The organism is bacterium (assembly GCA_035308905.1).
In the GTDB taxonomy this organism is placed as follows: domain Bacteria; phylum Sysuimicrobiota; class Sysuimicrobiia; order Sysuimicrobiales; family Segetimicrobiaceae; genus DASSJF01.
This window is the reverse complement of record DATGFS010000009.1, coordinates 1-115,343: the sequence shown is the minus strand read 5'-3', so window position 1 is coordinate 115,343 and position 115,343 is coordinate 1. Positions and strand designations below refer to the sequence as shown.

At 69.9% G+C, this 115,343-nt stretch carries 110 protein-coding genes (1 of these 110 running past the window's edge); 37 read left to right on the top strand and 73 right to left on the bottom strand.

Annotated elements, in window-relative coordinates:
- The 7 genes in view from VKT83_03135 to VKT83_03105 are tightly spaced (at most 42 nt apart) and all read left to right on the top strand, a layout consistent with a single transcriptional unit that may run on beyond the window.
- Positions 1 to 975: the 3' portion of a kinase gene (locus VKT83_03135; GenBank protein HLY21442.1), read on the top strand. Its footprint begins 102 nt before the window's first position; 975 of the gene's 1,077 nt are visible here — the last part of the coding sequence; its start codon lies beyond the left edge, outside the window; its stop codon occupies positions 973 to 975.
- A gap of 16 nt (positions 976 to 991) precedes the next feature.
- A complete protein-coding gene (locus tag VKT83_03130) occupies positions 992 to 2,155 on the top strand; it encodes a DegT/DnrJ/EryC1/StrS family aminotransferase (GenBank protein HLY21441.1) in 1,164 nt (387 codons plus the stop codon).
- Positions 2,152 to 3,171, top strand: coding sequence for a GDP-mannose 4,6-dehydratase (locus VKT83_03125; GenBank protein HLY21440.1), 1,020 nt, complete (start codon positions 2,152 to 2,154; stop codon positions 3,169 to 3,171). Before VKT83_03130 ends, VKT83_03125 begins: the two co-directional genes overlap by 4 nt.
- On the top strand, positions 3,168 to 3,752 hold the full coding sequence (locus VKT83_03120) for an NUDIX hydrolase (protein ID HLY21439.1): 585 nt from the start codon (positions 3,168 to 3,170) through the stop codon (positions 3,750 to 3,752). Before VKT83_03125 ends, VKT83_03120 begins: the two co-directional genes overlap by 4 nt.
- Positions 3,753 to 3,794: 42 nt before the next feature.
- Positions 3,795 to 5,591, top strand: coding sequence for an ABC transporter ATP-binding protein (locus tag VKT83_03115; GenBank protein HLY21438.1), 1,797 nt, complete (start codon positions 3,795 to 3,797; stop codon positions 5,589 to 5,591).
- Positions 5,588 to 6,523 (top strand): glycosyltransferase family A protein, encoded by a 936-nt coding sequence (locus VKT83_03110; GenBank protein HLY21437.1) that lies wholly within the window; start codon positions 5,588 to 5,590, stop codon positions 6,521 to 6,523. Before VKT83_03115 ends, VKT83_03110 begins: the two co-directional genes overlap by 4 nt.
- Positions 6,513 to 7,541, top strand: a complete 1,029-nt coding sequence (locus tag VKT83_03105; GenBank protein HLY21436.1) for a glycosyltransferase — start codon at positions 6,513 to 6,515, stop codon at positions 7,539 to 7,541. Before VKT83_03110 ends, VKT83_03105 begins: the two co-directional genes overlap by 11 nt.
- Before the next feature lie 19 nt (positions 7,542 to 7,560).
- Here the strand turns inward: VKT83_03105 and VKT83_03100 are convergent, their stop codons facing one another.
- The 3 genes from VKT83_03100 to VKT83_03090 are packed head-to-tail and all read right to left on the bottom strand — an operon-like array spanning position 7,561 to position 11,515.
- Entirely contained in the window at positions 7,561 to 9,156 is a 1,596-nt protein-coding gene (locus tag VKT83_03100) for a glycosyltransferase family 39 protein (protein HLY21435.1), read from the bottom strand.
- Between the two features lie 14 nt (positions 9,157 to 9,170).
- On the bottom strand, positions 9,171 to 10,307 hold the full coding sequence (locus tag VKT83_03095; protein HLY21434.1) for a lipid-A-disaccharide synthase-related protein: 1,137 nt from the start codon (positions 10,305 to 10,307) through the stop codon (positions 9,171 to 9,173).
- Entirely contained in the window at positions 10,304 to 11,515 is a 1,212-nt protein-coding gene (locus tag VKT83_03090; GenBank protein HLY21433.1) for a hypothetical protein, read from the bottom strand. Before VKT83_03090 ends, VKT83_03095 begins: the two co-directional genes overlap by 4 nt.
- Before the next feature lie 65 nt (positions 11,516 to 11,580).
- On the opposite strand from VKT83_03090, the gene VKT83_03085 reads away from it, so the two are divergent.
- Both VKT83_03085 and VKT83_03080 read left to right on the top strand, forming a co-directional pair.
- Complete coding sequence (locus tag VKT83_03085) at positions 11,581 to 12,561, top strand: GHMP kinase (protein ID HLY21432.1); 981 nt, start codon at positions 11,581 to 11,583, stop codon at positions 12,559 to 12,561.
- A gap of 52 nt (positions 12,562 to 12,613) precedes the next feature.
- Entirely contained in the window at positions 12,614 to 13,285 is a 672-nt protein-coding gene (locus VKT83_03080; protein ID HLY21431.1) for an SIS domain-containing protein, read from the top strand.
- Here VKT83_03080 and VKT83_03075 read toward each other — a convergent pair.
- The gene (locus VKT83_03075; protein ID HLY21430.1) at positions 13,282 to 14,181 is read right to left on the bottom strand and encodes a hypothetical protein; all 900 of its coding nucleotides are present in this window, start codon (positions 14,179 to 14,181) and stop codon (positions 13,282 to 13,284) included. The two genes, VKT83_03080 and VKT83_03075, sit on opposite strands and share 4 nt — an antisense overlap.
- Positions 14,182 to 14,235: 54 nt before the next feature.
- Complete coding sequence (locus tag VKT83_03070) at positions 14,236 to 15,117, bottom strand: M48 family metalloprotease (protein HLY21429.1); 882 nt, start codon at positions 15,115 to 15,117, stop codon at positions 14,236 to 14,238.
- A gap of 128 nt (positions 15,118 to 15,245) precedes the next feature.
- On the opposite strand from VKT83_03070, the gene VKT83_03065 reads away from it, so the two are divergent.
- Positions 15,246 to 15,941 carry a molybdenum cofactor biosynthesis protein MoaE gene (locus tag VKT83_03065; GenBank protein HLY21428.1) on the top strand — a complete coding sequence of 232 codons (696 nt, stop codon included), beginning with the start codon at positions 15,246 to 15,248 and terminating at the stop codon, positions 15,939 to 15,941.
- 3 nt (positions 15,942 to 15,944) lie between these two features.
- On the opposite strand, the gene VKT83_03060 is transcribed toward VKT83_03065, so the two are convergent.
- Positions 15,945 to 16,973: a zinc-binding dehydrogenase gene (locus VKT83_03060; protein HLY21427.1), complete on the bottom strand. Its 1,029-nt coding sequence runs from the start codon at positions 16,971 to 16,973 to the stop codon at positions 15,945 to 15,947.
- A gap of 77 nt (positions 16,974 to 17,050) precedes the next feature.
- On the opposite strand from VKT83_03060, the gene VKT83_03055 reads away from it, so the two are divergent.
- On the top strand, positions 17,051 to 17,737 hold the full coding sequence (locus VKT83_03055; protein ID HLY21426.1) for a hypothetical protein: 687 nt from the start codon (positions 17,051 to 17,053) through the stop codon (positions 17,735 to 17,737).
- On the opposite strand, the gene VKT83_03050 is transcribed toward VKT83_03055, so the two are convergent.
- The 13 genes from VKT83_03050 to erpA all read right to left on the bottom strand — a co-directional run bounded on the left by VKT83_03050 (position 17,715) and on the right by erpA (position 29,324).
- Complete coding sequence (locus tag VKT83_03050; GenBank protein ID HLY21425.1) at positions 17,715 to 18,113, bottom strand: hypothetical protein; 399 nt, start codon at positions 18,111 to 18,113, stop codon at positions 17,715 to 17,717. The two genes, VKT83_03055 and VKT83_03050, sit on opposite strands and share 23 nt — an antisense overlap.
- Positions 18,114 to 18,150: 37 nt before the next feature.
- The gene (locus VKT83_03045; GenBank protein HLY21424.1) at positions 18,151 to 19,038 is read right to left on the bottom strand and encodes an LptA/OstA family protein; all 888 of its coding nucleotides are present in this window, start codon (positions 19,036 to 19,038) and stop codon (positions 18,151 to 18,153) included.
- The gene (locus VKT83_03040; GenBank protein HLY21423.1) at positions 19,035 to 19,634 is read right to left on the bottom strand and encodes a Fur family transcriptional regulator; all 600 of its coding nucleotides are present in this window, start codon (positions 19,632 to 19,634) and stop codon (positions 19,035 to 19,037) included. Before VKT83_03040 ends, VKT83_03045 begins: the two co-directional genes overlap by 4 nt.
- A 13-nt stretch (positions 19,635 to 19,647) precedes the next feature.
- Positions 19,648 to 20,517 (bottom strand): 2-oxoacid:ferredoxin oxidoreductase subunit beta, encoded by an 870-nt coding sequence (locus VKT83_03035; protein ID HLY21422.1) that lies wholly within the window; start codon positions 20,515 to 20,517, stop codon positions 19,648 to 19,650.
- On the bottom strand, positions 20,510 to 22,276 hold the full coding sequence (locus VKT83_03030; GenBank protein HLY21421.1) for a 2-oxoacid:acceptor oxidoreductase subunit alpha: 1,767 nt from the start codon (positions 22,274 to 22,276) through the stop codon (positions 20,510 to 20,512). Before VKT83_03030 ends, VKT83_03035 begins: the two co-directional genes overlap by 8 nt.
- A 120-nt stretch (positions 22,277 to 22,396) precedes the next feature.
- The gene (locus VKT83_03025; GenBank protein HLY21420.1) at positions 22,397 to 23,248 is read right to left on the bottom strand and encodes a DUF169 domain-containing protein; all 852 of its coding nucleotides are present in this window, start codon (positions 23,246 to 23,248) and stop codon (positions 22,397 to 22,399) included.
- On the bottom strand, positions 23,245 to 24,321 hold the full coding sequence (locus tag VKT83_03020; GenBank protein HLY21419.1) for an Mrp/NBP35 family ATP-binding protein: 1,077 nt from the start codon (positions 24,319 to 24,321) through the stop codon (positions 23,245 to 23,247). Before VKT83_03020 ends, VKT83_03025 begins: the two co-directional genes overlap by 4 nt.
- A gap of 246 nt (positions 24,322 to 24,567) precedes the next feature.
- Positions 24,568 to 25,413: an SRPBCC family protein gene (locus VKT83_03015; GenBank protein ID HLY21418.1), complete on the bottom strand. Its 846-nt coding sequence runs from the start codon at positions 25,411 to 25,413 to the stop codon at positions 24,568 to 24,570.
- Positions 25,414 to 25,436: 23 nt separating this feature from the next.
- Positions 25,437 to 26,438, bottom strand: a complete 1,002-nt coding sequence (locus tag VKT83_03010; protein HLY21417.1) for a methionine synthase — start codon at positions 26,436 to 26,438, stop codon at positions 25,437 to 25,439.
- Positions 26,435 to 27,409 (bottom strand): methylcobamide--CoM methyltransferase, encoded by a 975-nt coding sequence (locus VKT83_03005; GenBank protein HLY21416.1) that lies wholly within the window; start codon positions 27,407 to 27,409, stop codon positions 26,435 to 26,437. The genes VKT83_03010 and VKT83_03005 overlap by 4 nt, the downstream gene beginning before the upstream one ends.
- 49 nt (positions 27,410 to 27,458) lie before the next feature.
- Positions 27,459 to 28,598, bottom strand: coding sequence for an acyl-CoA dehydrogenase family protein (locus VKT83_03000; GenBank protein ID HLY21415.1), 1,140 nt, complete (start codon positions 28,596 to 28,598; stop codon positions 27,459 to 27,461).
- 88 nt (positions 28,599 to 28,686) lie between these two features.
- Entirely contained in the window at positions 28,687 to 28,911 is a 225-nt protein-coding gene (locus tag VKT83_02995; protein ID HLY21414.1) for a NifU family protein, read from the bottom strand.
- 35 nt (positions 28,912 to 28,946) lie between these two features.
- Positions 28,947 to 29,324: an iron-sulfur cluster insertion protein ErpA gene (gene erpA, locus VKT83_02990; protein HLY21413.1), complete on the bottom strand. Its 378-nt coding sequence runs from the start codon at positions 29,322 to 29,324 to the stop codon at positions 28,947 to 28,949.
- Positions 29,325 to 29,496: 172 nt separating this feature from the next.
- Between erpA and VKT83_02985 the strand changes: the two genes are divergently transcribed.
- From VKT83_02985 to dxs, 3 genes are read left to right on the top strand one after another with little or no spacing between them, the layout of a single operon-like run.
- Positions 29,497 to 29,961 (top strand): secondary thiamine-phosphate synthase enzyme YjbQ, encoded by a 465-nt coding sequence (locus VKT83_02985; GenBank protein HLY21412.1) that lies wholly within the window; start codon positions 29,497 to 29,499, stop codon positions 29,959 to 29,961.
- An 18-nt stretch (positions 29,962 to 29,979) separates the two neighbouring features.
- A complete protein-coding gene (locus tag VKT83_02980) occupies positions 29,980 to 30,252 on the top strand; it encodes a DUF3303 family protein (protein HLY21411.1) in 273 nt (90 codons plus the stop codon).
- A 4-nt stretch (positions 30,253 to 30,256) separates the two neighbouring features.
- The gene (gene dxs / locus VKT83_02975) at positions 30,257 to 32,158 is read left to right on the top strand and encodes a 1-deoxy-D-xylulose-5-phosphate synthase (GenBank protein ID HLY21410.1); all 1,902 of its coding nucleotides are present in this window, start codon (positions 30,257 to 30,259) and stop codon (positions 32,156 to 32,158) included.
- Between the two features lie 29 nt (positions 32,159 to 32,187).
- On the opposite strand, the gene moeB is transcribed toward dxs, so the two are convergent.
- Positions 32,188 to 33,348 (bottom strand): molybdopterin-synthase adenylyltransferase MoeB, encoded by a 1,161-nt coding sequence (gene moeB / locus VKT83_02970; protein HLY21409.1) that lies wholly within the window; start codon positions 33,346 to 33,348, stop codon positions 32,188 to 32,190.
- A gap of 268 nt (positions 33,349 to 33,616) precedes the next feature.
- Between moeB and VKT83_02965 the strand changes: the two genes are divergently transcribed.
- Complete coding sequence (locus tag VKT83_02965) at positions 33,617 to 34,636, top strand: NAD(P)/FAD-dependent oxidoreductase (GenBank protein HLY21408.1); 1,020 nt, start codon at positions 33,617 to 33,619, stop codon at positions 34,634 to 34,636.
- Here the strand turns inward: VKT83_02965 and lipA are convergent.
- The 18 genes from lipA to sufC form a co-directional block, all read right to left on the bottom strand.
- Positions 34,626 to 35,492, bottom strand: coding sequence for a lipoyl synthase (gene lipA, locus VKT83_02960; GenBank protein ID HLY21407.1), 867 nt, complete (start codon positions 35,490 to 35,492; stop codon positions 34,626 to 34,628). The genes VKT83_02965 and lipA overlap by 11 nt on opposite strands.
- A 1-nt stretch (position 35,493) precedes the next feature.
- Entirely contained in the window at positions 35,494 to 36,912 is a 1,419-nt protein-coding gene (locus VKT83_02955; GenBank protein HLY21406.1) for a dihydrolipoamide acetyltransferase family protein, read from the bottom strand.
- Positions 36,913 to 36,934: 22 nt separating this feature from the next.
- Positions 36,935 to 37,918 (bottom strand): alpha-ketoacid dehydrogenase subunit beta, encoded by a 984-nt coding sequence (locus VKT83_02950; GenBank protein ID HLY21405.1) that lies wholly within the window; start codon positions 37,916 to 37,918, stop codon positions 36,935 to 36,937.
- 3 nt (positions 37,919 to 37,921) lie between these two features.
- Positions 37,922 to 38,971: a thiamine pyrophosphate-dependent dehydrogenase E1 component subunit alpha gene (locus tag VKT83_02945; protein ID HLY21404.1), complete on the bottom strand. Its 1,050-nt coding sequence runs from the start codon at positions 38,969 to 38,971 to the stop codon at positions 37,922 to 37,924.
- Positions 38,972 to 39,051: 80 nt separating this feature from the next.
- Entirely contained in the window at positions 39,052 to 40,440 is a 1,389-nt protein-coding gene (lpdA, locus tag VKT83_02940; GenBank protein ID HLY21403.1) for a dihydrolipoyl dehydrogenase, read from the bottom strand.
- 14 nt (positions 40,441 to 40,454) lie between these two features.
- On the bottom strand, positions 40,455 to 40,868 hold the full coding sequence (locus VKT83_02935; protein ID HLY21402.1) for a DUF2203 domain-containing protein: 414 nt from the start codon (positions 40,866 to 40,868) through the stop codon (positions 40,455 to 40,457).
- A gap of 7 nt (positions 40,869 to 40,875) precedes the next feature.
- The gene (def, locus tag VKT83_02930) at positions 40,876 to 41,523 is read right to left on the bottom strand and encodes a peptide deformylase (protein HLY21401.1); all 648 of its coding nucleotides are present in this window, start codon (positions 41,521 to 41,523) and stop codon (positions 40,876 to 40,878) included.
- A 183-nt stretch (positions 41,524 to 41,706) separates the two neighbouring features.
- Positions 41,707 to 43,302, bottom strand: a complete 1,596-nt coding sequence (locus VKT83_02925; GenBank protein HLY21400.1) for a molybdopterin-dependent oxidoreductase — start codon at positions 43,300 to 43,302, stop codon at positions 41,707 to 41,709.
- Positions 43,303 to 43,452: 150 nt separating this feature from the next.
- Positions 43,453 to 44,118, bottom strand: coding sequence for an NADH-quinone oxidoreductase subunit C (locus VKT83_02920; GenBank protein HLY21399.1), 666 nt, complete (start codon positions 44,116 to 44,118; stop codon positions 43,453 to 43,455).
- Positions 44,115 to 44,747: an NADH-quinone oxidoreductase subunit I gene (locus tag VKT83_02915; protein ID HLY21398.1), complete on the bottom strand. Its 633-nt coding sequence runs from the start codon at positions 44,745 to 44,747 to the stop codon at positions 44,115 to 44,117. The genes VKT83_02920 and VKT83_02915 overlap by 4 nt, the downstream gene beginning before the upstream one ends.
- Positions 44,748 to 44,762: 15 nt before the next feature.
- Complete coding sequence (locus VKT83_02910) at positions 44,763 to 45,866, bottom strand: NADH-quinone oxidoreductase subunit D (protein HLY21397.1); 1,104 nt, start codon at positions 45,864 to 45,866, stop codon at positions 44,763 to 44,765.
- 3 nt (positions 45,867 to 45,869) lie between these two features.
- Positions 45,870 to 46,406: an NADH-quinone oxidoreductase subunit B family protein gene (locus VKT83_02905; protein HLY21396.1), complete on the bottom strand. Its 537-nt coding sequence runs from the start codon at positions 46,404 to 46,406 to the stop codon at positions 45,870 to 45,872.
- Between the two features lie 99 nt (positions 46,407 to 46,505).
- Positions 46,506 to 46,955: an SUF system NifU family Fe-S cluster assembly protein gene (locus tag VKT83_02900; protein ID HLY21395.1), complete on the bottom strand. Its 450-nt coding sequence runs from the start codon at positions 46,953 to 46,955 to the stop codon at positions 46,506 to 46,508.
- The gene (locus VKT83_02895; protein HLY21394.1) at positions 46,942 to 48,171 is read right to left on the bottom strand and encodes a SufS family cysteine desulfurase; all 1,230 of its coding nucleotides are present in this window, start codon (positions 48,169 to 48,171) and stop codon (positions 46,942 to 46,944) included. The genes VKT83_02900 and VKT83_02895 overlap by 14 nt, the downstream gene beginning before the upstream one ends.
- 25 nt (positions 48,172 to 48,196) lie before the next feature.
- Positions 48,197 to 48,568: a non-heme iron oxygenase ferredoxin subunit gene (locus tag VKT83_02890; protein ID HLY21393.1), complete on the bottom strand. Its 372-nt coding sequence runs from the start codon at positions 48,566 to 48,568 to the stop codon at positions 48,197 to 48,199.
- Positions 48,565 to 49,914 carry a Fe-S cluster assembly protein SufD gene (sufD, locus tag VKT83_02885; protein ID HLY21392.1) on the bottom strand — a complete coding sequence of 450 codons (1,350 nt, stop codon included), beginning with the start codon at positions 49,912 to 49,914 and terminating at the stop codon, positions 48,565 to 48,567. The genes VKT83_02890 and sufD overlap by 4 nt, the downstream gene beginning before the upstream one ends.
- 94 nt (positions 49,915 to 50,008) lie before the next feature.
- Positions 50,009 to 51,418 carry a Fe-S cluster assembly protein SufB gene (gene sufB / locus VKT83_02880; protein HLY21391.1) on the bottom strand — a complete coding sequence of 470 codons (1,410 nt, stop codon included), beginning with the start codon at positions 51,416 to 51,418 and terminating at the stop codon, positions 50,009 to 50,011.
- A gap of 17 nt (positions 51,419 to 51,435) precedes the next feature.
- Positions 51,436 to 52,272 (bottom strand): Fe-S cluster assembly ATPase SufC, encoded by an 837-nt coding sequence (sufC, locus tag VKT83_02875; protein HLY21390.1) that lies wholly within the window; start codon positions 52,270 to 52,272, stop codon positions 51,436 to 51,438.
- A gap of 221 nt (positions 52,273 to 52,493) precedes the next feature.
- Here sufC and VKT83_02870 point away from each other — a divergent pair, with 221 nt between their 5' ends.
- The gene (locus tag VKT83_02870) at positions 52,494 to 53,333 is read left to right on the top strand and encodes a cyclase family protein (protein ID HLY21389.1); all 840 of its coding nucleotides are present in this window, start codon (positions 52,494 to 52,496) and stop codon (positions 53,331 to 53,333) included.
- A 162-nt stretch (positions 53,334 to 53,495) separates the two neighbouring features.
- Here VKT83_02870 and pyrE read toward each other — a convergent pair whose 3' ends face one another.
- The 8 genes from pyrE to VKT83_02830 form a co-directional block, all read right to left on the bottom strand.
- Entirely contained in the window at positions 53,496 to 54,071 is a 576-nt protein-coding gene (pyrE, locus tag VKT83_02865) for an orotate phosphoribosyltransferase (protein HLY21388.1), read from the bottom strand.
- Positions 54,068 to 54,700, bottom strand: coding sequence for a TetR/AcrR family transcriptional regulator (locus VKT83_02860; GenBank protein HLY21387.1), 633 nt, complete (start codon positions 54,698 to 54,700; stop codon positions 54,068 to 54,070). The genes pyrE and VKT83_02860 overlap by 4 nt, the downstream gene beginning before the upstream one ends.
- Positions 54,701 to 54,772: 72 nt before the next feature.
- On the bottom strand, positions 54,773 to 55,123 hold the full coding sequence (locus VKT83_02855) for a metallopeptidase family protein (protein HLY21386.1): 351 nt from the start codon (positions 55,121 to 55,123) through the stop codon (positions 54,773 to 54,775).
- Between the two features lie 12 nt (positions 55,124 to 55,135).
- Positions 55,136 to 55,408: a NifU N-terminal domain-containing protein gene (locus VKT83_02850; protein ID HLY21385.1), complete on the bottom strand. Its 273-nt coding sequence runs from the start codon at positions 55,406 to 55,408 to the stop codon at positions 55,136 to 55,138.
- A 41-nt stretch (positions 55,409 to 55,449) separates the two neighbouring features.
- Entirely contained in the window at positions 55,450 to 57,195 is a 1,746-nt protein-coding gene (locus VKT83_02845) for a protein kinase (GenBank protein ID HLY21384.1), read from the bottom strand.
- Entirely contained in the window at positions 57,192 to 58,091 is a 900-nt protein-coding gene (locus tag VKT83_02840) for a hypothetical protein (GenBank protein HLY21383.1), read from the bottom strand. Before VKT83_02840 ends, VKT83_02845 begins: the two co-directional genes overlap by 4 nt.
- Before the next feature lie 52 nt (positions 58,092 to 58,143).
- Positions 58,144 to 59,589, bottom strand: a complete 1,446-nt coding sequence (locus VKT83_02835) for a 4-hydroxyphenylacetate 3-hydroxylase N-terminal domain-containing protein (protein HLY21382.1) — start codon at positions 59,587 to 59,589, stop codon at positions 58,144 to 58,146.
- Entirely contained in the window at positions 59,576 to 61,279 is a 1,704-nt protein-coding gene (locus tag VKT83_02830; protein HLY21381.1) for a long-chain-fatty-acid--CoA ligase, read from the bottom strand. The genes VKT83_02835 and VKT83_02830 overlap by 14 nt, the downstream gene beginning before the upstream one ends.
- 78 nt (positions 61,280 to 61,357) lie before the next feature.
- Here VKT83_02830 and VKT83_02825 point away from each other — a divergent pair, with 78 nt between their 5' ends.
- Entirely contained in the window at positions 61,358 to 61,792 is a 435-nt protein-coding gene (locus VKT83_02825) for a GNAT family N-acetyltransferase (GenBank protein ID HLY21380.1), read from the top strand.
- A gap of 18 nt (positions 61,793 to 61,810) precedes the next feature.
- On the opposite strand, the gene gltB is transcribed toward VKT83_02825, so the two are convergent.
- Positions 61,811 to 66,298: a glutamate synthase large subunit gene (gene gltB / locus VKT83_02820; protein ID HLY21379.1), complete on the bottom strand. Its 4,488-nt coding sequence runs from the start codon at positions 66,296 to 66,298 to the stop codon at positions 61,811 to 61,813.
- Positions 66,299 to 66,771: 473 nt separating this feature from the next.
- Between gltB and VKT83_02815 the strand changes: the two genes are divergently transcribed.
- The 4 genes from VKT83_02815 to VKT83_02800 all read left to right on the top strand — a co-directional run bounded on the left by VKT83_02815 (position 66,772) and on the right by VKT83_02800 (position 69,722).
- The gene (locus tag VKT83_02815) at positions 66,772 to 68,244 is read left to right on the top strand and encodes a DUF6789 family protein (GenBank protein HLY21378.1); all 1,473 of its coding nucleotides are present in this window, start codon (positions 66,772 to 66,774) and stop codon (positions 68,242 to 68,244) included.
- A gap of 146 nt (positions 68,245 to 68,390) precedes the next feature.
- Positions 68,391 to 68,546 carry a redoxin domain-containing protein gene (locus VKT83_02810; protein ID HLY21377.1) on the top strand — a complete coding sequence of 52 codons (156 nt, stop codon included), beginning with the start codon at positions 68,391 to 68,393 and terminating at the stop codon, positions 68,544 to 68,546.
- A gap of 3 nt (positions 68,547 to 68,549) precedes the next feature.
- Positions 68,550 to 68,849 carry a TlpA disulfide reductase family protein gene (locus VKT83_02805; protein ID HLY21376.1) on the top strand — a complete coding sequence of 100 codons (300 nt, stop codon included), beginning with the start codon at positions 68,550 to 68,552 and terminating at the stop codon, positions 68,847 to 68,849.
- Positions 68,850 to 69,143: 294 nt separating this feature from the next.
- The gene (locus tag VKT83_02800) at positions 69,144 to 69,722 is read left to right on the top strand and encodes an adenylate/guanylate cyclase domain-containing protein (protein ID HLY21375.1); all 579 of its coding nucleotides are present in this window, start codon (positions 69,144 to 69,146) and stop codon (positions 69,720 to 69,722) included.
- A gap of 39 nt (positions 69,723 to 69,761) precedes the next feature.
- Here the strand turns inward: VKT83_02800 and nagA are convergent, their stop codons facing one another.
- The gene (gene nagA / locus VKT83_02795) at positions 69,762 to 70,907 is read right to left on the bottom strand and encodes an N-acetylglucosamine-6-phosphate deacetylase (GenBank protein ID HLY21374.1); all 1,146 of its coding nucleotides are present in this window, start codon (positions 70,905 to 70,907) and stop codon (positions 69,762 to 69,764) included.
- A gap of 129 nt (positions 70,908 to 71,036) precedes the next feature.
- On the opposite strand from nagA, the gene VKT83_02790 reads away from it, so the two are divergent.
- Genes VKT83_02790 through VKT83_02750 form a run of 9 tightly spaced genes read left to right on the top strand, consistent with a single transcriptional unit; the run spans position 71,037 to position 80,109 of the window.
- Positions 71,037 to 71,516, top strand: a complete 480-nt coding sequence (locus tag VKT83_02790; GenBank protein ID HLY21373.1) for an N-acetyltransferase — start codon at positions 71,037 to 71,039, stop codon at positions 71,514 to 71,516.
- A 57-nt stretch (positions 71,517 to 71,573) separates the two neighbouring features.
- Entirely contained in the window at positions 71,574 to 73,091 is a 1,518-nt protein-coding gene (locus tag VKT83_02785) for an ABC transporter substrate-binding protein (GenBank protein ID HLY21372.1), read from the top strand.
- 36 nt (positions 73,092 to 73,127) lie between these two features.
- Complete coding sequence (locus tag VKT83_02780) at positions 73,128 to 74,078, top strand: ABC transporter permease (protein HLY21371.1); 951 nt, start codon at positions 73,128 to 73,130, stop codon at positions 74,076 to 74,078.
- Positions 74,075 to 74,977 (top strand): ABC transporter permease, encoded by a 903-nt coding sequence (locus VKT83_02775; protein ID HLY21370.1) that lies wholly within the window; start codon positions 74,075 to 74,077, stop codon positions 74,975 to 74,977. The genes VKT83_02780 and VKT83_02775 overlap by 4 nt, the downstream gene beginning before the upstream one ends.
- Before the next feature lie 45 nt (positions 74,978 to 75,022).
- Positions 75,023 to 75,922: an N-acetylmuramic acid 6-phosphate etherase gene (gene murQ / locus VKT83_02770; protein ID HLY21369.1), complete on the top strand. Its 900-nt coding sequence runs from the start codon at positions 75,023 to 75,025 to the stop codon at positions 75,920 to 75,922.
- A complete protein-coding gene (locus tag VKT83_02765; protein ID HLY21368.1) occupies positions 75,922 to 77,136 on the top strand; it encodes an anhydro-N-acetylmuramic acid kinase in 1,215 nt (404 codons plus the stop codon). Before murQ ends, VKT83_02765 begins: the two co-directional genes overlap by 1 nt.
- Before the next feature lie 38 nt (positions 77,137 to 77,174).
- Entirely contained in the window at positions 77,175 to 78,344 is a 1,170-nt protein-coding gene (locus VKT83_02760) for a serine hydrolase (protein ID HLY21367.1), read from the top strand.
- 50 nt (positions 78,345 to 78,394) lie between these two features.
- Positions 78,395 to 79,399, top strand: a complete 1,005-nt coding sequence (locus VKT83_02755; protein ID HLY21366.1) for a BadF/BadG/BcrA/BcrD ATPase family protein — start codon at positions 78,395 to 78,397, stop codon at positions 79,397 to 79,399.
- 11 nt (positions 79,400 to 79,410) lie between these two features.
- Positions 79,411 to 80,109 carry a putative N-acetylmannosamine-6-phosphate 2-epimerase gene (locus VKT83_02750; GenBank protein ID HLY21365.1) on the top strand — a complete coding sequence of 233 codons (699 nt, stop codon included), beginning with the start codon at positions 79,411 to 79,413 and terminating at the stop codon, positions 80,107 to 80,109.
- 63 nt (positions 80,110 to 80,172) lie between these two features.
- Here the strand turns inward: VKT83_02750 and VKT83_02745 are convergent, their stop codons facing one another.
- The 10 genes from VKT83_02745 to VKT83_02700 all read right to left on the bottom strand — a co-directional run bounded on the left by VKT83_02745 (position 80,173) and on the right by VKT83_02700 (position 94,928).
- Positions 80,173 to 81,087, bottom strand: coding sequence for a CehA/McbA family metallohydrolase (locus VKT83_02745; protein ID HLY21364.1), 915 nt, complete (start codon positions 81,085 to 81,087; stop codon positions 80,173 to 80,175).
- On the bottom strand, positions 81,084 to 82,643 hold the full coding sequence (gene glpK, locus VKT83_02740; GenBank protein ID HLY21363.1) for a glycerol kinase GlpK: 1,560 nt from the start codon (positions 82,641 to 82,643) through the stop codon (positions 81,084 to 81,086). The genes VKT83_02745 and glpK overlap by 4 nt, the downstream gene beginning before the upstream one ends.
- Positions 82,643 to 83,407, bottom strand: a complete 765-nt coding sequence (locus tag VKT83_02735; protein ID HLY21362.1) for a glycerophosphodiester phosphodiesterase family protein — start codon at positions 83,405 to 83,407, stop codon at positions 82,643 to 82,645. The genes glpK and VKT83_02735 overlap by 1 nt, the downstream gene beginning before the upstream one ends.
- A 38-nt stretch (positions 83,408 to 83,445) precedes the next feature.
- On the bottom strand, positions 83,446 to 85,584 hold the full coding sequence (locus tag VKT83_02730) for a S9 family peptidase (GenBank protein ID HLY21361.1): 2,139 nt from the start codon (positions 85,582 to 85,584) through the stop codon (positions 83,446 to 83,448).
- A gap of 17 nt (positions 85,585 to 85,601) precedes the next feature.
- Positions 85,602 to 87,737, bottom strand: a complete 2,136-nt coding sequence (locus VKT83_02725; GenBank protein HLY21360.1) for a transglycosylase SLT domain-containing protein — start codon at positions 87,735 to 87,737, stop codon at positions 85,602 to 85,604.
- A 150-nt stretch (positions 87,738 to 87,887) separates the two neighbouring features.
- Positions 87,888 to 90,155: a phosphodiester glycosidase family protein gene (locus VKT83_02720; GenBank protein ID HLY21359.1), complete on the bottom strand. Its 2,268-nt coding sequence runs from the start codon at positions 90,153 to 90,155 to the stop codon at positions 87,888 to 87,890.
- A 127-nt stretch (positions 90,156 to 90,282) separates the two neighbouring features.
- Positions 90,283 to 91,719, bottom strand: coding sequence for a DUF4340 domain-containing protein (locus VKT83_02715; GenBank protein ID HLY21358.1), 1,437 nt, complete (start codon positions 91,717 to 91,719; stop codon positions 90,283 to 90,285).
- Complete coding sequence (locus VKT83_02710; protein HLY21357.1) at positions 91,716 to 93,176, bottom strand: Gldg family protein; 1,461 nt, start codon at positions 93,174 to 93,176, stop codon at positions 91,716 to 91,718. Before VKT83_02710 ends, VKT83_02715 begins: the two co-directional genes overlap by 4 nt.
- A gap of 4 nt (positions 93,177 to 93,180) precedes the next feature.
- The gene (locus tag VKT83_02705) at positions 93,181 to 93,942 is read right to left on the bottom strand and encodes an ABC transporter permease subunit (protein ID HLY21356.1); all 762 of its coding nucleotides are present in this window, start codon (positions 93,940 to 93,942) and stop codon (positions 93,181 to 93,183) included.
- Positions 93,939 to 94,928 carry an ABC transporter ATP-binding protein gene (locus VKT83_02700; GenBank protein HLY21355.1) on the bottom strand — a complete coding sequence of 330 codons (990 nt, stop codon included), beginning with the start codon at positions 94,926 to 94,928 and terminating at the stop codon, positions 93,939 to 93,941. Before VKT83_02700 ends, VKT83_02705 begins: the two co-directional genes overlap by 4 nt.
- Positions 94,929 to 94,997: 69 nt before the next feature.
- Here VKT83_02700 and VKT83_02695 point away from each other — a divergent pair, with 69 nt between their 5' ends.
- Entirely contained in the window at positions 94,998 to 96,641 is a 1,644-nt protein-coding gene (locus VKT83_02695) for an alpha amylase family protein (GenBank protein HLY21354.1), read from the top strand.
- Positions 96,642 to 97,015: 374 nt separating this feature from the next.
- On the opposite strand, the gene VKT83_02690 is transcribed toward VKT83_02695, so the two are convergent.
- The 4 genes from VKT83_02690 to VKT83_02675 all read right to left on the bottom strand — a co-directional run bounded on the left by VKT83_02690 (position 97,016) and on the right by VKT83_02675 (position 100,716).
- On the bottom strand, positions 97,016 to 97,429 hold the full coding sequence (locus VKT83_02690; GenBank protein ID HLY21353.1) for a type II toxin-antitoxin system death-on-curing family toxin: 414 nt from the start codon (positions 97,427 to 97,429) through the stop codon (positions 97,016 to 97,018).
- Between the two features lie 598 nt (positions 97,430 to 98,027).
- Entirely contained in the window at positions 98,028 to 98,231 is a 204-nt protein-coding gene (locus VKT83_02685; GenBank protein ID HLY21352.1) for a cold-shock protein, read from the bottom strand.
- A gap of 54 nt (positions 98,232 to 98,285) precedes the next feature.
- Entirely contained in the window at positions 98,286 to 99,443 is a 1,158-nt protein-coding gene (locus VKT83_02680; protein ID HLY21351.1) for an FAD-dependent oxidoreductase, read from the bottom strand.
- The gene (locus tag VKT83_02675) at positions 99,436 to 100,716 is read right to left on the bottom strand and encodes an FAD-dependent oxidoreductase (GenBank protein ID HLY21350.1); all 1,281 of its coding nucleotides are present in this window, start codon (positions 100,714 to 100,716) and stop codon (positions 99,436 to 99,438) included. Before VKT83_02675 ends, VKT83_02680 begins: the two co-directional genes overlap by 8 nt.
- A gap of 186 nt (positions 100,717 to 100,902) precedes the next feature.
- Between VKT83_02675 and VKT83_02670 the strand changes: the two genes are divergently transcribed.
- Positions 100,903 to 101,337, top strand: a complete 435-nt coding sequence (locus tag VKT83_02670; protein HLY21349.1) for a phage holin family protein — start codon at positions 100,903 to 100,905, stop codon at positions 101,335 to 101,337.
- Here VKT83_02670 and VKT83_02665 read toward each other — a convergent pair.
- From VKT83_02665 to VKT83_02645, 5 genes are all read right to left on the bottom strand, one after another.
- On the bottom strand, positions 101,334 to 101,516 hold the full coding sequence (locus VKT83_02665; GenBank protein HLY21348.1) for a hypothetical protein: 183 nt from the start codon (positions 101,514 to 101,516) through the stop codon (positions 101,334 to 101,336). The genes VKT83_02670 and VKT83_02665 overlap by 4 nt on opposite strands.
- Positions 101,517 to 101,558: 42 nt before the next feature.
- A complete protein-coding gene (locus VKT83_02660) occupies positions 101,559 to 102,512 on the bottom strand; it encodes a sugar kinase (GenBank protein HLY21347.1) in 954 nt (317 codons plus the stop codon).
- A gap of 14 nt (positions 102,513 to 102,526) precedes the next feature.
- Entirely contained in the window at positions 102,527 to 103,171 is a 645-nt protein-coding gene (locus VKT83_02655; protein HLY21346.1) for a bifunctional 4-hydroxy-2-oxoglutarate aldolase/2-dehydro-3-deoxy-phosphogluconate aldolase, read from the bottom strand.
- 5 nt (positions 103,172 to 103,176) lie between these two features.
- Positions 103,177 to 104,265, bottom strand: a complete 1,089-nt coding sequence (locus tag VKT83_02650) for a sensor domain-containing diguanylate cyclase (GenBank protein HLY21345.1) — start codon at positions 104,263 to 104,265, stop codon at positions 103,177 to 103,179.
- Between the two features lie 267 nt (positions 104,266 to 104,532).
- Entirely contained in the window at positions 104,533 to 105,000 is a 468-nt protein-coding gene (locus VKT83_02645; GenBank protein ID HLY21344.1) for a GNAT family N-acetyltransferase, read from the bottom strand.
- A gap of 267 nt (positions 105,001 to 105,267) precedes the next feature.
- On the opposite strand from VKT83_02645, the gene VKT83_02640 reads away from it, so the two are divergent.
- The 3 genes from VKT83_02640 to VKT83_02630 all read left to right on the top strand — a co-directional run bounded on the left by VKT83_02640 (position 105,268) and on the right by VKT83_02630 (position 108,614).
- Entirely contained in the window at positions 105,268 to 105,489 is a 222-nt protein-coding gene (locus VKT83_02640; protein HLY21343.1) for a hypothetical protein, read from the top strand.
- Positions 105,490 to 105,640: 151 nt separating this feature from the next.
- The gene (locus VKT83_02635; protein ID HLY21342.1) at positions 105,641 to 106,033 is read left to right on the top strand and encodes a hypothetical protein; all 393 of its coding nucleotides are present in this window, start codon (positions 105,641 to 105,643) and stop codon (positions 106,031 to 106,033) included.
- 229 nt (positions 106,034 to 106,262) lie between these two features.
- Positions 106,263 to 108,614 (top strand): LuxR C-terminal-related transcriptional regulator, encoded by a 2,352-nt coding sequence (locus VKT83_02630; GenBank protein ID HLY21341.1) that lies wholly within the window; start codon positions 106,263 to 106,265, stop codon positions 108,612 to 108,614.
- A 995-nt stretch (positions 108,615 to 109,609) separates the two neighbouring features.
- Here VKT83_02630 and nirK read toward each other — a convergent pair.
- Complete coding sequence (gene nirK / locus VKT83_02625; protein HLY21340.1) at positions 109,610 to 110,668, bottom strand: copper-containing nitrite reductase; 1,059 nt, start codon at positions 110,666 to 110,668, stop codon at positions 109,610 to 109,612.
- 194 nt (positions 110,669 to 110,862) lie between these two features.
- Positions 110,863 to 111,264 carry an ester cyclase gene (locus VKT83_02620; GenBank protein ID HLY21339.1) on the bottom strand — a complete coding sequence of 134 codons (402 nt, stop codon included), beginning with the start codon at positions 111,262 to 111,264 and terminating at the stop codon, positions 110,863 to 110,865.
- Positions 111,265 to 111,538: 274 nt separating this feature from the next.
- Here VKT83_02620 and VKT83_02615 point away from each other — a divergent pair, with 274 nt between their 5' ends.
- A complete protein-coding gene (locus VKT83_02615; GenBank protein HLY21338.1) occupies positions 111,539 to 112,648 on the top strand; it encodes a medium chain dehydrogenase/reductase family protein in 1,110 nt (369 codons plus the stop codon).
- On the opposite strand, the gene VKT83_02610 is transcribed toward VKT83_02615, so the two are convergent.
- The 4 genes from VKT83_02610 to VKT83_02595 all read right to left on the bottom strand — a co-directional run bounded on the left by VKT83_02610 (position 112,645) and on the right by VKT83_02595 (position 114,481).
- Positions 112,645 to 113,130: a MarR family transcriptional regulator gene (locus VKT83_02610; GenBank protein HLY21337.1), complete on the bottom strand. Its 486-nt coding sequence runs from the start codon at positions 113,128 to 113,130 to the stop codon at positions 112,645 to 112,647. The two genes, VKT83_02615 and VKT83_02610, sit on opposite strands and share 4 nt — an antisense overlap.
- Positions 113,131 to 113,139: 9 nt before the next feature.
- A complete protein-coding gene (locus tag VKT83_02605) occupies positions 113,140 to 113,601 on the bottom strand; it encodes a cupin domain-containing protein (GenBank protein ID HLY21336.1) in 462 nt (153 codons plus the stop codon).
- Between the two features lie 34 nt (positions 113,602 to 113,635).
- Positions 113,636 to 113,923 carry a hypothetical protein gene (locus VKT83_02600; GenBank protein ID HLY21335.1) on the bottom strand — a complete coding sequence of 96 codons (288 nt, stop codon included), beginning with the start codon at positions 113,921 to 113,923 and terminating at the stop codon, positions 113,636 to 113,638.
- Between the two features lie 72 nt (positions 113,924 to 113,995).
- Entirely contained in the window at positions 113,996 to 114,481 is a 486-nt protein-coding gene (locus VKT83_02595) for a cupin domain-containing protein (GenBank protein ID HLY21334.1), read from the bottom strand.
- Between the two features lie 339 nt (positions 114,482 to 114,820).
- On the opposite strand from VKT83_02595, the gene VKT83_02590 reads away from it, so the two are divergent.
- On the top strand, positions 114,821 to 115,343 hold a 523-nt coding region (locus VKT83_02590; protein HLY21333.1), incomplete at its 3' end, for a DUF998 domain-containing protein.

Genomic DNA, 115,343 nt, shown 5'->3' with positions numbered 1-115,343 from the left:
ATCGACAAGTACTGCTACCTCTCCTGCCGGTACCTGCCGCCGTTTTTCGAGCATCGATTCCGCGTCGTGTGGTCGAAGATCGAGGTCTGCCAGACGCCCGATGAGATCGAGCACCCGGCCGTGCGCGAAGTGCTGCGGCATCTCCAGTTCGATCGCGGCGTCGAGATCCACCACGACGGCGACCTGCCGGCGCGCAGCGGCATGGGCTCGAGCTCCTCGTTCACGGTGGGACTGCTGCACGCCCTCTACGCGCTGCGGGGGCAGATCCCGAGCAAGCGGCAGCTCGCGCTGGAGAGCATGCACATCGAGCAGGAGCGGCTCAAGGAGACGGTCGGATCGCAGGACCAGGTCCTCGCGGCGTACGGCGGCTTCAACCACGTGACGTTCGCGCAGGACGGCGAGATCTCGGTCAAACCGATGACGCTCAGCGCGGATCTCAGCAGCGCGCTGAACGACCACCTCATGCTGTTCTACACCGGGGTCACGCGGACGGCGTCGGAAGTCGCGGAGAGCTATCTGCAGAACATCGAAAACAACGAGCGGCACATGCGCGCGCTCGGCGAGATGGTGGAAGAAGGGCTCGGGATCCTCAGCGACGGCGGCGACCTGATCCGCTTCGGCCGGCTGCTCCACCGCGCCTGGGAGGCCAAGCGCAGCCTCAGCCCGATCGTCTCGAACTCCGAAGTCGACGACCTCTACAGCCAGGCCCGGGCGGCCGGCGCGATCGGCGGAAAACTCACCGGCGCGGGCGGGGGCGGCTTTCTGCTGCTGTTCGTCGAGCCCCACAACCGCCGGCGGGTTCGGGAGCGGTTGAGCGCGCTGCTCCACGTGCCGTTCAGGTTCGCCGCGTCCGGGAGCCAGGTCATCTTCTTCGAGCCGGAGGAGGACTACGCGGCGCAGGAGCGCGACCGCGCGGGCCGGATGCTGCGTCCGTTCCGGGAGCTCGTCTCCGGCCGGCCGCGTCCCGACGAGTGAGGGCCCGGCCCTGCCGGTGATCCGGTACCACCTGGCCGAGGACACGATCGACCGCGCCGACATCGCGCGGCTGGTGCGGTGGCTCCGGACGATGCCGCACCTCACGCAGGGGCCGCGCGTCTCCGAGTTCGAGCAGAAGTGGAGCCGGCGGTTCGGCAGCCGGTACTCGGTATTCTGCAACTCCGGATCCTCGGCGAATCTGCTGATGTTCTACGTGCTGCTGATGTCCGGACGGCTCAAGAACCGCAAAGTCGTGCTCCCGTCGGTCGGCTGGGCGACGTCGGTGGCGCCGGCCCTGCAGTTCGGGTTTCAACCCCTGCTCTGCGAGGCCGATCCGGAGACCTTCGGACTCGACCTCGATCACCTCGAGCGGCTGCTCAAGCGGCACCGCCCCGGCGCGGTGATGCTCGTCCACGTGCTCGGCGTGCCGCACAAGATGCGCGAGATGCGCGCGCTGCGCGAACGGTACGGCTTTTTCCTGATCGAAGACGCCTGCGCCGCGATCGGCGCGGAGTACCGCGGACGGGCGGTCGGCACGTTCGGCGACATGGGCAGCTTCTCGTTCTACTTCGGCCACCAGATGTCGACCATCGAAGGCGGCATGGTGAGCACCGATGACGGCGGGTTCAACGACCTGCTGCGCCTCAGCCGCGCGCACGGGTGGAGCAAGGACCTCACCGGGCGGCGGCACCTGGCGCTCGTCCGCCGCCACCGGATCGACGACTTTCACCGGCCCTTCGTCTTCTACCAGCCGGGGTTCAACCTGCGCTCGACCGACCTCAACGCCTACATCGGGCTCGGACAGCTGCGCAAGCTCGAATGGATCATCCGCGGGCGCGAGCGCAACCACCGCATCTACGGCCGCCGGCTCGGCCCCCGCTTCTACGTCCAACGGCCGGTCCCGGGGTCGCGCGTCTGCAGCATCTCCTTCGGCCTGCTCGCGGACGACGTCGATCACCGGCGGCGGATCGTGCGCGCCCTCGACCGGGCCGGCATCGAGACGCGTATCTTTTCCGCGGGCAACCTCGGCCTGCATCCGTTCTGGGTGAAGCGCTACGGCCGGGCGAGCTTTCCGATGGCCGACCGCATTCACCACACGGGGTTCTTCCTCCCCAACCACCCCTCGCTCTCCGCGCGCGACGTCGAGTTCATCGCGGGCGTCGTGATGGAGGCCGCGTGACGCCGGCCATCCGCCGCGCCCTCATTACCGGCGTGACCGGCTCGGGGGGCAGCTACCTCGCCGAGTACATTCTGAACAGCCGGCCGGAGGTCGAGGTCCACGGCATCGCCCGCCGGCACAGCGCGGACCGGTACCGCGACCTGTTCGCCGGACGCGTGACCGTCCACGAATGCGACCTCGTGGACTTCGCCGCCGTGCTGTCGGTGCTCGAGCGGGCGAAGCCGGACGGCATCTTCCATCTCGCGGCACTCGCCAACGTGCGCGCGTCGTTCGACACCCCGGGCATCGTGCTGCAGAACAACATCGCCGGCACGAGCAACCTGTTCGAGGCGGTCCGGCGGCTGGGCCTCGACCCGCTGATCCAGCTCTGCAGCACGTCGGAAGTGTACGGCCAGGTCGACCCCAAGGACGTCCCGATCCGCGAAGACGCGCCGATGCGGCCGGTCAGCCCGTACGCCGTCTCCAAGGCTGCGCAGGATCTCCTGGGCTGGAGCTATTTCGCCGCCTACGGGATGCGCATCGTCCGCACCCGGATGTTCACCTATCTCAATCCGAGGCGGGCCGACCTGTTCGCCACGTCGTTTGCCCGCCAGGTCGCCTGGATCGAAGCCGGACTGCAGGACGAGCTCACCCACGGGAACCTCGACTCCGTCCGCACGTTCATCGACATCCGCGACGCGATGCGCGCCTACTGGGTGGCCCTGCTGCGGTGCCGGCCCGGCGAAGCCTACAACATCGGCGGCACGACCACGTTGACCGTCGGCGAGTGCCTCGACCGGCTGATCGCGTTGAGCCGCGTCCCCATCCGGACACGGCTGGATCCGGCGCTGCTGCGGCCCAAGGACGTCACGCTGCAGATTCCGTGCGTAGACAAGTTCCGCGCGGAAACGGGCTGGGCGCCCGAGATCGGCTTTGACGAGAGTCTCGCGAACCTGCTGGAACACTGGCGGCGGGAAGCGCGGCTCGTCCGCGGCCGCGGGGCGCCGCGGGTGCCCGAAGCTGAGCCCCGCCCGTGAAGCCGGGGGCGCGAAAGGGCGGCCGCCCGCTCGAGCCGTGGACGGTCCTCGGAACGACGCAGGTCTATTCCGCGCCGCCCTGGATCACGGTCTCGGTCGACCGCGTTCGGCTCCCCGACGGCCGGGTGATCGACGACTACCGGCAGGTGACGCTGCCGGAGTTCGTGGTCGTCTTCGCGCAAACGCCCGATGGGCGCGTGATCGTGGAGCGGCAGTACCGGCACGGCGCCCGCGCCGTGACGCTGACGCTGCCGGCCGGTATGCGGGAGCCGGGCGAGGATCCGCTCGCCTGCGCCCGGCGCGAGCTCCTCGAAGAAACGGGGTACGTGTCGGACGACTGGCGGCCGCTCGGCGCGTTCGTCCCCAACGGCACCTACGGATGCGGCACCGCCAATTTCTTCGCGGCGCGCGGCGTCCGGCGTGTCGCGGAGCGCGCGACGGACGACCTCGAGGACACCGAGATGCTGCTCTTGACCGTCGAGGAGCTGGCCGCGGCCGTCCGCGACGGCCGCGCCTCGATCCTGAGCACGGTCGCGGCCTTCGCGCTGGCCACGCATCCGCTGCTCACGCCGAAACCGTAGCGCGTCCTGGCCCGCACCGGCGGCCCCATGTATAATGGCCCCATGGCGGATTTGCGGCGGCTCGCCGCGTTTCTGCGCCCGTACACGGTCCAGCTGATCGGCGGCGTCGGCGCGGCGGTCCTGGTGGCCGTCGCCTGGCTGTACGTGCCGCGGTACCTCGGCCAACAGGCCGACCGGATCATCCAGACCGGCAGCCTCGGCATCCTCAACCGCGCCGCGCTGGTCGTCCTGGGCATCTACATCTTCCGCAGCATCTGCCTCTACGTGCAGCTATCGCTGCTGGCGTTCGTGGGCCACCGCCTCGTCGCCGACCTGCGGGCGCGCATCTTCCACCGCGTGCAGGGGTGGTCGCTCGCGCGCTTCGCGGCGTGGCACAGCGGGGAAGTCATCTCGCGGACCATCCAGGACACACAGTTGATCGAGCAGCGCCTCCTGGGCGGCATCGTCGACGTCATCACGACCGGGCTGACCCTCGCCGGGATCATCGTGATGGTCTTCCTGATCAACTGGCGCCTGGCGGTGCTGACGTTCTTCACCCTGCCGGCGTTCGTGCTGGCGGCGCGGTTGTTCGGCGGGGAAGTGCACAAGATCTCCACGCGCGCGCAGCGGCAGGTCGCCTCCCTCACCGCGCTGATCAAAGAGTCGGTGATCGGCGCGCGCGTCATCCGCGCGTTCGTGCAGGAGTCGCGCGAGGAGCAGCGGTTCGGGCGCGAGAACGAGCGCACGTTCCAGGCCAACTACGGCATCCGCCGCCTCATCGCCGTGGAGGTCTCGCTGGTCAGCCTGCTGACCGCGCTCGCGCTGGTGCTGGTGCTGTGGGGCGGCGCGCAGTACGTCGCGCGCCACGAAATGACCCCGGGCTCGCTGCTCGCGTTCCTCGGGTACCTTGCCCTCGCGATGGATCCCGCGATGAGCCTGACGCGGCTCTACTCCGAGGCGCGGCAGGCGATGGCGGGGCTCGAGCGCGTCTATGAGCTGCTCGACGTGCCGGAGACGGTTCGCAACGCGCCGGGCGCGATCCCGATGCCGCGCCTCCGGGGGCGCGTCCGATTTTCGCACGTCTCCCTCGCCTACGAGCCGGACCGCCTCGCGCTGCGCGATATCACGTTCGAGGTGCAGCCCGGCGAGCACGTCGCGATCGTCGGACCAAGCGGCGCCGGCAAGACCAGCCTCGTGAACCTCATCCCGCGCTTCTACGATCCGACCGGGGGGACGGTGGAGATCGACGGCTACGATCTCCGGCGCGTCACGATCGCCTCGCTGCGGGCGCAGATCGGCTTGGTCCCGCAGGAGACGATCCTCTTCGCGGGCACCATCGCGGAGAACATCGCCTACGGCCGGCCCCGGGCCTCGCGCGCGGAGATCGAGCAGGCGGCCCGAGTCGCGAACGCGCACGGCTTCATCGCGGCCCTGGCGCGGGGCTACGACACCGACCTGGGCGAGGACGGCATGCAGCTGTCGGGCGGGCAGCGGCAGCGGCTCGCGTTCGCCCGGGCGGTGCTGAACGACCCGGCGATCTACATCCTCGACGAGGCCACCTCCGCGCTCGACGCCGAGTCGGAGGAGGCGATCCAGGACGCGATGGCGCGGCTCACCGAGCGGCGTACGACGTTCATCGTGGCGCACCGGCTCTCGACCGTGCGCAGCGCGGACCGGATCGTCGTCATGCTGGACGGACAGATCGCCGAGACGGGCCGGCACGACGAGCTCGCGTCGCGCGAGGGTCCGTACAGCCGGCTCGTCCGCAGCCAGCTGCTCGAGGAGGCCGCCGTTCCGGTGACGGTGCCTGCCGGACGGCCCGCGGGACCGGCCGCCGTGAAATCACCGCCGGCGTCGTGAGCCTCACCGCGAGCGTCATCACCCCGACGCGCAATCGGGCCGCGATGCTGGCCCGGTGCCTGCAGTACCTCTCGGACCAGTCGCTGGCGCCGGACCGGTACGAGATCCTGGTGGTGGACGACGCCTCCACCGACGAGACGCGGACCGTGGTCGAGGCCGCGGTGCGGAGCTCGCGCTGCGCGGTGCGGCCGTTTTGGCTGCGGGAGCGGCGGGGCGTGCCGGGCGCGCGGAACCACGCGATCCGCGAGGCGCGCGGGGACGTCATCGTCTTCGTGGACAGCGACAACTTCGCGGCGCCGTCGTTTTTAGCCGCGCACGTGGCGATTCACGAGGCGCACCCGAACGCCGTCGGCCGCGGCCCGGTCATCCTCACGCGGTCGTACGAGCAGCCGTTTGCCGTCCGCGGCGGTCTGCTCGACCTCTCGACGGCGTATTTCGATACCGACAACGCCTCGGTGCGGCGCCGCCACCTCGACCAGGTCGGCCTCTTCGACGAGGTGTTCTACCCCTACGGCTGGGAGGGCCTCGACCTGGGCTTCCGCCTGCGCGCGCTCGGCCTCCGCCGCGTCTACCGCCGGGACGCCGCTCTGTACCACTATCACGAAGAGGTCTCGCCGGGGAGCCTCGAGGGGCTGCTCGCCAAGGAGGCGGAGCGGGCCCGCACCGCGTGGCTCTTCTACGAAAAGCACCCGACGCTCGAGGCGCGCTTCGCCCTGCAGTTCACGCCGTTCCACCACGCGCTCAACACGGTGCAGCGGGTGTTCGGCGTAGTGGGCCCCGCCAACGTCGAAGCCTGCGTCCGCTGGGCCGACCGGGCCGGCGTGCCGGGCCTCGGGCGAATCCTCCTCTCCGGCGTGCTCAACGCGCACTATCTCGCCCATCTCTATGCGAACGGCCAGATGCGGCCGGGAAGCCGGGCCCATGGAGATTAGCGTCATCATCCCCACGTACAACAACCGCGAGGTGCTGCGGGAGACGATCCGGGCGCTGCGGGACCAGACCCTGGCGTCCGAATTGTACGAGATCGTCGTGGTGGACGACGGCAGCACGGACGGCACCGCGGAGATGCTGGCCGAGGCGCAGCGGCAGCCGGGCGCGGCGGTCCGCTGCGTCACCGAGGCCAACCGCGGCCGCTCCGCGGCCCGGAACCTCGGCGTGCGCAGCGCGGAAGGCCGCATCGTCGTCTTCCTGGATTCCGACCTCTGGGCCACGCCGACGCTGCTGGCCGAGCACCACCGGCACTATCCGGCCGGCGCCGCGGGCCGGGGCGTCCAGGGCCGCACGATCACCCATCCGGAGTCGCGCGTCACGCCGTTCATGAAGGTCAAGGAGATGACACCCGACCTCACGATCCGCCGGCGCCGCGACCTCTCCCCGTTTCACGTGACGACGCGCAACTGCTCGATGCTCCGGCAGGACGTGCTGGAGGCCGGCGGCTTCGACGAGACGTTCAGCGGCTACGGCTGGGAGGACATCGAGCTCGCGATCCGGATGCACGGGCGCGGGGTGCGGTTCGAGTACGAGCCGCTCGCGCTCGGATACCACCATCACGTCGAAGATCTGATGGGCGTGCGGGAGAAGCTGCGTCAGGCCGGCGTCGGCGCCGTCTACTTCTGGCGCAAGTACCACCGCGCGCCGCGCATCGGGATCTTTCTCGAGATCGCGCCGTTCATGCTGCCGGTGAAGTGGCTGGTCTACCGCACGCCGCTGATCACGCCGCTGATCTGGTGGATCGTGCCCCGGGCAGAGGCGCGCGGGTGGCTGTTGATTCTGAATGAATGCTACAGTTTTCTGCTGTGGGAAGCGTTCTACGAGGGCGTGTTCCGGGCGCTCAGGTCGCCCGACGCGACGGCACGCGCGTCCGCGGCGCCGCAGCCGGTGCGTCCCGCCACGGGCCGCAGCGACGCCGTGTACCGCGAGCCGGCGGCGGGACGAAGCGAGGGCCGGTAATCATCACTGACATCATCACCTAGGGGCACTTGAGGTCCGCCGGCTTCACCAGCACGTCGACGCCATCGGGCGATGACAACATGGTCAGTCCTTTCGGCAGCGCCACGTGCGGCCGCTCGGACTTGGCGATGACGATGAACGCCCGGCCCGGCAGGCAGGCGTCGTTGGCCAGTTCCAGCGGCGTGTCGAGCCACTCCACGCGGTGCCCCGAGTAATAGATCAGCGACGAGTAGATATCGAGCCGGTAGCCCACGATTCGATCGCCGGGGCGCCACGCCTCGGCGATCGCGCGGGCCGCGACCGGCATCGGCTTCTGCGCCTCCACGAGCGGGACGACCCACGTGATCACGCCGAGCCAGGTGAGCGCCATCGCGGCGCAGAACGCGACGAACGCGGCCGCGCGGCGTCCCGCGACGAGAAGCGCGATCGCGACCGCGGCCCCGGCGGCGAGGGCGATGCCGGGCGGAATCAGGACCCGGCTGAACTCGTGGTACTGCCGGGGGTACAGGCCCGAAAGGTAGTGCCCGATGCCCCACTCGAGCGCCGCCACCAGCGCGGCCAGCAGCGCGGCGGAGGCGGTCAACCGCCATGCGCCCGCGTCCGGCCGCCGCTCGAGCAGACGGTCCCACATCGCCGCGACGCCGACCGCGGCCAGAGGATACACCGGCAGGACATAATTCGGCAATTTGGTCTGCGCGATCGAGTAGAAGACGATGACGATGCCGCACCACAGCACGACGAACAGGCTGCCGTCGTCGCGGAGCCGCCGGCCGTGCCAGACCGCCGCGGCGGGCCAAAAGGCGCTCCACGGAAACGCGCCGAGCACGAGGATCGGAACGTAGTAGTACCAGGGCCCGGCCTGATTCTCCACGACGCCGAAGAACCGCCCGACGCCGTAGTAGCCCAGCACCGTCCGGACAAACGCCGGACCGTGCAGCAGCGCCTCCGCGGCGTACCAGGACAGGCCGATCAGCGCGTACAGGACGAGCCCCGCGGCCCAGGGCACTTCCCGCCACCGAGACCACGCCCGCCGCACCGTGACGAACGCCGCCATCACGAGGCCCGGCAAGACGAGGCCGATCGGGCCCTTCGTCAGGGTCGCGACACCGGCAAAGATGAAAAACCACAGGTGGTCCGCCGCGCGCCCCCGCCGGTAGCCGAGCACCGCGCGGTAGGTGGCGAGGAGCATGAAGGCAAGCAGCACCGTATCGAAGACGGCGAGCCGCGACTGCACGAGGAAGTGAAAGGTGACCGCGAGGACGGCACCGGCCAGGATGCCGGTACGCGCGTTGAACAGCGCGCAGCCGAGCAGCATCGTCGCGTACACCGCGAGCACACTCCCGGCGCCCGACCAGAGGCGAACGGTAAACGTGCTGAACCCGGCGATCCGGCCCGTCGCCGCGACCAGCCACATGTAGAGCGGCGGGTGCACGTACCACGGACTGCCGTTCACGTGGAGCGTGATGGGGTCGCCGGTCTGGAGGATCTCGCGCGCGACCTGCGCGTACTTTGTCTCGTCTTGATCCCAGAGCGTGCCGGCGCCGAGGCGGTAAAAGGTCAGAATGACCGCGGCGGCCAGCACGGCCGCCGCCCACACGCGCTCGCGGTTCCGCATCCGGGCGCTGCGTCCTACGCCGCGAGCCGTTGGAGCAGATAGTGGGCGATCGCCGCGGCGCCGCCGGGCCCGCCCTGCCGCTCGCGCCCGACGCGTCCCCGCCGGTCGCGCTCGGCCGGGTCGCTCAGCAGGCGCACGATCGCCTCCGCGGCCTCTTCCGCCGAACGGGTCGCAACGAGCGCGTCACCGAGCAGCCGCTGCTGTTCCGCGAGGAACGCGGGCGTGAATTGGGGCCCGGTGCCCGGAAACGCCACGATCGGCTTCCCGAGGCCCGCCGCCTGCTCGTGCGCTGCGCCGGCCATGCCGAGGACCACGGTCCCTCGCGCCAGAGCATCGGCAAAATGGTCCGAGGCCACGGTGACGTCGAGCGCGCCGGCGCGGAAGTGCCGCGGGTCGCTCCAGGTCCCGCCGGCGGCTTCGATCGTGCGCCGCAGCCGCTCGCCCGCGAGGTTGGGCGGCCATGCGACGAGCACGTCCGGCGCCGGCGTCAGGCGCGCCGCCACGAGATCCATCGCCCGGAGGAGCAGGTTGAGGTTCTCGAACGCGGGCGGCTTGCTTCCGGGCAGCAGCGTCACAGCGGGACGCCCGTCCGGCAAGCCGAACGTCTCCCCCGTCAGCGCCAGCGTGTCCATCAGCGTGAAGCCGACGTACTGCGCGTCGATCCCCCGGCGCCGCAGCGCGTCCGCCGTGACCTCGTCGCGCGCGAAGACCCGGTCGGCAAATCGCCGGATGAGCGAACGCTCGAGCGGCGAATGCGGCGAGACGTACTCCGACTTCGGCAGCGCGAGGTACACGGTCGGGCCGCCCGCCGCGGCCGCCATCCCGAGGCAGTACACGTCGCCCGCCGCCAGCACGACTCCGGCCTTGCCCCGCTGCGCGCGCAGCGTCCGCCGCTGCCGGCGCCAAAACGCGAGCCAGCCCCCCCGCAAATCCGCCCACATGCTCTGCCATCCGGCGCGGATGCCGAAGCCGCCGCTCGGAAAGTCGCGCCGCGGATCGAGCAGATCGACACCCCGCGGGAACGAATGCCCCAGGCCGACCAGCGGATAGGCGGCGACCTCGACGCGCCCCGGCGGCAGCGCCCGGACGATCTGCGCCGCCTCGAGATCCTCGCCGTAGCCGTTGCTGACGATCAGGAGGCGCGGCGTCACGCCAGGACCGCGGGGCGTTCGGCGGGGCCGGTCAGCGCCGCGGCCATCACCTCGAGCATGCGGTCGGCGACCCCGGCCGGCGTGCGGTACACGTCCCGCAGGTCACGCGCGGTTGCGTCGAGTCCGGCCCGATCGTCGAGCATCGCGAGCACGCGGCGCGCCACCTCGGCCGGGTCGACCCGGCCGACCATCTCCGGCACGATCATCCGCCCCGCCTCCCGGTTGGGCCACGCCAGCGCGTGCGGCCGCCGGAGAAACCGCCACGCCATCACGCCCTTGATGGCGCCGCCGAGACCGGGAATCCGCGCCAGCCACTCGCTCAACCCTTCGGTGCGGATGCGCCCCGGGTGGTCGAGCGGCAGCACGACGACCATGGGCACGCCGAGCACCGCGAGCTGCACCGTGTTGGTACCCGGCAGCGTGATCGCAAGGTCCGTCCCGGCCGCGGCCCCGAGGTCGTCGCCGTCCACGACGGTGATGCCGAGACGCTCCACGTTGGTCCGCCCGCCGCGCAGCGCCGCGGCGAGCGCCCCGCGGGGGAGAAACGGCGACGCGACGAGCGCGAATTCCACGTCGCCCCGGCGCGCGCGCATCGCGTCCGCGGTCTCGAGCAAGAACGGCAGGAAGCCTCCGACAATCCACCGCCGGCTGCCCGGGAACAGCGCGACCCGCGCGCCGCCGCGCCGCGGCCGCGCGGCCGGCCGGGCCTGGGTCAGCGCGTCGACGCGCAGGTCTCCGACGGTCACGACCTGGCCGGCGGGCACCCCCGCGGACATCAGCCGGCCGGCCAGGTCCTGCGACGGCACGAAGATGCGCGCGAAGCGGTGTGCCCGCGAGCGGATCAGCGGCGTCTCGACGTAGGCGTACGCGGACACCCCCGCGCGGCGGGCCAGCGTGGACGAATACCACAGGTCGCCGCCCAGGTGCAGCACGCAGCCGCTGCCGGCGAGCGTGAGGCGGCGCAGGCCGGTCACCACGGCGAGGCAGTCGCGCGGCCCGAGCACGCGCGAAAAGAGGCCCTGACGGCGGGCGAAGGCGGCTTCCTGGCCGCTCGCAAACTGGCACGGGGGGAGCACGAGGGACAGCGTGAGCGTCTGCCCGCGGGCGGCGGCCCACGCCGCCGCGGCGCGCGCCATCGGGACCGCCCACGTCGAGACCTCACCGGGCCCGCTCGAGACGATGACCAGTTCCGCGGGACGGCGTATCACGCATGGATTATACGGCAGGCCGCGCGGGAGGAGCAAATCGTGCCGCTGCGCGAATGTGTTGCGCCGTGATCATTACGCGCACACCGCTTCGCATCAGCTTCGCCGGCGGCGGGTCGGACTTTCCGGCGGTCTACGAGCGCGGATCCGGGGCCGTCGTCGCGACCGCGATCGACAAGTACATGTACATCACCGTCAACCGGAAGTTCGACGACAAGATCCGCGCGAGCTACTCCACAACGGAGATGGTGGACCGCGTGGACGATCTCAAGCACGAGTTGATCCGCGAAGCGCTGCGGACGACCGGGATCAGCGGCGGGATCGAAATCACTTCGATCTCCGACATTCCGTCCCGCGGCACCGGGCTCGGCTCCTCCAGCACCTACACGGTCGGGCTGCTGCACGCGCTCCACGCTTTCGCGGGCCGCCACGTCGGCGCGAAGCGGCTCGCGGAGGAAGCCTGCGAGATCGAGCTCGGCCGCCTCGGCAAGCCGATCGGCAAGCAGGACCAGTACATCGCCGCGTACGGGGGACTGCAGTTCATCCGGTTCGAGCCGGACGGCGTCCTGGTCGAGCCGCTCTTGCCCGGCGGCGAGTTCCGGCGCGGGCTCGAGGCGCATCTGCTGCTCCTCTACACCGGGTTCACGCGGCGGGCCGACTCGATTCTCGCCGAACAGCAGCGCAACTTCGAGGACGGCGCCGCGGCGCTGAGCGACGCGGCGCGGCTGCGCGACCTGGCGCTCGACCTGCGCGCCGCGATCCTCGACCGCCGGCTCGACACGGTCGGCGAGATCCTCGACGCCGGGTGGAAGATCAAGCGCGGGCTCGCGAGCGGCATCTCGAGCCCGCAGATCGATGAGTGGTACGATCGGGCCCGCGCGGCGGGCGCCGTCGGCGGGAAGGTGGTGGGCGCCGGAGGCGGCGGCTTCCTGCTGTTGTTCGCCGCGCCGCGCGACCACGCGCGGATCGTCGAGCGCCTGCCGGAGCTGCGGCGGATCCCGATTCACCTCGAACCGTTCGGGAGCCGGATCATCTATGTCGAGGAGTAGCCGCACGCGCCCGGCCGCTCGACGCGCCGCCAAACGGCCGGTCTCCGCCGGCATGACCGTGGCGCCCGGCACGGCCCGCGCCGCGATGGACGACCACGTCTTCCGGCTCCGCGCGGCCCTCGCCGCGGTCGACACTTCGGACCTCGTGGCCGCGGCCGAGCGGCTCTGGCAGATCACGCGCGCCGGGGGGCTCCTCCTCATCGCCGGGAACGGCGGCAGCGCCGCGAACGCGTCCCACATGGCGGTCGATCTCGGCAAGGCGGCGCTGGGCCGCCCGCCCCGCGCCGGTGCCCCCCGGATTCGCGCCGTCGCCCTCGGCGACGCGTCCAGCGTGGTGACGGCCTGGGCCAACGACGGCGCCTACGAGACGGCGTTTGCGGAGCAGGTAACGACCCTCGCCCGGGAGGGAGACGCCGTCCTGCTGCTCTCGGTCAGCGGACATTCGCCGAACATCGTGGCGGCGGCGCGCGCCGCGCGCGTCGCGGGGGCCGGCGTGTTCGCGCTCCTCGGCGGGGACGGCGGCGCGGTGCGGGCGCTGGCGGACCACGCGATCGTGGTGCCGAGCGACGATTACCAGGTCGTCGAGGATGCGCACCTTGCGATCAATCACATGCTAACGACGTACATTCGCCTGGCGCTGGGGGTCGCGGCGCCGCGCGTCGGATCGGGAGGAACGGCCGGGCCGCGTCCGGCCGGGCCGCGCGCGGCCCGGCGCCGTCGTTAGCTCAGGTCGATCCAGAACGCCTGCGACCAGGCGGTCGCCGGGACCCCCGTCCGGGTCATCGAGCGCCCAATGCATTCCACCCGGACGAACTGTTCATCACCGGCCGGTTCATAGGCTGCCGACGGCCCCGACCGTTCGACGCGCACACCATCCGCACCGTCGATGAACCGGATCGTTGGAGCGTCGGTCTCGACGGTGATCGTCCCGTCTCGCACGCTGAACTCTGCGACCGGACCCGTGGACGCGTAGAACGCCAGCGACCGCAGCGCGTCGAGAAACGGACCGGCGGCGACGGCGGGCGTCTTCACCATAACCCAGCCCGTGTCGAGATCGCGCGGGCGGTGCAAATCGTCGGCCGCGACAGCCCCGACGGCCCCGGTCGCGCCGCGGCGCCGGAGCACCGCGGTCCAGCGCCGCAGGTCGCTCCGGGTTCCGCTGTGGTGGTTGCTGATCTCGACGAGGTGGTAACCGCGAAGCGCCAGCATCTCCGCGAGCGGCCATCGTCCGGTCCCGAAGTTGCCGGTCCACGACGGATGGTGGAGCGACACGACGCCGCCCGCGGCCACGGTCGCGTCGACGCAGGCCTGCGCGCCGCGCGCGTCGAGCGACCCCGGCGCACCAAGCCGGCCCATATGCGGGCCGAGCGGCCGGAACGGCCGGGGGACCGTGGTCTCGACGCCGGGGAGCGCCACGAACGCGCCGTCGTTGAGCTCGTCACAGGCGGTCACGCGATTGTGATCCGTGAAGACCACGAAGGCGTAGCCGGCGGCGCGGTAGCGCTCGACGACGGTTCGGGGGTCGTCGCGACCGTCCGAGCGCGTGGTGTGGCAGTGCAGCTGCGCTTTGCGATACGTGCCCGGCGCGGCGTACGGGTCGGCGATCCGGGCGCGGCTCACGCCGGGAACTTCGGGCCGCGCCGCGGGCGATCCCTTCGCGCGGATTCCGCCCGCTTAGTTGTGCTCCTGCGACGGGGCGAGGGCCGGCGTGCCCGCGGGCTGGGCCGGGGTCGATCCCGCCGGACCACCCGGCGAGGCGGGACGGCCGGCCGAGGCCGGCGCCACCGGACAGGTGATGTGGTAGCCCATCCCGGTCAACTCGGTGCAGACGGCGCCGATGCGCGCCGGCGTCTCCGGGTGGCTCTCGAAGGCCCGGGCGAGCCCCGGCTGGGTCTTTTCCTGGGTGCGCAGCCGGTCGAAGAACGCGATCGACTGCGTCGGGTCGTATCCCGCCTTCCGGGCGTAGATGACGCCGTAATGGTCCGCCTCGTACTCTTTGTCGCGCGAGAACTTCGCGTCGATCATGTTCCGGCCGATCTGGCTCAAGATCGAGGCGGACCAGCTGCCGCCGAACAACACCTGCGAGAGAATCACGGCGCCAAACTGGAGTTCCATGTCCTTCTGCGCCAGATCGACGGCGTGCCGGTGCGCGACGTGCGTGGTCTCGTGCCCGATCACGAAGGCCAGCTCGTCCTGGGATTTGACGAAGCCGAACAGCCCGCGCGTCGCGAAGATGTACCCGCCGGGCGCGGCGATCGCGTTCACGCTGCTGTCGCGCAGGATGTGGTACGTCCAGGGCAATTTGGGCCGCTCCGAGACCGCGGCCAGCTTGTGTCCGATCTCGGTGAGATTCTCGGTCAACCCCGGGTCGTCGACGAAGCCGGGCTTTTGGGCGAGCTGCCGCTCGACCTCACGCCCGATCTGGATCTCCTGCTGCTCGCTCACGCTGAAGAGCGCCGCGTTGGCGGCCGGGGCCCGCCCCGCCACCGGGAACGTCCCCGCGGTCGCGAATGCAACCGCGAGCGCGACGATCGCGATACGTCGAACGGTGAACACGCGCTGCCATCTCCTTGCGGGCGGGCGCGCCGCCGGCCGTTGTGAATTCCACGCGTTCCGTACTTTCCCGGACGCTCATCCCATCGTAACGCGCCGCGCGGCCGTATGGTTCCGCCTATGCTACAATCGTGGCCGTGAAGATCAAGGTCCGGCTCTTTGCTTCGTACCGGGAAGCGGTGGGCGCCTCGCAGGTCGAACTTCCGCTGCACGACGACGCCGACGGCGCCGCGCTGTGGACGGCGCTCGTCGCCCGGTACCCCGGTCTTCGGACCCTCCCGCCGCCGTCCGGGTTCGCGATCAACGACGAATACGTGACCGGCAATCGCCCGCTCCGCGGCGCCGCCGAAGTGGCGCTGATTCCGCCCGTGAGCGGCGGGGACGCCGGAGCCGTCACGGTCGAGTTGACCGGCGGGCCGATCTCGACGGACCGGGTCCTGCGCGCGGTCGCCGATCCGCGGGCCGGCGCGGTGGTCCTGTTCCTCGGCGTCGTCCGCGACAACGCCCGCGGCCGGCGCGTCGACCACCTGGTCTACGAAGCGTACGAAACGCTGGCCCGCCGCGAGATGGCGAAGATCGCCGCCACGGTCACGGAGCGCTGGCCGGTCACGCGGATCGCCATCGTGCACCGCACGGGGCGGCTCGGGGTCGGCGAGCCGAGCGTGGCGGTCGCCGTCTCCGCGCCGCATCGGGGCGACGCCTTCGACGCCGGCCGCTACACGATCGACACGTTGAAACAGACGGTGCCGATCTGGAAGAAGGAAGTGTGGGAGGGCGGCGCCGCGTGGATCGGCGCCGAGCATCCCGCCCCGGCGCCGAAGCGCTGACCGTTACGGCTCGAGCACCAGCTTTCCGAACTGCTCGCTCCGCTCCATCGCCTCGTGCGCGCGGCGCACGTCCTCGAGCGGCCGCACGTCGTGCACCACCGGACGCAGCCGCGCGGCCTCGACGAGCCGCATGATCTCGTGCATGGTGCCCTTGCCGCCCATGAACGTGCCCCGGATGAGAACGCGGCGCGCGAAGACGTACCGCAGATCCGTCTGCGCCGCGAAGCCGCTCGTCGCCCCGCAGGTGACGAGGCGGCCGCCGCGGGCGAGCGCCCGCAGGCTCGTCTCCCACGTCGCCTGGCCGACGTGCTCGAAGACGATGTCGGCCCCGCGGCGGCCGGTCAGGCGCCGGACCTCGTCGCCCACCTGCTGCGTGGCGTGGTTGATCGTCTCGTCGGCGCCGAGCGCGCGGGCCCGTTCGAGCTTCCAGTCCGCGCCCGCGACGGCGATCACCCGGGCGTCGAACTCTTTGGCGATTTGGATCGCGGCGCTCCCGACCCCGCTGCCGGCCCCCCAGACCAGCACCGTCTCCGAGGGCCGGACACGCGCGCCCACCACCAGCATGTCCCACGCGGTGAGAAAGACGAGCGGGACGGCCGCCGCCTCCGCAAATGACAGCCGCGCCGGCTTGGGCAGGATGTTCGCCTCGGGCACCGCGACGAGCTCGGCGTAGCCGCCGGGGATGTGCTCGCCCAGGATCGAGTAGCGCCGGCAGAGGTTGTCCTCGCCGGACAGGCACGCCTCGCAGTGGCCGCAGCCGACCCCGGGGTTCACGACCACCGCGTCGCCGGCCTTGCAGTCGGTGACGCCCGGCCCGACCGCCGCGATCTCTCCCGCCACGTCGCTGCCGAGGGTGTGCGGCAGGGGCAGCGTCATGCCGGGAATGCCGCGCCGGACGTGGATGTCGAGGTGGTTCATCGCGCAGGCGCGCACGCGGACGAGAACCTGACCCGGACCGGGAACCGGGTCGGGCGCTTCCTCGTAAGTCAGAACCTCGGGGCCCCCGTGCTGATGGAACCGGACGGCGCGCATCGCCGGTTGTACTTCTCGGCGCGGCGGGAGCCGCCCTGCGGTATACTAGAAGTGTTGACCGACAGGAGGACGCACCGATGACCTCGCGTTCGAATCCCCGCCGTGTACCGTCCGTCGTCTCCGTGGCCGTCGTGCTGGCGCTGCTCGCCGCTCTGTTGGGGGCGGGCGGCCGCGCGGCGCAGGCGCAGCAGGCCGGATCCAGCTGGCGCGGCCTCATCCCGGGGCTCAAGACGAAGATCGCGCAGCGTCCGGACCCGGAGACATCGTACCGGCTTGCCATGGTCTACGCGCACGAAGGCATGCTGATCGACGGGTGGCACGTGCTGAAGCAAATCGATCGCATGGTGGGCGGCGAATCCGGACGGCCGGCCTTGGAACGCCGGATTATCCAGCAGTCTTCGACCGACGTGCAGAAGAACCCTAAAGACCTACTGGCACGGTATTCCCTGGCCTTCGCCTCATGGGTCTCGGGCGATCACCAGACGGCATTTCGCGAGTTCCTCGAAGTGACCCGGCAGGAACCGGGCAACGCGATGAACCACGGTTACCTCGGGTACGTGTACTCGACGCACAACGACGCGAAGAATACCGTCGCGCAGTGGGAGGAGGCCGTCCGCCTCGACCCCAGCAACAGCGTCCTCCACTACATGCTGGGCTCGGCCTACTACCGCACGGGCCGCAGCCGGGACGCGGCGGTGCAGTTCAACCTGGCGTACCGGGACCGCACGCTCTACAATTACATCACGCGCGGCGAAGAGCCCTAGGGCGCGCCCGCGACCGCACCACCGCCCGGCCCGCCACGAGCACCAGACCTCCGAGAAGCGCCGTCACCGTCCACGGCAGCCCGAACGCGAGGACGAGCACGACGCCCGTCTCCGGCGGCAGCTGCGCGCCTTGCAGCACCCCGATGAGGCGGTCCGCGCCGATCCGGGCCCATACCGCCGCCGCCGCCGCCGGGAGACCCGCGCGGGCCGTGGGCGGGGCCGCCCACGCCGCCACGAGCCCGGCCAGGCCGGGCGAGATCACCGGAAGCCACAAGAGCACTGCCGAGAAGGGACCGGAAGAACGGCCGTTGAGGGACGAACCGCCGCCCGCACTCAGCGCGTCGATCGCCTCGAACACCGCGGCGCCGATCGCCACGGCGAGGAACCAGCGGCCGGCCGCGCGGGGGGCGCGACTAGGGGTTATCGCTTTCGAGATCCGTAAAGTGGGCGTGCGTCGCGCCCTCGGCGATGAGCCGCCGCGTGTTGTAGAAGATCGTCACCCGGTCGGCGTTTAGCGTACCCTGCCGGCGGGTGACCACCGTGTGCCCCGTGAAGACCGCGCTCGACTTCACAAAATCCACGTGGGCGATGCTGCTCGTGATCGTCGCGCCGTAGACCTCGGCGGTCACGGGCCCGTGCACCGTCGCCTGTTGCTTCTGCTGGAAGAATTCGATCCATTCGCCGAGAATGCGTCCCGCGCGGTTGGACGCCGCGACGTGCCCGCTGATGACGCCGTAATGCGCCCCCTGGTTGAAGACGGCCCGGTCGCCGTTCAGGATCAGGTCGGGCGCCATGAACGTGGTGACGTGCCGGTCGGCCACGAGGCGGCCCGCGGCGCGGTCGGCCAGGATGTGGTCGGCCTGCAGCGCATAATCCTTGGTTTCGGCGCTGGCGTTGCCGGCCATGACGATCCGGCTGACCTGATTGGCGGCGGTGAACGTCACGGTGATGTCGTCGCCGGCCGCTTTGCCCTGCGGATCGGCCAGCGTGACGTTGCCGCTGAGCTCGACCGTCCGCTCGGCGCGGCGGAGGTGGAGAAGATTCGCCGTGGCCACGCCGGCCTTGTAGGTCAGGCGGACGTGCCCGCGCGCGATGAGACCGGTGCCGGTGTTGTCGACCACCACTTCGTCGGCCGTGATGTTAAGGGGGCCCTGCAGAGCGGGAAACGGTGAGGCGGACGCCGGAGCCGGCACGGAAGCGGCTTCGGCGGGCCGGTGCGCCGGACTCCCCCACCCACCGAGGCTCAGCGCGAATGCCGCGGCCAGAATCGCGGCCCGGCCGGCGAACCGGACGCGCGTCACCCGCGGCCTGCCTGGCCGCCGGAAGGCAGCGCCTCGACCCCTGCGCCGCGGCAGGACGCGCAGTAGCCGTAGAATTCGACGCGATGGCTCACGACGCCGAACGCGGGATCGGTGAGCCCGGACTGCTCCCGCTCCAGGACCTCCGCCACCCGCCCCTGAGGCAGATCGACGACGGCGCCGCACCCAAGACACGTCCCGTGGTAATGGGGCCGCGGATTGGCGCAGAAGACGGCCCGGCCATCCCCGTACGTCAGCCGCCGCACGATCCCAAGCCGGCCCAGCAGTTCGAGCGTCCGGTACGTCGTCGCAAGGTTCACGGTGGGGCAGAGCGCGCGGGCGCGCCGGCAGACGTCTTCCGCCGGCACATTGATCCGCCCGGTACTGAGGAGGCTCTGGAGGATCGCCCGCCGCTGCGGGGTCGCGCGGTAGCCCTGACGCTCCAGGACGCGGAGGTGCGCGGCGACGCCGCCCGGCTGATGGCGCCGCATGCCGCGCGTTGGGCGGCCGGCTTGGATCACACGGGCGCCGGCCGCAGGCCGGCCGGCGCCCGGCACCGCCGCCGACCGCATCCCGACCTTGCCGGACGGGATCGCCACCCTCGGCCCTCCGCTAAAAGAACTCCCGGCGCAGCGCGTCGGCCTGGGCCGTCGTGAGCGGCGCCAGCGTGCGCTTCGCGACGGGACCGACCGCGAGCTCGGTGACCTGATCCTCGTACGTCGGCTGGTCCTGCACCTGATACAGGATGCCGATCGGAATCTTCTCGCCCCACTCGTGCGCCTTGTGCCACGCCGCCGTCCGATCGGTCACATCGTGGCCGGCCTCGTCGAGCTTGTAGATGCGTTCGCGGTAGAAGTCGTACGTGTTGATCTTGTTGTAGATGACGCACGGCTGCAGCACGTCCACCAGCGCGTAGCCCTTGTGGTGGATCGCCGCCATGATCAGCTTGGCGAGGTGCTTCGGATCGCCGGAGAACCCGCGCGCCACGAACGTCGCGCCGCCGTTGATCGCCGTCGACAGCGGGTTGAACGCGACCTCGATACTGCCCTCGGGCGTCGTGCTGGTCTGGAAGCCCCGCGGGCTCGTCGGCGCGTACTGGCCCTTCGTCAGCCCGTAGACCATGTTGTTCTCGGCGATGTGCACGATGTCGGGGTTGCGGCGCAGGATGTTCATGAAGTGGTTGCCGCCGATGCCGTACCCGTCCCCGTCGCCGGTGATGCAGATGACGTGCAGGTCGTGGTTGCCGAGCTTGGCGCCCATCGCGATCGGCAGCGAGCGGCCGTGGATCGTCGTGAACGCGTTGGCGTTCAGGTAGTCGGGCAGCTTGCTGCCGCACCCGATGCCTGAGAAGAACATCACCTCGTGCGGATGGATCTCCAGCTGCGCGAGCGCGCTCTTGACCGCGTTGAGGATCCCGTAGTCCCCGCAGCCGGGGCACCACGTGACTTTGATCGCGTTGTTGTAGAGCTTCTGATCAAGCATGGACCTTGGCCTCCTCGAGCTGCGCCAGAATGTACTCGGGGGACAGCGGCCGGCCGTCCCACCGTAAGATCATGCGGTCGGCCTTCCGCCCGGTCATCGCCCGGACGATCTGCGCGAACTGGCCGGTCTGGTTGCCCTCGACCGCGATCAGCTGCCGTGCGGCCTCGATCAGCGGCGCCGCCTTTGCCTCCGGGAACGGCCAGATGTCGACGAAGTGAAGCAGGTTGGCGCGGGTGCCGCGGGCGTTCAGCAGGTCCACCGCCTCGCGCACCGCGCCGTAGGTGGCGCCCCAGCCCATCAGCGTGATCTCGGCCCGCTCCGGGCCGTAGATCGACGGCGCCCGCAGATCCTCCACGATGTTGTGGACCTTGCGCATGCGCTTCCCCGCCATCCGCAGGCGGTTGGCCGCGTCCTCGTCCTCGAAGTGGCCGTACTCGTCGTGCTCGTCGCTGCACGTCTGCTGCAGCGCCTTCGGGTGCCCCGCGAACGCGCGGGGCGACACGCCGCTCGGCGTGTCCTTGTAGCGCAGGTACGGCTCGCCGAGTTTGTCCAGCTGCTCCGCGGTCAGCAGCTCGCCCCGGTCGATCGCCACGCGCTCGATCGGGAACTCCGACGGCGGCAGCGTGCGCATGGTGTTGGTCAGGTAGAACTCGGTCATCACGATCACGGGACACTGCCACTTCTCCGCCAGGTTGAACGCCCGCACCGTGGCGTCGAAGCACTCTTCCTGCGTGCCGGGCGCGAGGACGATCCGCGGAAACTCGCCCTGGCTCGCGAACAGCGCGAACAGCAGGTCTCCCTGCTCGGTCTTCGTCGGCATGCCGGTCGAGGGCCCGGGCCGCTGCGCCTCGATGATCACGACCGGCACCTCGGCCATCCCGGCGAGGCCGAGGGCCTCCGTCATCAGGGCGAAGCCGCCGCCACTCGTCGCGGTCATCGAACGCGCGCCGACGTTGCCGGCGCCGATGGCGAAGCAGATCGCCGCGATCTCGTCCTCGGTCTGCTTGACGACGATGTCGTACTTTCGGGCGTGCGACGCCATGAACTCGAGCACCGAGCTCGCCGGCGTCATCGGGTAGCCGGAGATGAACCGGCAGCCCGCGGCGATCGAGCCGACCGCGATCGCCTGATTGCCGTTGATCAGCATCCGGTCGGGACGGTCGGGGAGCGGGCTGATCTTCCAGTCGAAGGACTTGGCGTAGCGCTCGGCCGCGAGGCGGTAGCCTTCCCGCGCCACCTTCAGGTTGCCCTCGACGACGGCGTCGCCCTTTCGCTTGAAGTTCTTGGTGATCACGTCGCCGATGAAGTCGAACGGATACTCGACGATGCCGGCGAGCGCGCCCAGGCCGCACGTGTTGGCCATGATCTTGTTCCCGCCGAGTTCCTGCGCGATCTTGGTCAGCGGCATGCTGAACAGCTGCGCGCCGCGCCGGACCGCCGCGGCCGTGTCGACCTTGAGCCCCTCGTCGAAGACGAGCGCCCCGCCCGGCACGACGTGGCCGGCGTAATCGGTGATCGCCTCCGGGCTGAAGGCGAGCAGCATCTGGATGCCCTCGTGGTGGCTCCAGAGGGGGTGCTCCGAGACGCGGATCTGGAAGAAGTTCAGGCCGCCCCGAATGCGGGACATGTACTCGGGGTAGGTGTGCAGCCAGAGCCCGCCGTGGCTGAGGGCCTGCGCGAACCCGGCGCCTCCGGACTCGACGCCCTGGCCCGCCTCTCCCGCGAGTCGAATCGATAGATCGTTGACGAGCTTAGCCACGCTCGGTCACCCCCATTAAAGGTTGGGCGTCTCCCCTTGCGGGGACTAACCTGCGGGATGCGCAGGCGTCGCCGCCCCAGGATCCGTCCTCGTGGAACGGCCCGAAACGGCCAGCCCCTTTCACTTGCGCTTCTCTTCCCCTGTCTTGTCCACGTCCGGCCGCTCGGCGTCCTCCTGCCACATCGCGTCGAGCCGGCGGTACTTCTCCGGAAACTCGCCGGTATAGCGCAGGTACGCCGGAATCGGGTACCGGACGCCGCCGCGCTGCGTCCCCCGCAGACCGTCGACCAGCTCGGCCGCGCGCGCCCACGGAAACGCGAACGCCATCTCGTGGTCTTCCGTCTGGCCGTAGATCCGGTCGCCGTAGCACGGCAGGATCACCTGCGGCTCCCCGCTCTGCATCGTCTCGATCACCGCGTCGGCGCAGTCGAGACGCGCGGAGAAGCTGCTGCTGAGGCGCCCGCCGCGCTGGTACAGCGCGGCGGCGACGAGCCGCATTACCTGGGCCGAGTTGCCGTAGACGAGGCCGACGGCCGGCTCGAACGCGGCGCGGCCGAGCGGCGCGACGAGAATCCGCTCGTACTCCCCCAGCGCGAACTTGGGCACCTCGGCTTCCGTCCGCGCGGCAGCTTCAGGCGTCTCGACGTACATGCCGCACGCCAGGTTCCCCTCCGCGTAATACGGCAGCACGGGCTCGAAGCCGAACGCGGTCTTGGCGAGCGGACAGCTCAAGTCGTCGCGGCCGACCGCGAGCGCCCACCCGTAGCGGCGCGCGATCGAAAAGGTCTGGCAGATCGCCACCTTGATCCCAATCTCCGCGGGCCGGCGCACCTTGTCCGGCAGCGGCTCGCCCGCGCGCAGCATCCGGATGCCGAGTGGGAAGGTCTGCGGACGGACGTGCTGTTCGATCTCGGTGTTGATCTGGGCCGGCGTCAAGGCCGCGGTCGATTCCGGCTTCGGGACGGTGCTCATTCTTTGAGCAGCGCGTCGGCGATCTCGTAGAACACCTGCGCCGACGGCGCGTCGGGCGCCATCGCCGTCACCGGCCGGCCGCGGTCCCCCGCTTCCCGGATCGCCGGATCGAGCGGGATCTGGCCGAGCAGAGGCGCCTGCACCAGGCCGGCCAGCCGCTCGCCGCCGCCGCGGCCGAAGATGTACACGGGCTCCGCGCCCGGCGCCGGGAGGTAGTACGACATGTTCTCCACCACGCCGACCACCGGCGTGTTGACCTTCTCCGCCATCCGGCCGGCGCGATAAGCCACCCCCGTCGCCGTCTCCTGCGGCGTCGTCACGATGAGCATCTCCGCGCGCGGCAGGGTCTGCGCGATCGTGAGCGAGACGTCCCCGGTCCCGGGCGGGAGGTCGATCAGCAGATCCTCGACATCGCCCCAGTACACCTCGCTGAGGAACGTCGTGATCGCCTTGTGCAGCATGGGCCCGCGCCACATCACGGCTTCGTTCTCGTCGACCATGAAGCCGATCGACATGACGCGCACGCCCCAGCATTCGAGCGGGATGATCATCTGATCGATGATGGTCGGCTTGCCGGTGACGCCGAGCATCTTCGGAATGCTGAACCCGTAGACGTCGGCATCCACGATGCCGACTTTGCGTCCGCGCCGGGCCAGCGCGACGGCCAGGTTGGTGGTGACGGTGGACTTGCCCACCCCGCCTTTGCCGCTGGCGATCGTGAGAATGCGGGTGGTGGACGTCGGGGACAGGAGCGGCGACTGCTTCTGCGGACCGGGCCGGAGCTGGCCGACGAGGGCCTGCCGCTGCTCCTGGGTCATCACGCCGAGCTGCACATCCACGCTGTCCACGCCGGGCAGCGCCTTGACTTTGTCGCGGATCGAATTGGTGATGGTCTCGCGGAGCGGACAGCCGCTGATGGTCAGCAGCGCGTCGACCTTGACCGCGCCGCCGCGGATCTCGACGTCCTTCACCATGTTGAGCTCGACGATGCTCTTGTGCAGTTCGGGATCCATGACATCGCGCAGTGCGTCGACCACCTGCTCGCGCGTCACCGCGACGGATCGTGCCGCCATTCTGTAGCCTCCTCGAGTCCTCGCCGCCTGCGTTCTCGCCGGCCTCTAGCGCCCAGGCCGCACCGGGCGCGCCGCTCTTCGGCCGCGGGCGCTCTCGTTCGACAAACCACGGGAACGGCGGCCGGAGTTGCTGCGCGTCGGGGCGCACCGACCGGACCGGTGAGAAGAATTCTCAGCCTAAGACCAGGATAGTGGCGGGACGAAGGGGTTGTCAATGCCCACGGACTTGCGGTGCTGGGGGTCTCGCTAGGGACTTTCGGCCGGTCCGGCTCCCGGCGCTCCACCCGCCGGGCCGCCTCCGGAAGCACCCCGCCCGCGGCGGCGGCGCCTGCGCCTCCGCCGGCGTCCCTGTCCCCCGGGCGCGGCGTCCGCCGCACCGGCCGGGCCGGACGTCGCGGCCTCGGCTTCGGGAATGCCCGCGTCGGGCGCCTGCTGCGGTGATTCGGCAGGTTGCGGCGGTCCGGAACGCTGGGGACGAGGTCTACGCGGCGGGAACGGACGCGGCCGCCGCCGGGGTGCCGGGGGGGCCGCGGCACCGGGTTCGGGCGCGCGCTCGCGATCCGGTTCGGCCGGCTCACCGGCCGGGAGACTGTCGTCGACCGCGACGTCGCCGGCCTCGGACTCCGCGGCCTCTTTGGCGGAGGGCCGCGGGGGCCGCCGTGACGGCGCGCGCCGCTCCGCGGCGAGCCGGAGGCGGTCCAGCATGCGCTCGACGTACTGGGTGAGGAAATGCTTCGCCGCTTCGTCCGACACCATCGGGATGCCCGGATCCGCCTCGACGCGGCAGGCCAGCAGCGTGCCCTCGTCGTCGGAATCGATCCTGAAGCGCAGCGAAAACCCGCGGAGCGTGCCGCGCACCTGCGTGATGTCCACGCTCTGCGGCGGGCGCGACGCGGCCCGGATCACCGCCTCGACCGGCAGGCCGGCGAAGTACCCCCGCAGCGTGACGAGCGGGTCGCCGCCTCGGCGATCGTCGAGATCGGCGGCGAGCCACAGCGGCGCCCCGTACCGCGGCAGGTGTTCCGGGTGCGCGACAAACGCGAACACGTGCTCCCGGGAGGCACGCAGGGTCCGGTGCGCCTCGACGACGATGACGAGCGGCGGGGCCGGCGGCGTTATGCGGTGAGCTCCTTCCGGACGCGCCGCGTCCCTTCGACCATCGAAGCGAGCTTGGCCATGGTTTCGTCGATCGTGCGCGTCTTGAGGCCGCAGTCGGGCGACACCTGGATCTGCTTCGCCGGGATCACGTCGAGCGTCCGGCGGATGCCGTCGACGACCTCCTCCGGCGTCTCCGCGCGATGGCTGTGCGCGTCCAGCACGCCGAGGCCGATGTCCTTCGTGAACCGCGGCGAGCGAAACGTCTCGAGCAGCGCGAAATCGTCGTTCTTGAGCGCGAGGTCGATCTGGTTGACCGCGAGGCGCAGCATCGCCGGATAGATCTTCGGCACGTCGCCGTAGCAGACGTGGGTGATCGTGTAGGAGCGAAGTCCCTTCGTCACCACGTCCATTGCCTCGACCGCGAGGTCGAAGTCTTCGTCGGGACGGGTGTGGATCGCCGGCTCGTCGATCTGGATGTAGCGCGCGCCGGCGCGCTCCAGGTCGACCGCCTCGTCGTGAACGGCGCGGGCCAGCTCCATCACGAGCTCGCGCCGCGACGGATAGTATTCGTTGAACGACCACTCCGCGATCGTGTACGGGCCGGTCAGCATGCCCTTCACGGGCCTCGGCGTGAGGCCCTGCGCGAACTTGTACCAATCCACCGTGAGCGGGCCGCGGCGGCCCACCGGCCGGACGACCACGGGCTTCGGGTAGTAGCGGTTGCCGTACGAACGCACGAGCCCGGCGATCTCGAAGCCGTCCATCTGATCGGCGAAGAACGCGACCATGTCGCCGCGGTACATCTCGCCGTCGACGAGGATGTCGATGTCGAGCTCCTCCTGCCGCCGGATCCATTCCTCCGTGGCGCGGCGCTCGAGAGCCGCGAGCTCGGCGGCGGGCATCTGCTTGCGCGCCACTTTGCGGCGCGCCTCCAGCAGATACGGCGGCTTCGGGAAACTGCCGACGGTCGTCGTGGGCAAGAGCGTGGCGACGGCCGTGGGCGCGGCGGGCGGGGTCATGCGGCACCTCCGTTGGCGAGGCGCACGCCGGAGACCAGCGCCTCGAGTTTGCGGCGGGCCACCCGGCGCGGGAGAAACTCCAGCCCGGCGCTCGGCCCGATCTGCAGCGTGTCCGCCGGGGCGATCTCGGCGGCCTTCCGGGACTGCGCGGCGACCTCGTCCGGCGACTCGAGCCGGGTGTTGCGGGCGTCGAGGACGCCGGCGCCGAGGGCCTTCGTGAACCGCGCCCGGCGCAGAATCTCCCAGTTGCGCGGCCCGGCGACGAAGTCGACCCCGAGCACGTCGACCGGCAGGTCCAGGATCGCCGGATACAGCCCGTCGAGATGGCCGAAGTACGTGTAGAGGGCGCGGGTCGCGGTGATCCCGTCCCAGAGCGCCTCCGACGCGCGCTTGAACAGCGGGAACTGGTCCCGCCGGGTCAACAGGCCCGGCTCGTCCACCTGGATCACGGCCGCGCCCGCCGCGGTGAGCGCGCGCAGCTCCTTGTTGAGCGACGCGGCGAGCGCCATCACGAACTGGTCGAGCGTGCCGTAGAACTCGTCCTTGCTGAGCACCGCGAGCGTGAACGGGCCGGTCACCACCGGCTTCACCGGCCGCGTGCTGTGCGACGCGGCGAACTGATAATCGGCCACGGTGATCGGGCCGCGCCAGGAGACTTCGGCGGCCGCGACCGGCTGGCGGTAGTACACGTTCGTATCGAAGTACCGCTGGAGGCCGTTGATCGTAAACCCGGCGAGGCCGCGGGCGAAATACGTGAACCCGTCGTCCCAGCGAATCTGCCCGTCGGTGAGTAAATCTACGCCGGCGTCGGCCTGCTCGTGCAGGACCTCGGCCGTCACCTCGTCCTCGACCCGGTGGAGATCTTCGCGCGTGATCTCGCCGCGCTGAAGCTTCTCGACGCTCGAGCGCCAGCGGCCCGGCGCGGGCGGATCGGGAATCTTGGGATAACTGCCGATGACCGTGGTCTTCACGCCGTGCACCCCCACCCTGTAATGCGCCCGGACGGCAGCGTGCGCGCCCTCATGCGAGCGTCTCCCGCGCGATGATCATCCGCTGCACCTCGGACGTGCCCTCGCCGATCTCGCACAGTTTCACGTCCCGGTAGATCCGCTCCACCGGATAGTCTTTGATGAAGCCGTACCCGCCGTGGATCTGCACCGCGCGGTTGGCGGCCCGCGACGCCGCCTCCGACGCGTACAGCTTGGCCATCGACGCCGCGAGCTTGTAGGGTTCGCCGCGGCCGGCGCGGGACGCCGCGTCCATCACCAGCAGCTCGGCCGCGTCCAGCTCGGCCGCCATGTCGGCGATCATCCACTGAATCGCCTGAAACTCCCCGATCGGCCGCCCGAACGCCCGCCGCCCGCGCGCGTATTCGATCGACGCGTCGAGCGCCGCCCGTCCCAACCCGAGCGCGAGCGCCCCGATGCCGATCCGGCCGCCCTCGAGGATCTGCATCGCCTGATCGTAACCTGCGCCGGGCGTCCCGATCAGCTGCGTTTCCGGCACGGCACATTCTTCGAAGACGACCTCGGCCGTATCGCTCGAGCGCATGCCGAGTTTGTCCTCGTGCTTGCCGGCGCGGAGCCCCGGCATCCCCTGCTCCACGATGAACGCGGAAATCCCGCGCCGCCCGGCGGCGGGATCTGTCCGCGCCATCACGACGTAGACGCCGGCGATGCTGCCCTGCGTGACGAAGGCCTTCGTCCCGTCGAGGATCCACCGGTCGCCCCGCCGCTCCGCGCGGGTCGCAAGCGCCGCGGCATCGCTTCCGGACGCCGGCTCCGTCAGGCACCATGCGCCGAGGGATGCGCCCGAGGCCAGCCGCGGAAGATACGCCCGCCGCTGCGCCGGCGACCCGAAGCGGGCGATATGCCCGGTGCACAGGGAGTTGTGCGCGGCCACGCTGAGCGCGATGCCGCCGTCCCCCCAGGCGAGCGCCTCGATCGCCAGCGCCGCCCCGACCGCGTCGATGCCAGCGCCGCCGTCGTCCGGGGGCACCGTCATACCCCACAGGCCGAGCGAGGCAATCTTCGGGACGAGCGCGGCCGGAAACGCGTTCTCCGCGTCCCAGCGCCGTGCATGGGGCCGCAGCTCCCGTGAGGCGAACTCACGGACGGTCCGGTGAATCAGCCGCTGTTCCTCGGTGTACTCGAACCGCACGCGCCGCTCCGTCCGCCGTCCAACGCAAACCAAAAGCCTCCCGTGCCTTCCACGAGAGGCTCAGGGCTCCTCTCCCCCTTGCGGGGACCTACAGCGGGACCGCTTCGACCGCCTTGATCTCCGGCACCCGCTCCTTGAGCATCCGCTCGACGCCGGCCTGCAGCGTCATCATCGAGTACATGCACCCGACGCACGAGCCGGCGAGGCGGATCTGCACCACGCCGTTCACGATATCGACGAGTTCGAGGTCGCCGCCGTCCGCCTGCACGTGCGGCCGGATCTGATCGAGCACTTCCTGCACGCGCGCGCTCAACTCGAGGTCGGCCGCGGGGCTCGTGACCTGGTCCATTAGGCTTTCGCCTCCGTCTCCTGGCCGCACTCCTGGGGCGCGCCGGCCTCTTCCCGAGTGTGGAACGAATGGCCGCAGCCGCACGTCGACACGGCGTTGGGGTTGCGGATCGCGAAGCCCTGCGCCGTCACGGACGTCACGTAGTCGATCTCGGCGCCCTCGAGCAGGCGCGAGCTCGCCTTGTCGACGAGGACCCGCACCCCGCCGCGCTCGAGGACCTGATCCTCTGCGTCCTGCGACTCGTCGAACGTCATGCCGTAGGAGTAGCCGTCGCATCCGCCCTGCGTGATGAAGACCCGCAGAGAGAGTTTCGGGTCGTTCTGCTCGGCCAGCAGCTCCTTGACCTTGGTCACGGCGCGGTCGGTCAGAGTAATCATGAAGGAACGTCCCTCCCGAGGTGGCGCGGCTTCCCGGCTCGCCGCGGATTGTGTAGCCACCCTATCCACATTATTCTACGGGCGGCCGGATTGGTTTGTCAAACAACACCGGGAATGATACACTCGGCTCGCGTTGCACACCGGGCCGCCGGGCGGCCTTCGGAGGTAGCGGGTGGACATTTCGAGCGCCACGCGTACCCTCGCACCGCTCAAAATCGTAACGAGCACCGTGACGGTGCCCACCGGCGCCCGCGTCGAGATCCACGATCTCACGGACCGGGTGGCGTCGCTCCCGGGTTTGGACGAGGTCGCGCAGGGGATGGTCCTCCTGCACAGTCTCCACACCACGACCGCCCTGTTCGTGAACGAGGCCGAGGACGCGCTGCTGGACGACCTGCGGGGGCTCCTGCGGCGCCTGGTGCCGGAAGACGCCGCCTACCGCCACAACGACCCGAACGTCTCCGACTGCAACCGCGCCAATGCCTGGAGCCACCTCGCCGCCGTGCTCCTCAACCGCACGGTCCAGATCCCGATCGAGCAGGGACGGCTCGTCCTCGGCACGTGGCAGCGCCTCCTCTTCTGCGAGTTGGACGGCCCGCAGACGCGGCGCATCCACGTTCAGGTGATGGGCGCCTAGAGGCCCGGGCGACGCGCCGTGCTGTTCATGGTGGTCGAACGCTTCAAAGGACGCGATCCAAAAGCGATTTACCGCCGGCTGCGCGACGGGGGCCGCGGGATGCCGGACGGCCTCACATACGCCGGCAGCTGGATCGAAGCGAACTTCGACCGGTGCTGGCAGCTCATGGAATGCGACGACGCGCGCCTTCTTCAAGAATGGGTCGCCGGCTGGAGCGACCTGATCGAATTCGAAATCGTGCCGGTGGTGCCGTCGACCGACGTGCGCGCGATGATGGAACCGCGGCTCTGAGCGCATGAGCGTGCTCGACGGCGTTCGCGGACCTCGTGACCTCCGCCGGCTCACCGCGGCGCAGACCGCGCAGCTCGCGCAGGAGATCCGCGCGTTCCTGGTCGAGACGATCTCGCGGACCGGCGGCCACCTCGGTCCCAACCTCGGCGTCGTCGAGCTGACCATCGCGATCCACCGCGTCTTCGACTCGCCGCGCGACCGGATTCTGTTCGACACCGGCCACCAGTCGTACGTGCACAAGCTCCTCACCGGCCGGCAGAGCGGCTTCGAACGCCTGCGGCAGCGGGACGGCCTGTCGGGCTACCCGTCGCGGGCCGAGTCCGACCACGATGTGATCGAAAACTCCCACGCGTCGACCGCCCTGTCCTATGCCGACGGGCTCGCGAAGGCCTACGCGCTGCGGGGCGACCGGGGCCGGCGGATCGTCGCAGTCGTCGGCGACGGCGCGCTCACCGGCGGCATGGCGTGGGAGGCCCTGAACAACCTCGCCGGCGGGCAGCGGCGCGTCATCATCGTGGTCAACGACAACGGACGCTCCTACTCGACGACGGTCGGCGGCCTCGCGCAGCACCTGAACGACCTGCGCACGAACCCGCGATACGAGCAGACGCTGACCGCGGCGAAAGCCGCGCTCGACCAGACGCCGATCGTGGGCCGCGCGATGTACCGCACCATGATGGCGGTGAAGAAGGGCCTCAAGGAGGCCCTCGTGCCGCAGATGCTCTTCGAGGATCTGGGCCTGAAGTACATCGGCCCGGTCGACGGCCACGACGTCGGCGCGGTGGAGCGCGCGCTGCGGCAGGCCGCGCGCGTCGAGCGGCCGGTCATCGTGCACTGCCTGACCCGCAAGGGCTTCGGCTATCCGCCCGCGGAGACCGACCACGTGGACAACCTCCACGGACCCGGTCCGTTCGACTCCGCGACGGGGCGGCCGGTCGCGGCACCGGCGACGACCTGGACGTCCGTCTTTCGGGACGAACTGGTCGCCATCGGCCGGGAGCGGCCGGAGGTCGTCGCGGTGACGGCCGCCATGCTGCACTCGACGGGCCTCGACGCCTTCGCGCAGGCGTATCCCGGCCGGGTCTTCGACGTGGGCATCGCCGAGCAGCACGCCGTCACGTCCGCGGCCGGACTCGCGATGGGCGGGATGCATCCGGTCGTGGCTCTCTACGCGACGTTCCTGAATCGGGCGCTCGATCAGCTGCTCCTCGACGTCGCGCTCCACGGCTGTGCCGTCACGTTCGTCCTGGACCGCGCCGGCGTGACGGGCGACGACGGCCCGAGCCACAACGGCGTCTGGGATCTTTCATTCCTTCAGGCAGTGCCCGGCCTGCGCGTCGCCGCCCCGCGTGACGGCGCGAGACTGCGCGAGTTGCTGCGTGAGGCGATCGAAGTCAAGGACGGCCCCACGGTCGTCCGTTTCCCGAAGGGCGCGGTTCCCGCCGACCTCGCGGCGGTAGATCGCACCGGCTCAATCGACGTGCTGTATCGTGCGGGGGATCGGGACGTACTCATCGTCGCCGTCGGGGCGATGGCCGGCGCGGCGGTCGCGGCGGCCCAGCAGCTGTCGGCGCATGGGCTCGGCGCCACCGTCGTCGACCCACGATGGGTCAAACCGGTACCGGCTGAAATTGCCGCGCTCGCCGGGAACTACCGGCTCGTCGTCACGGTGGAGGACAACGTTCGCGCCGGCGGCGCGGGCTCCGCGGTGGCCCAGGCGCTTCGGGACGCCGGCGTCGACACGCCGCTGCGCGATCTCGGCATCCCGCCGCGCTTCCTCCAACACGGCAAGCGCCAGGAGATCCTTGCGGAGGCGGGGCTGACGCCGGAGGGCATCGCCGGCGCGGTCACGGCCGTGCTCTCGCCGGGGCCCGGGCAGCGGGCGGCTTTACCGCTCCGCGCGTAACAGCCTGTAACGCTACCGCAGCCCTGCCTTCATTGCTCGGTCGGCAGCTGCGCGTTGACCCAGGCGAGGATCCCGCCCTTCAGGTTCACCGCTTTCTCGTACCCGCGCTCCCGCAGCAGGCCCACGGCCTTGCCGCTCCGGCCGCCCGAGCGGCAGTAGATGATCGCCGGCGTCGCGGGATCGATCTCCGCAAGCCGCTCCGGCACCTGGCCGAGCGGGATCAGATGGCCCCCGTGAATGTGCGCGTCCTCGTACTCCCACGGCTCGCGCACGTCGATCAGCTGGACGCCGCCGCGCTCGAGCCGCGCCTTCGCCTCGACCGGCGTGATCTCGGGAATCGGCCGGGCCGCGGCGCGATCGTGCGCCGGCATGCCGCAGAACTGCTCGTAGTCGATGAGCGCGGTGATCGTCGGCGCGTCGCCGCAGACCGGGCACTCGGGATTCCGGCTCCAGCGGACCACCCGCGTTTCGCCCTCGAGCGCGTCGAAGATCAGCAGCCGGTTGGCGAGCGTCTCCCCGACGCCGAGGAGCAGTTTGAGGACCTCGAGCGCCTGGCGCGAGCCGATGTGGCCGCACAGCGCGCCGAGGATGCCCCCTTCCGCGCAGCTCGGCACCATCCCGGGCGGCGGCGGAGTCGGGAACAGGCAGCGGTAGCATCCCTGCCCCGGCACGAACGTGGTGGCCTGGCCTTCCCACTTCAGAATGCTCGCGTCCACGAGCGGCTTGCCGAGCAGCACGCAGGCGTCGTTGACGAGGTAGCGCGTCGGGAAGTTGTCGCTCCCGTTGACGACGACGTCGTACTCGCGCACGATGTCGAGCGCGTTGGCGCTCGTGAGCAGCGTCTGGTACGGCACGACGTTGACGTCGGGGTTGACGCCGGCGAGCGTATGCCGGGCCGATTCGGTCTTCGCCTGGCCGAGCGCCGGGGTGGGATGCAGGATCTGCCGGTGCAGGTTGCTGAGGTCGACCCGGTCGCCGTCGACGATCCCGAGCGTGCCGACGCCGGCGGCGGCGAGGTAGAGCGCCACCGGCGAGCCGAGTCCGCCCGCGCCGATGATGAGCACCTTGGACCGCAGCAGCTTCGCCTGGCCCTCGAGCCCCATCTCCTCGAGAATGACCTGCCGGCCGTACCGCTCCATCTGCGTGTCGTTGAGGAGCGGGGCCTGCGCTTCCCTCACCTTGGTCGCCACGATGCGATCCCTCCACACTTCGGGTACATCCGCTTACGATACGATAGGCGCTCCCCCGGGGCCTGTCAAGAAACCCGGGGACGCCCCCGTTGCGTTCTCTAATGGAAGGAGAACGTGTCCGTAATGCCGCTTGTAGGGTAAACGCCGCGGTACCGCGGATACTTCCGGCCGAATCGGTTCATGACTCGATGCGGGTGCGGTCTTGAGCCGATTGCGCCGCTAAGTTCCGGTGCTATAATGGCGCGGTGGCGCAGGAGGTGCGCAGGGCATGAGTCCGGATACTGACCTTTTTGACGTAACGATCATCGGCGGCGGGCCGGTTGGGCTCTACGGAGCCTATTACTCCGGATTCCGGACCCTTCGCACGAAGATCGTCGAGAGCCTCGACGCGCTGGGCGGCCAGATCACCGCGCTGTACCCCGAGAAGCCGATCTACGACGTCGCCGGGTTCACCAAGATCATCGGACGCCAGCTCGTGGACAACCTGGTCGAGCAGGCGAGCCAGTACCATCCCACCGTGTGCACCGGCGAGACCGTAGAAAAGCTCGAGCGCGCGCCGGACGGGACGCTGCGCCTGACGACGAACCGGGCCAGCCACGCGAGCAAAGTGCTGGTCATCACCGCCGGCATCGGCGCCTTCCACCCGAAGACGTTCAAGAAGCCGGAGATCGACTCGTACGAGGGCCGGGGCCTCCACTATTTCGTGAAGAGCTTCCAGGACTTCGCCGGCAAGCGGGTCCTCATCGCCGGCGGCGGCGACTCCGCGGTCGACTGGGCCAACAATCTGGTCGGCATCGCGCGCTCGGTCACCCTCATCCACCGGCGCGACGGGTTCCGCGCGGCCGAAGATTCCGTGCAGAAGATGCTCCATTCCCCGGTGAACGTGAAGCTGTTCTACGAGCTGCGCCGGCTCGAGGGGAAAGACCGGCTGGAGCGCGCGGTCATCTTCCAGAACAAGACCAACACCGAGGAAGCGATCGACGTCGACGCGGTGATCGCCTCCCTCGGCTTTCTGAGCACGCTCGGCCCGATCGCGGACTGGGGCCTCGAGCTCGAGCACGACAGTATCCGCGTCAACACCCGGATGGAGACCAACCTCGCCGGCGTCTACGGCGCGGGCGACATCGTCGTGTATCCCGGCAAGGTGAAGCTCATCGCGACCGGCTTCGGCGAGGCGGCGACGGCGGTCAACAACGCCGCGCAGTACATCAACCCGAAGGCGAGCGTCTTCCCGGGCCACAGCAGCAGCCAGGACGTGCACAAGCAGAAGGCCCCGGCTACCGCGTAGCGGCGCCGGCGGCCTGCTCGTCCGCGTGGTAGCTGCTGCGCACGAGCGGCCCCGACTCGACGTGCCGGAAGCCCATCGCGAGCCCCTCCGCTTTGAGCGCGGCGAACTCGTCCGGATGGTAGTAGCGGACGATCGGGACGTAGTCCTTGCCGGGGCTGAGATACTGGCCGATCGTGAGGATGTCGCAGCCGGCGCCCCGTAGGTCCCGCATCGTCTGCACGACCTCGTCCGTCGATTCCCCCAAGCCCACCATCATGCCGCTCTTCGTGAGCCACCGCGTGCCCCGCGCCCGGGCCCGCGCCAGCAGGTCGAGCGAGCGCCGGTAGCGCCCGCCGCTGCGCACCGCGGGAAACAGCCGCGCCACGGTCTCGATGTTGTGGTTGAGGATGTCCGGCGCCGCCTCCAGCACGGTGTCGAGGGAGCGCGCGTCGCCCTTGAAGTCCGGAATGAGCACCTCGATCGAGCAGCGGGGGACCCGCTCGCGAACGCGGCGGATCGTCCGCGCGAACATCTCCGCCCCGCCGTCCCGCAGGTCGTCGCGGTCCACGGACGTGACGACGACGTGGCGAAGTCCCATCGCCGCGACGGCCGACGCGACCCGCTCCGGCTCCTCGACGTCGAGCTCGGTCGGCAGCCCGTGCGCGATCGCGCAGTAGGCGCAGTGGCGGGTGCAGACGTTGCCGAGAATCAGGAACGTCGCGGTGCGGCGCTCCCAGCAGTCCCCGATGTTCGGGCAGCGCGCTTCCTCGCAGACGGTGTGCAGCGCCTGCGTGCGCATGACGCCGACCAGGTCGCGGAAGTTGGGACCGGCCGGCAGTTTGACCTTCAGCCACTCGGGACGCCGCGCGACCGCCATCTCAGAACTCCGGGGAGTCGCCGGTGGGCGAGAACGACTCCAGTTGCCGTTTGATGTGGTTGAGGAACTGCATCGCCACCGCCCCGTCGAACGCGCGGTGATCGAAGCCCAGACCGAGGTGCATGATCTCCCGGATGGCGATGCCCTCACCGAGGACCACCGGCCGCCGCACCACCGCGTCCGTGGAGAGGATCGCCGCCTGCGGGTAGTTGATCACCGGCATCGAGAAGACCGACCCGAAGACGCCGGGGTTGGTGATCGTGAACGTCCCGCCCGAGACGTCGTCGAGCGTCAGCTTGCCGGCGCGGGCGCGCACCGACAGCCCCTCGAGGTCGCGTCCCAGACCGGCGACGCTCTTCTGATCGGCGTCTTTGATCACGGGGACGATCAGCCCGTCCGGAATCGCGACCCCGATGCCGATGTTGACGGCATGCCGGCAGAGCACGCCGTCCGGCGTGAACGACGCATTCACGACCGGGACGTCGCGGAGCGCCCGGCTGACGGCGCGGACGATGAAGGCCGTCAGCGTAATGTTGACGCCTTCGCGCAGGCGCCACACCGCCTTGTGCGTTTCGCGATGCCGGACGAGCGCGGTGACGTCGACTTCAACCACGCCGTACGCGTGCGGAATCTCGCGTTTGCTGCGCGCCATCCGCTCGGCGATCGTCTTGCGCAGCGCGGACAGCGGCCGCACCTCGTCCCCGGCCGCGCGCGCCGGCGCGGCGCCTCGCTCGGTCGCGGTACCGGGCGGCGCGGCCGCCGGCTTGAAGGCGGCCTGGGTCGCGGCCGCCGCGGCCGCGGTCTCAGCCGGGCCCGTCATCGGACCGCGGGCCGGCGCCGCGGACGGTCCGCCGGCGCCGCCGCGCGAGGCGAGGTAGCGCTGCACGTCGTCTTTCGTAATCCGGCCGTCCGTCCCGGTCCCGGGAATCTGCTCGAGGTCCTGCGTCGAGAGGCGGTGCTCCTCGGCAAGGCGCCGCACCAGCGGCGTCAGCCGGAGCGACTCGCGCCCCCGCGCCGCGGCGCCGGCCTGGGCGGAGACCGCCGGTCCGGCCTGGGCGGACGCCGGCGAAGCGCTCGACGGCATCGGAGCGGGCTGCGGCGCGGCGGGCCGTGGCCCAGCCTGTGGCTGCGGTGCCTGCGGGCGCGAGGCGGCGGGCTGGGCGCCCGCGCGCGCCGGCGCGCCGCTCTCGCGGATCGTCGCGATCACGGTGCCGGCGGTCACCGTCTGGCCTTCCTGTACGACGATCTGCTCAAGCACCCCCGCGTACGGGGAGGGCATCTCGACGTTGACCTTGTCGGTAATGACCTCGACGAGCGGCTCGTACTTGGCGACGGTGTCGCCGGTCTGCTTGAGCCACCGGCCGAGCGTTCCTTCGTGCACGCTCTCGCCCAACTGGGGCATCTTGATCTCGGTCGCCATGGCGATCGCCTGCCCGGGTGTGTCAGTACGCGACGACGTTGCGGGCGGCCGCCGCGATCTTCTCCGCGTCCAGCATGAACCAGTTCTCGAGCGGTGTCGAGAACGGCACGCCCGGCACGTCGGGCCCGCCGAGCCGCGTCGGCGGGGCGTCCAGGAAGCGGAACCCCTCTTCGGCGATCATCGCCGCGATCTCCGCGCCGAAACCCGCGAACCGGTTGTCCTCGTGCACGATGAGGGCGCGGTTCGTCCGCTCGACGGACGCCAGAATCGTCTCCGCGTCGAGCGGCTTGATCGTCCGAATGTCGACGACCTCGGCCTCCACGCCCTCACGGCTCAGCGTCTCCGCCGCGGCCAGCGTCTCGTGCAGCATCAGCCCGTACGCGAAGATGCTGAGATCCCGGCCCGGCCGGCGGACGACCGCCGGACCGATCGGCACGACGTGGTCGCCGTCGGGTACGTCGCCGCGGATCGACCGGTACAACTTCTTGTGCTCGAGGTAGATCACCGGATCGGGATCGCGGATCGCCGCCTTCAAGAGGCCCTTCGCGTCGGCCGGGGTGCCCGGCGCGACAATCTTGAGGCCCGGGATGTGCGCGTAAAACGCCTCGATCGACTGTGAATGGTAGAGGGCGCCGTGCACGCCGCCGCCCCAGGGCACGCGGATCGTCATCGGGCACTCGTAATCGTTGTTGGAACGGTACCGGAGGCGGGCCACCTCGCTCAGGATCTGGTCGAACGCGGGGTGGATGAAGTCCGCGAACTGGATCTCCGGCACGGGCAGCAGCCCGTTGACCGACATCCCGAGCGCCACCCCGACGATGGTCGACTCGGCGAGCGGCGTGTCGAGCACGCGGGCCTCGCCGAACGCCTCGTAGAGCCCCTCCGTGACGCCGAAGACGCCGCCCTTCCGGCCGACGTCCTCGCCGAGGACGACGATGCGCTCGTCGCGGGCCATTTCCTCGTGCAGTCCGTCGTGAATCGCGTCGAGATAGCGCTTCTCGGCCATGGCCTACGCGCGGAACCGCGGGTCGGGCGGCTCCGCGTACACGTGCCGCGTCGCCGTGGCGGGATCCGGCAGCGCCGCCTCCTCCGCCATTTCGGTCCCGAGGTCGATCTCGTGTTGAATGCGGGAGAGAATCTCCTTCTCGCGCACATCGGTGAGGACGCCCCAGCCGCGCAGCTCCTCGCTGAACACGTGGACGGGGTCCCGCGACCGGTCGCGCGCGAGCTCTTCGGCCGGCCGGTACTTCTCCTGCTGATCGTCGCTGCTGTGCGCGGTCAGCCGCGGCACCATGACCTCGAGCAGGGTCGGCCCCTCGCCGCGCCGCGCGCGCGCCGCCGCGTCGCGGGCCGCCGCGTAGGTGTGCAGCACGCGGCTGCCGTCCACGGTCACCCCGGCCATCCCGAAGCCGGCGGCGCGCATCGCCACGTTCGGCACCGCCATCTGCTTCGTGAGCGGGACCGAGATCGCGTAGCCGTTGTTCTCGACCATGAAGATCACGCCGAGGCGGTGGATCGCGGCGAAGTTGAGCGCCTCGGCAAAATCGCCTTCGCTCGTCGAGCCGTCGCCGAGCTCGGTGAGCGCGATCTCGCCCGTCTGCCGGACTTTCGCCGCGTAGGCGATGCCGGCCGCGTGGAGACACTGCGTCGCAACCGGACTGCTCGTCGACAGGATCTTGTAGTGCCGGTGCCCGTAGTGGCCCGGCATCTGCCGGCCGCCGCTGCTCGGGTCGGGCGCCTTTCCGAGCTGAATCAGGAAGATCTCCGCGGCGGGCATGCCCTTGGTCAGCACCGCGGCCACCGACCGGTAAAACGGCACCAGCCAGTCCTTCTCGCGGTTGAGGGCGTAGACGGCGCCGACCTGCGCGCCTTCGTGTCCCTGTCCGGAAATCACGAACGCGGCTTTCCCCGATCGCTGCAGGGCCCACATCCGGTCGTCCACGGCGCGGGCGAGGCGGAGATAGTAATACATGTCCAGAACGTCGGCTTCGCTGAGCCCAAGGCTCTTCGGCGTGACGTCCTGGCGGGGCTTGGCCGCCCTAGTGTCGGGGATGCTCATAAAGGGCTACTGATAGACTTTCCCCGCGTTTCGAGAGTGCTCCTCCAGTCGCCGCCGGCGCCCCGCCAAGTCCGCCGGCACTACCCGTGAATCGCGCGGCCGAGCGCGCCGAGCGCGGCCTCGTGTATCGCTTCCGACAGCGTCGGATGCGCGTGGACCGCCTGGCCGATTTCCAGAACGGTGGCCTCGAGGCTCTTGCCCAGCACCGCCTCCGGCAGCAGCTCGGTGACTTCCGGCCCGGCGAGGTGCACGCCCAGGATCTCGCCCAATTCGCGGTCCGCGACGATCTTGACGAGCCCTTCGCGGTGGTTGAGAATCGCCGCCCGCGCGTTGGCCATGAACTGGAAGCGGCCCACCGCGACGTCGCGGCCGGCCTCCTTCGCCTGCCGCTCGGTAAGGCCCACGCTCGCGACCTGCGGGATCGAGTAGGTGGCCCGCGGCATGAGCAGCGGATCGAGCGGCGCCGGGTCGTGCCCCGCGATCGCCTCCACGGCCACGATCGCTTCGGCGGATCCCACATGCGCGAGCAAGAGGCCGCCGATCATGTCGCCCGCCGCGTAGATCGTCTCGACCGACGTCCGCATTCGCGCGTCGACCGGCAGCGCGCCGCCTTCGACCGCGAGGCCCGCGGCGTCGAGCCCGAGCCCGTCCACGAGCGGCGCGCGGCCGACGGCGATCAGCGCGTAGTCGGCGGCGACCGTCTCCGCGTCGCCCGCCCGCAGCGCCACCTGCACGCCGTCCCCGTCCGACCGGACGCCCGTCACCGCGGTTCCCGTCTTGACCGTCACCCCTCGGCGCTGCAGCGCCTTCGTCAGCACCGCGGCCACCTCTTCGTCCTCGAGCGGCAGGCACGACGGCAGGTACTCGATCAGCGTCACCTTGGCCCCGAACGCCGCGAACACACTCGCGAACTCCGAGCCGACGGCGCCGGCGCCGATGATCGCGATCGATCCGGGCACCTCGGTCAGGCGGAGCGCGCCGGTGCTGTCGAGAACCCGTTCGTTGTCGATCGCGACGCCCGGCAGGCTGCGCGGCTTCGATCCGGTCGCGAGCAGGATCGCGCCGGCCCGCAGGTCCGTCGTCGTCCCGTCCGCCGCCGTCACGCGGAGGTTCGTCGCATCGAGCAGCCGCCCGTCTCCCGCGAACACGGTGATCCCGTTCTTGCGCATCAGATATTCGACGCCGCGAAAGTTCGTGGTGACGACGCGGTCGCGCCGGCGGTGCAGCGCCGCCATGTCCAGGCGCGGCGCTTCCACCGCGATGCCGAACTCGGATGCGCCGCGCATGTCCTCCAGCAGCTGCGCGGTGTGGAGCATGACCTTCGTCGGAATGCAGCCGACGTGGAGGCAGGTCCCGCCGACCTTGTCGCGCTCGACGAGCGCGGTGCGCAGGCCGAGCTGAGCGCCGCGAATGGCGCCGACGTACCCGGCCGGGCCGCCGCCGACGACAACGAGATCAAACGACTCCATGGGGACCCCCGTGCTCAGGATTGATCCGGCGGCAGCTCCGCGAGCGGCCGGCGCCCGGCGAAGCCTTCGCCCGTCCCGTGCCAGAACGCGATCTCCGGCTCGCCGAGCCGCCAGCACAGGAACACCGTCCGGCCCGCGCCGGCCCGCGCCGGAAAGTCGACCAGTCCCGCGTCCACGTCTCGGAGGATGCAGCCGATCTCCTCGACGTCCTGCGCGATCGCGGAGAGCCGCGCGACCAGCGCGTCCAAATGCTTCTGCTGCTCGCCGACGCTCGTGAGCACCGCCTCGCCCGCATCGAGGCGCTTCCACAACATCTCGATCTCAGTCTTTTTCAGCGTGGCCTCGTCGCGCGTGCGCCGCAGCGCGTCGAGCGTCTCGCGAAGCCGCGGCAGCAGCGCCTGCGCTTCCGGTACGGTGAAGTACCGCACCGCCGCGTCAGCTCCGCGTCGACCGGGTGCCGGCGCGCCGCCGCGAAGGCGCCGTCACCGTCAAGGCGCTTCCCTGCCACGGGTTCGCGGAACGGCGCCGCACGGGAGAACGCCGGCGCGGGCGGCCGGCTTTCGCGGCCTCCTGCCCGGTGGCCGCAGTCTTGACGCCGCGCCGCCGCTCGGCGGGACGCAGCGCGCGCCGCCGAACCGCGGACGCACGCACCCGGTCGAGGAACAGCACGCCGTTGAGGTGATCGATCTCGTGCTGCAAAATGCGTGCGAGATACCCGGTCGCGCGGAGGCCGACCCGCCGGCCCGTCACCAGCGTCCCGTCCACCGTGATGCGCCGGGCGCGGCGGACGGGCGCGACGACGCCCGGCACGCTGAGGCAGCCTTCGTCCGCGACGTCGGCGCCGGAGCGGCGGCGCAGCCGGGGATTCACCAGCGCGAGCAGCCCGCGCCCGGTGTCGGCCAGAATCACCCGCAGCGGCACGCCGATCTGTACCGCGGCGAGCCCGACGCCCTCCGCGTGCCGCATCGTCACCGCCATGTCGGCGACGAGCCGGCGGACCGCCGCGTCGACCTGCGGCACCGCGCGGCTCCGCCGGCGCAGCACCGCGCCCGCGGCGTCGGTGACCGTGACGATGCGCCGCACGCGCCCGCGGGGGCCGTGCGAGGTGATCTCTCCGTTCCGGTTGGAAGCGCGCGGCGCCGGCGGCGTCCGCGACGAGGCACTGACAGGTCTCGGCATAGGCGAGATACCTGTTTGGGAGCGGTCGAAACGTTCTCCTGTCGCCGGGACCTCTCCGTCCGGGCGCAGGCAGCCCCCCGGTCCGGACTAGGCTTTGACCTTCACCGTGTGATAGCCCTGGCCCCCGTCGGGAAGCGTCGGCTTGGGCTGGGCCGGCTGCATTTTGCCCGTCCCGTCGTAGGCGCGCACCTTGAGCGTGTACTCGCCGGGGGCCGGCGGCTTCCACTCAGCCGACCAAAACTGCCAGCAGTTCATGTTGAGCGGCTCCTTGACCGCGGCGGGGAGCCACGTCTTGCCGTCGTCGGGACTGAATTCCACCTTCGAGATGCCGCGGTTCCCCGCGTAGGCCCAGCCGCCGAGCGCCAGCATGCCCCCCTCGCGCTGCTCGACGAGGAACGCGCTGTTGACCTTGACGATCGCTTCCTTGCTCCAACCCTGCTGCTCCCAGTAGCCGGTGTAGTCGTGGTTCGCGACCTCGATGCCCGTCAGCCACTTGGGCTGCTTCATGCCGTAGCGGTTCAGGAGCAGCAGGCGCAGCGGGGCGCCGTGCTTCTGCGGAATGGGCTCCCCGTTCATCTCGTAGGCGAGCAGCGTCTCCGGATCGTCGGCGATCGAAAACGCGATCGACTCGGAGAAGCCGTCGGCGGCGCGCCAGATGACGGTCGTCGCGCCCGGCTTGACGCCGGCGTGCGCCAGCACGTCCTTGACGCGCACGGCTTTCCACTTCGCGTTGCCGATCAGGTCCCCGCCGACTTCGTTGCTGATGCACTCGAAGGTCTGGTACCGCTCGACGGCGGGGGCCAGGGCTTTGAGTTCGTCCAGCGACAGCTTCAGCGGCGTGTTGACGAGACCGGTCACCTCGAGCCGCCACTTGCCGACGTCGACGGTCGGGTCGAAGAAATTCTTGGACACCTGATAGAACGCGCCGGCCGGGGTCACCTCGGGCGGCATCCCTTTGACGAGCCGGAACGCGGCCGCGGCGGCCGCCGCGGCAAAGCCGGCCGCGGACGTCGCCCACAGCCCCAGCCGCGTCCCCACCGCCGCTCCCGCGACGGCGAGCGCGGACCGGCGCAGCAGGTGGCGGCGCCCGACCCGGCGGCCGAGCGCGACGTCGTCGTCGTGCGCGTCCGGCGTGGCCAGCGCGCGGGCTCGGCGCGATGCCGGCGCCGTGGAGCGGATACCAACCGCGGCGCCCGCCCGCCGGCGGGCCGGGACCCGGGCCAGCGACGCCAGTACGAGGGCGTACGCGATGCACGCCAGCGCCATGGGAATCGCCGGGTCGGTGACGACCGTCGTGAGCGGTGCCCCGAGCAGGCCGCCCTCGATCAGCGGAAGAAAGCCGAAGGTCAGGACGATCCATGCCGCGGCCGCGGTAACGATCGCCCCGCGCAGCGGCGACCAGCGGGCGCGGCCCGCGATCACGGCGTAGAGCACGCCGGCCAATCCGAATCCGATGATGATCGTCAGGATCGCCATCCCGAAGCCGAGGGGTTTGGCGAGATGCTGCAGCCGGTCGAGAATGAACCCGAACACCGGATACGGCAGGAGGCGGATCATCCGCTCGGCCAGCGCCTCCTGGAGGGTCGGCATGCTCGTGGCGTAGCGGTAGGCAAAGAGCACGGCCACGGCGAGCACACCGCCGGCCACCCCCGCCCAAAACCCGCGCGTCTTCGACACCGTCATGGGTCGATCACCCCGCGTTTCGCGGCGCCGGGGCCAGGGCACGTCGGCCGAAGCCCGCGGACCCCGCGCTTGTTAGCGCTATTCTACTGTGGATGATGTAAAGATACGATGTTAATCCCGCAAAGGTTGGGGCGGGACCGGGACGGGGACCTAGCTCCGGGAGCCGCGGCCTTCCCAGTCGTCCCCGGTCGCGGCCAGCTCCTGCTGGCGCTGGGTCGTGACGTCCACCAGCCACTGAGGGTCTTCGTAGACGTAGTCCTTCCGCAGCGGATGACCCTTCCAGTCGGCGCTCATCATGATGCGGCGCAGATCGGGATGCCCTTCGAAGACGATGCCAAAGAGGTCGTAGGCTTCGCGCTCGTGCCAGTCCGCGCCGGGCCACAACTCCACGACCGACGGCATGGCCGGGCGCTCTTTCGGGATGGGCGTCTTGAGCGTCACACCGTGCCGCCGGTTCACGGACGTCAGGTGATAGACCACCTCGAACCGGTCCGGCCAGTCGATCGCGGAGACGAACGACAGGTACGACATGTCGAATTCCGGGTTGTCGCGCAGCCAGCGGCAGACGTCGAGCAGCTGCTCCCGCGGCACGCGAAACGTCGCGGCGCGATAGCGGTAGATCTTCGATTCCTCGCGGCGGAGCGGACGCGGCGCGGGCTTGCCCTCGGCCTTGGCCTGGTCGGCCGCCGCCTGCCACTCCCGCTCTTTGGCCTTCCACTCTTCCTCGGCCTTGGTTTCCTCGGCGCGCTGCTCCGCCTGTAGATCCTGGATGTCCGGGAAGCGGGCCAGGATCTGCGCGATGCGCTCCGGCGTCACCGGCGCGCTCCCGCACTGCTCGACGATCCCGCGGCCGCGGCGCCGTCCCCGTGAGCGGGCGCGGCGTGCCCGCCCCGCTCACGCGGGACTAGCCCGCGGGATGCGCCGGCGTCGCCGGTCCCGTTCTTATGGCCGTTGTGGCGATGCGCGCCCCCGACAATGCCCGTGGCGATCGGCTCTTTCGGCGCGGCCCGGTGCAGCTCGTCGAGGTTGTAGAGGAGCGTGCTGCGGTCGAAGGTCGAGCTTTCGTAGTGCGGCACGAACACGATCGCCTCGGTGGGGCACACCTCGACGCAGAAGCCGCAGTACTGGCACTTGTCCATCTCGATGTCGAAGCGGCTCAGCACGCGCTCCTTGCCTTTGCCCTGCGCCTCGATATGGATGCAGCGCGACGGGCAGACGCGTTCGCACTGAAAGCAGATGATGCAGAGATCCTTGCCGGTCTCGGGGTCGATCGGAAGCGCCAGCAGGCCGTGGAAGCGGTTCGAGACCGGCAGCCGTTCGATCGGATACTTCACCGTCACCTTGGGGCGCAGCATCACCTGCCACGTGAGCCCGAGGCCCGTGGCGAGCGCCTTCACCGCGCCCGTGACCCGTCCGCCTACGTTCACCCGCCGGGCAACGCTCATCCGCCGCGCACGCTCCTATCGATCGACGTCCGAGAGCACGATGTCGATGCTACCGAGGATCGCGATCACGTCCGCGATCTTCCAGCCCCGCATCATCTCCGACAGCGCGTACAGGTTGCTGAAGGACGGCGCCCGGATCTTGACCCGGTACGGCATCTCGCCGCCGTCGCTCACCAGGTGAATGGCGAGGTCTCCGCGGGCCGATTCCGTGCGGGCGTAGACTTCCCCGCGCGGCGCCTTCATCGTCATCGGCACGCGCGACCGCACCTCGCCGCCGGGCAGCTCCTTGAGCGCCTGGCCCACGATGCGCGACGACTGCCGCATCTCTTCCAGGCGGACCTGGTACCGGGCGAAGCAGTCGCCCTCCGTGAAGACCGGCACGTCGAACGTCATCCGGTCGTAGACCTCGTACGGCTCGGCCTTCCGCACGTCCATGGCGATGCCGCTCGCGCGCCCGACGGGGCCGCTCGCCCCCATCGCGATCGCCTCGCGCCGGCCGATCACGCCGACGCCCTTCGTGCGCGCCAGGAAGATCGGGTTGGCGGTCAGGAGCTTGTCGTACTCCACGACACGGTCGTCGAAGTAGTCGAGGAACTTCTTCACCTCGTCGGTCCAGCCGGCCGGCGGATCGACGTAGACGCCGCCGATCCGGAAGTACGCGTGGTGGAGCCTGCCGCCCGTGACCTTTTCGAACAGATCGAGGATCATCTCCCGCTCGCGGAAGCACCACAGGAAGACCGTCGTCGCGCCGAGATCGATTCCCCAGGTTCCCAGCCAGACGAGGTGGCTGGCCAGACGCTGCAGTTCGTCGAAGATCACGCGCAGGTACTTCCCGCGCTCGGGCACCTCGATGCCCGCGAGCCGCTCGACGGCGAGGCAGTACACCTGCTCGTTCTGCATCGCGGTCAGGTAGTCCATGCCGCGGTCGGCCAGCGAGACGTTCTGAACGTAGAGCCGGTGCTCCATCATCTTCTCGACGGACGAGTGGAGGTAGCCGATGTCGGGCCTGACGTCCACGATGTTCTCGCCGTCGAGGGTCACGACGAGGCGCAGCACGCCGTGGGTGCTGGGGTGCTGCGGCCCCATGTTGAGCATCAGCTCTTCCGTGCGTAGCGCCATGGCTTACCGGGGCGCCCCGGAGCGCGCGGCGATCGCCGCGGCCGCCTGCCGGCGCAGGAACGGCTCCTTCTTGATCTGCTCCTGCAGCTTGAGGATGCCCTCGATCAGCGCCTCCGGCCGCGGCGGGCAGCCGGGGACGTAGACGTCGACCGGGACGACTTGATCGATGCCCTTGAGAATCGAGTAGTTGTCGTAATAGAAGGGGCCGCCGCACGTGGCGCACGAGCCCATCGAGATGACGTACCGCGGCTCCGGCATCTGCTCCCAGAGGCGCCGCACGATCGGCGCCATCTTGAGCGTCGCCCGCCCCGCCACGATCATCAGGTCCGCCTGGCGCGGGGTCGCCCGCGGGATCACGCCCATCCGGTCGAGGTCGAACCGGCTCGCAAAGGCGGCCATCATCTCGATCGCGCAGCACGCCAGCCCGAAGGTCAGCGGCCACAGGGACGCGGCGCGGCCCCAGTTGAGCGCGCCCTCCACCGTGGTCAGGATGAGCCCGCCGCCCGGCAGGCTGTCGAGGATCCCGACCGCCTCGGCCATCGGCGCGATCTGGCTGCGCTTGGGATCGGGCGCCGCCCCTTCCGGCCGCGGGCCTACGAATCCGATCGACATGCGGGCCTCCTATCTCACGGTCGAGCGCTACGTGCCCGCCGCACCGTGTCCCAGCTCCTCCAGCGCCATCTCGAGCGTGATCCAGGACAGCGTCGCGCACTTCACCCGGACGGGGAACTTCCGGACGCCGGACAGGGCGACCAGGTCGCCGAGGTCGTCCGCCGCGGGCTCCGTACCGGTGGGCGTGTGCATCATCGCCTTGAACGCGGCAATAAGACGATTCGCCTCCGCCACCGGCTTGCCCTTGAGCTGCTCGGTCATCATCGAGGCCGACGCCTGGCTGATCGAGCAGCCCTTACCCTCGAACCGGACGTCCTCGATCACACCGTCGCGGACGCGCAGCGAGACGCGGATCTCGTCTCCGCAGAGCGGATTGGCCCCCTCGCGGACCGCGTCGGCCGGGTCGGCCGTGCCGCGGTTGCGCGGGTGGCTGTAGTGGTCGAGAATGACGTCGCGGTACAGTTCATCCAGCGACACGGAACAATTCCCTCGTCTTCCACAGCGCGCGGCAGAGCGCGTCGATCTCCTCGCGGATCGTGTACACGTAGAAGCTCGCCCGCGCGGACGCGCCGATCCCGAGCTTGCGGTGCGCCGGCTTCGCGCAGTGGTGGCCCGCCCGGACGCAGATCCCTTCGCTGTCCAGCACCTGCGCGATGTCGTGCGGGTGGATCCCGTCCATCCAGAACGATACCACGCCGCCGCGCTGGTCGACGCCGGGACCGAGGATGTGCAGGCCCGGGATCTCGGAGAGCTGGGCCAGCGCGTAGTGCGTGATGGACCGCTCGTGCTCCTGGACCGCCGTCATGCCGAGGGCTTCCAAGTACTCCACGGCCACGCCGAGCGCGATCGTGTCGCCGACGTTCATCGTCCCGGCCTCGAACTTCCACGGCACGGCGTTCCACTCCGCGCGATCGAGCCAGACGTCGGAGATCATCTCGCCGCCGCCCTCGAACGGATCCATCTCTTCGAGCAGCGCCCGGCGGCCCCACAATCCGCCGGTCCCCATGGGCCCGAGCATCTTGTGCCCGGTAAAGCCGTAGAAGTCGACGCCGAGCGCCCGCACGTCGACGGGGCGGTGGGGGGTCGACTGGGCGCCGTCCACCACGACCACGGCGCCGCGCGCGTGGGCGGCCTTCGCGATGGCCTCGACCGGCACGACCGTGCCGAAGACGTTGCTGACGTGGGCGAGCGCGACGATCCGGGTGCGGTCGGTCAGCAGGCGGTCGAGGTCGTCGAGCACGAGGCGGCCGTGGTCGTCGAACGGGATGTGCCTGAGGCGCGCGCCGCGCTCGTTCACCAGCATCTGCCACGGGACGAGGTCGCTGTGGTGCTCGAGCTCGGTCGTGAGGATCTCGTCGCCGGGACCGACGTGCCGGCGCCCCCAGCCGTGGGCCACCAGGTTCAACGCCTCGGTGACGTTGCGGGTGAAGACGATCTCCGCGGGCTCGGCCGCGCCGATGAACCGGGCGACCTTGGCGCGCGCCGCCTCGTACTCCGCCGTCGCGCGCTCCGCGATCGCGTAGACGCCGCGGTGGATGTTGGCGTTGTACTCGCTGTAATACTTGACGATCGCGTCGATGACCTGACGGGGTTTCTGAGACGTCGCGGCGCTGTCGAGATAGACGAGCGGCTTCCCGTTCACCCGTTGATTCAAGATCGGGAAGTCCTCGCGGATCGTCGCCGGGATACCCATCACCGTGCCTCCGGGAAGGACAACTCTAGCGGCGATGCGGCAATTCCGCGGACCGCCGCGGCTCGGTCGCCACGAGCACGTCGTCCCCCTCCACCTTGACCGCGTAGGTCGCCACCGACCGGACCGCCGGCAGCGACAGCACGCGGCCGGTCTTCACGTTGAACCGGGCGCCGTGCCGGGCGCAGACCACCACGTCGCCCGTGAGGCCCCCCTCGCTGAGCGAGGCCTCCTCGTGCGAGCAGGTGTCGTCGATCGCGAAGAGCTCGCCGCCGACGTTGGCGACGGCGATGACGTGCCCGCCCGCCTCGACCCGCACGATCGACCCCGGCGGAATATCGGCGCGGCGCGCCACCCGGACGTACTCGCCCGCGGGCGCGTCGCGGCCTTCTGCGCTCATGCGTATCCCGCCATCTTCCGCTCGATCGCCCCGCTGAGCCATTCGCGGACCGCCTCGACCGGGATCCGGTCGAAGATCTCGCCGAAGAACCCGTCCACCATCATGCGCACCGCGATTTCGCGCCGCAGACCGCGGCTCATCAGGTAGAAGATCTGTTCGTCGTTGAGGCGGCTGGTACTCGCACCGTGCGTGCACCGCAGGTCATTGGCCAGGATCTCGAGCTTCGGCATGCTGTCCGCGCGCGCGCCCTCGGACAGGATGAGGTTGCGGTTCAGCTGGAACGCGTTGGTCTTCTGCGCGCCCTGGTCCGCCCGGATCAGCCCGGAGAAGATCGACCGCGCCTTGTCCTTCAGCGCGCCCTTATACAGCAGATCGCTCGTGGTGCTGGGCGCGGCGTGTTCTTGGAGGGTGTGGTAGTCGAAATGCTGCGCGCCGTCGCCGAACAGCACGCCGAGCATCTCGGAGGTGGCCCCTTCGCCGAGCAGGCGCGACTCGACGTTGGTCTTCACGAGCCCGGCGCCGAACCCGATCATGAGCGTGTTGACGGTCGCGTCGCGGCCGACGAACGCGCGGACGATGCCGACTTCCCAGAGGTTCCGGGCCCAGTCCTCGAGGTTCACGTAGCGGATCTGCGCGCCGGTCCCAGGCACGAGCTCGACGGCGTGGTCCGCGAACGTCCGCGCGGCGCCGTCGGTCGAGCCGAAGACCTCGACGAGGGTCACCCGGGCGCGGTCGCCCGTCACGACCAGTGTGCGCGGCAGAAAGGCCGTGCCCTCCTGGGTGAGCCACGTGCCGGTGACCAATTGCAGATCGACCTCGACGCCGGCCGGCACGTACAGAAACGTGCCGCCCTGCCACAGCGCGGCATTGAGCGCGCGGTACTTGTTCTCGCCGGCGCGGACGATGGACCCCAGGTGCGGGCGGACGAGATCCGGGTGAGACCGCACCGCCTCGTCGAGCGACGTAAACACGATTCCGGACTTGGTGAGCGCCGGAGCGAGGCGGGACTGCACCGCGGCGCCGTCCACGATCAGCCTGAGACCGGCGGCCGCGTCGGGATACCCCACGAGGGCCGCCAGACCGGCCGGCACCTTCGGCTTCCGCGAGGGCACCTCGACGGGCCGCAGCGACGCGAGGTCAAGCGATTTCAGGTCGGTCCGCCGCCACTCGTCGCCGGCGTCCGGCGGCAGCGGCAGCCGCACGAACTCGTCCCACGCCGCGAGGCGCTGGTCGCGCAGCCAGTCGGGTTCGCCGGCGGCCGCGCTGCGCCGGACCACGAGATCGCGGTCCAGTCCCCTCGTGGCCTCCTGGGCGCTCGTCACCGTAGATGGATTGCTGCTCACCATGTCCTCCGTTACGTTGCAGGAGGGCACGGCAAGCGCAGCCCGCCCTGCCCTCCTGGGATCACACCCGGCGCCCGATGAGCGGGCGCGGGGGGCCTTAGCCGACCGACCCTTCCATCTCCATCGCGATCAGCCGGTTGAGCTCCACGCTGTACTCCATCGGGAGCTCCCGGGAGATCGGCTCGATGAAGCCGCGGACGATCATGTTCATCGCCTCGTCCTGGTTCACGCCGCGGCTCATCAGGTAGAACAGCTGCTCGTCCGAGACCTTGGAAACGGTCGCCTCGTGCGTCACCTGCACGTCCGTCTCGTCGATCTCCATCGTCGGGTACGTGTCCGAGCGGGACTTGTCGTCGAGGATCAGCGCATCGCACCGCACCGCGCACTTGCTGCCGTGGGCGCCCGGGTAGACCTTCACGAGCCCGCGGTATCCGGCGCGGCCGCCGGACTTGCTGATCGACTTGCTCACGACCGACGACTGCGTGTGCGGCGCGGCATGGATCACCTTGCCGCCCGGATCCTGGTGCTGCCCCTCGCCGGCGAACGCGATCGACAGAATCTCGCCCCGGGCACCGGGCTCCAGCATGTACACGCTCGGGTACTTCATCGTCAGCTTGCTGCCGAGGTTGCCGTCGACCCACTCCATCGTGGCGTCGCGGTAGGCGACGGCGCGCTTCGTCACGAGGTTGTAGACGTTCTTGGACCAGTTCTGGATCGTCGTGTAGCGGACGCGGGCGCCTTCCTTGACGATGATCTCGACGACCGCGCTGTGCAGCGAGTCGCTCGAGTACGTCGGGGCGGTGCAGCCCTCCACGTAGTGCACGTACGAGCCGGGTTCCGCGATGATGAGCGTCCGCTCGAACTGGCCCATGTTCTGCGCGTTGATCCGGAAGTACGCCTGCAGCGGGACCGTGACGTGGACGCCCGCGGGCACGTAGACGAACGACCCGCCGCTCCACACCGCGCTGTTGAGCGCCGAAAACTTGTTGTCCTCGGGCGGGATGACCGTCCCGAAGTACTCCTTGACGATGTCCGGATGTTCCCTGAGGCCGGAGTCCATGTCGAGGAAGATCACGCCCTGCTTCGTCCACTCCTCGCGCAGGCTGTGGTAGACGACCTCGCTCTCGTACTGGGCGCCGACGCCGGCCAGGTACTTCTTCTCCGCCTCCGGGATGCCGAGGCGGTCGAAGGTCTTCTTGATGTCCGCGGGGACCTCGTCCCACGTCTTGCCCTGGTTCTCCGCGGGCTTGACGTAGTAGTAGATGTCATTGAAGTCGATCTCGCCGACGTTGCCGCCCCACGTCGGGTTCGGCTTTTTCTCGAAGACGCCGAGCGAGTGGAGCCGCACCGCCCGCATCCATTCGGGCTCGCTCTTCATGTGCGACATCGTCTCCACGATCTCGCGGTCGAGGCCCTTGCGGGACTTGAACGCGTACTTGTCCTCGGGATCGTGGAATCCGAATTTGTACTGGTCGAGATCGATGCCCAGCGGGTTGGAGACGGCCATCGCGTCTCTCCTCTCTCCTAGTGCTTGACCCAAAAGACTTTGCCGGCGCTGCGGATCTCGCCTTCGCCGGCGACCTCCGCGGCGACTTTCTCGTACTGCGCCCGGATCCCGTCGTAGCCGATCCGGTCCAGCTCGTCGGCCAGCTCCTCGGTGCCCGAGGTGACGATCCGTCCGTCGAACATCACGTGCACGCGGGTCGGCCGGATGTATTTGAGGATCCGCGGGTAGTGCGTGATCAGGAGCACGCCCATCTTGCCGCCCGACAGCTCGTGCATCCGGTTCACGCCCGCGGCGACGATCTTGACCGCGTCGACGTCGAGGCCCGAGTCGGTTTCGTCCATGATCGCGATCTCGGGTTCGAGCATCGCCATCTGGAGGATCTCGGCGCGCTTCTTCTCGCCGCCGCTGAAGCCCTCGTTGACGTAGCGGCCGAGGATCGCCGGATCGACCTGCAATTCCTCGACCTTGGCCTTGATAAGCTTCTGAAACTCGACCAGGCCCATCAGCTTGTCCTTGTCGAGCCCGCGCCTGGCGCTCACCGCGGTCCGGAGGAAGCTCGCCATCGTGACGCCGGGGATGCTCACCGGGTACTGGAACGCGATGAAGAGGCCCCTCCGGGCGCGCTCGTCCGGAGCCATCGCGAGCAGGTCTTCGCCCTTGTAGAGGACCTCGCCGCGCTGCACTTGGTAAAACGGGTTGCCCATCAGGACGTTGGCGAGAGTGCTCTTGCCGGAACCGTTGGGGCCCATCAGCGCGTGGATCTCGCCCGACCCGACGGTCAGCGACGCGCCCTTTAGAATAACCTTGTCCTCAACCTGTGCCCATAGATCCTTGATGACGAGCTCGGTGCTCAATGGGCCCCTCCCGGCCGGCGCCGCCGCTCCGCCGCGAGGCCTTGGAACAGGGGTGCCGGATTCTCGACTAGTTTAGTCATGTTTCCACTGCCTACTATACTACGGCAGCATGCCAATTTCCAGGCCACCAAGACTGACCCCAAACGGCCCGGGACCCTGGATGTCCGTGCCGAACCACTACGCGCACCGTAAGCGCAACGCTCCCCGGGAGGTGGATTCCTATGCCCGCGCACGACGACGTGGAGGCCCTGGTCCGGACGGTGATCGGACGCAAGATCTACGACCTCGAGCAGCCCCGGACGGCCGCCATGCCGGTGCACGAGGCGCACCGGCCCGGCTACTTCTTCCAGCTGCACCGCCGGCACGAAGACACCTACGACCCCGAACGGGAGGGGCCCCGAAGCGGCGCCTCCGGCATGATGGTTTTGATGGAGCACACCGGGACGCACATCGACGCCCTCTCCCATCAGGCCGCCGCCCTGTGCCTCTATGGGGACGTGAAGATCACGCCGCGCGTGGAGACGCCGCGCGGGTTCACCGTGCACGGGATCGAGACGATGGCGCCGATCGTCGCGCGCGGGGTGCTGCTCGACGTCTGCGCAACCCTGGCGCACAAACTGGGACGCGAGCCGCTGCCGCCGCACTACCGGATCACGGCCGATGACCTCGAATCCGCGGCGCACCGCGCGGGTGTCACGGTGCAGGCCGGAGACGCCCTGCTTGTCCGGACCGGCTACGGCGGGTTGTGGAACGACGCCCCGGCGTATCTCGCCGCCGCCGGGGTCGGACGGAGCGGCAGCGAGTGGGCGGCCGACCACCGCGTCGCCTGCGCGGCCTGCGACAACATGACCTGGGACGAGACGGAGGAGCGCGATCCGGAAACCGGCGGGCATCTGTTCGCGCACCTCCATCTCATCGCGCGACGCGGCATTCCGATCATCGAGAACCTCAACCTCGAAGAGCTCAGCCGCGACCGCCGCTCGACGTTTCTCTTCGTCTGCGCGCCGCTCAAGTTCGTCGGCGCGACGGGCTCCCCGGTGCGTCCGATGGCCATCGCCTGACGTGTTCGCGCGCATCGTCCGGCTTCGCCACGAACGGGGCGTGACGCTCATCGAGTTGATGGTCGTGGGCTTCGTGATCCTCGTGATTCTCGTGCTCGCGGCAGTCGTGCGGGAGCGGGCGCGCAAGGCGGTCACGACGCCGCCGGCGTCACACGGCGAGGATCAAACGCGCCACTCGGACATGTCGTATAGGACGTCGAAGCGAAATCCCGCGCTCTCCACGCCCTCGCGCCCGCCTTCATGCCGGTCGATCACGGCGAGGATCGCGAGCACCTGCGCGCCGGCGGACTCCACCGCCCTCGCGGCGCGGACGGCCTGGGCGCCGGTCGTGACCACGTCCTCGAGCACGACGGCGCGGTCGCCTTTGTCCACCCGGCCCTCGATCATCTTGGCGGTGCCGTACTCCTTCGCCCCGGGACGCACGATCGCGAACGGCAGTCCCGTCTCGAGCGCGAGCGCGGTGGCCAGCGGCACGCCGCCGAGCGCGGGGCCGATGAGGCGAGTCGTGCCGGGAGGCAGCCTCCCGGCCAAGAGGCGCGCGATTTCGCGGAGCAGCTGCGGGTCGGTCTCGAACAAATACTTGTCGATGTAGAAGGAGCTGCGGCGGCCGGAGCTCAGCACGAAATCGCCGCGCAGAAATGCCGCCTGGACGAGCCGCGCCCACGTGCGGGCGCGCGGGTCCGCGTCGGAGTTCCGGCGGACTTCCGTCCGCGGCTGCGCCGGTTTCTCCGGCGTCACGTGGCCGGCGAGGCGGTGGGCACGAGGCCGACGCTGCTGAGCAAGAGGCGCGTCAGCGGGACGATGACGTCTTCGAGCGGCGCGGGCCGTCCGGTGTTGAGCCAGCGCACGACGACCTCGCCGATCGCGCCGATCCACACATACGCGGCCAGTTCCGTGTCCTGCGCGTCGATCCGGCCATCCTCAACCGCCCGGTCAAGGTAGCCGCGCAGCACTTCCACCAGCATGCCCTTCAGCGCGATGCGCTTTCCCTGAAACTCTGCGCCGGTCATCGGCCAGTCCAGCAGCACGATCCGCGCCAGCGCCGGATGCGCATGGAAGCTGCGCACGAGCGTCGCCACCGTGGCTTCCACCTGGCCGATGAGCCCGCGGCCGCGCTGCACCGCGAGATGCATCTCCTGGGCCAAGGTGGTGACGTAGTCCTCGACGAGCGAAAAGAAGATCTGTTCTTTGCTCTCGAAGTAAAAATAAACGGCACCTTTTGAGGTGCCGGATGCTTTGACGATATCGTCGACGACCGATCCGTAGAAACCTTTACTGGCGAATACCTGTGCAGCGGAATCGAGGATTTTTCTGCGCGTATCTTCTCGTTGCGGCGTTTTGCTCAACCGCTCTACCGCTGTCGCCATTTTTCCCCCCAGACTGACTGGTCAGTCTCCCCAGGCGCAGTATAGGCCCCGCCTCCGGCCCTGTCAACATGCCTAGCCCCATTCTTCCATTTCCGCGTCGCTCAGGCCGAAGTGATGGCCGATCTCGTGCACGACGGTCTTGCGAACCTCCTCGACGATCTCCGCGTCGCTCCGGCATATCGCCTCGATGTTCTGCTGATAGATCACGACGATCTCGGGCAGCTCGTACGCCGCCATCGGCGACTGCTCGAGCTCGCTGACGCCCTGATACAGCCCGAGGATGTCACCGCCCAGCTCGGCCGCGATCTCGCGCGACGGACGCGCCTCGACGATCACCGCGATGTTCCGGAGGCGCTCGGCGAAGCGCTTGGGGAGCCCGTCGAGGGCTTGGGCGACGAGGCGCTCGAAGGCGGCGCGCCGCACGGCTCCAGGCCGTCAGGCGATGTGCTGCCGGATCAATGACTCCGCGCGCGGCACAACCACGTCCCAGTCGGTGCCCTCCGTGCGGGTCACGGTGATGAAATCGTTGAGGAAGAACACTTGGCGCACGCCCCCGATCCCGAGCAGGTCGCGCGCGAGCGGCGCCGCGGCGGTGGCGGCGTCGGTGAACGTCTGGCTGCGCCCCTCGGTCACGCGGCGGTTCACGACAAACTTGAGCGCGTTGACGTTCGGTGTCGGCTGTACCGTCACGGTCAGCGGATCGGCCACGTCGCCCTCCTCGACGATCGTCGCACCCTCATGGTCAATGGCTAATGCCCGTGCTCATGATCGCCCGCCCCCTTCGGTCCCCCGCGGCCCGGCGGTCCGAGCGGCCCGGGACCGAACGGAAACGGCGGCGCGCCCTGGCTGACGAGGACGTCGACGCCCGCGTTGGGCCCAAGCTGCGCTCCCGGCAGCTGGAACTGGTAGATGATCCGCCCGGACGTGACTTGATCGTCGAACGTGTAGCTGACCTGTCCCAGCCGCAGGCCGACGCGTTCGAGCATGCCCTCGGCCTGCTGGATGGTTTGGCCTCGGAGATCGGGCACCGAGCCGGACCCTTCGCTGACGGTCAGGTTGATGACGGTGCCTTTCGCGACGTCTGTGCCGGGCGCCGGATCCTGTGCCACCACCACGCCGAAGGGCGCCTTGGGATCCTGGCGCTTGCCCGCCACGGCCAACCCGAGCCGGAGTCCCTGCGCGGTCGACCCGGCGTCCGCGACCGTCCGGCCGATCAGATTGGGCGTCGCGACGTGCGCGGCGAGCCACGCGGTGCGGTAGGCCGCGGCGAGAATCGTGAGGCCGAGAGCAACGGACACCGCGGCAACCGCAAGCCGCACGGAGACCAGCTTGGCGCGACGCGGTCCCGGCAGCCGCAGATGCGCGGTGCCCGACACCGCGTCGGGCCGGGGCGATGGGACGGCGGGGAGCGACGAGGTCTTGCCGAGATGATCGAGATCGCGGAGCGCCGCAGTCGACTCGGCCGGGCTCGCGAATTGCGCCTCTGCGCCGTCCGTCGACGATCCCGGCGGAGCCGCCGGGGCCGTGTGCGCGCCGGCGGCGGCCAGTCCGTCGAGCGGCACTGTCGCACCGACCGGACCGGCGTCGGCGCCGATCTGCGCCGTGAAGTCCGTCGCCGCGGCGCCGGCCGATCGCGCGGCGGCGCCGGCGGCGCGGGGGCCGGCCGCCGTGACACCGGCGCCGGCCAGCCGGTGGAGCTCCACGGCGAGCGCGGCGGAGTCCGGGTAACGGTCCCGCGGCTCCTTGGCCAGCAGCCGATCGACGAGCGCGGCCGCCCCGGGCGAGACGTCCGGCCGCAGGTCGCGAAGGCTGCGCGGCGCTTCGTGCAGGTGCTTAAGCGCCACGGCAACCGGGGCCTCGCCCGAGAACGGGACGCGGCCCGCCAGCATCTCGTAGAGCACGATGCCGAGCGCGTATTGGTCCGACGCCGGACCTGCCGCATCGCCCTTCGCCTGCTCGGGCGAAAGATAAGGCGCCGAGCCCATCACCGTGCCCGTACGCGTGAGGGACGTCGCGTCCAGCGTGAGCGCGATGCCGAAGTCGGCGACCTTGACGTGGCCGTCCTCCGTCAGCAGGATATTGTGCGGCTTGATATCGCGGTGGACGACGTGGCGCCCGTGCGCGTAGGCGAGCGCGTCGGCCACCTCGGCCGCGATCGCCAGCGCCTCGACTTCGGACATCCGTCCGTCCCGCTGCAGGCGCTCCTGCAGGGTGCCGCCGCCCACGTACTCCATCGCGATGAACTGGCGGAGGCCGTCCTGGCCCCAGCCGTACACCGTGACGATACGCGGATGCGTGAGACCGCCGGCGGAGGCGGCCTCGTGGCGGAACCGCCGCCGGAAGGCGTCGTCGCGCGCCAGTACGTCGGCCAGCACCTTGACGGCGCAGGGCCGGCCGCCCTGCCGGTCCCAGGCGCGGTATACCGCGGCCATGCCGCCGCTGCCGAGCGGCTGCTGCAGCTCGTAGCGGCCGCCGAGCAGGTCCGGCGCGGTCAATGCAGCCGCTGCGTCGCGACGAGCCCGGGTAGCTCGGTGGCCCACGATGCGCGCCTCGCAAAGGCGATGATCGGCGGCAGGTAGCTGCGAATCAGGGTGATGACGCGCTCCGGCGACGCGAGGCCGCTGCCGGTCAGCAGCGTCCAGCGCGTCTCCAGCATCGCCGCCAGATGCAGCGCGAGCTCCGTCGAGATCATGCCGATGTCGGCCAGCGGCAGGAACACCTCCCACCGCCGGGACGGCCGCGGGATCCCGTACGTCATCAGCATCGCCTTCGCGATGCCCGTCGCGGCGCCGCTGGCGTTGCTGAACACGCCGACGAGCTGCGCGACGCGCTCGGCGTCGCGCGCCACCGCCTCGACGTCGCGGCTGAACATCTCGAGAATCGGCACCGACGTGAGCACCCGCGCGAGCCGCCAGCCGATGCGGATCGGGTCGAGCGCGCGCGCGATCTGGCCGCCCGTGCGGACGGCCTCGTCGGCCGAGGCGCCAAAGCCCCGCGCCTTCATGATGGTCTCGTGGGCCTCTTCGAGGAGCCGCGGCCGCTCCTGCTCGAGACGCGCCGCCATCTGCCTGCCGAAGGCCTCGCGCGCCTCCGCGTCGTTGTCCGCGACCAGGCGGCCCCAGGTCAGTACTTCGTAGACGACCGGAAGAATGTGCGAGCTGAGCGCAAACGGCATGAGCACGCCGGGCGCGTCGCCGAGGGGGTTGCCGGTGCCGAGCCCCTCGAGGTACTCGGTCACCGCGTCGGCGTCGACGCTCTCTCGAAACACGAGCCCGACCTCGATGTCGGAGTCGGGCCACGTGCGCTCCACCGCCGGCTGCCCGTAGAGATAGGCGGCAACAACCTCCTCTTCACCCCCAAAGAAGCGCGCCAGGTTCTCGTACGCGTTCATTCAGGGTCCGCTCCGTCCGCCCGCCGCATTACTAGTAAGATACCACGTTCGCTCAGCGGACCTCGTCCACGCCGGCCGCCGACGCGGCAAGGCGCTTCACGCGGTCGATCTCCGCGTCCTGCAGGACGGTGAGCTTCTGCGTCTCGAGCGACCCCTCGGCGTGAATCGCGAGCACCTCGAGGTAGCCGCCGAGATCGGAGGCGACGAGGTCGCGGAGGAGATTGATGACGCGGAGCCGCTCCTCGGCGCCGACGCCTTCCCGGCCGCCGAGCGCGCGGTCGAAGAGCCGCCGCACCTCCGGGCGCATCCAATCTTCCTCCATCGGGCCGGTGACGAGCAGGCCGCCGGCGAGATCCTGAACGTCGCGCACCGCGTCGTGGTAGCCGCGTGCGAAGTAGTACTTGGCGGCGTTGGTCAGCGCCACGTCGGGCACGGCGATGCCGTCGACGTCGCGCGCACCCACCGCCGCGGCGGTGCCGAGCCCGCGCGTCGTCTGCAGATACAAGGAGAGGTGCGCGAGTTTGTCGCGGACGTGCGATGCCTTGAGCAGCCCGTGGTAGTCGGCGATAAGCGCCGCCCCGCCGAGCAGCAGCTCGAGCAGCGGGGTCTTGTACGACACCGCGGTGAACCGGTGGAACTCCACGAACGTCCGCGCGAGCGCCCCCGCGGCGCGCCACTCGCCGCAGAGAAAGACGCGGTCCCAGGGCACCAGGACGTCGTCGAAGACGGTCAGCGACTCCGTCAGACTGTACCGGCTGCTGAGCGGGTTGTCGAATTCGCTCGTGGCCCCGAAGCCGCGCGCGCTCGCGATTATGGTGACGCCCGGCGTGTCCGCCGGCACCGCGAACGCGACCGCGTAGTCGGCGTCGGCCTCCGCCATCGCCCGCGTCGGCACGACCACGATCTCGTTGGCGAAAACGGCGTTCGTGGTGTGCGCCTTCACGCCGCGGACGATCACGCCGTCCCGCGTCTCGCGGACGCGCCGGACGTAGGCGTCGGGCTCCGGCTGCTCGGACGGCCGGCGGGCCCGGTCGCCCTTCGCGTCCGTCTGGGCGACGGCCATCGCGAGATCACCGTCGCGGCAGTGCTCGTAGAGCGCGCGGACGCGCTTCGCGTACGTCGTGCCCGCCTCGCGGTCGAGCCGGCCGGCCACGATCATCAACGCGAACAGGGCGTCCGTGCCGATCTCCTTGATCAGCGGGACGAACGACCGCGCCTCGCGGGTGACGTGCTCGATCAGATCGCGGCGGCGCAGCAGATCGCCCGGGGCGCGCGGAATCGCGAAGTACCGGCTCATCGGCTCGCCGTCCGGCGCCGGCACGGTGAGCAGATCGTCGCCCGGACGCGCGTGCGCGAGGCGGAAATCGATCGCCACGTGGCGCGCGCCGCGCCCGAGGTGCGGATGGGCCGTGACGTCGTCGACCCGCTCGCCGCGGTAGACGACGCGGCGTCCGTCGCGGAGGCTGGCCAGAAACTCGTCCGGGCTACGCAATGGCATCGTCGCCTCCCCTGTCTGACGCAGGACCTCCGGCCGCGTCGCGGCCTCCTGCCCTGTCCGGCGCGCGCCGGCCCTGCGCGGACGGCGCGGGCGCCTCCGCGGCGTCCGCGCGGGTTCGCAGCAGATATTTCTGGATCTTTCCCGTCGCCGTCTTCGGCAGTGCGTCCACGAACTCGACGGCCTTGGGCGCCTTGAAGTGGGCCAGGCGTTCGCGGCAAAAGGCGATCAACTCGCCGGCCGTGGCGCGGGCGCCGGAGCGCAGCACCACGCAGGCCCGCGGCACTTCGCCCCAGACCGGATCGGGGCTCGCGACGACCGCGGCCTCGAGGACGGCGGGGTGCTGATAGAGGACGCCCTCCACCTCCACCGACGAGATGTTCTCGCCGCCGCTGATGATCAGGTCTTTCTTGCGATCCACGATCTGCGCGTAGCCGTCGGGGTGCACCACCGCGAGATCGCCCGTGTGGAACCAGCCCCCCGCGGTGGCCGCGGCGGTCGCCTCGGGGTCGCGGTAGTATCCGGCGGTGACGGTCGGGCCGCGGACGACGATCTCGCCGATCTCGACGCCATCGCGCGCCACGTCCGCGAGATCGTCACGCACGATCCGCACCCGTCCGGCCGCGATCTGCCCGATCCCCTGCCGCGCCTTGAGCGCCGCGCGCTCGGCGAGCGGCCGGTCGTCCCACGCCGCGCGCCACTCGCACACGGTCAGCCACGGCCCGGTCTCCGTGAGTCCGTAGACGTGCACGATCTCGAACCCGAGCTCTTCTTCGCAGCGTTTGATGAGCGCGGCCGGCGGCGGCGCGCCGCCGACGTACCAGCGCACGCGCTGCCGCGGCCGCCATCCCTGCGTGCTCGGATCGCCCCCGAGCATCACCAGCACGGTCGGCGCGGCGAAGGCCACGGTCACGCCCTCGGCCTCGATCAGGCGCACGATCGCCGGCGGATCCACGTGGGGGAGGCAGACGTGCCGCGCGCCCGCGGCGGTAACGGCCCACACGCCGCCCCAGCCGTTGACGTGAAACATCGGCAGCGTGTGCAGATACACGTCGTCGCCGCCGAGCCGCGCGTGAACCAGGACGTCGAGCACGTTGAGGGCGGTCATCCGGTGCGTCATGATCACGCCCTTCGCGTGCCCCGACGTCCCGCTCGTGTAGTTGATGCTGATCGGCGCGTTCTCGTCGAGCGTGTCGACGCCGTCCAGCAGGCGGCCGCTTCGTCCGGACGGCGCGCCGGCGATCAGATCCTCGACGCTCACCGCGCCCCCGCCGCCCGCCGTCCCCGCGCCCGCGTTGTCGTCCAGCGTCACCACGCGCAGGCCGAAGTCGTCCCGCAGCGAACCGGCCAGATCGGCAAACGCCGGATCGGCGAGCAGCACGCGGCAGCCCGCGTGGCCGGCGATGTGCCGGTAGTCGGCGGCGCCGAGACGGGTGTTCAGCGGCACGAGCACGCCGCCGGCCAGCGGCACGGCGGTGTAGCATTCGAGCGCCCGGTGGGTGTTCGGCGCGAGCACCGCGGCGCGGTCGCCCGGCCCGAGGCCGATCTCCCGCAGCGCGGCGGCCAGCCGCAGGCAGCGGTCGGCGAACACCGCGTAGGTGTACCGTTCGGCTCCGTCCGCGACGGCCGGGCGATCCCCGTAGACGTCGGCGGCGCGGCGGAAAAACTGCAGCGGCGACAGCGGAGCGGGCACGGGGCCGTGTTCTGCGATGCCGGAAGCGGCCCCTGCCGGGGCGAAAATCCGGGGACTGGGTGTTCGAGGGGGCCTGTTGTGGACGAGACTCAATTCACGATCGACACTCACCCGGACGGACGGCAGGTGGATTTGCTGAAGGACCGCATCGACACCTTCAACATGGATGAGACGAAGATCCGCGACTTCGAAGAACTGGCGATCTTTTTGCGCGATTCATCCGCGGAGTTGATCGCCGGGCTGTACGCCTACACGTGGGGTGGATGCCTGGACGTACAGCTGCTGTGGGTACGCGAAGGCGACCGCGGCAGAGGGCTCGGATCGAAATTGCTGTCCGCCGCCGAACGGGAGGCATCCGCCAGAGGTTGCCACGTCGCCATGCTCGCGACCCACAGTTTCCAGGCGCCCGACTTCTACAAGAAACTCGGGTACGAGGAAATCGGCGTGCTCGCCGGATACCCAATTCGGCACAAGAAGTATTTCTTGAAGAAAACCCTCGCCGGGCAACGCTGATGTCTTCGGTCCGGGCGCCTAGACCGCGGGCGTGATCGTTCCGGCCGGGGCGGCGGCCGGCCGCGGGTCGGGTGCGGCGGCGGGCGCGTCCTTCGGCAGGAGCTTCCAGAACTTCGGCAGCCAAGCGTCCCACTCGTCGAGAATCGTCCGCGCGCGCCCGCTGCCCGTCGCGTCCGCGTGCGCCTGCACGAGGGCGCGCAGCCGGACCGCGTCGTCCCCGCCGTCCACCCGCCGCGCCGCGACGAACGCGGGGTGGAAGCGGTGGAGGAAGCGGCCGTCCGCGTCGAGCACGAAGGCGGTGCCGCCCGTCATCCCGGCGCCGAAGTTCCGGCCCGTCTCGCCGAGCACCACAACCGTGCCGCCGGTCATGTACTCGCAGCCGTGATCGCCGGTCCCTTCGACCACGGCGACGGCGCCGCTGTTGCGGACGGCGAACCGCTCGCCGGCGCGGCCGGCGGCGAAGAGCCGCCCGCCTGTGGCTCCGTACAACACGGTATTGCCGACGATCGCGTGCCGGTGCGAGACGGGCAGCAGCGCGTCCGGGGGCCGGATCACCAGCGTGCCGCCGGTCATCCCCTTTCCGACGTAGTCGTTGGCTTCACCCGCGAGCAGAAGGCGCATCCCCGGGACGCACCACGCGCCGAACGATTGGCCGGCCGTCCCCTCAAACCGCAGGGTGACGGTGCCGTCGGGCAGCCCGGCGTCGCCGTACCGCCGGGCAATCGCGGCGGCGATGCGGCCCCCGACCGCGCGGTCGCCGTTCGCGATCCGGAAGGCGCGGTCGACCGGCCGGCCTTCCAGAATCGCATCGCGGATCTCGAGCAGGATGTGATCGTCATAGGGCGTCCCGGGACGGTCGTTGCGGTCCTGGCGCGCGCGGCGGGCCCGCGTCCCGGAGGGATCGGGGTCGGCGAGGATCCGCTCGAGCGTGAGGCGGCGCGCTCGTCCTGCCGGCATTTCCCCGCGCATCCGCAGCAGATCCGGCCGGCCGACGATCTCGTCGAGCGACCGGAACCCGAGCGACGCGAGAATCCCGCGCACCTCGTCCGCGACCCCGACCATGAAATTGATCACGCGCTCCGGCGTCCCGGGGAACTTTGCGCGCAGATCTTCGCGCTGCGTGGCGATGCCGACCGGACAGGTGTTGAGGTGGCACTGCCGCGCCATCACGCAGCCGAGCGCGACCACCGCGGCGCTCGCGAACCCGAACTCCTCCGCGCCGAGCATCGCGGCGACGACGACGTCGCGGCCGGTCTTGAGCCCGCCGTCGACCCGCACGCGCACCCGGCCCCGCAGGTTGTTGGCGACGAGGGTCTGCTGGGTCTCGGCGAGGCCCAGTTCCCACGGCACCCCGGCGTTCTTGATCGAGTCGAGCGGCGAAGCGCCGGTGCCCCCGTCCGCGCCGGCGATGTGCACCGTGTCGGCGTACGCCTTCGCCACGCCGGCGGCGATCGTCCCGACGCCGGCCTCGCTGACGAGCTTCACCGACACGCGCGCGCTCGGGTTCCCCTGCTTGAGATCGTAGATGAGCTGCGCGAGGTCCTCGATGCTGTAGATGTCGTGGTGCGGCGGCGGCGAGATGAGCGTGACGCCGGGCTGCGAGCGGCGGATCCGCGCGATCTCCTCGCTCACCTTGGTCCCGGGAATCTGGCCGCCCTCGCCGGGCTTGCTCCCCTGCGCCATCTTGATCTCGAGTTCCTGCGCGGAGGCGAGGTACGCCGCGGTGACGCCGAAGCGGCCGGACGCGATCTGCTTGATCGCGGAGTTGGCGGAGTCGCCGTTCGGACGCGGCGCGTAGCGCGCGGGGTCCTCCCCGCCCTCGCCGCTCGCGCTGCGCGCGCCGAGGCGGTTCATCGCGACGGCGAGCGTCTCGTGCGCCTCACGGCTGAGCGAGCCGTGGGACATCGAGGAGATGATGAAGCGGCGCACGATCGACGGGGCCGGCTCGACGTCCTCGACGTCGATGGGCGTGCGGCCGCAAAACTCCAGGAGATCGCGCAGCGCGGTCGGGGGACGGTGCGTGACTTCCCAGGCGTAGGCGAGGTAGTCGCCGCCGCCGCCCTCGAGGGACGCCCGGTGCAGCGTGCGCAGCACGTTCGGATGAAAGGCGTGGTAGTCGCCGCCCTTGCGGAAGCGGAACGCCCCCGGATCCGCGAGCGCGGGCGGCTCGCCGGTCCGGTGCGCCAGGCGGTGGCGGGCCAGCGTGTCTTCGGCGATCTCGGCCAGCCCGATGCCCCCGATCCGCGTGGGCGTCCCGGTGAGCGAGAACTCGACCAGCGTGTGCGCGAGGCCGACCGCTTCGAAGATGCCGGCGCCGTGGTAGCTGCTGATCGTCGAGATGCCCATCTTGGACATGATCTTGAGCAGCCCCGCTTCGAGCGCCCCGCGGTAGCGGCGGAGCGCCGCGTCGGGGGCCAGGCCGTGCCGGCGGCCCTCGTCGGCGACGACGTCGTAGGCGAGGCGCGGGCACACGGCGCTCGCGCCGTACCCGATCAGGAGGGCCAGGTGATGGACGTCGCGAGCCTCGTCCGTCTCGGCGATGAGACTCGCGCGCATCCGCATCCCGCGGCGGATCAGCGTCTGATGCACGGCGCCGACCGCGAGCACCGGCGGGATCGGCGCGCAGGCCGCGTCGGCGCGGCGGTCGCTCACGACGAGCAGGCCCGCGCCCTCCTCCACCTGATAGACCGCCTCATCGCACAGACGCACGAGCGCGCGCTCGAGGCCTTCCGCCCCCTCCGCCGCGGGGAAGACCGCGTCGAGGGTGCGCAGCCGAAAGGCATCGCCGAGCGCGGCGAGGGACGCGAGGTCGGACGGCGAGAGCACGGGACTCGGCAGCTCGACGAGCCGCGCGTGCTCCGGCCCCTCCGCGAGCAGGCTCGGCCGCGCGCCGAGCAGCGTGCGCAGCGACATGACGAGCCGCTCGCGCAGCGGATCGATGGGCGGGTTGGTGACCTGGGCGAAGCGCTGCTTCAGGTAGTGGGCGACGAGCCGCGGCCGCGCCCCGAGCACCGCGAGCGGCGTGTCGTCGCCCATCGAGCCGACCGGATCCTTCGCGTCGGCCAGCATCGGGGCGAGGATGCGCTGGACCTCCTCGCGCGTGTAGCCGAACAGGACCATGCGGCGGGCGAGAGCGTCCGGCGGAGCGGCCGTCCTCTCGGCCGCCGCCGGGGCCTCGCCGGCCGGGGCCGGACGCACGCGTTCGTGCGCCAGCCACGCGGCGTAGGGGCGGCCGGCGGCCGCTTCGCCCTTGATCATGGCGTCCGTGAGGATGCGGCCCGCCGCGGTGTCGACCGCGAGGATCCGGCCCGGACCGAGCCGGCCCTTCTCGACGACGCGCGACGGCTCGACGTCCACGATGCCGGCTTCGCTCGCGAGGATGACCAGGCCGTCATCGGTCACGACGTACCGCGCCGGCCGCAGGCCGTTGCGGTCCAGCGCGGCCGCGGCGTACCGGCCGTCCGACAGCGCGAGCGCGGCCGGGCCGTCCCACGGCTCGGCCAGGCCGGCGTGGAAGTCGTAGAACGCCCGGATGTCGTCCGGCATCTCGGCGTGGCCCTCCCACGCCTCCGGGACCAGCATCATCATCGCGTGCAGCAGGTCCCGGCCGGACCGGACGAGGAGCTCGAGGGCGTTGTCCAGCATCGCGCTGTCGCTGCCGCCCGGCTGGATCACCGGCAGCAGGTCGGCCATGCGCTCGCGCCACACCGCGGAGCGCGCCTGCCGCTCGCGCGCGCGCATCCAGTTCACATTGCCGGAGAGCGTATTGATCTCACCGTTATGGGCGAGAAAGCGGAACGGCTGCGCCAGCGGCCAGCTGGGAAACGTGTTGGTGCTGTAGCGCTGGTGGAAGAGCGCGAGCGCGGTCTCGTAGCGCGGATCGCGCAGGTCCGGATAGAATCGCGCGAGCTGCGGGGCGACGAACATGCCTTTGTACACGACGGTACGGTGCGAGCACGAGGCGAGGTAGGCGCCGTCGACGCCCTCGTCGTCGAGACGCCGTTCGATCAGCCTGCGCACCAGGTACAATGTGCGTTCGAAGTCTTCCGCGCCGAGCCGGTCGGGCCGTCCGAGCAAAGCCTGCTGAATCTCGGGCCGCGTGCGCGCGGCCTGCGCGCCGAGGGCCGGCAGCGCCACGGGCACCGCGCGCCAGCCGAAAAAGGCGAGCCCTTCCCGGGTCGCGACGTCCTCGATGATCGACCGCGCGCGGGCCTGCGCGCGCACGTCGCGCGGGAGAAATGCCATCGCGACGCCGAGGTCCGCGTGCCGCGGAGGCCGTACGCCGAGCCGGTACAGGTCCGGGACCAGCAGCCGGTACGGAATCTGGGTGAGCACGCCGGCGCCGTCGCCGGTCTTCCCGTCGGCGGAGACCGCCCCGCGGTGAGTGAGGCGCGCGACCGCTTCGAGCGCGAGTTCGATCACGGCGTGGCTGCGGCCGGCCGTGGTCGCGACGAACCCTGTCCCGCAGGCGTCGTGCTCGAACCGTGGATCGCGTAGATCAGCCACCGGCCGGCTCCCTACTCGAAATCCGCTCCCGCACCCCGCCCCTCGGGAATGCAAAAAGCCCGAGAGAGGTCCTGAAGAGGAACCCTCCCTCGGGCTTTTATCCCGACGGTGTAGCGCCGCGTAGGCCGCCTGCGCCGCTCGGTCCTGCCGGCTCCATCGCCGCGGAACCCTAGGCGCACTCCCTCCGTGCCGGCGTCAAGGCCGGCGTACGGACCGATATGCGATTGTCGTATTGATATCAGAGGCCGGGCCGGTTGTCAACCGAACCGCCGCAAAGAAGCCTTCGAGCATCAACAACTCCGAATCAATCGCACCGACTCGAGCCGGGTCGCTTGTGCACTCACCGGAATCGCCCCGAGCAGGAATAGATGAAACTCGCGAGAACGGGGGCGTACGAGGCCGGTAAAGGCCGGTCTGATAACCTGTCCGGGGTCTGCGTCACTCCACGTCGATCGCAGTGGGGGTGGAGGTCGATGCAGGAACCGAAATTTGGGCGAGCGTTATTCGCGGGCATAGCGGCCTGGGTGGCGTTTGCCCTTATTCTCTACGCGGCTCCCCTCGTCGGGTTGCCCGAGATAGATGTGCCCGGGATGCTGGGCGGCTTGTACGGCTGGAACAGCGCCGCGTTGGGGTGGGTCCTCCTCTTCGTCACCGGGATCGCCTTCGCGCTCTTGTACGCCTACCGGTTCGTGAACCGGCTGCCCGGCGCAGGGTGGCAACGCGGACTGGTCTTCGGAATCTTGCCGTGGCTCGTGATGATGGTGATCGTCGCCCCGCTGCTGCCGCTCCTCAGCCCCACAATGGCCCCCACGGCGACCCCGGGGTTCTTCTTCACCGAGATGGGCCTCGGCGCCATCATGGGATTGCTCATCGCGCACCTCGGTTGGGGAACGGTGCTCGGGGCGGTGTACGGGAACGTCGCGGACCGACGGGTCAACGTCGCGTTGGCGGCCGCCATCTTACTGCCCGTCTTGGTCGTGTCTGTTGCGGTTGTTGCCAAGGCGCAACACAGCCGGATCGTAATCCTCCAAGATATGACGGACGTCGTCACCTACGATCCCGCGCGGGTCGTTGATTCCGCGGCACTCCCTGTGGTGGCCAACGTCTACGATCGCTTGGTGACTTATGAGAACGGGAATGACACGCGAGTGGTCCCTCAGCTCGCGATGAGTTGGAAGATATCCCCGGACGGTTTAGTCTATACGTTCGAACTTCGTCACGGAGTGTCGTTCCCTTCCGGTGTTGAGCTGAGTGCCGACGACGTGATGTGGAGCTGTCGGAGACTTGAGAATTTGAAGGGCCCGCCTTCGCACCTTGCCGACGTTATTGCCGATGTCAGGGCTGTGGAGCACTATACGGTTCGAATTCGCCTCACCCGACCGTTCGGCGGCTTCCTGCCTTTGCTGACTTCCCCTCAGTTCGCGGTGCTCGATGGTCGAACAGTGCTGGCTCACGGAGGCATCGCAGGCACCGACGCGGCAACGAACGATACGGCGACGCCGTGGCTCAACACCCACTCCGCGGGAACGGGTCCCTGGATTCTCGAGCGGTACACAGCCGGTCGCGAAGCGGTCCTCGTCAGGAACCCTGTGTACTGGGGGGGAGCGATTGCCCAGGGTCCGGTGATTTTCCGAAACGTAAAGGATTCGGCGTCTCGGCTCCGTGCCGTGGAGAACGGTCGCGCCGACGTTGCCTTGGGCCTGACACCCTCCGAGATCGCGGCGGCACGCGCGTCGTCGCGGATTCGCGTGCTCGAACAGCATCCTCCGTCGACACCGGCGTTTCTTGCATCGGGCACAAACGGCTCGACGCGGGGCGCGGCCATGGGGGCACCGCCCGCGCCCGTGGCTCAGCCGGAACTTCTGTTCGTGGTGAGCGATGCGTTGCGCGGAGTCGCAACCTCGCCTGTCTCTATTGTTGACCTGCGGTCACTAACGAAGCCATAGAGCGGCTTAACGAGGGGGGACAACCGATGCGGAGAGGCGGGGCATGGGCCGGCGGTCGCGGTGGGAATACTTCTAAGGGCCAAGGCCCTGATGTTGCAGGTTCAACAGCGCCGACGTTGCGAGGAGCCCGGCTCGGCGTCCTCCTGGTGCTTCTCGCTGTCAGCTTCGTCGGCCCGTCGTCCGGACAGGTCCACAGAATCGTGGCACCGGCGTTTACCCTGACCCTGCTCGACGGCAAGACCCTTAGGCTGGCCGACTTGAAGGGGTCGCCTGTCGTCCTGCTGTTCTGGGCGCCGTGGTGAACGATGTGTCAAGGTGACGCCCCCGGGTGGGAGCGTGCGTACCAACGGACGAAGCAGACCGGCGTCAAGATCGTCGGAATCGGAATGATGGGCAGCCGACAGGCGTGTCAGGCGTTTGTCCGCCGCTACGGGTTGACGTTCCCTATTGGGTTTGATCCGAACGGAGACGTGGCTCGGCTCTACGATTTCAGCTATCAGCCGTACTGGGCGGTGATCGCCCGGGACGGAACGCTGGTCCGGGCCGGTTTCCTGGCCAACGGCGCCGACCTGGACTCAACCATAAGAGCTCTCGCCGGGAGGTAACGCGGCCGCGCGGGCCCTCCGAGATCGCGTCACCTTGAGGCACACCGCGGTCGAGAGCTCCAAGAAATCGGAGAGGTGAGTAGGGTGCCCAAGCCGCGGAATGTCGAGTGGTTGTGGCGGTCTCTGCTGACGGGCAGCATCGCCTACTATGGGCCGAGGCGCCTATTCAGGCTGGTGCCCGCCACGGAGCGGTGCAAGAATTGTCTCGCTCCCCTGGAGGGGCCCGCGGCCGTCTTGATGCGGCTGCTGGGCCGCGGACGGTTTCGCCGAAACCCTCGCTTCTGTAACTTCTGAATGGCCTTTTGCCGACGGTACCCGGGGGGTGCCGAGATCGAGTTGACGATGCTCTTTGCGGATCTTAGAGGTTCCTCGGCGATGGCCAGCCGCATGCCGGCGAGCGAGTTCGCCCGGACCATGAGACAGTTCTACGGTTCCGTGAGCACCGTGCTCATCCGGACGGACGCGTACATCGACAAGTTTGTCGGCGACGAAGTCGTCGGCCTCTACTTCCCGCTGTTCGCGGGTCGGTCGCATGCCCGCAGGGCGGTGGAGGCGGCGTGGGCGATTTTGCACGCTGTAGGTTATGACAGTGTCGGCCGCCCTCTCTTGCCGCTGGGCATCGGCGTTCATACAGGAACGGCATTCGTTGGAACGGTTGCCGGGGCGGAGGGTACGGTCACCGACATCGCCGCGCTGGGCGAGAACGTGACCATCACGGCGCGCCTCTCGTCATGGGCCGGCGCCGGCGAAGCTCTGATCAGCGAAGCGACGTGCGCGGCCGCCGGAGTAGACCTGAACCACTTGGCGCGGCGCCAGTTCGAATTGCCGGCGCACGCCCAGCCGTTTGACGTCCGGGTCATGCGGATTGCGTAGCTCGAACTGACCCACCGCCGCCGCGGACCGGGTCGGCGTTCAGGCGCCCCGCCGGTAGGCGATCTCCCCGCGCACGATGGTCAGCAGCACCTCGCCGTCGCGGCCGAGCACCACGAGATCCGCGTCCATGCCGGGCGCGATGCGGCCCTTGCGGCGGTGAAGTCCGAGGAGCCTGGCCGGCGTGAGCGAGGCGGCCTGGACCGCGTCGCGGCGGCTCACGCCGGCGGCGGCGGCAAAATTGGAGACCGCGCGGTGCATCTGCAGCACGCTCCCGGCGAGGGTGCCGTCCGCAAGGCGCGGCACGCCGTCTTTCACGTCGACCGTCTGCGCGCCGAGCGTGAACGCGCCCCGTCCCATCCCCGCCGCCGAGATCGCGTCCGTCACGAGCACGATCCGCCCCATGCCCGCGGCGCGCGCGGCCAGGGACAGGATCGCGGGATGCACGTGCGCGAGATCGGCGATCAGGCCGAGCGCGAGCGCCGGAGTCACGAGCGCCCCCCCGGCGGCCCCGGGCTCGCGGTGATGGATGCCCCGCATCGCGTTGAACAGGTGCGTCACCATTCGCGCGCCCCACTTGGCCGCCGCCTGCACGTCGTCGAACGCCGCGTCGGTGTGGCCGATCGAGACAAGGACGCCCTGCGCGGTGAGCGATCGCACGAGCGTCTCGGCGCCTTCGAGTTCAGGGGCGAGGGTCACGATCCGCAGCGCGCCGTCGAGGCGCCGGACCAGCTCGACCATCTCGTCCGCGTGGGGGGTTCGCAGGTCCTGCGCGCGGTGGGCCCCGCGCCGCAGCGGGTTGAGGTACGGTCCCTCGAAGTGCACGCCGAGGATCTCCGGCCAGGGCCCCCCGCGGCGCATCGCGATCGCGGCCGCCTCGCCGGCCCGCCGCATCTCGTCGAGCGGCGCGCTGACGATCGTCGGCAGGTACGCGGTCACGCCCGTGGCCGCGAGATACCGGCCGAGCGTCTCGTACGCGGGCGCTCCCGCGCGCAGACAGTCCACGCCCGCGCCGCCGTTGATCTGGAGGTCGATCAGACCGGGGATCAGCGTCCCATCGGGAAACGCCAGTGCGCCCGCCGGCGCCGCCTCGGCGGAGACGCGCGCGATGAGGCCGTCTTCGATGACGACGACGCCCGGGGTAAGATCGCGGTCGGCGGCGAGCACCGTACCGGCGGAAACGATCATCGTCGAGTGGTTCCGGCCCGCGCGGAAGGCCTCCTGCGGTTGCGCGCGCGGCGTACCCTGCCTCCCGGGCGCGAGACGCGGGCAGGCGGTCTCGCGTGCACCGGAGAACTTGAGCAGCGTGGAGGCGTCGTGACGGTCCGGCCGCTCGGCCCGGCGGACGTCGAGGCCTGCGCCGCGATCATGTCCGGGCTGCCGCTGTGGCAGGCGTACGGCGTGACGATCCGCGAGGCGCGGGAGACGTTCCGGGCGGCGCTTCGGGGCGCCGCGCAGGTGCAGGTGGCCGAAGACGCGGGGCGCGTGCTCGGATTCGTCGAGTATCTGGTGCGCGGCACGTTCGGCCACAGCGGGTACGTCTGGGCCGTCGGCGTCGCGGCGGACGCGCAGGGACGCGGGGTCGGCGGCCGCCTGATGGACGCCGCGGAGAGCGAGATCTTCAGGAGCGGGCCGAATGTATTTTTGCTCGTTAACGCCTCCAACGCCGCGGCGCACCGTTTCTACGAACGGCGCGGCTACCGGCGCGTGGGCGAGCTGACCGACTATGTCGGGCCGGGCCTGACCGAGATTCTGTACCGTAAGACACAGGGCCCGATCCGCGCGGCTTCCGTGTAACCCCGCGCGTCGACCGGGAGATTGGCACCACACCCCGGGGGGTGACGAGGAATGAACATGAGGCGGATGGCGTGGCTCCTACTGACAATCGCCGTGGCGGTGTCCGTACCGGTCCTGCGGGCCGGCGCGGCGCCCGGCAAGGTGACGCTGACGATCGGCGTCGATCAGGAAGTCATCGGGCTCGACCCCAACAAGGTCACGGCCTTCTCGTCGTTCCGGCGCATCGACCTTCTATATAACAAGCTCGTCACGTACGACGCGGGCCTCCACGTGGTCGGCGACCTCGCCGAGTCGTGGGACAACCCGGACAGCCGGACGTACGTGTTCCACCTGCGCCACGGGGTGCGGTTCCACGACGGCGCGGAAATGACGAGCGCGGACGTCGTCTACACGATCAACCGCATTCTCGATCCGAAGACCGCGTCGCCCGGCCGCTCGTACATCGACGTGATCGACACCGTAAGCGCGCCGGACAAGTACACGGTGCGCCTGGGCCTGAAGTACCCGCTCGCGTCGCTGCTCTCCGGGCTCGCGTCGGGCAACGCCGCGATCGTGGAGCAGGCCGCGGTCCAGCGCGCGGGCGATCTGCAGAAGACCGAGGCGGGCACGGGTCCCTTCATGCTGGCGGAGTGGGTGCCGGACAATTACATGCGCCTCACGCGGAACCCGCACTACTTCAAGCGCGGCCTCCCGAAGGTCGACGAGGTCGTCTTCCGCGTCATCCCGGAGCAGGCGTCGCTGCTTGCCGGTCTGCGGTCGCGCAGCCTCGACATGGCGACCATTTCCGACGGCAGCGTCGTCAAGCAGGCGATGGGGGTGAATACGCTCGCCGTCCAGCAGGCGCCGAGCCTGAACCTTCGGATCTTCTCCTTCAACACGACGCGCAAGCCGTTCACCGACTCGCGCGTGCGCGACGCGATCGCCTACGCGATCGACCGGCAGGCGATCATCAACGCGGCCGAGTTCGGCATGGGCGTCGTGAGCGGACCGATCCCGGCGCCCGACCGCGTGTGGGCGCTGCCGGTCGCGAACTTCCCGGAGTATCGCCCGAACCCGGGACGGGCGCGGCAGCTCCTCCAAGAGGCCGGCGCCGCGGGGGCGTCGTTCAACATCACCGTCTCGCCGACGTATGAAGGCGGGCTCGCCGTCGCCCAGGTGATCCAGAGCCAGTTGAAGGCGGCCGGGCTCAACGCCAACATTCAGAACGTCGAGTGGGGTCAGTACATCAACCAGTGGGTGAAGCGCGACTTCGACACGATGGTGGAGCTGCGCGGCGGCGATCCGGATCCCGACCGGTTCCTCTACCGGACGTTCTACAGCACCGGCGCCGTCAACAACTTCCTGTTCAAGGACTCCACCGTCGACCGGCTGCTCGACCGCGGCCGCGTCCACGTGACCGTCGCCGAGCGCCTCCCGATCTACCACGATCTGGAGCACGCCCTGGTCACAGACGCGCCGGCGGTGTTCCTCTACACGCCGATGGAGTCCCAGGTGCTGCAGACGTACGTGAAGGGCTTCCGGATCATCCCCACCGGCGCCCTCAACTACCTGGAGCAGGCGTCCATCGAGCGGTAGCACCGTCCCCGCGGCCGCGTTTCGGAGCCGGCCGGAGTGAGCGCCTTTCTCGCCGGCCGGCTCCTCACGCTCATCCCCGTCCTGTGGGGCGTCTCGATCGTGGTGTTTCTGCTCATCCACCTCCTGCCGGGCAACGCGCTCCAGATGTTTCTCGGCACGCAGGTGGCGATGACGCCGGCGCAGATGGATGAGCTGCGGCGGCTGTTCGGCCTCAACAAATCGCTGCCGCTGCAGTATGTCGATTGGATCAGCCACCTTCTGCGCGGCGACTTCGGCGTGTCGCTGCGCACCAGCCGCGCGGTGCTGCCCGACATCCTGGCGCGTCTCCCGCTCAGCGGCGAGATCACCCTGCTGGCGCTCGTGATCGCGCTCGTGATCGCCGTCCCGGTCGGCGTCGCCGCGGCGCTGCGGCGCGGCTCGGCCGCCGACGCGGCGATCCAGTTGGGGGGGCTCGCGGGCCTCAGCATCCCGAACTTCTGGCTCGCGACGATGATGCTGCTCGCGCTCGGCAACGTCGGATCGATCGCGTCGATCGGCATCTACGTGGGGTTTTTCACCGATCCGCTGCGCAATCTCGCCGTCATGCTGCTGCCGTCGTTTTCGCTGGGGATCGCCCTCGCCGCGGTGATCATGCGGTTCATCCGCTCGTCGCTGCTCGAGGTCCTGGGACAGGACTACGTGCGCACCGCGCGGGCGAAGGGCCTCCGCGAGCAGCTGGTCCTCTACCGCCACGTGCTGCGCAACGCGTTGATCCCGGTCATCACCGTCGTCGGCTTCCAGGCCGGCTACCTGCTCGGGGGTACCGTCGTCATCGAGGAAGTGTTCGCGCTGCCCGGCATGGGGCGGCTCGCGCTCGCGGCGATCGACCAGCGCGACTACCCGGTCGTGCAGGGCGTGGTGCTCGTCATCGCGCTCCTGTTCGTGCTCGTCAATCTCGCCGTCGACGTAGCGTACGCGTTCGTCGATCCGCGGGTCAAGTACGGATGACCCCGGCCTCGACGTCCGCGCTGGCGAAGGCCGCGGCCGCCCGGCGGCAGGCCGCGCCGTCGAGGCGCCGGCCGACGTTCGCCGCCCGCCTCGTACGGACCCCGCTCGCGATGGCCGGCGTCCTGATCGTCGTGAGTTATCTCATCGCCGCGGTCGGAGCCCCCTGGCTCTCGCCCGACGATCCGCTCGTCATGCACTCCCAATCGCTGCTGGCGCCGCCCGGCGGGGCGCATCCGTTTGGGACGGACCAGTTCGGACGCGACCTGCTGACGCGGCTGCTCTACGGCGCGCGTTCGTCCCTCGCCGTCGCGTTCGGCTCGGTCGCGCTCGCGCTGACGGCGGGGGGCCTCGCCGGGATCATGGGCGGCTACCGCGGCGGGGTGCTCGACAACGTGCTGATGCGCGCGATGGACGTGATCTTCGCGTTTCCGGCCGTGCTGCTCGCGATCGCCATCATGGCGATCGCCGGCACCGCGGTCGGCAACGTCATCGTCGCGATCGGCATCGTCTACACGCCGCAGTTCGCGCGGGTCATCCGGGCGAGCACGATCGAGACCCGCGGCCTCGAGTTCGTCGAGGCCGCCGGCGCGCTCGGCGCCGGCACGTTCCGCATTCTGCGCAGCCACGTGCTGCCGAACATCACCGCGCCGCTCATCGTGCAGACGTCGCTCAGCCTGTCCTTCGCGATCCTCACCGAATCGGCGCTGAGCTTCCTCGGCCTCGGCACCCAGCCGCCGACGCCGTCGTGGGGCAACATGCTGGCCGAGGCCCGCCGGTTCATGGTGATCGCGCCGTGGACCGCGATCACGCCCGGCGCGGCGATCGCGCTGATCGTGCTCGGCTTCAACCTGCTCGGGGACGGACTGCGGGATCTGCTCGACCCGCGGCTGCGGCTGTGACGGCGCCGTCGAGATCGGCCGATTCGACCATGTGGAGGGTTCGTGATGTCCACCCATGAGCGCAGCACCGAAGCCGCCAACCCCGCGACGCGGGATCTCGACCTGCTGCCGGTGCTCGAGCAGGCGCGCCTGATGAACGCGGAAGATCACCGGGTGCCGGAGGCCGTCGCCGCCGCGCTGCCGGCGGTCGCGACCGCCGTCGCGCGCGTCGCCGAGGCGCTCGGGCGCGGGGGGCGGCTCTTCTACGTCGGCGCCGGGACGAGCGGACGCATCGCCGCCCTCGACGCGGCGGAGTGTCCGCCGACCTTCGGCACCGATCCGGAGATGGTGCAGGCCGTGCTGGCCGGCGGGCTCACGGCGATGGTCGAAGCGGTCGAAGGCGCGGAGGACGACGCGGCGGCCGGGGCGCGCGAAATGGACGTCCGCGGCGTGAGCCCCGCCGACGTGGTCGTCGGCGTCGCCGCGAGCGGCGAGACGCCGTTCACCGTCGCCGCGGTGCGCCGGGCCCGCGAGCGCGGGGCGTGGACCGCCGGGATCGCGTGCAACACGGGGTCGTCGCTCGAGGCGGCGTCCGACCTCGCCATCGTCCCGCTCGTCGGGCCGGAGGTGGTCGGCGGCAGCACGCGGCTCAAAGCCGGGACGGCGCAGAAGCTGGTCCTCAACATGCTGAGCACCCTCGCGATGGTGCGGCTCGGCAAGGTGTACGGGAACCTCATGGTCGGCCTCCGGGCGACGAACGTCAAACTGCGCCGCCGCGCGGCGCGCATCGTCGCCGCGGCGGCCTCCACCGGCGAGGGCCAGGCGGACGCCGCCCTCGGCCTCGCCGGCGGACGGGTCCCCGTGGCGATCGTCATGCTCCGTCTCGGTCTCGACGCGGACGCGGCCGCGGAACGGCTCGAGCGCGCGGGCGGATCGATACGGCGCGCCCTTGGGGAGGCGAACTGATGGGATGGCCCTGGCTCGACGCGTTGATCGCGAAGCCCACCAAGCGCATCGTCGGTCTGATCTCCGGCACCTCCGCGGACGGCATCGCCGCCGCCCTGGCCGACGTCACGACGGGCGGGGACCCCGACCACCCCGAGGTCGCGCTGCGCGGGTTCGCGATGTCGCCGTTTCCGGACGAAGTCCGCGCCCGCGTGCTGCACGCGGTCATCGAGCCGCTGACCACACAGTCGCTGGCGTCGCTCTCCTATCTGCTCGGGGAACTGTTCGCGGAGGCGGCGCGCGGGGTGGTGCGGGCCGCGGGCCTGGGGCTCGACGACGTGGACCTCATCGCATCACACGGCCAGACGGTCGCCCACGTGGGCGTGCCCGACCCGGCCGACCCCTGGGCGCGCGCCGCCACGATGCAGATCGCCGAGCCGGCCATCATCGCCGCGCGGACGGGCCGTCCCGTGATCGCGGACTTCCGCGGCGCGGACATCGCGGCCGGCGGGCAGGCCGCCCCCTTCGTCCCCTACGCCGATCTACTGCTGCTCGGCGCCGCCCACGGACGCATCGCGTTGAACCTCGGCGGCATCGCGAACTTCACGGTGCTGCCGCCGAATCCCCGGCGCGACGACGTCTACGCGTTCGACTGCGGACCGTCCAACATGGTGATCGACGGGCTGGTCCGGCACTTCAGCGGCGGCGCCGACCGGTTCGATCGCGACGGACGGCGCGCGGCGCGCGGCACCGTCCGCAAGGACGTGCTCGCCGAGTTGATGCGGGATCCGTTCGTCACCGCCGCGCCGCCGAAGACGGCCGGGCACGAGCAGTACGGCCAACCGTTCCTTCGCGCGCTGCTCGCGCGCTGGGGCGACGTGTCCGAGGACGATCTGATCGCCACGGCCACCGCGTTTTCCGCGGACGCGGTCGCCTGGAACATCGCGCACTACGTGGCGCCGGCGCACTCGGTCGACGAGCTGATCGCGTCGGGCGGCGGGACGCATAACCCGGTGCTGATGAAGCGCCTGGCCGAGGCCGTCGCGCCCATCCGCGTCCGGCGCATCGACGACGCCGGCATCCCGAGCGACGCGAAGGAGGCGTTGGCCTTCGCTTTGCTGGGACACGCGAGCCTGATGGGCCGGCCCGGCGCCCTGCCCCGCGTGACCGGCGCGAGGTACGCGGCGATCCTCGGCACCTGGACGTGGCCGCCGCTCTCCCGGCCGCGGGCGTGAGCCGCCGGCCGGCATGAGATCGTGACCCTGTGGGCCCGATGAGCGCCGGCCGGTTCGCCGAGGCCGTTCGCCTCCTCGACGGCGCAGCCGGCGCGGCGTACCCGGGCGCCGTGCTCGCGGTGCTCTGGCGCGGCGACGTCGTCCTGCGCCACGCGGCCGGCCGCACCGCGGCGCGCGAGGGAGCGCCCGCGGTCACGCCCGAGACCGTCTACGATCTCGCCTCGCTCACCAAGGTCACCGCCACGCTGCCGCTCGTGCTCCAGGCCGTGGCGGAAGGCCGGGTGGCGCTCGAGGACCCCGTCCCGGTCCATCTCCCCGAGTCTCCTCATCACAACGTCACGATCAAACATCTGCTCACGCACACGTCGGGACTGCCGGCGTGGATTCCCTTCTACCTGCGAACGATGGGGGGCGACGCCGTCGTGCGCGGCGCGGCGACGACACCGCTCGTCGCCCAGCCCGGCGCGCAGGTCACGTACAGCGACGTCGGGTTCGTGCTGCTCGGCGAAATCGTCCGGCGGACGTTCGGCGCGCCGCTCGACGTGCTGGCGAAAACACGTCTCTACGAACCCCTCGAGATGACGCGCACGGGCTACCGGCCGGTGCGCGCCGCCGGCACCGGCCAGGCTCCCGGCGCCGGACCGGCGGCCGGGGCCGCCGGCGGCGGGGAAGATCTGCGCGCGATCGCACCGACCGAAGACGGCACCGCGGTCGAACAACAAATGACGCAGGATCCGCAGTGGGCCGAGGCGGGGCGCCGGCATACCTGGCGGCGGTACCTTATCTGGGGCGAGGTCCACGACAGCAACGCGCACGCGATGGGCGGTGTCTCCGGGCATGCGGGCCTCTTCGGCACGGCCGGCGACCTCCTCGCATACGCGCGGATGTGGCTGGCGAACGGCCGCGGACCGCACGCCCGCGTCCTCGAGCCCGCGCTCGTCCGGGAAGCGGTGGCGCCGCAGACGCCGCCGCCGAAGATCCGCGGCCTCGGATGGGCGCTCACGGGCGAGCAGGGCTGGTGGCGCGACGCGCTCTCGCCGCGCGCGTTCGGCCACACCGGCTTCACCGGCACGTCGATCGTCGTGGATCCGGCGCGAGACCTGGCGATCGTGCTGCTGTCGAACGCCGTCCACCTCGGCCGCGACCGCACCGGGATCTTGACGCTGCGGCCCGAGATCGCGGCGGCGATCGCCGCCGCGATCTCGTAGGCGGGCGTGATCGAAAGGACCGACTTCCGGCTCTCACGAAGCCGCATCCGATGGACTACTTTCTCGGCGTCGACGGCGGCGCGTCCGGCACCGCCTGCGCCGTGGCCACCGGCGACGGGGCCGTCATCGGCATCGGGCACGCCGGCCCGAGCAATCACATTCTCGCCCCGGGCGGCCGCGAGCGCGCCCGCGCGGCGCTGGACGGCGCGCTCGGCCACACCCTCGCCGCCGCAGGATTGGGACCCGTGGAGTTTCGCGCGGCGCAGTTCGGGATGACCGGGATCACCCGCGGGACGGAGCAGGCGCGCGCGTTCGCGCAGGTCGTCACCGACACGCTCAAAGCGGCCGCCGTGCTGATCGAGAACGACGCGGTGATCGCCCGCGCCGGCGCGCTGGCGGGACGTCCCGGTGTGATCGTGATCGCCGGCACCGGCTCGGTGGCGTTCGGTGAAGACCCGAACGGACGGCAGGCCCGTGCCGGCGGCTGGGGCTACCTTTTCGGCGACGAAGGCAGCGGGTTCGCGATCGGATGCGGCGCCGTGCGCGCCGCGCTGCACGCCCGCGACGGCACCGGCGAGCCGACGATGCTCGTCGAGCGCCTGGACGAGGCGGCGGGCATGCCCCTCACCGACATTCCGATGGCCTTCTACGAAGGACGGATCGACCGGTCCAAGATCGCGGCGCTGTCCCCCGTGGTGGCGCGCGCGGCGGAGGAGCGCGACCCGGTCGCGCGGCGCCTCATCGACGAAGCGGCGGCGGCGCTGGCCCGGCTCGTGGCCGCCGTGATCGCGCAGCTGCGCTGGCCGGACGGACCGGTGGCCGTCGGCCCGGTCGGCGGCGTGTTCGAGGCCGGCCGCACGATTCTCCGTCCCCTCGCGGACGCGCTCGCACGCACCGCGCCGTCCGCGGTGCTGGTGCCGCCGAGACTCGAACCGGCCGCCGGGGCCGTGCTGCTCGCGATGCGCGCCGCGGGCGTGCCGCTGATCCCGCCGGTGCTGGCGCTGCTCGCGGCGACGTGGGAGTTGCGCCGCGCGGGCGCGCCGGCGCGCCCCTGAGCGAGCGGCCCGTGTCTTCCGTGAACGGCGCGGCGCTCCTCGAATCGCTGCGCGGCCGCCTGATCGTCTCCTGCCAGGCCTCCGCCCCGAGTCCGCTCCGGCGTCCGGACATCATCGCGGCGCTCGCGGAGTGCGCCGTCCTCGGCGGCGCGGCGGGCGTGCGGATCGACTCGCCGGAGGATGTGGCGGCCGCGCGGGCCCGGGTGCGCGTCCCGATCGTCGGACTGTTCAAGCAGCGCACCGGCTCGCCGGTCTACATCACGCCGACGTTCGAAGCCGGGCACGCGGTGGCGCGGGCCGGCGCCGACATCGTCGCCGTGCAGGCGACGCGCGAACGGGCGGAGCACGCGGAGCCGCTCGGGCCGCTCGTCGAGCGCCTCCACCGTGAGTGCGGCGTGCTCGTCATGGCCGACGTCTCGACCCGCGACGAGGGCGCCGCCGCCGAGGCGGCCGGCGCCGACGTCGTCGCGACGACGATGGCGGGCTACACGCCGCACAGCCGGCAGATGCCGGGCCCCGATCTGCGGCTCGTCGAGGAGCTGGCCGCCGCGCTTTCGGTCCCGATCGTCGCGGAGGGACGGATTCAGACGCCGGACGCCGCGGCCGCGGCGCGCCGGGCCGGCGCGTGGGCCGTCGTCGTCGGCCGCGCGATCACGATGCCGGAGGCAATCACCGCCCGGTTCGCCCAAGCGGTTGAAAGCGCTCGATAATGCGTCTCCTGCCGGCCGTCGACCGCGGCCGCGGCGGTAACGCCGCCGGTGGCTGCTGCGCGATCACCGCTCGACGAACAGCGGATTCGTCCATGCCATCGTGCCGTCCGCGCCCGTGACCTCGATCCGCAGGTAGCCCTCCCGTCCCCGCAGCACGTGCGACGCCTCATGCAGCGGCGTCCCTTCCGCCCGCACCCGGCTGCCCCACCGCGTGTCGCAGACGAAGCGCACCTCGCGGGCGCCGGGCTCCGCGATGCGCACCGTCGCCGTGTCGCCGTCGAACGTGACGTTCTCGAGCGTGACGCCGGTCGACGCGTAGAAGGACCCCGCGGCCAGACCCGCCGCCACCGACTCGGGCGTCAGCGTCTCTGCCCGCAGCATTGTCCAGGCCTTTCCGTGGTCGGCGAACTTCCAGTGGGTGTCGTCGTTGGCCGCCCCGAGGAGCGGTTTCCGGCGGGCGAGACAGTCGTCCCAGTGGACGCCGCTGTGCCCTTTCCCGATGTCTTCCTCGACGTTGGCGTTGAACACCTCGATCCCCGCGATATCGCGGAGCGGCATGAGGTCGTCCACCACCACTCCGCTCCAGTAGGGATGCGCGACGAAGACGACGCTCCCCGCGGCGCGAAGGCGGTCGACGATCGTCTGGGCCGGCAGGGCGTGGCGGGCCGCCGATTCTCTCGGCACGTCGATCATCCGGCGCAGGCCGATGCCGAGGATGTGAAACGCGGTGCCGGCGCCGGTACGGCCCGCGTCCACCTCGACCCCGGGGACGAGGACGAGACTGCCGGCGGCCGCGGACGGCGGCGCGGCGGTCACCCGATTGTGGTCCGTGATGGCGAGAAAGTCGTAGCCGCGCCCGGCGTACCAGGCGACCGCCTCTTCGACGGCGCGCGCGCCGTCGGATTCGGTGGTATGGCAGTGCCACACGCCCCGGTACCAGCGTCCCGGACGCGCAAACGGATTGAGCAGCCGGCTCACGAGTTCGCCTCCTTCGCCCATCCGCGTGCGCGCTCGACCGCGCGCCGCCATCCGGCGTACCGTTCCTCACGTTCGGCGGCGGGCATGGCCGGCTCGAACGTCCGGTCCGCCGCCCACGACCGGCCCGCCGCCTCGAGCGACTCCCACACCCCCTCGGCCAGTCCGGCGGCATAGGCGGCGCCGAGGGCCGTCGTCTCCCCGATCGACGCGCGCACCACCGGCAGGCCGAGCAGGTCCGCCTGCAGCTGCATCAGCACGTCGTTGCGCGAGGCGCCCCCGTCCACGCGCAGCGCCGCGAGGCGCAGGCCGGTGTCGCGCTGCATCGCGTCGACCACGTCGCGCGTCTGGTAGCAGATCGCTTCGAGCGTGGCGCGCACGAGGTGCGCCCGCGTGACGTACCGCGTCAGCCCGACGATCGCGCCGCGCGCCGTCATGTCCCAGTACGGCGCGAACAACCCGGAGAACGCGGGCACGAAGTAGGCGCCGCCGGTGTCGGGGACCGACGCGGCCAGGCCGGCCGTCTCTCCGGCCGTGCGAATGATGCCGAGATCGTCGCGCAGCCACTGTACGGCCGCGCCGGCGATCGCAATCGAGCCCTCCAGCGCGTACGCGACCTGCGAGGGGAACGCGTACGCGACCGTGGAGACCAAGCCGGCGGCGCTGCGCGCCGGCTCCGCGCCGGTGTGCTGCAGCAGGAAGCACCCCGTCCCGTACGTGTTCTTCGCGTCGCCCGGCCGGTAGCACGCCTGGCCGACGAGCGCGGCCTGCTGGTCGCCGAGCGCGCCGCAGACGGCGACCGCCTCACCAAAGGGCCCGTCGCGGCGCGTCACCCCGTACCGCTCGCTGCTCGAGCGGATCTCGGGCAGGATCGCCGGCGGGATGTGGAACAGGTCGAGCAGGTCCGGATCCCACGTGCGCGTCCGGAGATCCATCAGCATCGTGCGCGACGCGTTGGTGGGATCGGTGACGTGCACGCCGCCGTCGGGCCCGCCGGTCAGCCGCCAGATGAGCCACGCATCGACCGTGCCGGCGCAGAGGTCGCCGCGTTCGGCGCGCGATCGCGCGCCCGGTACGTGGTCGAGGATCCACGCGAGTTTGGTCGCCGAGAAGTACGTCGCGACCGGCAGACCGGTCCGCGCCCCGATCGTCTCCGCCGCGCCGTCTCGGATCAGCGCCTCGCAGGCGTCGCGGGTGCGCGTATCCTGCCAGACGATCGCGGGATAGATCGGCCGGCCGGTGTGCCGATCCCAGACCACCACCGTCTCGCGCTGGTTGGCGACGCCGACGGCGGCCACCGTTGGCCGCGGCCGCGCGGATCCCGCGCCGGCCCGGGCCAGCGCGTCGGCGACCACCCGGGCCGTCGCGGTCCAGATCTCCTCCGGGTCGTGCTCGAGCCAGCCCGGCCGCGGGGCCGACTGGCGGTGTTCGGTGTAGGCGGCGGCACGCGGACGGCCGGCGTCGTCGAAGACGATGCAGCGCGTGCCCGTCGTGCCCTGGTCGATCGCCACGATGCGCGCGCCCGCTGATCCGCCGCCGGCTCCGGCGGTCGCGCCCATCACCGTCCGAGCACCCGGGTGAGGAGCCGCACGTCGTTCGACGTGACGCCGTCGACCCCCCACGCGAGGCAGCGCCGCATCGCGGCCTCCTCGTCAACGGTCCAGGGAACCACCCCGAGCCCGGCATCGTGCGCCTCCGCCACGACTCCGGCGGTGAGAAGACTCCACCCCGGGCACAGCGCGTCGGCGTCCGCGGCCCGGGCCGCGCCGCGGGCGTCGGCCAGCCGGCCGGTGTAGATGACCCCGGTCGCCACGTCCGGCGCCGCCGCCCGCATCGTCCGCACCGCGGGGTGATCGAACGAGATCACCAGCGCCGCCTCGAGCATTCCGTGCCGCCGCAGCGCGTCGGCGACCTGCGCCTCGATGCCCTCGTAGAACATCGGCCCGTTTTTGATCTCGAGCAAGACAAACGCCCGATCCCGCACCAGACCGAGCACCTCGTCGAGCGCCGGAACGCGCTCGCCCGCAAACGCCGGGCCAAACCAGGATCCGGCGTCGAGCCGCCGGATCTCCTCGAACGTCAGAGCGGCGGCGGTCCCCCGTCCGTCCGTTGTGCGGTCGACCGTCTGGTCGTGGATGACGATGAGCCGTCCATCCCGGGTGCGCTGCACGTCGCACTCGACCGCGGGCGCCCCCGCGGCGAGCGCGAGGTGGAACGCGGCGAGCGTGTTCTCGGGAGCTTCCCGCGACGCCCCGCGGTGCGCGACGCCGAGCACGCGTCCACCGGGATGGAAACGACGCCACCGTCCTGCGGACGCGTTCACCGGAGCCAAGATACCCTAGCGACTCAGTCGCGGTGCGCCTAGCGGGCCTTCTTGCGGGCGGCGCCGCGGCCGCGTCCCGTGCGGGACTCCTGGCCCTGCTCGTCGTCCGCCGGAGGCGCGGCGGGTTCGGCCGGGGTTGACTCGGCGGCCGCCGGTTCGCCGGCCCGATGAGTGCCGCCGTCGCCGGTCTTGCGGGCGCGCGCGCCGGAGGCGCCGGCGCGCCGCGCACGCCCGCGCGGGGCGTGCTCGAGGTTCTCGATCGGCACCGGCTCGACGGTCTCGGCCAGCGGGAAGCCGAAGATCTGCGAGTAGAAATAGAGCTCCGCCTCGTGCGTGCGCTTGATGTGCTCCGCGCGGCGGAAACCGTGCTGCTCGCCCGGATACGCGATGTACGCGACCGGGATCCCTTTGCGCTTGGCCGCCTCGAAGATCATCTCGGACTGGTTCGGCGGCACGATCTTGTCCTCGAGCCCCTGGAACAGGATCAGCGGCGCGCGCAGCCGGTCGATCGACTGAATCGGAGACCGCTCCTTATAGAGATCGAGCCGCTCCGGATAGGGACCGATGAGATGCTCGTCGTATCGCGACTCGAACTTGTGGGTCTCCTCGTGGAAGACGACGAGGTCGCTGATCCCGAAGTAGCTCGCCCCGGCGGCGAAGAAATCGCGGAAGGTCAGCGCGGCCAGCGTCGTGTATCCGCCGGCGCTGCCGCCGTGGATCACGACGCGCTCCGGATCCGCCACCCCCCGCTCGATCAGGTGGCGCGCCGCGTTGATGGCGTCGTCGACGTCCACGACCCCCCACTGGCCGTAGAGCCGCTCGCGGTACGCCCGTCCGTAGCCCGTGCTGCCGCCGTAGTTCACGTCCACCACCGCGAAGCCGCGGCTGGTCCAATATTGCACGCCCAGGTTGAGGGTCGATGACGCGGCGCCGGTCGGGCCGCCGTGCACGCTGACGATCAGCGGGGGCCGCTCGTCGGCGGGCCCCGTCGCGTCCGGATTCGCCGGCGCGTAGTACAGGGCGTGCGCGGTCAGCCCGCCCTCCGTGGGAAACTCCACGGGCTCGGGCCGCGAGAGATACGCCGCGTCGACCGGCGCGGCCGCGGCCTTCCGCAGCGCGTCGATGCGCCGCGCCCGCAGATCCGTCAGCACCACGGACGGGAAGTCGGTCGGCGACCCGCCGATGAACGCGATGCCCGGCCGCCCGCACCGGACGCTGTCGAGCGACGTATACGGCAGCGCGATCGGCTCCAGGACGCCGCGCGCCGGATCCAGCCACGCGAGGCGCGAGCCGCCCTCCGCGCGGTGCACGCACACCAGCCGGCCGTCCGGCGCGACCGCGTACGTGGACTGCCCGAGCCGCCACGCCGGCCCGCCGAACTCCGACGCGGCCTTGAGCACCGCCTCGACCTTGCCGTCGCGCCAGCGATACGGATTCCACCACCCCGCCGGATCGGCGAGGAAGTACAACGTGCCGTCGGGGCCCCATTCCGGCTGCAGCACCGACTCGTTGGGCCCGCCCGCGACGCGGCGCGCGCCCGCGACCGTGCCGTCGCGCGCGAGCTCGCCGACCCACAGCTCCGTCCCGTCCCACGGCATGTTGGGGTGGTTCCAGGTCAGCCAGGCGAGGCGAGAGCCGTCGGCGGAGAGTCGCGGCGCGGAATAAAAATCGCCGCCCGAGACGAGCACGCGCGGCGCCACGCCGCCCCGGCACGAGACGCTCACGATGGTGTTGACCGCCTCGCGGTCCGACGTGGTGTGGTCTTCCCGCACGCACACGAGACGGTCGCGGCGAAGGTCGATGACCAGATCGGCGTAGCGGTATTCGCCCTCCGGGGTGATCGCCGACGGGGGCTCGCCCGGCCCGCAGCGGTAGAGGCGTCCGTCGTCAAACGAGGAGAAGAACACGACGGCGCCGCGCACCGCGTAGGCGCCGCCGCCGTACTCGTGGACGCGGGTTCGCGCGTTGAACGGCGCGGGGGTGGCGTCGGTGACGGCGCCCGACGCCTGCCGCCGCACGACGACGGACCGGCCGCCTTCCTCGGGCCGGGTCTCGATCCAATACACGTCGTCGCCGTCGAGCATGACCTGCTCGAGGCCGATGCCCGATGCGGCGACGAGATCCGCCGTGATCGGGGAGGGCCACGAGCCGTACGACAGCGCACGGGCCTGGGGCATGAAATTCCTCCTTGAGATTACTGGGCCGCCGTTGGATGCCCGTTCTGATAGAGCCAGCGATACATCGCGGCAGACTGCTGGACCGTCTTGACGTATCCGCGGGTCTCGCTGTACGGGATCGCTTCGACGAAAGTATCCGGATCGGCGCCGGATCGCGCCGCCAGCCATCCGCGCGCGGCGTTCGGGCCGGCGTTGTAGGCGGCGAGCGCGAGATCGACTCGGCCAAACCGCATGAGCTCGGCTTTGAGGACCGCGGCGCCAAGAGCGATGTTCGTCGCGGGATCGATAAGCCCCCGCTGGTCCGGCGAAGTCATGCCCAGGCTGCGCGCGGTGCTCTGGGCCGTGCCCGGCATCAGCTGCATCAGGCCGTAGGCGCCGGCCGACGAGACGGCGGCCGGATCGAACCGGCTCTCCTCCCGGATCACGCCGGCGATGAGATACGGGTCCACCCCGTCGCGGGACGCGGCCTGCGTGATCGCCGTCCACTGCGGGCGCGGGTACAGCGCCTGCCACAGCGCGAGCGGAAGCCGGTGCGGCGCCGGGGTGCCGAGGGCGTCGCGGGCGTCTTCGGCCACGCCGATCCCGCGGCGGGGCGTCCCCACATCAATATACCGCTGACTCAACAAGGTCAGCACCGCGGGGCGGGTCGCGGCGGGTGCGGCGGCCGCGGCCGCTTCGAGGTCGCGCGTCGCGTCCTCGGTCTGCGCGAGCGCGTCGAGCTCGTGAAACCGGTCGAGCGTCGGGATCGTCCCCGCGGGCACGTCCGGAGCGTCCGGCCCGATGGCGGCGCGGACGGGCGCGCCGAGGCGCGCCGCGGCGCCCTGGCCGTAGTACGTGTCGCCGTACAGCGTCGCCGCGCGGCGATAATCGCCGGCCGCCAGATCGGCGTGCCCGGTCTGCGCCGCGGCGCGGGCGGCCCAGTACCAGGCCGCGGCCGCGGCGTCGGTCCCGGCTGACGCCTGCGCGGCGTGCAGCCACGCGGTCCGCGCCGCGGCCCACTGTCCGCTCCGCGACAGCAGCCAGCCGACCTGCCACAGCGCGCGGCTGCCGTACCAGGTGAGCGGGAACCGGTCGCCGGCCTCCCTATAGAGGGCCAGCGCGGGTCCGGCGGCGCCGCGGTCCGCGCGCGTCTCGGCGACGAGATAGAGGCCCCGCGGCGCGAGCGACGACTTCGGGTACTCCGCCGCCAGCCGGCGCGCGAACGCAAGCGCGTCGGCCTCCCGGCCGCCCGCGAGCGCGATGCGCATCAAATAGAAGAGCGAATCGTCCGCGTGCGTCTGCCGCAGCGCGACGTCCTGCTGGAACCACCGCGAGGCATCCGCGAACCGGCGCTGCTCGTAGTTCAGTGCGCCCAGCATGTAAAAGATGCCGTCGTTGAAGAGCCAGGCCCGCGGCATCGACAGCACGCGCTGGAGGTCGGCCCACGCCGCCCCGCCGTCGCTGGCGTCGAACTCGCTCTGCGCGCGCTGATAGAATACCTCGACCGGGGTCGCGTCCGCCGGCAGCGGATGCGCGCGCGCGAGCGCATCGAGGCGCGTGCGCGCGGATGCCGCGTAGGGACTGGCGGGGAAGGCCCACGGAATCCGCCGGTAGGCCTGTGCGGCGTCGGCCCAGCGTCCCTGGGCTTCGAGCGCCTGGCCCATATCGAACCACGCCTGCGCGGCATGCATCCCCTGGCTGAACTGCTCGAGATACCGATGAAACGCGTCGGGCGCGTCGGGCGCGCGGGCACTCCACAAGCTCTCCGCCCGCCAGAACAGCGCGAGACCGCGCATGCTCGAATCGGGGAAGCGCGCGATCACGTCCGCGAACGCGCTGGCCGCATCGCCGAAGCGGCCCGCGTCGAAGTCGGCCACTCCGAAGTAGTACTCCGCGTGATCGGCGAGAAGCGGCGCGGCGTTCGCGGCGTGCCGGAAGACCGCGGCGGCGTCCTCGTACCGCTTCTGCGCCATGTCGATGACGCCGAGCAGGTACGCGGCGCGCCCGCCTTCGGCGCCGTCCTCCTGCGCGAGCGGCTCGAGCAGATTCTGCGCGCTCGCGAGATCGTTGCGGCGGTAGGAGTCAACGGCGGCGGCGAGGCGGTCGGAGGCCGGGACCCCCCGCGCCGGCGCGGCGACGAGCAGCGCCGCCACCAACAGTGCCGCGGGGATCATGGGGCGGCGGCGAAGGGACAGGCCCGCCGCCGCGCGCCGGTGTGGTGATCTCGGCAATGATGAATTCATACCGTGGTGGTCCTGCGTGATAGGTTTACCCCGGTCCAATGCGGCGCGGACACGGGTCTTCCCTGTCGAATCGGGACGAGCTTAGTGGTTGTACAGCGCGCGCAGTCCGCTAAGGAAGATCTCCCCGCTCGGCGTCTTCGTGGGATCGGTCTCGACTACGTATACGTAGGTCCAGCGAATTGGATAGGCAACGCCGCTCGGAAGCGACGCCGTCAGCTGCTTCCAGCCCTGCCAGTCCACGTGCCGCGCAAACGTGACGGTGCCGCGGTCGCCCTTCGCGTCGGTGTACGCGCCGCGCAGCCACGCCCCGTCGCCGTCGCCGTACACCCAGACCGAGACGCCGGTGGGCTCGCCCGGCAGCGTCAGATCCGTCTCCACGTACGCGGCGCGGCTGCCCTGCCCATCGAGGTGAAAGGCCAGGCGCACCGACTGCCGGTTGTCCCGGCTCGGCGTCGAGACCAGTGTGACGTCGCCGGTCACGGCCTGCGGCGGATAGCCGCGGAAGGACGCCTGCTCTTCGAACGCCGGGATGAGACGGCTCTGGGGGCCGCCGACCGATACGCGCAGTTCGGTACTCGCGCCCGCAAGCCGGGCGGTCAAGAGTCCCGTCCCGGTCACCGTGCCCGCGACGAACGTGCCGGGCGCCTGAACGGCGCCGAGCCCCGGCGGCGACATCAGCCAGGCGACCGCGTCTTGGGGCAGCGTGACGAGGCGGCCCGACGGATCCTGCCCGGACACGCGGAGTGTCGCGCTCTCGCCCGGCGCGACCGACAGCGAGCCGGGCGCGACAACGAGGCGCGCCAGGCGCGTGACCACCGACACCGGCACGGCGCCCGAGGCGGCGCCGCTCTGCACCGTGACCGTTCCGTCCGCGGGCTGCGTCCCGGCGACGATGCTGCCGTCGCCGCCCACCCTCACGAAATCCGGCGCCGGCTGCCGCGGCAGGGCGACGCCCCGCGACGGCAGGCCGTCGATCCGCAGCAAGCCCCCGGAAGCCGCGAGCTGCACCGGATCGGTTAACGAGACGGGGTTGCCCTGCGCGTCCACGCCGACCGCGGGCGGCGTCACGTGGGCGCCCGGATAGAGGAACAGCGGCTGATTGTTGTTGACGAGAATCCTCACCGGTGGGCCCGGGGTGGCGGTCGTGTAGACGAGCACGGCATCCGCCACGGGGCGCTCCGTCCCATCGGAGGGCGAATTGACGACCGACACCTGCGGCTGCCCCGGCATCCGCACGACCATCTCGGCCGACCCGCCGCTGTCGAAGGCCATCGCCTGGTAGGCGCCCTGCCGCTGCATGTACGCGGCGAGCTGGGGCCGCGTCAATCCGATGCTGAGCCACGGCTGGCGGCCGTCGGCCTCGACGAACGTCAGGTGCCGGCCGTCGGGACTGATCCCGACCGCGGCCGCGGGATAGCGGATGTTTCGTTCGGCGGCCGCGGGCGCGTCGGAGTCTTCGACAAGCTGCCCGCCGTCCACCAGGATCGGGCCGCCCCCGACGGCGACCTGCGCGTCGTGCCAGTCCGGATCGGTGGTGAGGTTGACGGCGACGGTCACGCCCGCGCTGAGGCGCCGCTGGATCCAGTCCGCCCCGGCGCCGCGGCCGACCAGGATGATCTCGCCCTGGGGAAACGGCGCGTAGAACGCCTGCTGCGCCCAGATCTGCTTGACGAAGTACCGCCCGCCCGAGCCCGCGGATCCCGGATCGGCCGCGGACAGCTCGGCGACCGCCTGACGCACGCCCGGCTCCGGCGGCGGCGCCCCAAAGCCGCGCACGTTCGAGATGACGGTGATGCCATTCTGGGGCAGACCCGCGTTGAAACTCTCGAGCGGCTGGGTCTCGCCGGAATCCGTGACGACGGTGCCCGTCCAGCGGTAGCGTACGATGCGCGCCACGCCGTCGCGGTTGACGACGAGGGCGACAAACCGCCACGGGCTCCGCAGCAGCTGGCCGTTGCTGATGACGATGTTGAGCGGCATGCCCGACTGGTGGATGTCGAAGTAGTCGGCGTTGATGGCCGCGATCGCGCCGGCGCGGGCCGCCATCGACGAGACGGACTCGTCGTCGCTGATCAGCCGATCGTGCGCGACGCCGACGCCGAGATGCACGGTCGGGTTGGCCAGATCGACAAGCAGATGGTGCAGGTCGAGCGGCCCGTCGGAGGTCATCATGGAAACGTGCCGGTACTCGACGCCGGCCGCGACGGGCAGCGCCACCATGTTCGAGACGAGCACCGAGGGCCAGTCGGCGGGCCCCGCCCCGCGGGCCGCCGGGGCGAGGAGTCCCAGCACGAGGAGAATCGCGAGCACGCGGGCCATGCCTTGTCGCGTCAGCTGCGTCGTCTGCATCTGCGCCGTCCGCTGGTATGTGTATGGTGCGAGATTAGTTGCGGAGCTTTTCGGCGCTCGGGCACGGTCGTCCTCCCCGCCGCGCCCTACGGCCGCAGCGACGCCGCTGGCGGCCGGAGCCGGCTCCTCATGGCGTCGGCGGCTTGGCCGGAGCAGGCCCTCCGCCCGGCCGCGGGGCCGTCGGCGTGACGCCCGCGCCCGGTTGTGTCGGCGTCACGGTCACGGCTCCGCCCCCCGGCGCCGGCTTGGTCCCGCCGGCCGGCGCGGCCTTGGGCAGACCGAGGAACGCCGTAATGGCCTTCGGGAAGCCGTCGAACGCGTTCGACGGCAGTGCGTACTGCAGGCCGAGCGCCGTGTTGGTGGCGAGCCACGCGCCGCCAGGGCGCCGGTAGACCACGACGCGGAACTGGGCGCCCTCGCCGCCGTCGGTCTGGATCGTGAAGGCGGGCGTCCCCGCCGGCGCCGCGGCGAGCGCCTCCACGGTATCGCCCTCGAGGATGTTGATCGACGAGAACATGTCGGTGATCTGACTGTCCGAGAGGCCGCCGCCGGAGAACCCGGGGCCCTGACGGTGGATCTGCAGCACCTGCTCGTCCCGGCTCCACGTCACCGCGGTGAGATTTTGCGCGTTGTACGGCAGGAGGCGCTTGCTGACGAGCGAGATGGGCGCCGGCGTCAGCCGCTTCGCCAGTCCCGCGTCCAGCTCCAACACCGTCGCCGCCCCCGCGACCATCGCATACGTGACCTTCCCTTTTGACGCGAAGATCAGACGCAGCGGCGTCGACTGCTTCTTCAGGGTGACGTCCACGGTAACGGCCGGGTGGTCGAGTCCGTAGGGGGCGAGGTCGCGCACCCCGTCGTGGAACGCCTTGGCGTCCGAGGTGGTGATCGGGAAGAAAAGGTCGGTCACTTTAAAGTCGTCGGCCGGCCACGGGTGGGCGCCGCCCAGACGCCAGCGGTCCGGCCCGATGCGGTCGACGGTGAGCACCCCGGACGCAGAGGCGACGCGCACGCGCTGCACGTCCGCATTGGAAAAATCCGCGAGGGTCTTCTGGCGCAGGTCGGCGGCCGTCTTCGCCAGCGCGTCGCGGGCCGACGCGTCGACGAGGTAGACCGCGTCCCCGGGCACCGCGCGCGCGTAGAGCCCCGTCGAGACCGGCGAGGACTTGCCGATGTCGACGGCGGCCGTCTTGCCGTCCTGGGTGTGGAGCGTGAGCTCGGTATCCGGCGTCGCCAGCCCGTACGCGGCCCAGTCCGAGGTCTTGTCGGCGACGGTCCGCTGCGGCACGATTGCGAGCACGCCGTCGAGCAGGTCGGACACCGCGTAGCCGGACGCCGGCGCCGCGAACGGCCGGGTCAGCATCCAGTGTGTGGCGTCGGTCCGCACGAGCTCGGCCGTGTTCTTGCCGCTCCGCACCGTGATCTGCGTAATCGAGGCCTTCGGGAGGTGCACGAGGTGCCGCGCCTGTTCCGCGCGCTGCGCCTGCGGCCGGTCGACGACCAGAATGTAGCCGCCGACGAGGGCGACGACGATCGCCAGCGCGAGGGTGATGCGGGGACTCACAGGCTGCGCCTGCGGAAGTACACCGAACCGCCGAGCACGAGGAGCGCGAGCGGCAGGACGATCACGCTGCCGAGGAAGAGATAACGGCCCTGCTGGCCGGAGACGATGAACGGGTCGAACGGCGAGGCGCGCGGCGCGATGCTGACCAGATTCCCCGACTGCGTGAGCCACGCGACGGTGCTGGTGAAGAGGTCGCGGTTGCCGACCAGCCCGACGTAGCTGTTCCGGACGAACGAGCTGTTGCCGAAGAGGACCGCGGATCCCTTGGCCGGACTCGGCGCCGCGGCTGCGGGCTTCGCCCCGCCCTTCGAAGGAGCGGCCGAGGCGCCGGGCGAGGCCGCACCGCCTCGCGAAGACGAGGTCGGAGTGACCGACGCCGTGGGGTGCGCGGGAGCCGCGCCGGTTCCCGACGGCGTAACCTCCAGGCCGAGAATCGACGGTCCCTTGCGGTCGACGCCCGCCTGGTACGCGATGTCCTTCGCGTCGAGGTTCGTCTTCACGTAGCTCGCGTCCGAGCTCTTGACGATCGGCGTGATCGTGACGTCCTTGGCCTTCGGATCCGGCACGAGGGGCGTCGCGACCGGGAACGCCGTCGCGAGGTTGAAGTTCTGCGTGATGTCGTTGTACGGGTACTGCGTGACGATCGGCACGGCCGGGTTCGCCCCGAGCAGCCGGGACACCGGATCGACGACGAGGCCGCCGGGGGCCGCGACGTGGAACTCACGGCCGAGCCACGCCCGCACGCCGGCCGGGCTCGTCGGATCGATCAGCACCAGCAGGTGGCCCCCGTCGCGATAATAGGCGTCGAGCGCGTCGAGCACTTGAGGCGGGAGCTCCTGGCTCGGCGAGGCGAGCACGACCGCGGAGGCGTCGGCCGGCACGTGCGCCTCTTTGATGAGGAAGAGCGGTTTCACGTCGAAGCCCTTGCCGGTCAACGCCTGCTTCGCCGTGCCCATGCCGACGCGGGTGAAATCGTCGACCGGCACCTCGCCGTCCCCCTGCACGACGTACAGCGTCTTCTTGCCGGTCTCCAGCACGTGCAGGAGGCCGTTGGTCAGCGCGTCTTCGGTGGCGTCGTCGACCGTGTACGTCGCGGCGCCGCGCTGCAGCACGATCTGGCCGTAGGACGTCACCTTGTACTTCTGCGCCTCGGCGGGGTTGCGGTCGGGATCGACGAGCCGGAACTGGAAGTTCTTCGAGTAGTACTGATAGGTGCCGAGGAGATCGCGGTAGCGGCCGGTCGAGTCGGAGCCGGGGAACGCGACGGCCTGCACCGGGCCGGGCAGCGTCCGCAGGATCTTGAGGGTCTGCGGCGAGAGCGAATGCTCCCTGGTCGCGGTGAGGTCCCAGCGGACGTGGTGCTCGACGCCGAGATAGTTGAGTCCGACGAGCAGCGCCAGGACGAGCAGCGCGGAGACGAGCGCGTTGACGGTCAGCAGGCGGTTGCGGCGCAGCATCACGCTACCTCCACTTTCGGGACTCCAGCGCCAGCGCGCCGAGGAACACGAAGAAGCCCGCGAGGCTCAGGAAGAACAGCACGTCCTGCGTGTCCACCGTGCCGCTCGAGAACGTATTGAAGTGGGTCGCGACGGCGAGGGAGGACAGGACCTGCTGGGTCGCGGAGCCCGTGGCCTGCTGGGCGAAGCCGAGCACCCACAGCAGCAGCAGCAGCGAGAAGCCGATCGCCGCGGACACGATCTGGTTTTCGTTGAGCGTCGACGCGAACAGCCCGATCGCGAGGAACGCCGCGCCGAGCAGCAGGAGGCCGAGGTAGGTCGCGCCGAGCAGGCCCCAGTCGAGGCGGCCGATCACGGCGAGGCTGAGCGGCATGTAGGCGCTGATCGCCAGCAGCACGAGGTACAGCCCGACCGCGGCGAGGTACTTGCCGAGGATGATCGCGGTGTTCGTGACCGGCGAGGTCGCCAGCAGCTCCATCGTGTGGGCGCGGTCTTCCTCGGAGACGAGGCGCATCGTGAGCACCGGCACGAGGAGGATCAGCACGAAACTGACGTCCTGAAACAGCGGGCTGAAGATGATCCGCGTCGGGTTGAAGTCGGCGGGCGGCGTGCCCTGCAGCTGCAGCACCTGCGTCGTGTACAGGCCGATCAGCGAGAAGAACAGGAAGCCGGTGATCAGGAAGAACATCCCCAGCGCCACGTAGGCGATCGGCGACGAGAACAGCTGCTTGAACTCCTTGCGCGCGATGACGAGCGTGCCGCTCATGCCCGGGCTCCCTTCGATCCGCCGTCTCCCGGCTTCGCGGGGCCTTGGGACTGAGCGGGACCGTCCTCATGCGTGACGAGTTTCAAGAAGACGTCCTCGAGGCTCATCGACAGCGGCCGCAGCTCGAGCAGGCCGACGCCGGATTCCACGACGGCGCGGGCGACGTGCTCGCGGACATCGGCGCCGAGGTCGGACTCGACGAGCAGCTCGCCCGGCGCCCCACCGGCCGTCACGTGCCGCACCCCCGCGATCGTGCCCAGGCGCTTCGGCAGGTCGGCCGACGGCCGGGCCGCGCGCACGAGCGTCTTGTCCGAATTGCGCAGCCGGGCCGCCAGCTGCTCGTACGTGTCCACGGCGACGACGGCGCCCTCGTTGAGGACGATCACGCGATCGCACACCGCGGTCGCCTCGGGCAGGATGTGCGTGCTCAAGATGATCGTGTGCGATGCACGCAGGCCCTTGATCACGTTGCGGATCTCGACGATCTGCCGCGGATCCATCGCGGATGTCGGCTCGTCGAGGATCAGCACCTCGGGATCGTGCACGATCGCGTGCGCCAGTCCGACGCGCTGGCGGTAGCCGCGCGACAGGTTGCGGATGAGCCGGTCCGCCACGTCGTCGACGTTGCACAGCGTCATCGCCCGCTCCACCGCGTCCGGTACCCGGCCGCGTTCAACCCGCTTCAGCCGGGCAACGAAGGAGAGGTACTCACGCGTGGTAAACTCGTCGTAGAGCGGGACCACTTCCGGCAGATACCCGAGATGACGCTTCGCCTCGAGCGGCTTTTCCACAATGTCGAATCCGGCGATGGATGCCCGCCCCGCCGTGGGCGCCAGAAATCCCGACAGGATCCGCATCGTCGTCGTCTTGCCGGCGCCGTTCGGGCCGAGGAATCCAAGGATCTCGCCTTCACGAGCCTGAAACGACACGTCGCGGATGGCCCAGCGCTCCCCATAGCTGCGGGAGAGCGAATCGGCCTGAATCACGAGCGAATCCCCCCTTCCAAGCAGACAGCCCTTATCCTAATCGCCAAGGTCCGCCGTTGCAAGGGCCGCGTGCGCCCGCACCGCCCCCCGACTGCGCGGGGCCGCTGGGCCGCGAAAACGGGGGGGCTCCTGGCCGCGGTGCTCGCCGCGGCGCTGGTCCTTCCCGCGGCCGCGGCCCCGGGGGCCGCGGCCGCGCGGCAGGTGCCGCATCGCGCCCTGTGGATCGAGCCCGGCGCGAACCTCAAGCAGCTCAGCACGGTCGACGGGGTGCGCGCTGCGCTCGACCGTGCGAAAGCCGCCGGCATCGACGTCGTCATGCCCGAGGCCAAGAATGCCTGGGGCTACGTGATCTACCCCAGCTCGTTCATCCCGTCGATCGCCGACTCGCCGATCTCGCACTCGGGCGCCGGCGGAAGCTACCCGCCGCCCGCGCAGTGGTATCCGCGCGACTACGACCTGCTGGGGACGATCATCGCGGAGGCGCATGCCCGGGGCATCAGGGTCCACGCGGCGATCAACACGTTTGGCGAGGGCTACTCGCCGATGCACGCCGGCCCGTCATTCGCACACCCTGACTTTCAGGCGACCGCGTACGTGGCCTACCGGCGCATCATCGCTCCCAACGGTACTTCTTACGAATTGACGGGCGTCGATGTTCCGCGCGGACAGGACCAACTGATCCTCTACACTCCGGCGAGCGGCGGGGCCAGCCCCGCGTCGCGGTACGGCGTCGAGGCGGCGGTGGCCGCCGGCACGGTGGCGGAGGTGCGCGATCGGACCGGGGGGCCGGCCGATCCGGGAGCGGTGCCGATCCCACAGGACGGGTACGTCCTCTCCGGGCACGGCGCGGCGGCGGACTGGCTGCGCGGCGCGCTGCGGCCGGGCGATCACGTTACGATCGGCCCCGTGGAGACGCGCATGGAGCCCTCCTCGGCCCACGACATCTTCGCGTTCGCCAACCCCGCGAACCCCGCGGTATGGAACTACGAGCTCGCCGCCGTGCGCGAGATCGTGGCGCGGTACGACGTCGACGGCATCGTGCTGGACCGCACCCGATACGACGACCTGTCGGAGGACTTCTCCGATCTCAGCCGCGCGGCGTTCGAACGGGCGATCGGCCGCCCGGTCGCGCACTGGCCGGACGACATCTACACCTACGTCCCGCAGGGGTACTGGGTCACGCGCCGGTTCGGCCCGCTCTATCAGGAATGGCTTGGCTATCGGGCGCACACCATCATGGCGTACACGCGCGCGGCCGCGGAGGTCGCCCGGGCGGTCCGCCCCGGGGTGACGGTGGCGATGTACGTCGGCTCCTGGTACTCGGTCTATTACAATGAAGGCGTGAATTGGGCGAGCCCGAGCGTCCACCCGCCCTATTCGTGGATCGGGGACGCGTGGGTTCGCGCCGGGCTGGCGCCCCTGCTCGACTACCTCATGATCGGGCTCTATTACCGGCCGGTGACCATGTGGGAGGCGATCCGCCGGCACGACGGTGCCACGATCAGCGTCCAGGGCAGCGGGATCCTCGGGGTGCAGCTGGTGCACGGCGACACGGCGGTCGTCGGGTCCCTGCTGCTGACGTTGTACGAGGGGCAGCCGCGGACCCTGACCCGCGCGATCCGCATGTCGGACGCGGTCACCCGCGGGACGATGATGTTCGACCTCGTGTACCTCAACACGCTCAATCTGTGGGACGCGATTCCGGCGCCCTGAGGCAAACGCAGCGGGGCCCGCCCGGAAACCGGGCGGGCCCCGCCACGAGAACCTATCACCTTCTGCCTTACGCGGCGTCTCCGGGACCTGCGAGCTCGGAGCGCGCCGTATGCGGAGTCTCCTGCCGAACCGTCATCATCCAGCTGTGCCGCTGCGCTGATGCCGGCCGGACTACGGATGTGTTACCCGGCCATCACCTCGCGCGGATACTGGCGGCAGGTCGGACGGTACGGCATGGAGCCGGGTCTACTATGGGCCATCCGCATCACCTCCTTTCGTTCACTAACCCCATCATCGCGCGCGCCGACGGCGGTGTCAAGACCGCGCAGCGCTGGGCTGCTCGACCGTCGCCCGGCGAATTCTATGAAGGGACGCTACTTTCTGCCGTTGCTCTTACGCTTGGAGTGGCCGCGCAGCCAGACGGCGACGGCGTCACGGGTCATGCCGCCCTTCGCCACGCCGGTGATGAACTCGACAGTTTCGGCCGCCGGGGACAGCGCCAACCGGTACCCGGCACCCTCCAGGAACAGCCGCGTGGCCTCGAGTGCCGTGCGCTTGTTGCCGTCGTGAAAGATCTGGTCGCGGATCAGCCGATCGAGATAGAACGCGGCGAGGTCCCACACGGTCGGCTGCGGCCGGAGCGCGATGCGGGTCTGGACAAAATTAACCAGGGAGTCGAGACTCGGCGGGTATACCACGTTCTGTTCGCCGGCCAGATAGAGGCCGCCGGTCGCCCGGATCATCCGCTGGTTGACCGTCCGCAACTGCTCCGCGGTCAGGTACTTCATCGCTTGGCGAGGGCCTCCCAGACAAGGCGGTTATCCCGGAGGCTGCGCTCGAGACTGGACAGGAACAGCCGTTCGCTAAACATCTCCGCCGGAGGGAGCGGGCGAGACGGCCGGCGAACGATGGCCTTTCGCGCTCTACTGGCCTTCGTCGCTCTCGAACGGACCACTTTTACCCGTGCCTGCCTCGGCTTCGCCGGGCGTTTGGCGGGTTTTGCGGCCTTCCGGGCACGGGAAGCGCCCGTCCGGGCCACTTTTTTGGCCGGGCCTCGGGACTTACGCTGATTTACGGTTTTTCTCGCCCTCTTTGCCATTGTGCCGTCCTCGTTCTAATCTATCACGCATCTAAGGCCATGCGCAACATATCGCCCCCGAGTCGGCTTCAAGAATCGATTTTCTTCGAGCGGATGGGAGAAGAAAACGAGAGTTAAGTTAGAAACGAGCAACCGCTCATCATAAAAGATGATTCCAGGCGAGACGGCGCCCGAGGCAACCGGGGCAACACGGGACTAAACCCGGGACAAAGGAGAGCGCCGGACCGACGGCCCGGCGCTTTTGAAGCGGTTATGTTCGTTGGCGCAGTTGTTGGAAGTTTCGCCGGCTAGCCGACCACCCTCACATTCTGGGCCTGCGGGCCTTTCTGACCCTGTGTGATCTCGAACTCGACAACCTGGCCCTCCTCGAGGTTGCGGAATCCCTCGCCGGCAATACCCGTGTAATGCACGAACACGTCCTTTCCTTCCTCGGGGGTAATAAAACCATAACCTTTCTCGCGATTAAACCACTTCACCGTACCCTTAGGCATAGCTACTTCATTCCTCCCCCAGGCCTTACAGCCCAACAAAGTGGTTCCTCCTTACTACGAACCCTGGGACGAATCCTGCACCCCCCTGTCCGGCCCAAGGCCTCCCGCCGTCCCCGCGCCGGCCGCCACGACGGCGAAGCGGCCGGGCGCCCAAATATCCAGCCCGTCCGGCCACCGGTTCCGCGACACAGCGTCCGCGATCGCGTCGCCGATGACAGGACAGTATGTGACCGCCCGATCGGCGCCGGCGAGCGCGAAGTACAGATCGTCCTCGAGCCGGCCGACGGCCGGACGGCCGTCGGCCGGCTCCGCGGAGACCAGCAGCGGCGCGTGAATGATCCGCGCCGGTTCGACGCCGGGCACCAGGCACACCGCGGCCGCTGCGATGCGGCGCAGCGCCTCGACGAGCGCCCGGGCGTTTTCCGCGGTGGCGCCCTCGTCGACGAGCGCCGGCGGATCGAGCACCAGTTCACCGGAAGGGTGTTGGCGGATCCCGTTGACAGTGTGCCGCAGCAGCGGCGCGATCCGTTCCGTGACAGCGACGCGGCGCCGTCCGCTCCGCGCCGGCGGCCCGGCACCGAGCTGCCGCACGGCCATGCCGAGCAGCTCCATCGATGCCACGACGACCCGCCGCGCGACGATCTCGTCGCGTCCGGTCCGGATACGAAAGCCCCCGTTCTGCCGGGCGATGCTGATATAGCCGCAGTCGAGATGCGTCGCGCCGCCGAAGCCCAGCGCGGCGGCGAGCAGGCGGCGCGCCAGCGCTCCCGGGTCCGCGACGCCGTCGTAGCCGCAGTACACCGCGCCGGCGGTGTGCTCGGTCAACCCCGGTTCGCGCCGCAGCGTCTCCTCGCGCGACAGCCACGCCACGGGCAGCCCGGCCGCGCCGGCCTGAGCTGCGCGCGCACGGCCCATCTCCGCATCCGCGTCGGTCAGCGCCACCGTCAGGCCGCCGGTGCGCCGGTACCCGAAACCGCCGATCGCGTCCTGGAGCTCGGGAAACCGTTCGGCGCTCCGCACCGCGAGCCGGATGTCGGCCGGGGTTCCGCTCTGCACAGCGACGGCGGCCGACGCCGGCACCGCGCCGTCCGGACGAGACGTATCGACAACGACCGGCGCGATGCGCCGGCGGGCGAGCGCGTAGGCGGCGGCCGCCCCGGCGCAGCCGGCGCCGAGCACCGCCACTTCGTATCCGCGCGCGCGATCAGGCACGACCCGCATCCGTCTCGGCGTCGGCACGCAGCAGCGCCGCGAGCGGCAGGGGTCGAAGCGGCGGCCACAACGACGGCAGGGGGACGCGGCCGGCCGGAACCTGTAAGAACTCGCTGAGCCACCGGATCACCGGGGGCCCGCACCGCCGCCACCGGCAGTCGCCCAACCCGCAGCGCGTCTGGGCGGCGAGCGCGTCCGGCGTCACCGCGCCTGCCACCGCCGCCTGGCGCAGCGCGTCGAGCCGCACGCCCTCGCAGGCGCACACGGTCGTGTCGGGCCGCGGCGCCCACGCCTCGATCACCTCATCGGGCACCGCGCCGAGCATCAGGGCCTCCCGCGCCGCGTGCCGCAGCGGGGAGGCGGCCGCGGCGAGACGCTGGCGCGCCTCCGCCATTTTCGCGTCGGGCTCTTCGAGCAACCCGAGCATGTGGAGCGCGGCGCACGCCGCGAGCCGGCCGGATTCCGCCGCCGCGCGCGGCGTGTCCACGCCGGCCGCGTCCCCGGCGACGAACAGGCCGGGCGTCGGACCGTGCACCGCCAGCGTGGGATCATAGCGCGGTACGAAACCGCCGAGGAGCGGCTGGTAGACACAGGGGCAGCCGGCGAGACGCGCCAGCTCGACCGCGGGGACGCGGGGCGATTCGACGCACAGCAGGCGGCACGGGTGCGCGACGCCGTCGTCCAAGAGCACTTCCTCGACGGCGCCGGCGCCGCGCGCCTCGGCCGGTACGCCGGGCAGCACGGGGATCGCGGCGGGCACGCCGTTCGGCCGGTCGGGCGCAACGAGGGTCACGGCGAGCCCCCGCTCGGCGAGCCGGGTCGCAAGGGCGGCGTGCTCGCCCCGCGCGACGACGACCGCCGGTCCGGACTCGGCGGTGACCCGGCCGGCGCGGACCGCGTCCCACGCCGCCTCGAGCGTCAGCACCCCGGGCAACGTCCACCCCGGGAACGGCATCATCACCTCGGGGGCGCCGGTGGCAAGAATGACCGCGGCGCCCGTGACGGTGTCGATCCGCTGCGCCCGGAGCACCGCGAGCGAACGGCCCGCGATGCCCCACACCGGTGTGCTGCGCCACACCTCCGCGGACCCGAGACTCCGCATCAGGCCCTCGGTGAGGCCGCGCGCGCCCGGCACGAGAACGGCGCGCCCGCCCAGCACGGGGCGCTCTTCGAGGAGCAGGACCCGGGCTCCGGCGGCCTGCGCCTCACCGGTGGCGGCGAGCCCGGCCGGCCCCGCGCCGACGACGACCACGTGCCGCTCGATCGCGTTCATCGCCGGTATCTCAACGCGGGACGGGGCATCGCCGTGAACGGTCCTCCTTCAACGCATTCGCGAGGTGCGGGAGGTAGGTGTTCCGCTCCCCGCGCGTCTCCTCCTGCGGGTGCGCAGGGCGCCGGGGCGGTTCCATCGAACGGCACCACGCGGCCGGCATGGTGTCGTGAACGGAGGCGAGTCGCAATGCGGGACGCGATCGACGACGGACGGCGGATCGAGGACGAGGACACCGCCGCGGACGCGACGGGCACGATCCTGCGGCGTCTGGCGGGCAGCCTCGGCCTCATGGTGCAGGCCTACGCGCTCGCGGCCGCGCGGGACCTTCGTTTGGCGGTGCGCGACGTCGTCATGGCCCTCGTGCTGCTCAGCACCGTGATGATGCTCGGGTTCTATGTGCTTGCGCTGCTCGTGGCCGCGGCCGTCCTCGCCCTCGCGCAGGTCCTGCCGGCCTGGGGCGCGGCCCTCATTGTGTTCGCCGGCGTCGCCGTGGCGATGGGCCTGCTGCTGCTGCTGATGGCGTTGAGACTGCGCCGCATCGTGGTCCGGATGCGCACGACGATCCAGGCGGCGAAGGAGGATGCCCGGTGGTTTCGGACGCGAATCCTTCGGATCGACTAGCCGAGACACGCCGCGCGATCGAACGCGACGCGCACGAGCTGCGGACCCGTGCCCGCGGCACGCGCGCGAAAGTCCTCGCGGCCCTGAGCGGCATCGCCGAGATTCGCCAGATGCTCGGCGTCGTGATGCCGCGCCGCCGTCCGGCTCCCGCCGGTGACGACGGCGCCGCGCCCCGCCACGACCGGTAGGCCCGTCGCGCGCGGACGGGCGGCTCCCGCCGCCTACCGCCGGAGACCGTGGTCGTCGCCGCGCAGCACCGCTTCCACGTCGCGCAGCGTCGCGCGGCAAAAATCCCCGGCGTAGGTCTGCTTGAGCGCGGCCAGGGCGGCCCCGTACCGAAGGCCGTTGCCGGTACCCCGCGCGAGATATCCGTAGAGAAATCCCGCGGCGAACGCGTCGCCGCGGCCGACACGGTCCACCACCTCGGCGCGAAACGCCGGCTGGCGCACCACCGTCTCCGCGTCGGCGGCCACGGCCCCCGACTCGCCGCAGGTCAGCACGAGCACGCGGCAGCGCAGCCGGTCCCGTAGGGCGCGCGCGACGGTATCCGGCTCGCCCCGCATTTCGAAAACGCCTCGCGCGTCGCGATCGTTGACGAGCACGATGTCGAGCCCGTTGAGCAGGGGCGCGAGGGTCTCCCGCGCCGCGGACGGCGGCCACAACGTCGCGCGGTAGTTGACGTCGAACGAAACGAGCACCTGCCGCGCCCGCGCCTCGGCGATGGCACGGGTCACGAGGTCGCGCGGCCGCTCGCCGAGCGCCGGGGTAATCCCGGTGAGATGCACGACGCGGGCGCCGTCGAAGCGCGACCACCCCACCGCGTCGGGATCGATCTCGGCAAACGCCGACCGGCGCCGATAATAGAAGACTTCGCCGGGGCGCGGGGCGGCTCCGGGCTGCAGGAACATCACGCCCGCGTTTCCCTCGGGCGTCCACAGAACACCGTCCGCGTCGACGCCCGCCGCGCGGACCGCGTCTGCGATGCGCCGTCCGAGCGGATTGGCCGGCAGCCGGGAGATCCATGCCGTCGGGACGCCGAGGCGCGCGAGGGCGACGCAGACGTTCGCTTCGGCGCCGCCGACCTGCACGGCGAACGCCGCCGCCGACTCGAGCGTCTCACCGGCGGTCGGGGCGAGGCGGACCATCGCTTCTCCGATGCCGATCACGGTTGCCATACGCGCCCCGGTCCTCAGTCCTCGAGACTGTGCGCGGCGACGGCACGCACGAGCATATCCACCCGCGTCCGGACGGCCGTGCCGTCGACGGCGCGGTCGCCCGGACCGACGAGGGCCGATCCGATCCCCACCGCGGACGCGCCCGCGGCAAACCACTCCGCGACGTTGTCCGGCCGGACCCCCCCCGTCGGCAGGAACCGCGCCTGCGGCAGGGGCGCCCGCAGCGCCCGAAGGTGCGCCGGCCCGCCGACGTCCGCCGGAAACAGCTTGATCAGCGGCGCGCCGCCGTCGAGCGCGCTCAAGACTTCCGTCGGCGTGTACGCGCCCGGGATCGCGAGGAGTCCCCGCCGGCGCGCGGCCTCGACCATGCCGGGCGACAACGCGGGACTTAACAGGAATTGGGCGCCCGCGCCGATCGCCTGCTCGGCCGTCGCGGCATCCGTCACGGTGCCGGCCCCGACCAGCACGGCCGGGAATCTCTTCCGCAGGCGCGCGATCACGGCCGGGGCGTTGGGCACGGTAAAGGTGATTTCGATGATGTCGAGTCCGGCGCCGGCGAGAATCCCGCCGAGCTCTTCGGCCCACTCCGCGGACTTGGTGCGGATAATGGGTACGATCCGGGTCTTCAGGATGGCGGCGAGCGCCCGGGATGCCTCCACCGGGACTAGACGGGCGGGGTCAGAGCCTCTTCGGGCGAGAGAGTCACACCCCCGCTCGCGGCGAGTCCTTCGCCCCCCGCCCCGTTCGGCCGCTCCACCAAATGCGCCCGCTTCATCGCATAGAGGTGCCGGTCGGCGACGGCGATCAGCGCGTCCACCGCAACGCCGTCGTCCGGCCAGGTGGCAAGCCCCCACGAGAGCGTCATGGCGAGGTCGCCGGGCTGACCCGATCCGCTCGCGTCGATCCGTTCCAGTCTCCGCAAAATGGTGTTGGCCTGCTCGCGGCCGGTGTTGGGGAAGAGCAGGATGAATTCGTCGCCGCCGAGCCGCCCCACAACGTCGTGGACGCGGATGTGGCGCCGCAGCTTGTTCGCGACGTGCACGAGCACCGCGTCTCCGACCTGGTGCCCGAGCGTGTCGTTGACGCGTTTCATATCGTCGAGGTCGACGACGGCGACGCTGAGGGGCTGCCCCTCCCGCAGCGCCCGGCTTAACTCCGCGCCGAAGCGCTCGAGGATCGAGCGCCGGTTCGGCAGACGCGTCAACTCATCGGTGCTGGCGAGGCCGCGCAGTTCCTCGTAGAGGCGGGAAACCTCGATCGCGCCGGCAAGATAGCGCGCCACGACGGTCAGCACGTCGAGATCTTCCGGCGTGAACGCGCCGATCGCGCTGTGGTGGGCGCTTAGGACACCGATGACGCGGCCGCGCACCATGAGCGGCGCGTAGATCCCCGAACGGATGTCGTCCTGCTGCCGGTAGACGCGCGCGTCCGCGTGCATATCGGGGACGTACAGCGGCTGACGCGACTCGATCACCGTCCAGTTTAGGCCGCGTCCGTGCGGGATGGTCAGCCCCTTGTACCCCGCGCGGAGGCCCGCGGCCCCGACGACCGTGAGGACGTCCTTGGCCGCGTCAATGACGCCCACCGAACATGAGTCGAACCCGGCCTCCTCGCGCAGCATACCGAGCGTGCCATCGACCAGTTCGCCGAAGCTGAGCACGACCGTCAATTCGGTCGCCAGCCGCGCGAGAAAGGCGAGCGCCTTGTCGGAGTGACCGCGGGGCGTTGTTGTCGATTCGGGCCGTTCCCCCATTGTGACACCTCACACCGTCGCGCCGCCTCCGCAGGACCGGAGGCGGCCGGCCCGCCCGAATCGCTGGAACGCGAAGGAGGTCACCCGGTGGTACCGCGACGTGTCATCACACACGCGTTGCGGACGCCTGAATTGCCGTACGTACGGGTTGTGCCCAGGCCCCGGTGCACTTAGACGCCGGAGGCCGAGAGACCCGCCGGAACGCGCATCGCGGCGACTGCCGGCGCCGAACGTGAGTCATAGGCGGCCGCCCGGGATCAAGCGAAATTAGACCTCGGGCGCCCCCACCCACTCGTAGAGCGCATCCGGCTCGCGCTCCTCGTTGCGCGAGCCGTCGTTCAGATCGACCACTGTGAATCCGCGGGCTTCGTAGAACGCCCGGGCACGGCGATTGCGCTGGAAGGTAAACAGCCGCAGCCGGCCCACGCTCACCTCCTTGGCCTTGGCCAACAGCGCGCTCCCGATGCCGCGGCCGTACCAGCTCGGCAGCAGGTACAGATGATCGAGGTGGTCCCGGCGCTCGTTGAGCGCCGCGAACCCCACGATGCGCCGGTTCACGACGGCGACCCACATCCCGCCGGCCGCGAATACGGCGCCCGCCATCCAGCGGCGAGTTTCGTCGTCGGTGTGCAGCGTCGGAAGATACGGCAGCGCGTCCCGGCGGGAAGCGAGAAAGAGATCCGCCACCTCGGCGACATCCGCCGCGGTCGCCGGCCTGAGCTGCGCGGAGATCATAGGCCGCCTCTTCCCACACCTCCCCTGTCACCCCCTGCCGGTCGGTGCTCTTGTGTCGACCGGCGGATCGGCAGCATCCGGCCGCGGGATGGCCGGCGGCGATTCAATGCTGGTGTTCTGTCAGTTTAAGGGCAACCCGGCACCGACTCGCGCCGTCCTGTAGCGGGGCTGACACCCCGGGACGAATGTTCTCACTCTTTCGCCCGGTCCGGTTGTGGTTTAGACATGGAGGGGTAGATCATCAGAACAGGCTATGGAGGGACGCCAATGCCGAAACCAGCGATGGATCAGAAAATGATCCCGAGCGTCACGCGAATTCGCCGCCAGATCAGGAGGCTCAATTCCGCGTACATCGATGCGGAGGACAAACGGGAAACGGCCGCCGTGCTGCAGGCGTGCGTCAGCGAGCTCGCGGTGGTTCACTCGCTGCTGCCGCCCGGGCTGCGGAGCAAGAGCTGGGTCTTTTCGATGGAACGTTACGTGGCCTGACCGGCGCCGCGAACGGACGGCGCGACGCCGGGATGATTCGTCTACTGCTCGCCGTGACGGGTGGTCTTGCGCTCACAGCGCATCTCGTCCTATTCTGCCGCGCCAAGCGCAGGCTGGGCTTGTAGCGCGAGTCGCGGGGGAGAGTGCCGGAATGATGCGCGGGAGGTCCGTAGCAAAGGGAATCGTAATCGCAGCAGTCACCCTGGCCGTCGCCTGGCTGCACTCCGCCGGGGCGCCGGCGAGGGAGACGGGAGGCCCGGCCATCGAGGCGCAGGGTATTCTCGTCTCCGTAGACTCTGATGCCGAGGTGTTTACCATCGCAGGAGAGGCGGGCACCCAGGAGTTCTACGTGACGCCGGACACAATCATCGAGCTCGGCAGAGCCAAACGGATCGCGTTCCGCGATCTCGCAAACTTCATCGGCACCGCGAGCGTTGTCCTGTCAGCGGATACGGGCGCACGCCAAGACGCGAGCCGTGTGACACTGCTCGTCATGCCCTTTCGCGACACGCTGCCCGGCGGCGGGCGCGATCACACGCCGTAGGACGAATACATGCGCAAGAGGCCGCACGGAGCGTCTCCGTCCAGTTACGCATAGATCCGCCTCGTTTGGCCCCGCAGCATCAAGGTCAAAAAGGAAGCTTAAAATAAACGCAGGCGTGCAGTGGCGTATTTGCGAACTGTAGACTCGCCCGCCGGCACTGACTAGTGCGGATCGCGGTGGAGCCGCTCAACGAGGATGTGACTCAAGCTGTGAGGTGACTTGAGGACGCATGGTTGGCCCGCACCGTTCTCAACTTAATAACCTGCCCATCCAGGTCACCAGCTTCATCGGGCGGGAGCGAGAGATCGCAGAGGTCAAGCGTCTGCTCGGGAACGCTCGCCTTCTGACGCTTACCGGTGCGGGGGGTTGCGGTAAGACGCGGCTTGCTCTGCAAGTGGCCGCCGGGTCGCTCGATGACTATCGCGATGGGGTGTGGCTGGTCGAACTAGGGGCACTGGCCGACCCCGCTCTTGTGCCGCACACGACCGCCTCCACTCTTGGCGTACCGGAATCACTGGGGCATCCCGTACTTGAAACACTCGTCGATTCTCTCCGTCGTAAGTCCCAGCTGATCGTTCTGGATAACTGCGAGCATCTGCTGTCCGCATGCGCGCAACTCACGGACGCTTTGTTGCGTTCTTGCCCGGATCTGCGCATCTTGGCCACCAGCCGGGAGGGGTTGGATATTGCGGGGGAATTGATATATCATGTGCCCTCGCTCTCGCTGCCTGACCTCCAGCACGTGTCATCTTGGAACATCCTGGCTGACTACGAGGCTGTTCGCCTTTTCGTCGAACGCGCGGTCTTTAGCCATCCAGGATTTGCGCTGAGCGAAAAAAATGCGCCCGCGGTGGTGCAGATATGCCGTCAAGTGGACGGCATCCCGCTGGCCATCGAGTTGGCGGCACGACGAGTCAAAGCTTTGCCGGTGGAACAAATCGCCCTGCGGCTGAGCGACCGGTTCCGGTTACTCACCGGAGGAAGTCGCACCGCCCTTGCTCGACACCAGACCCTCCGGGGAACGATGGACTGGAGCTACGGTCTGCTGTCGGAAAAGGAACAGGCGCTGCTGCGTCGACTGTCGATCTTTGCGGGAGGGTGGACGCTCGAAGCCGCGGAGGCGGTGTGTGCCGGAGAGAACGTTGAAGCCTCCGAGATCCTCGGCGTAATGCTGGATCTCGTGGACAAGTCGCTGGTCGTGGTCGAGGAGCGAGACGAAACGGCCCGATACCGCCTCCTGGAGACCGTCCGCCACTACGGGCGCGAAAAATTGCTGGACGCGGAAGAATCTGACGGATTGGCGACGCGTCACACCGACTGGTATCTTGCGTTGGCTGAGCGGGCAGACCCGGAACTCCGGGGACGGGAGCAAGAAAAATGGTTCGGAGGGCTGGAGACCGAGCACGACAACCTGCGGGCGGTCCTGGTTCGGAGTGAATCAGCGCCGGACGGCGCAGAGGTGGAATTACGATTGGTCGGTGCGCTCTCCTGGTTCTGGTATTTCAATGGCCACTGGAACGAGGGACGAAGGTGGCTGGACGGAGCGCTGGCGCGCAGCGGTAACGTCCAGATTCCCGCCCTCGCGAAGGCTCTCGAGGGAGCGGCAATTCTCGCATGGCGTCAAGGCGATCTTGAGCGGGCGTCGATTTTGTGCGGGAAGGGCCTCGCAGTGTCCCGTGTCTTAGAGGACAAAGCCCTTATTGCTGCCTTGCTCCGCCACCAGGGCAATGTAGTGATCAATCAAGGGGACGACGAACATGGGAAGGCGCTGTTCGAAGCGAGTGTAACGGTATCCCGCCAAATAGAGAACAAGTGGCTCCTCGCCATGGCGCTCTCCCGATTGGGAGAGGTACTGCGGGCACGGGCTGACTACACCCCGGCAAACGCAGTGCAGGCAGAAAGTCTCGCGCTCATGAGGGAAGTCGGAAACAAGGCGTGTACCGCCTACGCCCTTCACAACTCGGCTGTCCTCGCGTTGTGTCAAGGCGACCATGAACGAGCGGACGTACTCTACCGTGAGGGACTTGCCCTGTGCCGCGGACTGCCGGAGCGTTGGGCTATTGATTGGTATCTCGACGGCTTGGCCGGCGTAGCCTGTGCCCGGAAATGCTACATAAACGCCGCACGGCTGCTGGGCGCGGCCGAAGCACTGCGCGAAACTCTGGGCCTTCGCCGTACGCCCGTGGACCAAGCCGATCATGACCGGTTCACTGCGTCCGCGCGTGCCGGGTTAGATGATGCTGCGTTTGTGGTGGCCTGGGCGCATGGGCAGTCGATGACGCTGGCACAAGTGATTGAGGATACGCTCGCGGCAATGGCGGGTGTCGGACTGAAAACCGAAGGGATTGAGAAACCGGCGGCGGTGAAGCGTGGGGATCACCTGACGGCTCGAGAGCGGCAGGTCGCGGCGCTCATCGCGCAAGGGCTAACCAACCGCGAGATCAGCGCTTCGCTTGCGATAGCGGAGCGAACAGTGGACGCCCATGTGGAGCACATTCTCGACAAATTGGGGTTCAACACTCGGACGCGGATCGCCGCTTGGGCCGTCGAACAAGGGTTGCATCAAAACACCACAGAGTGATGAAGAACACTTGAAACGCAGGCTTGGTCCGGAATAGTCGGAAGGCCGTCGCAGCGCAGGCGTCAAGGCCCGGTCGCCCCGTCCTCAAGAGATGGCTCAAGCCCAGGGGACGCTTCGATCATCCGGCGTTCTACGCCTCGTCCATCGAACACCGTCACCGCCGGCCCTTCAGGACGTACGGCAAGCTCAAGGCGCCGAGTCCCTCCATAATCATAGAGCCGCAGGCTGGCCGTACCGTCCGCAGCTACACCGATCCGAAGACGAACGTTCCCCGTGCGGTCGATAACTTCGATGGTCTGCGCACGCAAAATATCAGAGGAATGATGTGCCCGCGATGGTGGCCGCACGTATACTACCAGGAACACGAGAAGACAATTCAGCAACACCCATGTCGCAGGCGCGAGACGAAATTTGATACGCCACGAAGGCGCCCACCACCGCGCTTTTTGTCCTTCTGGCTCGGAACGGAGCACAGGCGTCACCCTTAGTACCCGCACGCTTGATCTCTCACCGCCAGGAGTGCACCGTGCGCGAGCGTCAACGCCGTCGTCTCTACCGCGCTCAGCTCCCCCGTCGCATCGGCGACAACCCCGGTCCACCGTGCAACGTTCTCCCGCCACCGCTGGCAGTCAGCGCGACGAACATACTGACCGTGGACACGCGACGCCGCGACACCGAGGGAAAACGCCAGAACGACTGACGCGAGCGTTCCGATCAGGCGACTCGTTGGCATCGTCGGCCCCCTTGCCGGTACCGGAACGAATGACGGCCGGACTCTACCGGCTCGCCAAACTGATCGTAGGTGAGAACCGGCTCGATGCCATCGAGGAAAAGACATATGCGCGGCATTTATTTTCAATCGGGCAAAGTACCTAATCCGTCTTCCTGCACTTTATTGGAGACCCGAGACGTGAGAAGTACGCGGAAACCCCGTGCCTAGGCAACGGCCCGCGCTTCGCAACTAGGTCAAGCGCGGGCCGTCTACTGTCGCTTAATTAAATGCCGGGAAGCATGGGCTTGAAGATCGACGGTTGCGCCGGCCCCGCGACATCGAGGACACCCATCATGCCCTTGCGGACCACCCGCGTGATCGCGTGATCGACCAGTTTGACGGCGCCCGGCACCGGCAGGGCAAGATCCCCCACCAGCGTGCTTCCGGGGGCCACGGTGACCGTTTGCATGTACGCGTCGGCCGCGGTCCTGAACGATCCATTGGTCCACACCCTCGTCCACACGTTTCCGATCGGATGGAAGCTGCTCGTCAGGTTGGGCCCGCCGTTGACGAAGAACACCCGCGCGGTTTCCCCGACTCTGGCCTTCAGGGCGCCGAAACCGTCCGGCGTTACGGCTTTGGTCTGGCCATTCAGGAGCACGTACGTCGGGTTCTCCCGCAGCATGGCATCGAAGTCGAAAGCACGGAAGCCCTCAGCGCCCGCCGCCGCGGCCACGTACATCTCGTTTTGACCGAGGTAAAACTCCCGGGTGACCGGAGGCAGTCCGTCTTCCGGTTCCACAACGATCATTCCGTACATCCCGCTGGCGATATGGTAATCGAGGTCCGACACCGCGCAGTGATAGACAAAGCTCCCAGGGTACATAGCTTTGAAATAGAGACCCTTCTCTTGTCCAGGGTTGGCCAGCAGCGCTTCCATGCCGCCGCCTGGGCCGTAGACGGCATGGAAGTCGACCGTATGCGGCATGAGGTTCTCGCGCGGATTTCTGAACGTGAGTTGGACGGTGTCGCCCACACGGATGCGGAGCAGCGGTCCCGGCACCTGCCCGTCGAAGGTCATGTACATGAACTTGAGGCCGGGCTCGATCTCCGCGAGAACCTCCCGGGCGGTCAACGTAAGATTGTGGTGGACGGCGTGCGAGCGGCGGATTGGCCCGGGAATGGCGGTGGGATTGGCGGCAACGCGTTTCACCGTCGGCAGCTTCGGCGGCGGAGGTCCCTGCGCGTTCATCTGCGCCGCGGCCCGTTCGGCGAATGGCGACGCAATCGCGGAGCCGGCGGCAACTCCCCCGAACGCCCGAAAGAACGCCCGACGACCCATCGACCCTGGTCCGTTTCGCATGGTGCACCCCCGCGGGCAGTGGTGGACGATTAGGCTCCACCGACCCACACTTAGGTAGTACCAGGATCACCCGATGCGGACCATCCGATGAGGGTCTGATCCTGCTTACGACCGGCAATCGAGCCGCGGGACGGTGCGGCCAGACCGAGCCGCACCTTCGCGGTGCGCATGAATCATCTTGCCGGGCCGGGCGGCGGAAACATTCCCACCTGTCGCATCACGCCAAGCAGATCGGACGCATGCCAGTCGTCCTTGATCTGCCCGCCTTCGACGCGGTTGATGTGAATCGAGACCCATGCCGCGGGTTTGTTCGTCGGGGGGATACCCATCAGCGGTCCGCGGTGCGTGCCGCGCGCCGCCCAGCGGGTGATGACCCGGTCCCCCACGGCGATGATATCCTCGACCGTGACATGGAGATCCGGAAACGCGGCGCGGAATCCGGCGACTCGCTGCTTTGCGCCCTCTCGGCCGGGCGCCAGTCCCGGTCCCGGCACATGCTCGATGCAATCCGCAGCAATGACCTCATCCGCCACGGCCAGGTTGCCCTTGTTCACCGCTTCCTCGATCCAACGCATCACAACGGCCTTATTGGCTTCCGCCGACACTGCGCACCCCCAGACACCTCGAAATCGCCAAGCCCCAATGGCGCTGACACTCCGTAGAGCACTGTGCGGCTAACACAGCCCTGAACCCTGCCCGCCTGGCTGGACCTTCAAACAAGCGTTTGTCCGAGAATCGCTCGATGGGAATCAGACGGAGATCCGATAGCCTATCTCGGAGTGCGGGCGTACGGTTCCTTCTGAACGTCTTCCGTTCCCTTGCGTGCCTCTTTCGGTAAGGAGGACGGCCGTGTCATTCACTGCAGAGCAATTGAAGCGAACCATCAAAGACGAGAAGGCATCCGCGACCTACCGGCATGTGACCGTAACCAAGCTGGGCGGGCCCGAAGTCCTTCAAATCGTGGAGGACGAACTCCCGCAGCCCGGAGCGGGGGCCGTGCGCGTGAAAATTTTGGCCACCGGAGTTTCATTGGCGGACCTGTTCATGCGCGAGGGCGTTCATCCTGAAACACCGCGCCCTCCGTATACGCCCGGCTGGGATCTTGTGGGAATAGTGGATCAATTGGGGCCAGGCGCGACCGGACCGAAGCCGGGCGAGATGGTGGCGGCCCTGCCGATTGTCGGCGCAAACGCTGAGTACATCTGCTTGCCGCAGGACGAACTGACCGTGGTGCCGAGCGGGGTGGACCTCGGCGAAGCGCTGTGCCTTGTCTTTAACTATGTCACGGCGTACCAGATGATGCATCGCACCGCCCGCGTCAGACCGGGCCAGCGGGTGCTGATCCACGCCGCCGCCGGCGGCATCGGAACGGCCTTGCTGCAATTGGGCCGGTTGGCCGGTTTGGAGATGTACGGAACAGCCTCACAGCGGGCCCACGAAACGGTTCGCAGCCTGGGGGGCGTCCCGATTGATTACCGGGCTGTGGACTTCGTAGAAGAGGTCCGCCGCCTCACAGGAGACGGCGTGGACGTGGTGTTCGACGGCATCGGCGGCGCCTGTGCCTGGCGGTCGCGGAAGGCCCTCCGCCGCGGCGGCACGGTAATTGCCTACGGTCTCACCTCGTCGTTGCAGGGCGGGAAATTGCCCGGTGGCTGGCGACGCCGCCTTAGGGGCCTGGAACGCCTTAGGGGCCTTGGGATTATCGGGCTCGTTATCGCCGCCGCCTTCTCCCTACCGGGCCGAAAGAGAGTGCTGCCCTACAGCATCCAGTGGCTCAAGAGGATAAAGCCAGTTTGGTTTCGGGACGACCTCACCACTTTGCTGAGACTGCTCAGCGAAGGAAAGATCAAACCGATCGTCGCGGCGCGGATCCCCTTGCGAGAAACCAGGCGGGCTCATGAACTGCTGGGGGCGGGAGGCGTCACGGGCAAGATCGTTCTTCTCCCGCCTGCTAGCTAGCGGGTCAACGGGCTCTCCCAGACACGAAATAGCAGCTCTTTGAGCTGAGCGAAACGCTCTGTCCCAAGTTCAGCGCTCCATTCGTGCTCGATGTTGCGGAGAATGTCGTAGATTCTTGAGTATGCGGCGTGGCCGCGTTTGGTCAAGCGGATAATTCGCGCGCGGCCCTCGTCCGGTGCGTCGGACCGGACGATATAGCCGAGACGTTCGAGGCTCCGGAGGAGTTGGTTCACGGCTTGCTTACTCATGCCTGCGCGCTCGGCGAGAACGCCTGGGCGCATCCCATCCGGCCCAGGGTATTGCAGCACCGCCATATGCGGCACGTGTAGATCCTCAAAACCGGCCGCGTTCAACCCCTTGATGATGCGGCGCTGGATCGCCTGAGCCGGCACACGCAACAATGCGCCGATGAGCATATCTCTCGTTTCGACCAGTGAGCTTGTTCGGCTCGACATACGGTCACGGATCGCCTTACGGCCCATTTTTCGTCCCTAGGTCTCCGGAGACGCCGGCACCGGGATCATGTCGAAGCGAGCAGCAAGTGCAGCCCGTTCCTCTCTGCCTCCGTGCCCGGCAGCCAGTTGCTGCATTTCTTCGAGATAGCGTTCGAAGCCGGCGGGATGATGCATGACCAGGAGGATCGCACTGTCACTGCTCGCGTTGCGAAAGCCGTGAATCGTTTCGCGCGGGACAAAGGCGAATGTGCCTGCTCCGGCGGTGTGGCTCTCGTCGCCGATGCGCAGCACCACCTCACCCTTGAGGACGTAGAAGAACTCATCGCGCCCGCGGTGGTAGTGCGGCCCCGCGCCCACCGTCCCCGGCTCGACTCGTCCTTCCCAGACGGTGCACAGGCCGCCGGTCTCTGCGCCCGACGCTTTGACCGTCACGCCCGCGCCAGTGGATCCGACCTTAATAAACCGTCCCTCGCCGGGAGCCACCACCACAGCGTTCATTATGCTTCTCCTCATGTGCCGTCATCGGCTGCAATCAACTGTGAAACTCATTGTGGAGCTCACCGAACGTCGGCTGGATTTGCGAAGCTTGCGCGCCACCGAGTTTCTTCAGTGCGGGCAACAGGCGATCGTTTGCGAAGCGGTCGAACGCTTCTTGCGATTCCCACACCTCAAAGATATTGAAGCCATCCTTGGTCATCGTTGCGAAGTGATGGAGCAAGCCTTCAGGCAGTTTGTCTTTGTGCACACCCAGTTCCCGGTTGAGCGGCTCGTACAGCTGCGCGGCCTCGCTGGGCATGCGCACGTCCATCGTCACGGCCATCTTTGTTCCCCCTTTCTTTGTAGACCACGGTCGCTCATTCCGACAACGAAATGGGAACCGATCGATGCGGGCTTAGGGGTGTTCAGGTCGAGGCGCAGCCGGCGTGAGGCCGTGGCGGCGCATGATTTCTGCCATCTTTGCCCGGTCCGGCGGACCACCGGCCGCCGCGTTAATCACCTCGGCAGACTCGCGGAAATACTGCGGACCGAGGACGGCTGGCGTGATCACGCAGAGCGCCCTCACGTCCTGGCTACCGTTGTTATCGAACCGGTGAACGGCGCCGCGCGGAATGCACAGTGCCTGCCCCGGCCCGACGTCGATGGGGTTCCCGTCGACCGTCCAGGTCAATACTCCCTCGATGCCGTAGATGGTCTCTTCGTAACGGTCATGGCTGTGCGCTGGAGCCGCCAGGCGCTGCGCACCCGGGACGATGAGCTCAAATGCCGCGACGCTGCTATTTGAGTTCTCTCCAGTGACCAAGAAGCGGACAGTCAGCGGCCCGAGACGGATGGTCGCGTCGGAAGGATTAACCTTGAGGTTGACAGTCAGCTGTGTCATGCGTCCTCCCCCCCCCCCAATAGTAAATGACGTTTACCACAAAGTGTACTATAAACGCCGTTTACTAAAATGTCAATACCCCTATAGGTTCCACATCTAGTAACGAATCGGGCTGGCACCTGATCGTTTCCCCGGGAACCGCAGCGCTACGCTGATTATTGAGGCGCGGGTTTTCGTGAGGGAGGTGTCCCCATGAAGGCAGTTGCCAGAGCGCCGGACGTTCCGCGGACTACGCGCGTAAGGGAGGTCCCCGAGGACAGGGCGGGCCCAACGAGACCGGGGGCGCCGCAAAGGGTCCTGCTCGTCTGCGGCATTCTCTCCTCGCTGCTGTATGGCGCGATGATCACGTTGATCCGATACGAGGGCTACAATCCCATTTCCCAAGTGCCGAGCGAACTCACTGCGATCGGCGCTCCAACGAGGCCGCTCTGGATGGTGCTCGGCCCTGTGTACGATCTGTTTGTAGTCGCATTTGGCGTGGGCGTCTGGATGTCGGCAGGTGGGAAGCGTGCACTGCGTGTTGTCGGTGGTCTGTTCGTTGCATTCGGGGCTCTCGGTGGCATCGCATGGCCATTTGCCGCGATGCATCAACGTGAGGTGCTGGCGGCGGGCGGGGGAACTTGGTCCGATACCCTGCACGTCGTTCTCGGGCTCATGACGGTGCTCTTCATGCTGGTGGCCATCGGGTTCGGGGCCACGGCATTCGGAAAGGCGTTCCGCCTCTACTCGATCGTCACGATCCTGATCCTGTTCGTGTTTGGCGCGTTGACGGGGTTGGAGAGTCCCCGGCTCCAGGCAAATCTGCCGACGCCGTGGATCGGGCTGTGGGAGCGCATCAACATCATGGGGTTCTTGCTGTGGG

Coding starts and splice junctions, on each gene's coding strand:
- lpdA (HLY21403.1), bottom strand. CDS start 40,440: ATGGAGTCGTTTGATCTCGTTGTCGTCGGCGGCGGCCCGGCCGGGTAC.
- VKT83_02720 (HLY21359.1), bottom strand. CDS start 90,155: ATGCAGACGACGCAGCTGACGCGACAAGGCATGGCCCGCGTGCTCGCG.
- VKT83_02840 (HLY21383.1), bottom strand. CDS start 58,091: ATGAACGCGTACGAGAACCTGGCGCGCTTCTTTGGGGGTGAAGAGGAG.
- VKT83_02835 (HLY21382.1), bottom strand. CDS start 59,589: ATGCCATTGCGTAGCCCGGACGAGTTTCTGGCCAGCCTCCGCGACGGA.
- VKT83_02710 (HLY21357.1), bottom strand. CDS start 93,176: ATGCTGCGCCGCAACCGCCTGCTGACCGTCAACGCGCTCGTCTCCGCG.
- nirK (HLY21340.1), bottom strand. CDS start 110,668: ATGGGTCGTCGGGCGTTCTTTCGGGCGTTCGGGGGAGTTGCCGCCGGC.
- erpA (HLY21413.1), bottom strand. CDS start 29,324: ATGATTACTCTGACCGACCGCGCCGTGACCAAGGTCAAGGAGCTGCTG.
- VKT83_02690 (HLY21353.1), bottom strand. CDS start 97,429: ATGAAGTACCTGACCGCGGAGCAGTTGCGGACGGTCAACCAGCGGATG.
- VKT83_02765 (HLY21368.1), top strand. CDS start 75,922: ATGGGATGGCCCTGGCTCGACGCGTTGATCGCGAAGCCCACCAAGCGC.
- VKT83_03115 (HLY21438.1), top strand. CDS start 3,795: ATGGCGGATTTGCGGCGGCTCGCCGCGTTTCTGCGCCCGTACACGGTC.
- VKT83_02805 (HLY21376.1), top strand. CDS start 68,550: ATGTGTCAAGGTGACGCCCCCGGGTGGGAGCGTGCGTACCAACGGACG.
- VKT83_03035 (HLY21422.1), bottom strand. CDS start 20,517: ATGCTTGATCAGAAGCTCTACAACAACGCGATCAAAGTCACGTGGTGC.
- VKT83_02730 (HLY21361.1), bottom strand. CDS start 85,584: ATGCCCCAGGCCCGTGCGCTGTCGTACGGCTCGTGGCCCTCCCCGATC.
- VKT83_02705 (HLY21356.1), bottom strand. CDS start 93,942: ATGAGCGGCACGCTCGTCATCGCGCGCAAGGAGTTCAAGCAGCTGTTC.
- dxs (HLY21410.1), top strand. CDS start 30,257: ATGAGCGTGCTCGACGGCGTTCGCGGACCTCGTGACCTCCGCCGGCTC.
- VKT83_02905 (HLY21396.1), bottom strand. CDS start 46,406: ATGGCCGAGGCGGTCGGGATCCTCGACAGCCTGCCGGGCGGCGGGCTC.
- VKT83_03100 (HLY21435.1), bottom strand. CDS start 9,156: ATGCGGAACCGCGAGCGCGTGTGGGCGGCGGCCGTGCTGGCCGCCGCG.
- VKT83_03025 (HLY21420.1), bottom strand. CDS start 23,248: ATGAGCACCGTCCCGAAGCCGGAATCGACCGCGGCCTTGACGCCGGCC.
- glpK (HLY21363.1), bottom strand. CDS start 82,643: ATGGGCGCGACCGCCGGAGCCGGCGGCGGATCAGCGGGCGCGCGCATC.
- VKT83_02620 (HLY21339.1), bottom strand. CDS start 111,264: ATGCGTTGGATCGAGGAAGCGGTGAACAAGGGCAACCTGGCCGTGGCG.
- VKT83_02595 (HLY21334.1), bottom strand. CDS start 114,481: ATGACACAGCTGACTGTCAACCTCAAGGTTAATCCTTCCGACGCGACC.
- VKT83_02950 (HLY21405.1), bottom strand. CDS start 37,918: ATGGCCGAGAAGCGCTATCTCGACGCGATTCACGACGGACTGCACGAG.
- nagA (HLY21374.1), bottom strand. CDS start 70,907: ATGATCGTTTCCGCCGGTACGGTGCTCGCCGCCGACCGCGATCTTACC.
- VKT83_02910 (HLY21397.1), bottom strand. CDS start 45,866: ATGGCGCTACGCACGGAAGAGCTGATGCTCAACATGGGGCCGCAGCAC.
- VKT83_02640 (HLY21343.1), top strand. CDS start 105,268: ATGCCGAAACCAGCGATGGATCAGAAAATGATCCCGAGCGTCACGCGA.
- VKT83_02785 (HLY21372.1), top strand. CDS start 71,574: ATGAGGCGGATGGCGTGGCTCCTACTGACAATCGCCGTGGCGGTGTCC.
- VKT83_02915 (HLY21398.1), bottom strand. CDS start 44,747: ATGAGCGTTGCCCGGCGGGTGAACGTAGGCGGACGGGTCACGGGCGCG.
- VKT83_02755 (HLY21366.1), top strand. CDS start 78,395: ATGGACTACTTTCTCGGCGTCGACGGCGGCGCGTCCGGCACCGCCTGC.
- VKT83_02610 (HLY21337.1), bottom strand. CDS start 113,130: ATGGGCCGTAAGGCGATCCGTGACCGTATGTCGAGCCGAACAAGCTCA.
- VKT83_02945 (HLY21404.1), bottom strand. CDS start 38,971: ATGAGCATCCCCGACACTAGGGCGGCCAAGCCCCGCCAGGACGTCACG.
- VKT83_02775 (HLY21370.1), top strand. CDS start 74,075: ATGACCCCGGCCTCGACGTCCGCGCTGGCGAAGGCCGCGGCCGCCCGG.
- VKT83_02650 (HLY21345.1), bottom strand. CDS start 104,265: ATGGGGGAACGGCCCGAATCGACAACAACGCCCCGCGGTCACTCCGAC.
- VKT83_02890 (HLY21393.1), bottom strand. CDS start 48,568: ATGAGCGCAGAAGGCCGCGACGCGCCCGCGGGCGAGTACGTCCGGGTG.
- VKT83_02635 (HLY21342.1), top strand. CDS start 105,641: ATGATGCGCGGGAGGTCCGTAGCAAAGGGAATCGTAATCGCAGCAGTC.
- VKT83_02965 (HLY21408.1), top strand. CDS start 33,617: ATGAGTCCGGATACTGACCTTTTTGACGTAACGATCATCGGCGGCGGG.
- VKT83_02955 (HLY21406.1), bottom strand. CDS start 36,912: ATGGCGACCGAGATCAAGATGCCCCAGTTGGGCGAGAGCGTGCACGAA.
- VKT83_03080 (HLY21431.1), top strand. CDS start 12,614: ATGACCGTGGCGCCCGGCACGGCCCGCGCCGCGATGGACGACCACGTC.
- VKT83_02605 (HLY21336.1), bottom strand. CDS start 113,601: ATGAACGCTGTGGTGGTGGCTCCCGGCGAGGGACGGTTTATTAAGGTC.
- VKT83_02685 (HLY21352.1), bottom strand. CDS start 98,231: ATGCCTAAGGGTACGGTGAAGTGGTTTAATCGCGAGAAAGGTTATGGT.
- VKT83_02675 (HLY21350.1), bottom strand. CDS start 100,716: ATGAACGCGATCGAGCGGCACGTGGTCGTCGTCGGCGCGGGGCCGGCC.
- VKT83_03010 (HLY21417.1), bottom strand. CDS start 26,438: ATGACCCCGCCCGCCGCGCCCACGGCCGTCGCCACGCTCTTGCCCACG.
- VKT83_02925 (HLY21400.1), bottom strand. CDS start 43,302: ATGACGGTGTCGAAGACGCGCGGGTTTTGGGCGGGGGTGGCCGGCGGT.
- VKT83_02670 (HLY21349.1), top strand. CDS start 100,903: ATGCGGGACGCGATCGACGACGGACGGCGGATCGAGGACGAGGACACC.
- VKT83_02660 (HLY21347.1), bottom strand. CDS start 102,512: ATGGCAACCGTGATCGGCATCGGAGAAGCGATGGTCCGCCTCGCCCCG.
- VKT83_02600 (HLY21335.1), bottom strand. CDS start 113,923: ATGGCCGTGACGATGGACGTGCGCATGCCCAGCGAGGCCGCGCAGCTG.
- VKT83_02725 (HLY21360.1), bottom strand. CDS start 87,737: ATGATCCCCGCGGCACTGTTGGTGGCGGCGCTGCTCGTCGCCGCGCCG.
- VKT83_03020 (HLY21419.1), bottom strand. CDS start 24,321: ATGGCGGCACGATCCGTCGCGGTGACGCGCGAGCAGGTGGTCGACGCA.
- VKT83_03055 (HLY21426.1), top strand. CDS start 17,051: ATGACCTCGCGTTCGAATCCCCGCCGTGTACCGTCCGTCGTCTCCGTG.
- lipA (HLY21407.1), bottom strand. CDS start 35,492: ATGGCGGTCGCGCGGCGTCCCGAGTGGCTGAAGGTCAAACTGCCGGCC.
- VKT83_02895 (HLY21394.1), bottom strand. CDS start 48,171: ATGGGTATCCCGGCGACGATCCGCGAGGACTTCCCGATCTTGAATCAA.
- sufB (HLY21391.1), bottom strand. CDS start 51,418: ATGGCCGTCTCCAACCCGCTGGGCATCGATCTCGACCAGTACAAATTC.
- VKT83_02860 (HLY21387.1), bottom strand. CDS start 54,700: ATGGCGACAGCGGTAGAGCGGTTGAGCAAAACGCCGCAACGAGAAGAT.
- VKT83_02870 (HLY21389.1), top strand. CDS start 52,494: ATGCCCGCGCACGACGACGTGGAGGCCCTGGTCCGGACGGTGATCGGA.
- VKT83_03105 (HLY21436.1), top strand. CDS start 6,513: ATGGAGATTAGCGTCATCATCCCCACGTACAACAACCGCGAGGTGCTG.
- VKT83_02760 (HLY21367.1), top strand. CDS start 77,175: ATGAGCGCCGGCCGGTTCGCCGAGGCCGTTCGCCTCCTCGACGGCGCA.
- sufD (HLY21392.1), bottom strand. CDS start 49,914: ATGGTGAGCAGCAATCCATCTACGGTGACGAGCGCCCAGGAGGCCACG.
- VKT83_02645 (HLY21344.1), bottom strand. CDS start 105,000: ATGATCTCCGCGCAGCTCAGGCCGGCGACCGCGGCGGATGTCGCCGAG.
- VKT83_02815 (HLY21378.1), top strand. CDS start 66,772: ATGCAGGAACCGAAATTTGGGCGAGCGTTATTCGCGGGCATAGCGGCC.
- VKT83_02630 (HLY21341.1), top strand. CDS start 106,263: ATGGTTGGCCCGCACCGTTCTCAACTTAATAACCTGCCCATCCAGGTC.
- VKT83_02800 (HLY21375.1), top strand. CDS start 69,144: ATGGCCTTTTGCCGACGGTACCCGGGGGGTGCCGAGATCGAGTTGACG.
- VKT83_03060 (HLY21427.1), bottom strand. CDS start 16,973: ATGCGCGCCGTCCGGTTCCATCAGCACGGGGGCCCCGAGGTTCTGACT.
- murQ (HLY21369.1), top strand. CDS start 75,023: ATGTCCACCCATGAGCGCAGCACCGAAGCCGCCAACCCCGCGACGCGG.